Annotated in this window: 105 protein-coding genes, 5 pseudogenes and 1 riboswitch; of the genes and pseudogenes, 59 read left to right on the top strand and 51 right to left on the bottom strand. The window is 60.7% G+C overall.

Features of this window, described 5'->3' with window-relative positions:
• Positions 1 to 122: 122 nt before the first annotated feature.
• Positions 123 to 1949, bottom strand: a complete 1827-nt coding sequence (gene mutL / locus AB4Z52_RS16520; protein ID WP_442219033.1) for a DNA mismatch repair endonuclease MutL — start codon at positions 1947 to 1949, stop codon at positions 123 to 125.
• A 321-nt stretch (positions 1950 to 2270) separates the two neighbouring features.
• Here mutL and AB4Z52_RS16515 point away from each other — a divergent pair, with 321 nt between their 5' ends.
• From AB4Z52_RS16515 to AB4Z52_RS16505, 3 genes are all read left to right on the top strand, one after another.
• Entirely contained in the window at positions 2271 to 4022 is a 1752-nt protein-coding gene (locus AB4Z52_RS16515) for a response regulator (RefSeq protein WP_442219005.1), read from the top strand.
• Positions 4023 to 4125: 103 nt separating this feature from the next.
• Positions 4126 to 5496 (top strand): putative bifunctional diguanylate cyclase/phosphodiesterase, encoded by a 1371-nt coding sequence (locus AB4Z52_RS16510; RefSeq protein WP_442219004.1) that lies wholly within the window; start codon positions 4126 to 4128, stop codon positions 5494 to 5496.
• A gap of 54 nt (positions 5497 to 5550) precedes the next feature.
• Entirely contained in the window at positions 5551 to 5727 is a 177-nt protein-coding gene (locus tag AB4Z52_RS16505) for a hypothetical protein (RefSeq protein ID WP_442219003.1), read from the top strand.
• Between the two features lie 28 nt (positions 5728 to 5755).
• On the opposite strand, the gene AB4Z52_RS16500 is transcribed toward AB4Z52_RS16505, so the two are convergent.
• From AB4Z52_RS16500 to AB4Z52_RS16485, 4 genes are read right to left on the bottom strand one after another with little or no spacing between them, the layout of a single operon-like run.
• Complete coding sequence (locus AB4Z52_RS16500) at positions 5756 to 6643, bottom strand: SMP-30/gluconolactonase/LRE family protein (protein WP_442219002.1); 888 nt, start codon at positions 6641 to 6643, stop codon at positions 5756 to 5758.
• Complete coding sequence (locus AB4Z52_RS16495) at positions 6640 to 7281, bottom strand: 2-dehydro-3-deoxy-6-phosphogalactonate aldolase (RefSeq protein WP_442219001.1); 642 nt, start codon at positions 7279 to 7281, stop codon at positions 6640 to 6642. Before AB4Z52_RS16495 ends, AB4Z52_RS16500 begins: the two co-directional genes overlap by 4 nt.
• Entirely contained in the window at positions 7278 to 8213 is a 936-nt protein-coding gene (locus AB4Z52_RS16490; protein ID WP_442219000.1) for a 2-dehydro-3-deoxygalactonokinase, read from the bottom strand. The genes AB4Z52_RS16495 and AB4Z52_RS16490 overlap by 4 nt, the downstream gene beginning before the upstream one ends.
• On the bottom strand, positions 8213 to 8983 hold the full coding sequence (locus AB4Z52_RS16485; protein WP_442218999.1) for an SDR family NAD(P)-dependent oxidoreductase: 771 nt from the start codon (positions 8981 to 8983) through the stop codon (positions 8213 to 8215). Before AB4Z52_RS16485 ends, AB4Z52_RS16490 begins: the two co-directional genes overlap by 1 nt.
• 198 nt (positions 8984 to 9181) lie before the next feature.
• On the opposite strand from AB4Z52_RS16485, the gene AB4Z52_RS16480 reads away from it, so the two are divergent.
• The 11 genes from AB4Z52_RS16480 to AB4Z52_RS16430 all read left to right on the top strand — a co-directional run bounded on the left by AB4Z52_RS16480 (position 9182) and on the right by AB4Z52_RS16430 (position 20136).
• Positions 9182 to 9919 carry an IclR family transcriptional regulator gene (locus AB4Z52_RS16480; protein ID WP_442219032.1) on the top strand — a complete coding sequence of 246 codons (738 nt, stop codon included), beginning with the start codon at positions 9182 to 9184 and terminating at the stop codon, positions 9917 to 9919.
• Positions 9920 to 10139: 220 nt separating this feature from the next.
• On the top strand, positions 10140 to 10880 hold the full coding sequence (locus tag AB4Z52_RS16475) for a LuxR family transcriptional regulator (protein ID WP_442218998.1): 741 nt from the start codon (positions 10140 to 10142) through the stop codon (positions 10878 to 10880).
• A 454-nt stretch (positions 10881 to 11334) separates the two neighbouring features.
• Entirely contained in the window at positions 11335 to 12504 is a 1170-nt protein-coding gene (locus AB4Z52_RS16470; protein WP_442218997.1) for an Mrp/NBP35 family ATP-binding protein, read from the top strand.
• Positions 12505 to 12926: 422 nt separating this feature from the next.
• Positions 12927 to 13904, top strand: a complete 978-nt coding sequence (locus AB4Z52_RS16465; protein WP_442218996.1) for a magnesium transporter CorA family protein — start codon at positions 12927 to 12929, stop codon at positions 13902 to 13904.
• 53 nt (positions 13905 to 13957) lie between these two features.
• On the top strand, positions 13958 to 15823 hold the full coding sequence (locus tag AB4Z52_RS16460; RefSeq protein WP_442218995.1) for a potassium transporter Kup: 1866 nt from the start codon (positions 13958 to 13960) through the stop codon (positions 15821 to 15823).
• A gap of 151 nt (positions 15824 to 15974) precedes the next feature.
• Positions 15975 to 17174, top strand: coding sequence for a cell wall hydrolase (locus AB4Z52_RS16455; RefSeq protein ID WP_442218994.1), 1200 nt, complete (start codon positions 15975 to 15977; stop codon positions 17172 to 17174).
• A 301-nt stretch (positions 17175 to 17475) separates the two neighbouring features.
• Entirely contained in the window at positions 17476 to 17820 is a 345-nt protein-coding gene (locus AB4Z52_RS16450) for an AtpZ/AtpI family protein (protein WP_442218993.1), read from the top strand.
• Positions 17821 to 17901: 81 nt separating this feature from the next.
• Positions 17902 to 18654, top strand: coding sequence for a F0F1 ATP synthase subunit A (locus AB4Z52_RS16445; protein ID WP_442218992.1), 753 nt, complete (start codon positions 17902 to 17904; stop codon positions 18652 to 18654).
• A 66-nt stretch (positions 18655 to 18720) separates the two neighbouring features.
• Positions 18721 to 18948 carry a F0F1 ATP synthase subunit C gene (locus AB4Z52_RS16440; RefSeq protein ID WP_442218991.1) on the top strand — a complete coding sequence of 76 codons (228 nt, stop codon included), beginning with the start codon at positions 18721 to 18723 and terminating at the stop codon, positions 18946 to 18948.
• Positions 18949 to 19023: 75 nt separating this feature from the next.
• Positions 19024 to 19641, top strand: a complete 618-nt coding sequence (locus AB4Z52_RS16435) for a F0F1 ATP synthase subunit B (RefSeq protein ID WP_442218990.1) — start codon at positions 19024 to 19026, stop codon at positions 19639 to 19641.
• A 3-nt stretch (positions 19642 to 19644) separates the two neighbouring features.
• Positions 19645 to 20136 (top strand): F0F1 ATP synthase subunit B, encoded by a 492-nt coding sequence (locus tag AB4Z52_RS16430; RefSeq protein WP_442218989.1) that lies wholly within the window; start codon positions 19645 to 19647, stop codon positions 20134 to 20136.
• A 240-nt stretch (positions 20137 to 20376) separates the two neighbouring features.
• Here the strand turns inward: AB4Z52_RS16430 and AB4Z52_RS16425 are convergent, their stop codons facing one another.
• Both AB4Z52_RS16425 and AB4Z52_RS16420 read right to left on the bottom strand, forming a co-directional pair.
• Complete coding sequence (locus AB4Z52_RS16425) at positions 20377 to 21036, bottom strand: ribonuclease HII (protein ID WP_442218988.1); 660 nt, start codon at positions 21034 to 21036, stop codon at positions 20377 to 20379.
• Between the two features lie 121 nt (positions 21037 to 21157).
• The gene (locus tag AB4Z52_RS16420; RefSeq protein WP_442218987.1) at positions 21158 to 22315 is read right to left on the bottom strand and encodes a PA0069 family radical SAM protein; all 1158 of its coding nucleotides are present in this window, start codon (positions 22313 to 22315) and stop codon (positions 21158 to 21160) included.
• 140 nt (positions 22316 to 22455) lie between these two features.
• On the opposite strand from AB4Z52_RS16420, the gene AB4Z52_RS16415 reads away from it, so the two are divergent.
• Positions 22456 to 22974, top strand: coding sequence for a glycosyl transferase (locus AB4Z52_RS16415; protein WP_442218986.1), 519 nt, complete (start codon positions 22456 to 22458; stop codon positions 22972 to 22974).
• Between the two features lie 17 nt (positions 22975 to 22991).
• Here the strand turns inward: AB4Z52_RS16415 and moaB are convergent, their stop codons facing one another.
• From moaB to AB4Z52_RS16395, 4 genes are all read right to left on the bottom strand, one after another.
• Complete coding sequence (gene moaB, locus AB4Z52_RS16410; protein ID WP_442218985.1) at positions 22992 to 23534, bottom strand: molybdenum cofactor biosynthesis protein B; 543 nt, start codon at positions 23532 to 23534, stop codon at positions 22992 to 22994.
• Complete coding sequence (locus tag AB4Z52_RS16405) at positions 23534 to 24448, bottom strand: 4-(cytidine 5'-diphospho)-2-C-methyl-D-erythritol kinase (RefSeq protein WP_442218984.1); 915 nt, start codon at positions 24446 to 24448, stop codon at positions 23534 to 23536. The genes moaB and AB4Z52_RS16405 overlap by 1 nt, the downstream gene beginning before the upstream one ends.
• A 6-nt stretch (positions 24449 to 24454) precedes the next feature.
• The gene (locus tag AB4Z52_RS16400; RefSeq protein ID WP_442218983.1) at positions 24455 to 26296 is read right to left on the bottom strand and encodes a tetratricopeptide repeat protein; all 1842 of its coding nucleotides are present in this window, start codon (positions 26294 to 26296) and stop codon (positions 24455 to 24457) included.
• A gap of 122 nt (positions 26297 to 26418) precedes the next feature.
• Positions 26419 to 27435, bottom strand: coding sequence for a polyprenyl synthetase family protein (locus tag AB4Z52_RS16395; protein WP_442218982.1), 1017 nt, complete (start codon positions 27433 to 27435; stop codon positions 26419 to 26421).
• 108 nt (positions 27436 to 27543) lie between these two features.
• On the opposite strand from AB4Z52_RS16395, the gene AB4Z52_RS16390 reads away from it, so the two are divergent.
• Both AB4Z52_RS16390 and AB4Z52_RS16385 read left to right on the top strand, forming a co-directional pair.
• Positions 27544 to 27774 carry a putative signal transducing protein gene (locus AB4Z52_RS16390; protein ID WP_442218981.1) on the top strand — a complete coding sequence of 77 codons (231 nt, stop codon included), beginning with the start codon at positions 27544 to 27546 and terminating at the stop codon, positions 27772 to 27774.
• A gap of 9 nt (positions 27775 to 27783) precedes the next feature.
• A complete protein-coding gene (locus AB4Z52_RS16385) occupies positions 27784 to 28557 on the top strand; it encodes a tRNA1(Val) (adenine(37)-N6)-methyltransferase (protein WP_442218980.1) in 774 nt (257 codons plus the stop codon).
• Between the two features lie 17 nt (positions 28558 to 28574).
• Here AB4Z52_RS16385 and AB4Z52_RS16380 read toward each other — a convergent pair.
• Positions 28575 to 28860: pseudogene (locus tag AB4Z52_RS16380) on the bottom strand (divalent metal cation transporter); the annotation flags it as partial.
• Positions 28861 to 29033: 173 nt separating this feature from the next.
• Here AB4Z52_RS16380 and AB4Z52_RS16375 point away from each other — a divergent pair.
• The 11 genes and pseudogenes from AB4Z52_RS16375 to AB4Z52_RS16325 all read left to right on the top strand — a co-directional run bounded on the left by AB4Z52_RS16375 (position 29034) and on the right by AB4Z52_RS16325 (position 39758).
• Positions 29034 to 29894, top strand: a complete 861-nt coding sequence (locus AB4Z52_RS16375; RefSeq protein ID WP_442218979.1) for a S49 family peptidase — start codon at positions 29034 to 29036, stop codon at positions 29892 to 29894.
• 16 nt (positions 29895 to 29910) lie between these two features.
• Positions 29911 to 30102, top strand: coding sequence for a hypothetical protein (locus AB4Z52_RS16370; RefSeq protein WP_442218978.1), 192 nt, complete (start codon positions 29911 to 29913; stop codon positions 30100 to 30102).
• A gap of 440 nt (positions 30103 to 30542) precedes the next feature.
• On the top strand, positions 30543 to 31505 hold the full coding sequence (locus AB4Z52_RS16365; protein WP_442218977.1) for a glycine--tRNA ligase subunit alpha: 963 nt from the start codon (positions 30543 to 30545) through the stop codon (positions 31503 to 31505).
• 105 nt (positions 31506 to 31610) lie between these two features.
• Positions 31611 to 32162 (top strand): LemA family protein, encoded by a 552-nt coding sequence (locus AB4Z52_RS16360; RefSeq protein ID WP_442218976.1) that lies wholly within the window; start codon positions 31611 to 31613, stop codon positions 32160 to 32162.
• Between the two features lie 144 nt (positions 32163 to 32306).
• Entirely contained in the window at positions 32307 to 33569 is a 1263-nt protein-coding gene (locus AB4Z52_RS16355; protein WP_442218975.1) for a 3-phosphoshikimate 1-carboxyvinyltransferase, read from the top strand.
• A gap of 95 nt (positions 33570 to 33664) precedes the next feature.
• Complete coding sequence (locus tag AB4Z52_RS16350; protein WP_442219031.1) at positions 33665 to 35554, top strand: DUF2207 domain-containing protein; 1890 nt, start codon at positions 33665 to 33667, stop codon at positions 35552 to 35554.
• A gap of 67 nt (positions 35555 to 35621) precedes the next feature.
• Positions 35622 to 35906 carry a type II toxin-antitoxin system RelE/ParE family toxin gene (locus AB4Z52_RS16345; RefSeq protein ID WP_442218974.1) on the top strand — a complete coding sequence of 95 codons (285 nt, stop codon included), beginning with the start codon at positions 35622 to 35624 and terminating at the stop codon, positions 35904 to 35906.
• 12 nt (positions 35907 to 35918) lie between these two features.
• Positions 35919 to 36215: a HigA family addiction module antitoxin gene (locus tag AB4Z52_RS16340; RefSeq protein WP_442218973.1), complete on the top strand. Its 297-nt coding sequence runs from the start codon at positions 35919 to 35921 to the stop codon at positions 36213 to 36215.
• 106 nt (positions 36216 to 36321) lie between these two features.
• On the top strand, positions 36322 to 38565 hold the full coding sequence (gene glyS / locus AB4Z52_RS16335; protein WP_442218972.1) for a glycine--tRNA ligase subunit beta: 2244 nt from the start codon (positions 36322 to 36324) through the stop codon (positions 38563 to 38565).
• A 378-nt stretch (positions 38566 to 38943) separates the two neighbouring features.
• A complete protein-coding gene (locus AB4Z52_RS16330; protein ID WP_442218971.1) occupies positions 38944 to 39261 on the top strand; it encodes a helix-turn-helix domain-containing transcriptional regulator in 318 nt (105 codons plus the stop codon).
• Positions 39262 to 39263: 2 nt separating this feature from the next.
• A pseudogene (locus tag AB4Z52_RS16325) lies at positions 39264 to 39758 on the top strand (DUF523 domain-containing protein).
• An 81-nt stretch (positions 39759 to 39839) separates the two neighbouring features.
• Here AB4Z52_RS16325 and AB4Z52_RS16320 read toward each other — a convergent pair.
• Positions 39840 to 41672: a methyl-accepting chemotaxis protein gene (locus AB4Z52_RS16320; RefSeq protein WP_442218970.1), complete on the bottom strand. Its 1833-nt coding sequence runs from the start codon at positions 41670 to 41672 to the stop codon at positions 39840 to 39842.
• Positions 41673 to 42001: 329 nt separating this feature from the next.
• Here AB4Z52_RS16320 and AB4Z52_RS16315 point away from each other — a divergent pair, with 329 nt between their 5' ends.
• Complete coding sequence (locus AB4Z52_RS16315) at positions 42002 to 42904, top strand: adenylate/guanylate cyclase domain-containing protein (protein WP_442218969.1); 903 nt, start codon at positions 42002 to 42004, stop codon at positions 42902 to 42904.
• A gap of 57 nt (positions 42905 to 42961) precedes the next feature.
• On the opposite strand, the gene AB4Z52_RS16310 is transcribed toward AB4Z52_RS16315, so the two are convergent.
• From AB4Z52_RS16310 to purD, 4 genes are all read right to left on the bottom strand, one after another.
• Positions 42962 to 43321, bottom strand: a complete 360-nt coding sequence (locus AB4Z52_RS16310) for a hypothetical protein (RefSeq protein WP_442218968.1) — start codon at positions 43319 to 43321, stop codon at positions 42962 to 42964.
• A gap of 237 nt (positions 43322 to 43558) precedes the next feature.
• The gene (locus tag AB4Z52_RS16305) at positions 43559 to 43771 is read right to left on the bottom strand and encodes a hypothetical protein (RefSeq protein ID WP_442218967.1); all 213 of its coding nucleotides are present in this window, start codon (positions 43769 to 43771) and stop codon (positions 43559 to 43561) included.
• A 588-nt stretch (positions 43772 to 44359) separates the two neighbouring features.
• Positions 44360 to 44776 (bottom strand): plant virulence effector HPE1-like domain-containing protein, encoded by a 417-nt coding sequence (locus AB4Z52_RS16300; RefSeq protein WP_442218966.1) that lies wholly within the window; start codon positions 44774 to 44776, stop codon positions 44360 to 44362.
• Between the two features lie 120 nt (positions 44777 to 44896).
• Entirely contained in the window at positions 44897 to 46168 is a 1272-nt protein-coding gene (purD, locus tag AB4Z52_RS16295) for a phosphoribosylamine--glycine ligase (protein ID WP_442218965.1), read from the bottom strand.
• Positions 46169 to 46342: 174 nt separating this feature from the next.
• On the opposite strand from purD, the pseudogene AB4Z52_RS16290 reads away from it, so the two are divergent.
• From AB4Z52_RS16290 to ubiA, 4 genes and pseudogenes are all read left to right on the top strand, one after another.
• A pseudogene (locus AB4Z52_RS16290) lies at positions 46343 to 48506 on the top strand (Tex family protein); the annotation flags it as partial.
• Positions 48507 to 48795: 289 nt separating this feature from the next.
• A complete protein-coding gene (locus AB4Z52_RS16285) occupies positions 48796 to 50055 on the top strand; it encodes a class I SAM-dependent methyltransferase (RefSeq protein WP_442218964.1) in 1260 nt (419 codons plus the stop codon).
• A 351-nt stretch (positions 50056 to 50406) separates the two neighbouring features.
• On the top strand, positions 50407 to 51159 hold the full coding sequence (locus AB4Z52_RS16280) for a MipA/OmpV family protein (RefSeq protein ID WP_442218963.1): 753 nt from the start codon (positions 50407 to 50409) through the stop codon (positions 51157 to 51159).
• 87 nt (positions 51160 to 51246) lie between these two features.
• Entirely contained in the window at positions 51247 to 52209 is a 963-nt protein-coding gene (gene ubiA, locus AB4Z52_RS16275; protein WP_442218962.1) for a 4-hydroxybenzoate octaprenyltransferase, read from the top strand.
• 100 nt (positions 52210 to 52309) lie between these two features.
• Here ubiA and AB4Z52_RS16270 read toward each other — a convergent pair whose 3' ends face one another.
• Positions 52310 to 52876, bottom strand: coding sequence for a DUF6101 family protein (locus AB4Z52_RS16270; protein WP_442218961.1), 567 nt, complete (start codon positions 52874 to 52876; stop codon positions 52310 to 52312).
• Between the two features lie 319 nt (positions 52877 to 53195).
• Here AB4Z52_RS16270 and AB4Z52_RS16265 point away from each other — a divergent pair, with 319 nt between their 5' ends.
• Positions 53196 to 55685 carry a DUF1217 domain-containing protein gene (locus AB4Z52_RS16265; RefSeq protein ID WP_442218960.1) on the top strand — a complete coding sequence of 830 codons (2490 nt, stop codon included), beginning with the start codon at positions 53196 to 53198 and terminating at the stop codon, positions 55683 to 55685.
• A 261-nt stretch (positions 55686 to 55946) separates the two neighbouring features.
• On the opposite strand, the gene AB4Z52_RS16260 is transcribed toward AB4Z52_RS16265, so the two are convergent.
• Together AB4Z52_RS16260 and AB4Z52_RS16255 are read right to left on the bottom strand one after the other, a co-directional pair.
• The gene (locus tag AB4Z52_RS16260; protein ID WP_442218959.1) at positions 55947 to 56627 is read right to left on the bottom strand and encodes a GNAT family N-acetyltransferase; all 681 of its coding nucleotides are present in this window, start codon (positions 56625 to 56627) and stop codon (positions 55947 to 55949) included.
• Complete coding sequence (locus AB4Z52_RS16255) at positions 56624 to 57118, bottom strand: MarR family winged helix-turn-helix transcriptional regulator (protein ID WP_442218958.1); 495 nt, start codon at positions 57116 to 57118, stop codon at positions 56624 to 56626. The genes AB4Z52_RS16260 and AB4Z52_RS16255 overlap by 4 nt, the downstream gene beginning before the upstream one ends.
• 455 nt (positions 57119 to 57573) lie before the next feature.
• Between AB4Z52_RS16255 and AB4Z52_RS16250 the strand changes: the two genes are divergently transcribed.
• Entirely contained in the window at positions 57574 to 57828 is a 255-nt protein-coding gene (locus tag AB4Z52_RS16250; protein ID WP_442219030.1) for a GlsB/YeaQ/YmgE family stress response membrane protein, read from the top strand.
• 137 nt (positions 57829 to 57965) lie between these two features.
• On the opposite strand, the gene AB4Z52_RS16245 is transcribed toward AB4Z52_RS16250, so the two are convergent.
• Positions 57966 to 58646: a redoxin domain-containing protein gene (locus tag AB4Z52_RS16245; protein WP_442218957.1), complete on the bottom strand. Its 681-nt coding sequence runs from the start codon at positions 58644 to 58646 to the stop codon at positions 57966 to 57968.
• Between the two features lie 599 nt (positions 58647 to 59245).
• Between AB4Z52_RS16245 and AB4Z52_RS16240 the strand changes: the two genes are divergently transcribed.
• The gene (locus AB4Z52_RS16240; RefSeq protein ID WP_442218956.1) at positions 59246 to 62068 is read left to right on the top strand and encodes a DNA translocase FtsK; all 2823 of its coding nucleotides are present in this window, start codon (positions 59246 to 59248) and stop codon (positions 62066 to 62068) included.
• Positions 62069 to 62071: 3 nt separating this feature from the next.
• On the opposite strand, the gene AB4Z52_RS16235 is transcribed toward AB4Z52_RS16240, so the two are convergent.
• The gene (locus tag AB4Z52_RS16235; protein ID WP_442218955.1) at positions 62072 to 62884 is read right to left on the bottom strand and encodes a class I SAM-dependent methyltransferase; all 813 of its coding nucleotides are present in this window, start codon (positions 62882 to 62884) and stop codon (positions 62072 to 62074) included.
• A 131-nt stretch (positions 62885 to 63015) separates the two neighbouring features.
• Between AB4Z52_RS16235 and AB4Z52_RS16230 the strand changes: the two genes are divergently transcribed.
• Positions 63016 to 63393, top strand: a complete 378-nt coding sequence (locus tag AB4Z52_RS16230) for a VOC family protein (RefSeq protein ID WP_442218954.1) — start codon at positions 63016 to 63018, stop codon at positions 63391 to 63393.
• Positions 63394 to 63410: 17 nt separating this feature from the next.
• Here the strand turns inward: AB4Z52_RS16230 and AB4Z52_RS16225 are convergent, their stop codons facing one another.
• Both AB4Z52_RS16225 and AB4Z52_RS16220 read right to left on the bottom strand, forming a co-directional pair.
• Complete coding sequence (locus tag AB4Z52_RS16225; RefSeq protein WP_442218953.1) at positions 63411 to 64439, bottom strand: methyltransferase; 1029 nt, start codon at positions 64437 to 64439, stop codon at positions 63411 to 63413.
• A gap of 64 nt (positions 64440 to 64503) precedes the next feature.
• Positions 64504 to 64821, bottom strand: a complete 318-nt coding sequence (locus tag AB4Z52_RS16220; protein ID WP_442218952.1) for a hypothetical protein — start codon at positions 64819 to 64821, stop codon at positions 64504 to 64506.
• A 149-nt stretch (positions 64822 to 64970) separates the two neighbouring features.
• On the opposite strand from AB4Z52_RS16220, the gene AB4Z52_RS16215 reads away from it, so the two are divergent.
• Complete coding sequence (locus tag AB4Z52_RS16215; RefSeq protein WP_442218951.1) at positions 64971 to 66029, top strand: LacI family DNA-binding transcriptional regulator; 1059 nt, start codon at positions 64971 to 64973, stop codon at positions 66027 to 66029.
• Here the strand turns inward: AB4Z52_RS16215 and AB4Z52_RS16210 are convergent.
• The 6 genes from AB4Z52_RS16210 to AB4Z52_RS16185 form a co-directional block, all read right to left on the bottom strand.
• Positions 66026 to 66412, bottom strand: a complete 387-nt coding sequence (locus AB4Z52_RS16210) for an ester cyclase (protein WP_442218950.1) — start codon at positions 66410 to 66412, stop codon at positions 66026 to 66028. The two genes, AB4Z52_RS16215 and AB4Z52_RS16210, sit on opposite strands and share 4 nt — an antisense overlap.
• Before the next feature lie 24 nt (positions 66413 to 66436).
• Entirely contained in the window at positions 66437 to 66736 is a 300-nt protein-coding gene (locus AB4Z52_RS16205; protein WP_442218949.1) for a hypothetical protein, read from the bottom strand.
• Positions 66737 to 66832: 96 nt separating this feature from the next.
• On the bottom strand, positions 66833 to 68287 hold the full coding sequence (locus AB4Z52_RS16200) for an FAD-binding oxidoreductase (protein ID WP_442218948.1): 1455 nt from the start codon (positions 68285 to 68287) through the stop codon (positions 66833 to 66835).
• An 18-nt stretch (positions 68288 to 68305) separates the two neighbouring features.
• The gene (locus AB4Z52_RS16195) at positions 68306 to 69280 is read right to left on the bottom strand and encodes an L-threonylcarbamoyladenylate synthase (RefSeq protein ID WP_442218947.1); all 975 of its coding nucleotides are present in this window, start codon (positions 69278 to 69280) and stop codon (positions 68306 to 68308) included.
• A 137-nt stretch (positions 69281 to 69417) separates the two neighbouring features.
• Entirely contained in the window at positions 69418 to 70119 is a 702-nt protein-coding gene (locus AB4Z52_RS16190; RefSeq protein ID WP_442218946.1) for an alpha/beta fold hydrolase, read from the bottom strand.
• Between the two features lie 90 nt (positions 70120 to 70209).
• Positions 70210 to 70824, bottom strand: coding sequence for a DUF6656 family protein (locus AB4Z52_RS16185; protein WP_442218945.1), 615 nt, complete (start codon positions 70822 to 70824; stop codon positions 70210 to 70212).
• A gap of 322 nt (positions 70825 to 71146) precedes the next feature.
• A riboswitch (cobalamin riboswitch) is annotated at positions 71147 to 71345 on the top strand.
• Between the two features lie 111 nt (positions 71346 to 71456).
• Here AB4Z52_RS16185 and AB4Z52_RS16180 point away from each other — a divergent pair.
• Together AB4Z52_RS16180 and AB4Z52_RS16175 are read left to right on the top strand one after the other, a co-directional pair.
• Positions 71457 to 72701, top strand: coding sequence for an aromatic ring-hydroxylating oxygenase subunit alpha (locus AB4Z52_RS16180; protein WP_442218944.1), 1245 nt, complete (start codon positions 71457 to 71459; stop codon positions 72699 to 72701).
• Positions 72702 to 72703: 2 nt separating this feature from the next.
• On the top strand, positions 72704 to 73789 hold the full coding sequence (locus tag AB4Z52_RS16175; RefSeq protein WP_442219029.1) for a 2Fe-2S iron-sulfur cluster-binding protein: 1086 nt from the start codon (positions 72704 to 72706) through the stop codon (positions 73787 to 73789).
• 29 nt (positions 73790 to 73818) lie between these two features.
• Here the strand turns inward: AB4Z52_RS16175 and AB4Z52_RS16170 are convergent, their stop codons facing one another.
• Complete coding sequence (locus tag AB4Z52_RS16170; protein ID WP_442219028.1) at positions 73819 to 74763, bottom strand: glycoside hydrolase family 25 protein; 945 nt, start codon at positions 74761 to 74763, stop codon at positions 73819 to 73821.
• 154 nt (positions 74764 to 74917) lie between these two features.
• On the opposite strand from AB4Z52_RS16170, the gene AB4Z52_RS16165 reads away from it, so the two are divergent.
• Positions 74918 to 75400, top strand: a complete 483-nt coding sequence (locus AB4Z52_RS16165) for a BA14K family protein (RefSeq protein WP_442218943.1) — start codon at positions 74918 to 74920, stop codon at positions 75398 to 75400.
• A 60-nt stretch (positions 75401 to 75460) separates the two neighbouring features.
• On the opposite strand, the gene AB4Z52_RS16160 is transcribed toward AB4Z52_RS16165, so the two are convergent.
• Positions 75461 to 76459 (bottom strand): transporter, encoded by a 999-nt coding sequence (locus AB4Z52_RS16160; protein ID WP_442218942.1) that lies wholly within the window; start codon positions 76457 to 76459, stop codon positions 75461 to 75463.
• 228 nt (positions 76460 to 76687) lie between these two features.
• Between AB4Z52_RS16160 and AB4Z52_RS16155 the strand changes: the two genes are divergently transcribed.
• From AB4Z52_RS16155 to AB4Z52_RS16145, 3 genes and pseudogenes are all read left to right on the top strand, one after another.
• Positions 76688 to 78469, top strand: coding sequence for an acyl-CoA dehydrogenase (locus tag AB4Z52_RS16155; protein ID WP_442218941.1), 1782 nt, complete (start codon positions 76688 to 76690; stop codon positions 78467 to 78469).
• Between the two features lie 20 nt (positions 78470 to 78489).
• Positions 78490 to 79245, top strand: coding sequence for a crotonase/enoyl-CoA hydratase family protein (locus AB4Z52_RS16150; protein WP_442218940.1), 756 nt, complete (start codon positions 78490 to 78492; stop codon positions 79243 to 79245).
• A gap of 38 nt (positions 79246 to 79283) precedes the next feature.
• Positions 79284 to 79688, top strand: a pseudogene (locus AB4Z52_RS16145) (methyl-accepting chemotaxis protein); the annotation flags it as partial.
• A gap of 63 nt (positions 79689 to 79751) precedes the next feature.
• Here the strand turns inward: AB4Z52_RS16145 and AB4Z52_RS16140 are convergent.
• The 3 genes from AB4Z52_RS16140 to dxs all read right to left on the bottom strand — a co-directional run bounded on the left by AB4Z52_RS16140 (position 79752) and on the right by dxs (position 83919).
• Complete coding sequence (locus AB4Z52_RS16140; RefSeq protein WP_442218939.1) at positions 79752 to 81002, bottom strand: class I SAM-dependent RNA methyltransferase; 1251 nt, start codon at positions 81000 to 81002, stop codon at positions 79752 to 79754.
• Positions 80999 to 81751, bottom strand: coding sequence for a TlyA family RNA methyltransferase (locus AB4Z52_RS16135; protein WP_442218938.1), 753 nt, complete (start codon positions 81749 to 81751; stop codon positions 80999 to 81001). Before AB4Z52_RS16135 ends, AB4Z52_RS16140 begins: the two co-directional genes overlap by 4 nt.
• A 251-nt stretch (positions 81752 to 82002) precedes the next feature.
• Complete coding sequence (dxs, locus tag AB4Z52_RS16130; protein WP_442218937.1) at positions 82003 to 83919, bottom strand: 1-deoxy-D-xylulose-5-phosphate synthase; 1917 nt, start codon at positions 83917 to 83919, stop codon at positions 82003 to 82005.
• A gap of 155 nt (positions 83920 to 84074) precedes the next feature.
• Here dxs and AB4Z52_RS16125 point away from each other — a divergent pair, with 155 nt between their 5' ends.
• Positions 84075 to 84458: a hypothetical protein gene (locus tag AB4Z52_RS16125; RefSeq protein ID WP_442218936.1), complete on the top strand. Its 384-nt coding sequence runs from the start codon at positions 84075 to 84077 to the stop codon at positions 84456 to 84458.
• Positions 84459 to 84780: 322 nt separating this feature from the next.
• On the opposite strand, the gene AB4Z52_RS16120 is transcribed toward AB4Z52_RS16125, so the two are convergent.
• Positions 84781 to 85704 carry a pirin family protein gene (locus AB4Z52_RS16120; protein ID WP_442218935.1) on the bottom strand — a complete coding sequence of 308 codons (924 nt, stop codon included), beginning with the start codon at positions 85702 to 85704 and terminating at the stop codon, positions 84781 to 84783.
• Between the two features lie 237 nt (positions 85705 to 85941).
• Here AB4Z52_RS16120 and AB4Z52_RS16115 point away from each other — a divergent pair, with 237 nt between their 5' ends.
• A complete protein-coding gene (locus tag AB4Z52_RS16115) occupies positions 85942 to 86316 on the top strand; it encodes a hypothetical protein (RefSeq protein ID WP_442218934.1) in 375 nt (124 codons plus the stop codon).
• A gap of 18 nt (positions 86317 to 86334) precedes the next feature.
• Here the strand turns inward: AB4Z52_RS16115 and AB4Z52_RS16110 are convergent, their stop codons facing one another.
• Together AB4Z52_RS16110 and AB4Z52_RS16105 are read right to left on the bottom strand one after the other, a co-directional pair.
• The gene (locus AB4Z52_RS16110) at positions 86335 to 86586 is read right to left on the bottom strand and encodes an exodeoxyribonuclease VII small subunit (RefSeq protein WP_442218933.1); all 252 of its coding nucleotides are present in this window, start codon (positions 86584 to 86586) and stop codon (positions 86335 to 86337) included.
• A gap of 2 nt (positions 86587 to 86588) precedes the next feature.
• Positions 86589 to 87533 (bottom strand): histone deacetylase family protein, encoded by a 945-nt coding sequence (locus AB4Z52_RS16105; RefSeq protein WP_442218932.1) that lies wholly within the window; start codon positions 87531 to 87533, stop codon positions 86589 to 86591.
• A gap of 164 nt (positions 87534 to 87697) precedes the next feature.
• On the opposite strand from AB4Z52_RS16105, the gene AB4Z52_RS16100 reads away from it, so the two are divergent.
• Positions 87698 to 88099, top strand: a complete 402-nt coding sequence (locus AB4Z52_RS16100; protein WP_442218931.1) for an acyl-CoA thioesterase — start codon at positions 87698 to 87700, stop codon at positions 88097 to 88099.
• Between the two features lie 7 nt (positions 88100 to 88106).
• On the opposite strand, the gene AB4Z52_RS16095 is transcribed toward AB4Z52_RS16100, so the two are convergent.
• The 3 genes from AB4Z52_RS16095 to AB4Z52_RS16085 form a co-directional block, all read right to left on the bottom strand.
• Positions 88107 to 88670: a biotin transporter BioY gene (locus AB4Z52_RS16095; protein ID WP_442218930.1), complete on the bottom strand. Its 564-nt coding sequence runs from the start codon at positions 88668 to 88670 to the stop codon at positions 88107 to 88109.
• Between the two features lie 74 nt (positions 88671 to 88744).
• Positions 88745 to 89347: an energy-coupling factor transporter transmembrane component T family protein gene (locus AB4Z52_RS16090; protein ID WP_442218929.1), complete on the bottom strand. Its 603-nt coding sequence runs from the start codon at positions 89345 to 89347 to the stop codon at positions 88745 to 88747.
• Positions 89347 to 90024, bottom strand: coding sequence for an energy-coupling factor ABC transporter ATP-binding protein (locus tag AB4Z52_RS16085; protein WP_442218928.1), 678 nt, complete (start codon positions 90022 to 90024; stop codon positions 89347 to 89349). The genes AB4Z52_RS16090 and AB4Z52_RS16085 overlap by 1 nt, the downstream gene beginning before the upstream one ends.
• A gap of 130 nt (positions 90025 to 90154) precedes the next feature.
• Between AB4Z52_RS16085 and AB4Z52_RS16080 the strand changes: the two genes are divergently transcribed.
• Entirely contained in the window at positions 90155 to 91345 is a 1191-nt protein-coding gene (locus tag AB4Z52_RS16080; protein ID WP_442218927.1) for a winged helix-turn-helix domain-containing protein, read from the top strand.
• Positions 91346 to 91363: 18 nt separating this feature from the next.
• On the opposite strand, the gene ribB is transcribed toward AB4Z52_RS16080, so the two are convergent.
• Together ribB and aroC are read right to left on the bottom strand one after the other, a co-directional pair.
• Positions 91364 to 92464: a 3,4-dihydroxy-2-butanone-4-phosphate synthase gene (ribB, locus tag AB4Z52_RS16075; protein WP_442218926.1), complete on the bottom strand. Its 1101-nt coding sequence runs from the start codon at positions 92462 to 92464 to the stop codon at positions 91364 to 91366.
• 18 nt (positions 92465 to 92482) lie between these two features.
• On the bottom strand, positions 92483 to 93580 hold the full coding sequence (aroC, locus tag AB4Z52_RS16070; RefSeq protein WP_442218925.1) for a chorismate synthase: 1098 nt from the start codon (positions 93578 to 93580) through the stop codon (positions 92483 to 92485).
• A 419-nt stretch (positions 93581 to 93999) separates the two neighbouring features.
• Between aroC and AB4Z52_RS16065 the strand changes: the two genes are divergently transcribed.
• Positions 94000 to 94260, top strand: a complete 261-nt coding sequence (locus AB4Z52_RS16065; RefSeq protein WP_442218924.1) for a DUF1344 domain-containing protein — start codon at positions 94000 to 94002, stop codon at positions 94258 to 94260.
• 12 nt (positions 94261 to 94272) lie between these two features.
• On the opposite strand, the gene AB4Z52_RS16060 is transcribed toward AB4Z52_RS16065, so the two are convergent.
• From AB4Z52_RS16060 to AB4Z52_RS16050, 3 genes are all read right to left on the bottom strand, one after another.
• Positions 94273 to 94866, bottom strand: a complete 594-nt coding sequence (locus AB4Z52_RS16060) for a histidine phosphatase family protein (RefSeq protein WP_442219027.1) — start codon at positions 94864 to 94866, stop codon at positions 94273 to 94275.
• Between the two features lie 113 nt (positions 94867 to 94979).
• Positions 94980 to 95798 (bottom strand): enoyl-ACP reductase FabI, encoded by an 819-nt coding sequence (gene fabI, locus AB4Z52_RS16055; protein WP_442218923.1) that lies wholly within the window; start codon positions 95796 to 95798, stop codon positions 94980 to 94982.
• 122 nt (positions 95799 to 95920) lie between these two features.
• Positions 95921 to 97180, bottom strand: a complete 1260-nt coding sequence (locus tag AB4Z52_RS16050) for a DnaJ C-terminal domain-containing protein (RefSeq protein ID WP_442218922.1) — start codon at positions 97178 to 97180, stop codon at positions 95921 to 95923.
• A gap of 379 nt (positions 97181 to 97559) precedes the next feature.
• On the opposite strand from AB4Z52_RS16050, the pseudogene AB4Z52_RS16045 reads away from it, so the two are divergent.
• Together AB4Z52_RS16045 and AB4Z52_RS16040 are read left to right on the top strand one after the other, a co-directional pair.
• Positions 97560 to 98562 (top strand): annotated as a pseudogene (locus tag AB4Z52_RS16045) (ornithine cyclodeaminase family protein).
• Between the two features lie 10 nt (positions 98563 to 98572).
• Positions 98573 to 100102, top strand: a complete 1530-nt coding sequence (locus AB4Z52_RS16040; RefSeq protein ID WP_442218921.1) for an HAL/PAL/TAL family ammonia-lyase — start codon at positions 98573 to 98575, stop codon at positions 100100 to 100102.
• A 16-nt stretch (positions 100103 to 100118) separates the two neighbouring features.
• Here the strand turns inward: AB4Z52_RS16040 and AB4Z52_RS16035 are convergent, their stop codons facing one another.
• Positions 100119 to 100577 carry an RT0821/Lpp0805 family surface protein gene (locus AB4Z52_RS16035; RefSeq protein ID WP_442218920.1) on the bottom strand — a complete coding sequence of 153 codons (459 nt, stop codon included), beginning with the start codon at positions 100575 to 100577 and terminating at the stop codon, positions 100119 to 100121.
• Between the two features lie 67 nt (positions 100578 to 100644).
• Here AB4Z52_RS16035 and pdxH point away from each other — a divergent pair, with 67 nt between their 5' ends.
• On the top strand, positions 100645 to 101265 hold the full coding sequence (gene pdxH, locus AB4Z52_RS16030; protein ID WP_442218919.1) for a pyridoxamine 5'-phosphate oxidase: 621 nt from the start codon (positions 100645 to 100647) through the stop codon (positions 101263 to 101265).
• Between the two features lie 278 nt (positions 101266 to 101543).
• On the opposite strand, the gene AB4Z52_RS16025 is transcribed toward pdxH, so the two are convergent.
• Positions 101544 to 102614 (bottom strand): polysaccharide deacetylase family protein, encoded by a 1071-nt coding sequence (locus AB4Z52_RS16025; protein WP_442219026.1) that lies wholly within the window; start codon positions 102612 to 102614, stop codon positions 101544 to 101546.
• A gap of 244 nt (positions 102615 to 102858) precedes the next feature.
• Between AB4Z52_RS16025 and AB4Z52_RS16020 the strand changes: the two genes are divergently transcribed.
• Positions 102859 to 104202: a serine hydrolase gene (locus AB4Z52_RS16020; RefSeq protein WP_442218918.1), complete on the top strand. Its 1344-nt coding sequence runs from the start codon at positions 102859 to 102861 to the stop codon at positions 104200 to 104202.
• Positions 104203 to 104452: 250 nt separating this feature from the next.
• On the opposite strand, the gene tldD is transcribed toward AB4Z52_RS16020, so the two are convergent.
• The 3 genes from tldD to AB4Z52_RS16005 form a co-directional block, all read right to left on the bottom strand.
• Positions 104453 to 105868, bottom strand: a complete 1416-nt coding sequence (tldD, locus tag AB4Z52_RS16015) for a metalloprotease TldD (protein ID WP_442218917.1) — start codon at positions 105866 to 105868, stop codon at positions 104453 to 104455.
• 62 nt (positions 105869 to 105930) lie between these two features.
• Positions 105931 to 106623, bottom strand: coding sequence for an invasion associated locus B family protein (locus tag AB4Z52_RS16010; RefSeq protein WP_442218916.1), 693 nt, complete (start codon positions 106621 to 106623; stop codon positions 105931 to 105933).
• 134 nt (positions 106624 to 106757) lie between these two features.
• Positions 106758 to 107369 (bottom strand): invasion associated locus B family protein, encoded by a 612-nt coding sequence (locus AB4Z52_RS16005; protein ID WP_442218915.1) that lies wholly within the window; start codon positions 107367 to 107369, stop codon positions 106758 to 106760.
• Between the two features lie 342 nt (positions 107370 to 107711).
• Between AB4Z52_RS16005 and coxB the strand changes: the two genes are divergently transcribed.
• The 6 genes from coxB (at position 107712) to AB4Z52_RS15975 (ending at position 113026) form a co-directional block, all read left to right on the top strand.
• Entirely contained in the window at positions 107712 to 108602 is an 891-nt protein-coding gene (gene coxB, locus AB4Z52_RS16000) for a cytochrome c oxidase subunit II (RefSeq protein WP_442218914.1), read from the top strand.
• A gap of 17 nt (positions 108603 to 108619) precedes the next feature.
• The gene (ctaD, locus tag AB4Z52_RS15995) at positions 108620 to 110317 is read left to right on the top strand and encodes a cytochrome c oxidase subunit I (RefSeq protein ID WP_442218913.1); all 1698 of its coding nucleotides are present in this window, start codon (positions 108620 to 108622) and stop codon (positions 110315 to 110317) included.
• 63 nt (positions 110318 to 110380) lie between these two features.
• The gene (locus tag AB4Z52_RS15990; protein WP_442218912.1) at positions 110381 to 111331 is read left to right on the top strand and encodes a heme o synthase; all 951 of its coding nucleotides are present in this window, start codon (positions 110381 to 110383) and stop codon (positions 111329 to 111331) included.
• Entirely contained in the window at positions 111331 to 111465 is a 135-nt protein-coding gene (locus tag AB4Z52_RS15985) for a hypothetical protein (protein ID WP_442218911.1), read from the top strand. The genes AB4Z52_RS15990 and AB4Z52_RS15985 overlap by 1 nt, the downstream gene beginning before the upstream one ends.
• 12 nt (positions 111466 to 111477) lie before the next feature.
• Positions 111478 to 112089, top strand: a complete 612-nt coding sequence (locus AB4Z52_RS15980) for a cytochrome c oxidase assembly protein (RefSeq protein WP_442218910.1) — start codon at positions 111478 to 111480, stop codon at positions 112087 to 112089.
• Positions 112090 to 112147: 58 nt separating this feature from the next.
• Positions 112148 to 113026, top strand: coding sequence for a cytochrome c oxidase subunit 3 (locus AB4Z52_RS15975; protein WP_442218909.1), 879 nt, complete (start codon positions 112148 to 112150; stop codon positions 113024 to 113026).
• Positions 113027 to 113289 lie beyond the last annotated feature (263 nt).

Below are 113289 nucleotides of genomic sequence, written 5' to 3'. Positions count from 1 at the left end.
CGCAGTCGCTCTCCTGACGCCAATCGCTTGGGTACTGCCGCTTAGCCGCCACGCTTGAAAAGCGAGGGGCGCTGCAGTCACCCGCCTGCCATACTCCGGCGGGCGGTATATTTCCAGTTTTTTCAGCTCCGCCCGAACAGCCGTTCGATATCGGACAGCTTCAACTCTATATAGGTCGGCCGCCCGTGATTGCACTGTCCCGAACCGGGTGTCGCCTCCATTTGTCTCAGCAGCGCGTTCATCTCCTCCGGCCTCATCCGCCGGCCGGAGCGCACCGACCCGTGGCAAGCCATCGTGGCTGCGACATGTTCGAGCTTGGCGCCAAGCCCGGACGCCGTATCCCATTCGGCGATTTCGTCAGCAAGCTGGCGGATCAGCCCCTGCGCATCGACCTCGCCGAGCATTGCCGGCGTCTCGCGTACCGCGATGGCGCCTGGACCAAAACGTTCGATCGCCAGGCCCAGATCGGAGAGCCCCTCCGCATGCATCATCAGCCGGTCGCAATCTTCCTCAGGAAGATCGATGATCTCGGGAATAAGCAGCACCTGCGACGGCATTCGCTTCGAATGCAGTGCCTTGCGCATCTCCTCGAACACCAGCCGCTCGTGCGCCGCATGCTGATCAACGATGACAAGCCCGTTTTCGGTCTGGGAGATGATGTAGTTCTCGTGGATCTGGGCGCGGGCAGCACCCAGTGGAAATTGCGCGGGCTCGGCCAGTGAGCGATGCGGCTGCTCCAGCACGGTCTCCGCCCGCGCCGTCGGCATTGCCAGGCCGTCGAATGAAGCCTGCGGCTGTTCTGCAAATCCCGCGGAGGGGGTGTTCGCCGCCTCATACCGATAGGGCCGCGACGGCGACGTTTCAGCCGTCCAGATGCCGCTTGCCGATGAAGCGCGGTAGCCTGGATGAAACCCGGCCTGGAAAGCGCGGATCATGCCATCGGCGCCGGTGGTTGCCGACCTGTCGCCCTCGCGGGCAAGCGCCTCGCGGATTGCACCGACGATCAACCCGCGGACGAGACCCGGATCGCGGAAGCGCACGTCGGATTTTGCCGGGTGGACATTGACGTCGACCAGCGCTGGATCGAGCGTGATCGAGAGGACCGCGACGGGGAAACGCCCCGAGGGTATGGTTTCGGCGTAGGCGCCGCGAATTGCCGAGAGAACCTGCTTGTCCTGCACCGGCCGGCCGTTGACGAAAGCGTATTGATGGGCCGAATTGCCCCGGTTGAAGGTCGGAACGCCGACAAAGCCGGTCAGGCGCACATCCTCGCGGACAGCGTCCAGCGCGATTGCATTGTCCTTGAAATCCTTGCCGAGCACCTGCGCCATGCGGGAAAGGTGGTCGTCGCCGGTCGAGGCGAATTCCAGCGTCGAACGATCGCTGCCCGACAGGACGAAGCGGACATGCGGAAAGGCGATCGCCATCCGTTTGACGACTTCGGTGATGGCCGCCGCCTCGGCCTTCTCGGTCTTCAGGAACTTCAGCCGCGCTGGTGTCGCGAAGAACAGGTCGCGCACTTCGACGATCGTCCCGGCATTGGCAGCAGCCGGGCGAAAATGCAGCACCTTGCCGCCGGCAACCGCGATCTCCGCGCCGCCGTCGCCATCCGCGCGCCTGCTCGCGATCGACAGCCGCGCGACAGAGCCGATCGACGGCAGCGCCTCGCCGCGAAAGCCGAGTGTGCGGATGTCGTCGAGATTATCGGATATCTTCGAGGTGCAGTGGCGCCGGACGGCAAGTTCCAGATCGGCATGGTTCATGCCGGCGCCGTTGTCGCTGACGCGCAACAACGCCTTGCCGCCGCCGGCCGTCGCGATCTCGATCCGGGTCGCACCCGCGTCGATCGCGTTTTCGATCAGTTCCTTGGCAGCGCTTGCCGGCCGCTCGATGACTTCGCCGGCAGCGATCTGGTTGATGAGTGTCTCGGAGAGCTGTCTGATGGCCATCATGCCATTTTCGAGGATTCGTGGCGGAGATGGAAGAGCAAACCGTGACGCTCCGCCGGATACCACCCGGTTATTGCAGCTTCCTCCGATTAATCTCGCCTTAAGACAAAACTGGCACCTTGCGTTGATATCTACTTGGAATGATCGCAGGCAGTGCACCCGCACGCTTACGGCCCGTGGCGGAAAGCTGGATGCCGCCATATCCACGGCCGGCATATGCCTGTTTCAAGTCTCCGTCCCAGCATGCGTCACTTGGTTCCATCCCGGGCCCATCAGCCCAGGACTTTGCGCATATACCGGATAGATGTGGTAATCCAACCTATGACCGCCGGTATTGAGGAGGCAACTCTGTCATTGGTGAATGGAGATTTGTCTCCCGACGATAATTTGCAAGCCGCTCTGTTCGATGCGGTCTGCGAAGGTCTTTCGACCGCCGTCGTCGTCTATGACAAGAACGACATCGTGCTTTTTGCCAGCCGTCAGGTTCTGAATTTCTTTCCCATTCCGCCGCAATTCCTGCGCCCTTCCACGCGCCTGCGGGACTTTCTCGGCGCCGTCTTCGACACCGGTATTCGCCATATCGACGCCCAGGCGAACGGCGGATCGGTCTCGCGCGACGATTGGGTTTCGCAGAAAATCGCCTCACACTGGCGCGAACGCTTCGATAGCAGTGAGCGATACGGAGTCGATCGCTGGGTCCGCTTCGTCAAGCGCCGGCTGCCGAGCGGCTTCGGCATCTGCATCATCTCCGATATCTCGGAGGAAAAGAAGCGCGAGGAGCAGTGGCGCATCGACCTCGAACGGGTGCAGTTGACCGAGGATATCCTCGACAACCTGCCGTTCCCGCTTTTCGTCAAGGATCGCAACATGACCTATGTCGCGGTCAACAAGGCCTTTTGCGACAAGTACCAGAAGGCGCCCGACGAAATCCTAGGGCGCAAGGGGACCGACCTCTTTTCGAGGGATGTCGCCAGCCGTTATGAGGAGAGCGATCGACACGTGATCGAGACGGGCGAAATGTCGATCTCTCGCCAACGCCAGATCGCCCGCAACGGCATCGAGCGCGACGTCGTTACACGCAAGCTTCGCATCGGCAAACCGGGCCGCTATTATCTGGTCGCCAGCATGCAGGATCTGCCGAAGGACGGCATGGATAGCGACGAATTTGCCTTGGCCTCCGAGATCAAGACATCCGGCGACCAATCCTATAAGCGCGCCTATGTTCCTGTCTCCGCCTTGCAGGCCGCGGCTCGCAAGCCGTTGCCAATGGAGACTTTCGTTCCCGAGAATTTTACCGGTCGCAAGATTTTGCTCGTGACGGCCGATCTGGCCGCTGAGTCTTCCGCCATGAAGATGCTTGCCAGATACGGCTTCGAGGCCTGTTCCGTCCGCGACGAGAACGAGGAGGCTGCCTTTCTCGATATCGCCCGTGCCAATGGCATCCACATCGACCTTGTTGTCGCCGATAACCAAATGGGCGCGCTCTGCATCGAACTCGCCGAGCGTCAGAACGTCCCCGCCTTGCTGGTCGACGGCTTCCAACTGGCCAACGAACTCGCATTCCTGATCGCCCGCCATTTCAATCGCAGCCGGCGTGGCGGCGGGGACGGGCCGGGTACAGGCCCCGGCGGCGATGCGATCGACCGACCGATCGCTGCCGAAACTGCTGCAGGCAATATCCAGGTTCTCGTCGCCGAGGACAACGACGTCAACCAGATCGTGTTTTCGCAGATACTTGAGAGTTTGGGGTATAGCTACAGGATTGCCGCTACGGGTGACGAGGCGGTGCATCTATGGACGGAATACCGCCCCGAGATCGTGCTGATGGACATCTCACTGCCAGGCATCGACGGTTTCGAGGCTGCACGGATGATCCGGCTGATAGAAGAAGATGGTCCGAGAACCCCGATCATCGGGGTTCTGAGCCACGCCTTCGAGAGCGACAGGAGCGCATGCATGGCCGCCGGGATGGACGGCGTTATCTTGAAACCGGTCAGCCCCGATATGTTGGAAACGGTCTTTCAAAAACACATGCGCGACAGCGACAACAGGCTGCGGCAACGCGCCGTTTAGCGCGTCAACCCCCTAATATTGGGGCAATATTTGAGCATTCTAACGCTCTCTCCGCTATCCCTTTTTTAAGACTTGACCGCCATTCTTTCCGCAAGGTGGGAAAATGTCGGAACTGATAATGAAATCGCCGGAAGTACCGTTTACGCCAGTCAGTCAGAACGAACTGCAGGCGATGGCTTATACCGATCCGCTGACTGGACTGGGCAACCGCTATAGGATGCGCGACAAGGTGCGGCTCCTATCTGCGGAGCGCGCCAGCGATCCGGCGCCGTTCACCATCGGTATTGCCAATCTTGACGCCTTCAAGCCGATCAACGATCTGTTTGGCGCCGATGCCGGCGACGAAATCCTCTGCCAAGTCGCCCATCGCCTCAAAGCCTGCATTCCCGACGGCGCCGTCGTCACACGTCACGAGGGCGACGAATTCGCCTTCGTGCTGCCGCTGGTTTTTGAGCGCGTCGGTGCCGAAAAATTCGGGCAGATGATCCGCGAAGTCCTGTCGGCGCCCTACGATCTCGGCGACCGGAACGTCCGGCTCTCGGCCTCCTTCGGCTTTTCGATCTATCCTTTTGCCGGCGGCGAGTTCGAGGATCTACTGAAAAACGCCGAAACCGCTCTCTATCGCTCAAAGCGCCGCGGCCGCGGCCAGATCACCGTCTATTCGAAGGAGATCGCCCAGGAAATGAAGCGCGCGACGCAGCTCGAGCAGGCGCTGCGCAACGCCATCATATCAGACGCGATCGACGTTCATTTCCAGCCGATCGTCTCGCTGGCCACCAGCATGACCCTCGGCTTCGAGGCATTGGCTCGCTGGAACGATCCCGATCTGGGCTTCGTGTCGCCGGCCGTCTTCGTCCCGCTGGCCGAGGAGCGCGGCTTCATCGACGCGCTTTCCGAAACGCTTCTGCGCAAGGCCGCCGAGGCGGCCCTGTCCTGGCCGCGCGAGCTGTTTCTCTCCTTCAACCTCTCATCGGCACAACTGATGGATCCGGGCACCAGCAGCAGCATTCTTGCCATCCTCGGTCGCGTCGGCCTTGATCCGCGTCGGCTTGATCTGGAGATCACCGAGACTGCTGTCATGAGCTCGGACGATACCGCCCATCGCATTATCGGCGACCTGCGCGCCGCCGGCGTGCGCATTTCGCTCGACGACTTCGGCACTGGTCAGTCCAGCCTTGGGCGCCTGCGCGAATTCATCTTCGACAAGGTGAAGATCGACCAGGCCTTCGTGTCGAGGATCAATTCCGACCGCACCTCGGAACATATCATCAAGGCGATCCTTGCCATGTGCGAGGGCTTGGACCTGCAGGTCGTCGCCGAAGGCATCGAGGACAGCACGCAGGCTGCCAAGCTTCGCGCGCTCGGCTGCGGCATGGGCCAGGGCTATTATTTCGGCAGGCCGGTGGACGGCTTGGCAACGCTGCGTTTTCTCCAGGAAAACTATTACGAGCACGGGGGACGCATCACCGCCTGACACAAAAAAACGGCGGCCTGGGGGCGGTCGAGTTTGCCTTCATCAAGCGTTCCGGTGCGTTATTTCGTCGTGGAGCCGGTTGACGTGGTATCGGTTGCCGGCGCCATGCCCGGGGCTCCGAAAAAAATGACGCAAAATGAAAGCGGGATTTCCGCCATTGCAATGATTCGTAAGGGGAAAATCAGGGGGTGGGCGGCGGTAGGCAAGCACCGCTCGACGGTGGCGGAATGATCATTCCCGCCACCGTCGGTGGTTGATTTCACATCGCAAAGGCAGGGTCGAACAGGCCCTTCACGGTGATCCCGAGTTCGAGCAGCGCACCGGCCTGCGGTTGCATCGAGCGGGCGCTTTCGTCAAGTCCTTCCCAGGCGGTGGTGACCACCAGGCGGTCGGCATTCCTGCCGATGAAGGCCGGGCAGGAGGGCTGCATTGCGGGCACGCGGTAGCGCTCGATGCGCAAGCCGTCGGGGCTGTAGCGATCGACGAAGCCGGAGCCCCATCGCGCGTTCCAGATATAGCCGTCGGCATCGCAGACCGACCCGTCGATGCCGCCTGCATCTTCCATGCTGTCGACCAATACGGTCGGTTCTCCGGCCGGGAGCCCCGTCGATGGGTCGACAAGCACCCGCATCAGGCGGCTGATCCTGGTATCGGTGAAATAGCCGAAAGAACCATCGGGCGAAAAGCAGATCGAGTTCGGGATACTGATCCCGTCGAAGATCTTGGTCACGCGGCCGTTGGCGACATGGTAGATGGCGCCGGCCTGCATTTCGGCACGCTTGCCCATCGTGCTGATCCAAAGCGCGCCCGATATATGGGTGCGTCCGTCGTTAGAGCGGTTCTCCGGCTTGTCGGCCTCGAGCGCCGCATAGAAGGTGAGGGCGCCTGTCGCGACATCGCGGATGAAAAGCCCTTGCTCCGTCGCCAGAAGTTGCCGTTCGGCGTCGACCCGGGCAAGCACACTTGCCATCATCGGCAGGTTGTGAACCGCCTTCTTGCCGGTTTCGAGGTTCAGCTCGTGCATTTCCTTTCCAAGGATATTGAACCACCAGACCGTGTCCGTGTCGGGATCATAGGTCGGTCCTTCACCCAGCACGGATGATGTGTTGCAAAGGATCTCCCCCTTGAAGTCATGGATATCGGTCATCTGCTTGAGGCTCCTATTGCAGCGTCATAGGCGTAAATGGTTACCTTGGCGCGCTCGGCAACCTCCAAAGCAGTCATTCCCGGCTTATAAAGGCTGGTCCCGAGACCGAAGGCGAGAATGCCGGCCTTGGTGTAGTCGGCGAAATTCTTGTCCGAAACGCCCCCGACGGCGGCAATCACCAGTTCGGGTGGCAGGACGGCGCGGATCGCGTTGATGCCGGACGCGCCGAGCGCGCTTGCGGGGAAAAACTTCAGCCCGGTGGCACCTGCGCGGGCGGCCGACAAGGCCTCGGTCGCCGTGAAAACACCCGGCATCGTCACCATGCCGAGATCACGACCACGGCTGATGACGGCAGGCTCGACGTTCGGCGTCACCAGCAGTTTTCCACCGGCCGCGTCGAGCCGATCGACGTCCTCGACGGTCAGCACCGTGCCCGCGCCGATCAGGCAATCCGCCGGCGCCATTTTGGCTGCCATCGCAATCGAGCGGAATGCTTCGGGCGAATTCAGCGGAATTTCGATCGCGGTCATGCCGCTTTCGATCAAGGCGCCGACCACGCCTTCGGTTTCCTCCGGCTTGATGCCGCGAAGGATGGCAATCAGCGGACGTTTCATCGGCGGGAAGGGAATGCGGGTCATGCGCTTCTTCTTTCGTCATTCAGCCAGATCGCCTTGGCAGCGGCGGAGAGCCCGCGGCGGACGGCGGCGTCGGCATCGATGGTCTGGTAGGGGAGGGACAATATATGGAAGGCACTTTCATAAAGCGCCTGCAGGCGGCCGGATGCGACGAGCGTGATGGCGGTACCCTTGCCAACATTCAAAATCGCGCCGGCAATCTCGGCGCCGATCAATGTTCCCGAGATGCGAGCCTGCGCGCCAACTGCAGTCAGGCCGTGCAGTAGTTGGCCGGCGCGGGCGCCGAAGATCAGGCTGGTGGCAAGCGCAGGCTGATCGAAGGCGGCCTTGACCGCGGCCTCGAGCGCATCGGCGTCCGCCGGCATTGCCTCCGCGCCGGTGACGGCATGCGAAAGAATGCTGTGCCTGGTGATGACGTCGAACAATTCGCCGGTCATGAAGGTCGAAAACCCGGTAACCACCCCGTCGACGACGCGAACCCATTTGGAATGCGTGCCGGGCATGCAGACGATCTGCTCACCATGGGCATCAGCGGCGATCGCCCCGAGGAGCTGGGTCTCCTCTCCGCGCATAACGTCGGGGGCTTGCTTCGACCGTTGCGCCAGGCCGGGAAGGATCCGAACGTCGCGCTTCTGTCCCGGCACTGAAACGGCTCCAGTCAAGATCGCTGACAATAAGGTCGGCGTGTCGAGATAGCCGGCCTCGACCCAGCCCTGCCGGGCGCCAGCCATGCCGCAGACGATAACAGGGATGCCGTCGGGAGCGAAGAGGGCGGAAAGATGCGATTCCAGCACCTCGGCAAAGCCGGTGCTCGCTGCCGTGGTCATTCCTTCGCTGCTTCTGCGTTCGCTAAGGACCGTGCCATCCTCGTCAATCAACCACAGCCGAAAACTGCTGGTGCCCCAATCCACCGCTGCATATGCGGGTCTTCCCATCAGAAAATGCCTCCATCTACGATAATCGATTGTGCCGTGATGCTGGCCGAGCAGTCGGAGGCGAGAAACAAGGCCGGGCCGACAAGGTCGTGGGCGTTCAAGACGCGCTTCAGGCATTGCCGGTCGACCGTCCTTGCGATGCTCTCGACCGTCAGCCAGAGTTCCCTTTGCCGATCGGTGACGATCATGCCGGGAAGGATGGCGTTGACGCGGATGTTCTCCGGCCCTAGCCGCCCGGCCATGCTCTTGGTCAGTCCGACAAGGCCGGCCTTGGCTGTTGCGTAGACCGAAAGGTCCGGCTTGTTCATCTTGAAGACGATCGACGACAGGTTGATGATCGAACCGCCGCCCGCCGCCCGCATCAGCGGCGCCACCGCCTGCGATACGAAGAACACCTGCTTGAGGTTGATTGCCTGGCTTTCGTCCCAATAGCTCTCCGTGACCGTGTCGAAATCGTGCCGGTCGTCCCATCCGGCATTGTTGACGAGCACGCGTACTGTGTCGAAATCGGATTCTATCGCGGCAACCGTGCTGCGAACCGAGCCGACGTCGCGCAGGTCCGTATGATAGAAAGAGACGGGATGCGCCGAGGTTTCCGACAGCCGCTTGGCAAGGGCTCGGCCTTCGAGCTCGGCGATATCGATGAAGGCAACCTTCGCGCCCTGTTGCGCGAACCCTTTGACCAGCGCCGCGCCGATGCCCGACGCGCCGCCTGTTATGAGGACGGCACGATCTTTCAAATCGGAAAACTGTGCTGAAAGCTGGGCCACGTTGATCTCCCTCTTTCGCGATCGACGATTCGATCTCGCTGTTCCATTATTTGGAACTGAATTTGACTATATGGAATTATCGGGTTAGGCTGATAGTCTGTCAAGCGCAGGGCTGGAGCATTTGAGTTGAACCCGAGGCAAGGCAAGACGGTGGCAGGCATCGCGCGAGCGCGTGAAACCGGGACGCTTGGAAAGCTGATGGCGCTGCTCGATGTTGTAGCATTGTCGGATAGTCCGATGCGATTTACCGATATATTGGCACGCTCGAACCAGCCGCGGGGGACCCTGCATCGGCAATTGACGCATCTGGCGGAGGAAGGCCTGCTCGAGATTGACCGCGATGGCCGATATCTCCCGGGCATGCGCCTTTTGCATCTTGCGTCGCACAGCTGGTCGCGCAATCAGTTTCGCACGCTCGCCGAGCCGCATTTGCGCAAATTGCAGGAGCAGACCGGCGAGACCGTACATCTCGGCGTGCTGCGAGGCGCGGAGGTGATCTACCTCGACAAGGTCGAGGGTCGTCAATCGGTGCGCATGTATTCGCAGATAGGCAACGCGTCTCCGGCCTATTGCACCGGCGTCGGCAAGGCGGCGCTATCGACCATGGACGATCTGAGCCTGCACCGCCTTGTCGATACGCTTGTTTTCCACCCCTTCACCGAACACACGCACCTGTCGGCCGCCTCGCTCCTTGCCGACATCCATGCGGCAAGGCAGTTGGGTCATACCTTCGATCGCGAAGAGCATGAGCAGGGAATATGCTGTGTCGCCGCGCCCATCCGCTCGGACGCCCATGATGTCCTTGCCGGAGTGTCCGTGACGGGGCCGGCCTATAGGTTGACGGTGGAAAAGCTCTCGGAATATGCGCCGCTCGTGCGCGCTGCGGCAGCCACCATCACTGCGGATTTACATGCGCGTCTGGGACCGCGAGGCTAGCACCTCCCGGAATTCCCCTCTGCGACAATTGAAGCCTTGCACTCGTATTTAAAGCGCTTTTGTGGATATTGCCGGTTGAGATTCTTGGACAGATAGCCATTTACGTCTAACGCTTGTCGCGAGGTTAGGCTACACCCGCTTGTATCAGGCAACGTGCAACGCGGCTTCCAATAGTCGATTGGCAAGACGAATTGAGACGGCCCGAGAGTGAAGAAAGCGGATGGCTTTATTGGATCAGGCTGCAAAGGCGTTCCCGATTGAAGATTTCATCGCGGAAATCGCCACTTTAAAAACGCAGTTCGACATCTTTCGCGTCATGAAGCGGTTGACGAAGGCCTATGGCTGCCGCGCATTCATGGTGATGAAACTGCCCCCCCGAACCTCGCTCGACTTGCAGAGCAATTCGATAATAAACAATTGGCCGACGGAACTCCTCTCGACTTACGACCAGGAAGGCCTGTTGCCGAACGATGCGGTCGTGCGGCGTATTCGCAGCTCGACGCTGCCGTTTTTTAGGGACGAAATACAAGTGGAAGTGCGTCGCGACGACGGTAAAAGCAAGTTGCTTACCGATCTGTTCCAGCGCTTTCACATGACACGCTCGGCATTCTTTCCGACACATGATGCCTCGGGTGCCCGCGGCATTGTCCTGTTTTCCGGAGATCGCGAGCCGTTTACACCACAGGAAATGAAGGATCTTTCCTATCTGGCGATCCATGTATTCGACCGGTTGGCTGAAATCCGGAACTTGGACGCCCGGGTTACCGAGACGCTCAACGATCGCGAGATCGATTGCTTGACCTGGACGGCCGCCGGCAAGACCAGCGCTGAAATCGCCGAAATTCTCGGATTGTCGGAGCACACGGTCAATCACTACCTGAACAAGGCAACGAAGAAGCTCGATACGGTCAACCGGACCCAAGCAGTCGCAAAAGCTCTGCGTGTCGGCTTGATCAAGTAGACCGCTCCGCTCAAAATATTGCCAGTTATGTGCCTTTAATTTGCGCTCTGATGAGAAATCGCGCATTGCCTTCCCGTCTGCAAACTACGGAACATCATAGCCGCAAATCAAGCGATTGAAAATGCTTGGTATTTTCGGCCTGCAGCTCAACTGGCACGCTTTCTGCATTTCTATGTCCAGAGGTCCAGAGGGAACTTAAAACAGCGCCAACTTAAATGGCGCGAAAACGCAACGCCGTCGCCGATACCGGTCGCTGTCTTCTCCCGACAAGACCATCGGCGGCGGCGATTGCGTCTTTAGCCCCCGATTTCAAAAACCTATTCAAAAAATCGCCTGGCGGGCCTTGGCAGGCGCCAACGAAGGACTATGACTGCATCGAGACAAACAGCTGGAGCCCTGAGGCGTTTGCGCGAAACGAACAGGGGTCCTTGCCGAGTAAGGGAGATTTGGCGCGATGACCGACGTCACCAAGGAACAGGTTCTGGACACATTGAAGACCGTTCGCGGGCCGGACCTGGAGCATAATATCGTCGAGCTCGGCATGGTCTCGGATGTCTTCATTTCGGATGCCAAGGTCTATTTTTCGATCACGGTCCCTGCCGAACGCGCCAAGCAGCTCGAGCCGTTGCGCCAGGCGGCCGAACGTGTGGTCAGGGAAATGCCCGGTGTCAAAGGCGCCTTAGTGACGCTGACGGCGGACAAGAAGGCCTCCGCCGGTCAGCCTGTGCCCAGTCCTGCTGCACCACGTCCCGCCGCGCAACAACCGCACTCCCATGCCCACCCGCATCCAAATGCGCCGGCGCAGCCCGCCCGTGCGGGAAAGATCGGCGTCCCCGGCATCGGTGCCATCATCGCCGTCGCTTCCGGCAAGGGCGGGGTTGGAAAGTCGACGACTGCAGTCAACCTGGCGCTCGGTATGCTTGCCAATGGTCTGAAGGTCGGCATTCTCGACGCCGATATCTATGGCCCGTCCATGCCGCGGCTGCTGAAGATCTCCGGCCGGCCGCAGCAGATCGAAGGCAAGATCATCGTACCGATGGAAAATTATGGTCTGAAGGTCATGTCGATGGGCTTCCTCGTCGATGAGGAAACCGCGATGATCTGGCGCGGTCCCATGGTTCAGTCCGCCTTGTTGCAGATGCTGCGCGAAGTCGCCTGGGGCGAGCTTGACGTGCTCGTCGTCGACATGCCTCCAGGCACCGGCGATGCGCAGTTGACCATGGCGCAGCAAGTGCCGCTTGCTGGCGCCGTCATCGTTTCGACCCCCCAGGATCTTGCGCTGATCGACGCCCGAAAGGGGTTGAACATGTTCCGCAAGGTCGAAGTGCCCGTGCTCGGCATCGTTGAGAACATGAGCTATTTCATCGCCCCGGATACGGGCGCGCGCTACGATATCTTCGGCCACGGCGGCGCCCGCGCCGAGGCGGAGCGCATTGGGGTGCCGTTTCTCGGCGAAGTGCCGCTGACGATCAACATCCGCGAGACCTCGGACGCCGGCACGCCGGTCGTGGTCTCCGATCCCGATGGCGAAGTCGCTGCGATCTATCGAGACATCGCCAGGAGGGTCTGGGACCAGATGACCGGCACACCGCAACGCGCCGCGCCGGCGATTGTCTTCGAGTAGAATAAGACTGCCGCCATCGACCAGATTGCCTTGCAGGCGCTGTGTGCTATGACTTTGCTGCATTGCAGAGCTGCGATCAAAGCGCGCATGGGAAGGCTATGGCTTGATTCTTTGCGGGCTTTGCTGCATATGCCCCGCCGGCGTTGTTTTTGGTCGGACATGCTTGATGACGGCCGTCGCTTGATGATGACTTCAGGGTGCTCTAGCACATGAGGTTGTTTTATCGGCTGGCGGATTGATATTGCAGCACAGCACAGCATGGACACGCAAGCCCGGCAAGAATAGCGGGAAGCGCCCCGGAGATTTATGAGCTTTTCTCAGTCGCTGAAATCGGGATCGCAGGCAATGGGCAGGATGCGCCATAGCTATCACCATGCATCATGCAATCTTCCGGGCACGATGGAACCGACGCGGGTGGTAAAGTGATCACCGCCTACCGTTCCAACTGCACGTCGCTCGAATTGCAGAGCATCGCGACTGCCAACGACTTGCCCTCGGATGTGGTCTGGATCGACCTGGTCGAGCCGACGCGCGAGGAGGAGGGCCACATCGAGATGCTGCTCGGCATCGACGTTCCGACCCGCGACGACCTGAAGGATATCGAGCCTTCCAGCCGCTTCTACATCGAAAAGGACGCCGTATACATGACGGCTTCACTGGTCTGGAAGGTAGCATCCGATGCGCCGTCGCTCACGGATGTCGGCCTCATCCTGGTCGGAAACCGCCTCGTCACCATCCGCTACGCCCAGCCGACATCCTTTGCGTTGTTCGTGGCAGCCTTGCACCGGATCCCGGCCGACATGCGAAGCGGCTCGGCCCTGCTGGCCAAATTGCTTGAAACGATTATCGACCGTACCGCCGAAGTCCTCGAACAGGCCGTTGCGCGTATTGATATTCTGTCGACGCACGTCTTCGGAGAGCGGGCAAAGAGGGTGCGGCGTCCGTCGAACTTTCTCGAGGAAAAGCTTCGCGACGTTGCCGGTTATCATCGTCTGATCAGCAAGGTGCGCGACAGCCTGATGTCGCTTTCGCGCCTTCTGACCTTCCTGCATGCCGTTCCGACCGTGCAGCAGGATCATGAGGCGAGGGACCTTTGCCGCAATGTCTCGCGCGATATCCAGTCGCTGTCGGAACATGCGTCCTTTATCTCCGGCAACATCACTTTCCTGCTCGACGCGTCGCTCGGCCTGATCAATATCGAGCAGAACTCGATCATCAAGATTTTCTCGATCGCATCGGTGGTCTTCCTGCCGCCGACGCTGGTCGCCTCCATCTACGGCATGAACTTCCAGTTTATGCCCGAGCTGCATGCTCCCTTTGGCTATCCCCTGTCGCTGGGCTTCATGGTGATATCGGCCGTTGTCCCCTTTTTCTTTTTTCGTTGGAAAGGCTGGCTCTGAGAGCCTAGTGATCCTGAATGTCAAATGAAACCCATCATTCTCCCCATGGGAAAATGAGCACGCGCAAGCTCTTCTACCTGGCCATCGGCTCTGTCGGCGTCGTCTATGGCGACATCGGGACGAGCCCGCTCTACGCCTTTCGCGAAGCATTGAAGCCGGTTGCCGCCGACGGGTTGACCCGCGGCGAGGTCATCAGTCTTGTTTCGCTGATGCTCTGGGCGCTGACCATCATCGTCACGCTGAAATACGTCCTCTTCCTGCTGCGCGCCGACAATGACGGCGAAGGCGGCACGCTGTCGCTGCTGGCGCTGTTGATGAAGACCGCAAACGGCCACACTGCCATACTGATGGTGTTGGGTTTGACCGGCGCGGCGCTGTTTCTCGGCGACGCCATGATCACGCCGGCCTTGTCCGTCCTGTCAGCCGTCGAGGGCCTGAAGCTCGTCACGCCGACACTGTCCACCTACATCGTCCCGATTTCGGTGGCGATCCTGGCCTTTCTATTCGCTATCCAGTCGCGTGGAACGGGGGCGGTCGCTCAGTTCTTCGGGCCGATCACAGTGCTCTGGTTTCTCGTCATCGGCTTTGCCGGCCTGATGCATATTCCTGACGACTACGGTATTCTCGTTGCCTTTAATCCTTGGTACGCGATCAACTTCCTGCTGCATGAAGGCTTCTTGGGCATCGTCGTCCTTGGCGCCGTCTTCCTGACTGTGACCGGCGCCGAAGCGCTCTACGCTGATCTAGGCCATTTCGGGCGCCGCCCGATCCAGTGGGCGTGGTTCGTGATCGTCTTCCCGTCGCTGACGCTGAATTATCTCGGCCAGGGTGCGCTTGTCCTGCGCGAACCGCTGGCAATGTCGGATCCGTTCTTCTTGATGTATCCCCATTGGGCGCTGCTGCCGGTGGTTATCCTCGCTACTGCAGCGACGATCATCGCCAGCCAGGCGGTCATAACCGGCGCCTTCTCGCTGACCCGCCAGGCAATTCACCTTGGCTTCCTGCCGCGCATGGAAATCCTGTTCACGTCGGAGACCAACACCGGGCAGATCTTCCTGCCGTCGGTCAATACGCTGCTGTTTTTCGGCGTGATCTTCCTCGTTGTCAGCTTCCGCAGCTCGGATTCGCTGGCGATCGCCTACGGTATCTCGGTCACCGGCGCCATGGTCGTGACCTCAATCATGGCCTTCGAATTTGTCCGCGTCCGCTGGAACTGGTCGATAACGGTTGCAACCACGGTGCTTTTGCCGCTGGTCCTGCTCGAGCTGATCTTCCTCGGAGCCAACCTTCTGAAGATCCGCGACGGCGGCTATATTCCCGTCATGATCGCCTCGGCCTTCATGATCGTCATGTGGACCTGGCGACGAGGCACCGGCATCCTGATGGAAAAAACCCGTCATACGGATATTCCGCTGCCGTCCTTTGTAAGCTCGATCGAGCGCAAGAGCGAGCATTCGCCGGCCGCGGTACCAGGCACCGCGATCTTCCTCACCAGCGATCCGGAATCGGCACCGGCAGCGCTGTTGCACAATCTGAAGCACAATCACGTTCTGCACGACAAGAACGTCATCCTGACGATCCGCACGATCAACAAGCCCCGCGTCGCCCATGACGACCGCTACACGGTCGAAAAGATCTCCGAGCGCTTCTCGAAGGTCGAACTGCGTTTTGGCTTCATGGAATCGCAGAATGTTTCCCAGGCGCTCGCCGCATTGCGCAAGACCGGGCTGAAGTTCGACATCATGACGACCTCCTTCTATCTCGGACGCCGCAAGCTCGTTCCCGACGCGAAATCCGGCATGCCGCACTGGCAAGACCGGCTGTTCATTGCGCTCGCCAACGCAGCAACTGACCCGTCGGACTATTTCCGCCTGCCGGCCAACCGCGTCGTCGAACTGGGCTCCCACGTCATTATCTGATGCATATCGGCCAACGTGACTGACGGGTCTGGTCCTCGGGCAGGCCTTCATGCTCGGCTTCTTGTTAAGCTCATGCGGCGGGAATTAACCATCCATCAAGGTTAATGGGAGATTATCGGCCTCCATCTTCCAGTGCCAGTGGAGTCCGGTGTTGCGTCGCTTGAAACGTTTCCCCCGCAAGCTTTCTTTGCTGCCAGAAAACTGGCTTTCGCCCGCGGTGTTCGGGCTCTGCGCTTGGCTGGTCTTCCCCACGGTATCCGCCCACGCCGATCTTGCCGGCATGCTCGCGGGACTGGACGGGGGGAGTGGCAACTGGCGTATGGTGCTGACCAATTCTCCGGCGGGCTCGATCCATCAAGCGGAACTTGCCTTCGGCAATGCCGGAAACGAAAGTGCCATGGACGGCGGCATGGTCCTTCCCGATGGCCGGCGTGTGGCATTCCCATCGAAGGAAAAGGGCAGCGATCCGAAAACGGACGAGGAGCGGATCAACCGCCACGGCAAGAAGGGCAGGATTGTCAGCGTCGAGCGGATGCAGCCGCCGAAGGATTTCACCGCCGGCTCGATCCTGCAACGCACCACCCTCATATTTCGTCCCGAATTCGACATTCCGCAATCCGATCTGACGACCAAGACCGCCTTCGTCAAGGATAGCGACGCGGCGGGCGGCGACAATCCGGTGGAAATGGCCTCTGTGTTCTCCAAGGAAAAGCCGCGGGTACCGAACGAGGGCGTTCCGCCGATCCTTGCAAGCCTCGTGACCAATGACGGGGCCGACTCGCTCGCCGCCGCCTATGCGTCGCCGGCCCCGGACTACGCGACGACCTCGCCATTTGATTCCATCCTCACCAAGGACCCTAGCGCCGGTGGCCGCTTCGTGCCGAAGATCGGGCCGAAGGACCATGCCTGGGCAGCCAACGTGCTGCCGGCCGAGGTCTTCTCTCCGGACGAGCAGCAATGTCTGGCCACCGGCATCTACTTCGAGTCGCGCGGCGAATCGTTGAGGGGCCAGGCTGCCGTCGCCCAGGTCATTCTCAATCGCGTCCGAAACCCCGCTTACCCGAAGACGATCTGCGGCGTTGTCTATCAGAACGAGGACTGGACCAACGCCTGCCAGTTTTCCTTCGCCTGCGACAAGGTCAAGGACAAGGTGAACTCGCCGTATCACTGGCAGGTAGCCCGTCAGGTGGCGATGGCGGTGACGGCTGGCAAGATCTGGCTACCGGAGGTCGGCTCGGCAACGCACTATCATGCCGTCTACGTCCGCCCCCGCTGGGCGGCCGAAATGGTGAAGGTCGGCCGCATCGGCATGCACATCTTCTATCGAACCTATGGCGGCGGCTGGAGCTGACCGCCAGAGCGGGCTGCGAAGCGCAAATGCGCGTCATTTCGGTTACTACAGGGCGGGAATGCATCCGCCTGCGGGAGATTCTCGCCGCCCGTTTTTCCCGAACCACGAGTGTTTGCGATAAGTCCATGATTTATCTCGGATAATTAATGGCTGGACATCTGACTTCTACGCCTTGACTATGCTTTTCCCGAAAACTATGTTGCGCGCGACTTCAAAACGGGCCGAAAGGTGAAAACCTGCCCTTTGTTGCGCGTTTACCGGGGTACGGGATTGCGGGCAATGTAAAGGCGAGGAGACCACCATGACGGATGACCGGGACGAAGGTCTGGAAAAGCGCCGGACGCAGCTGGGGGCCGAATTGGAAACCCTGCGTAAGGAGGTGGGAGAGGACGGACCACGCGAGGTTCGCGCCGAGGCAAGCCGCAAGGGCTATGCCGAGGCGATGAAGCTTTCGAGCGAATTCATCGCTGCCATCATCGCCGGTGCAATTTTGGGCTATCTCCTCGACCGTTTTGTCGGTACAGCGCCGTGGGGCATGATCGTTTTGCTGCTTCTCGGATTCTGCGCCGGCGTGCTGAATGTCTTGCGTTCGGCAGGGATGGTTTCGACGCCGCCAACAGCCGGCCCCGGCAAAGGCAAAGACTGACACAGGAAGCACTGTCCTAGCGGGCGATGCGACCAGAAAAATGATCGCCGTCTCCGGACGGATAAAGAAGAGAGACAAGCGGTGGCTAACGATCCGACCCATCAGTTCCTGATCCAGAAGATTGTGCCGATCGAGATTGGTGGAATTGATTTCTCGTTCACCAACGTATCGCTTTTCATGGTCGCGACCGTCGCCATTGCTTCCGCGTTCCTGTTCTTCTCGACGACCAATCGCAGCCTGATCCCTTCGCGTTCGCAGTCGATGGCCGAGATGTCCTATGAGTTCATCGCCAACATGCTGAAGGAAGGGGCGGGCAGCCAGGGAATGAAGTTCTTCCCGATGGTATTCTCGCTGTTTCTTTTCGTTCTGACGGCGAACCTGCTCGGCATGGTTCCCTATTTTTATACCGTCACCAGCCAGATCATCGTTACCTTCGCCTTGGCGCTTTTCGTCATCCTGACTGTCATTCTCTATGGTTTCGTCAGGCACGGCCTCGGCTTCCTGAAGCTGTTCGTGCCGCATGGCATTCCGATGGCACTGTTGCCGCTGGTTGTGGTCATCGAAATCATCTCCTTCCTCTCCCGGCCGATTTCGCTCTCCGTTCGTCTCTTCGCCAACATGCTGGCAGGCCATATCGCGCTCAAGGTGTTCGCAGGCTTCGTTGCCTCGCTCGGAGCCCTCGGCGCGCTTGGTATCGGTGGAGCCGTTCTTCCCCTCATCATGACCGTCGCCCTGACTGGTCTTGAGTTCCTAGTTGCCTTCCTCCAGGCTTACGTCTTTGCGGTGCTGACTTGTATGTACCTCAACGACGCAATCCATCCGGGCGGTCACTAAGGATACAGCCATTGGCGTCTCAGGGCGTCAGTCATTTGCCGCAACAACCATTCAAAGGAGTTCAACATGGACGCGGAAGCAGCAAAGTACATCGGTGCAGGCCTCGCTTGCTTTGGCATGGCCGGCACGGCTCTCGGCCTCGGCAACATCTTCGGCAGCTACCTCTCCGGCGCTCTGCGCAATCCGTCTGCCGCTGACAGCCAGTTCGGCCGTCTGATTTTCGGCTTCGCGGTTACGGAAGCCTTGGGCATCTTCTCGCTGCTCGTCGCTCTCCTTCTGCTCTTCGTTAAGTAACGACGACTTGATGGATCACGGTTTGCTTTATGCGGACCGTGATCCTTCGTATTTGCAGGACACCTGGAGGTGAGCATGTTTGTGACCCCGGCTTATGCGGAAGACGCTGCGGCGACGACCGAGACAGCTCAGGCGGCCGCGCCCGCGACAGGCGGAACGCATACGGAAACCGGTACGCACGAAGGCGCCGGCCACGTATTTCCGCCATTCGACCAGACGACCTACGCATCATCGCTGCTTTGGCTGGTGGTCACGTTTGGCCTATTTTATGTGCTCATGCAGAAGGTCCTTGCACCGCGCATCGCCGACATTCTGGGAACCCGGCATGCCCGCCTGGCACAGGATATCGACGAGGCTGCGCGGTTGAAGGCCGAGGCAGACGCTGCGGTCGAGACATATGAAGGCGAGCTAGCTGCCGCCCGCGCCAAGGCAAACGCCATCGGTGCTACTGCCCGCGACGCCGCCAAGACCAAGGCGGAAGCAGACCGCCGCGCCATAGAGGCAAGCCTTGCCGCAACGCTGAAGTCTGCCGAGGCGCGCATTGCCGAAGTCAAGACCAAGGCCTTCGCAGACGTCGGCGCCATCGCCGAGGAAACGGCGTCAGCAGTCGTCGAACAGCTCATCGGCGGAACGGTCGCCAAGGCCGACATCTCTTCGGCCGTTGCTTCTGCCAACGTAAAGCGGGAGGGTTGATCCATGGAATTCGGTTTGGACCAGACATTCTTCGCCTTCGTCGGCCTGCTGATTTTTCTCGGCATTGTCGTCTATCTGAAGGTTCCGGGCATGATGGCAAAGTCGCTCGACGACCGCGCCGATCAGATCCGCAACGAGCTTGCCGAAGCCAAGCGCCTGCGCGAGGAAGCTCAGCACCTGCTGGCTGAATATCAGCGCAAGCGTAAGGAAGCTGAAGCGGAAGCAGCGCAGATCGTTGCCACCGCCGGTCGCGAGGCCGAGATGCTGACCGCGGAAGCCAAGGCGAAGACCGACGAATTCGTCGCCAACCGCACGGCTCTCTCCGAGCAGAAGATCAAGCAGGCGGAAGCCGACGCGATCAAGGCTGTTCGTTCTGCCGCAGTCGACCTTGCAATTGCTGCCGCGGAAACAGTGCTTGCCAAGAAGGCGGACGCCAAGGTGCAATCTGACCTCTTCAAGACCGCAGTCAGCGACGTCAAGGCCCGCCTCAACTAGGCGATACCAGCGATATCGAAATACGAGGGCCGGGCATTGTCCCGGCCTTTCTTTTACACCCTCCCTTTGATGGGGAGGGTCGGCACAGAGTGCCAGGGCGGGGTGATCCTTTTGTTACATCAGATGGTCAGCCCCACCCGCGCGTTCGCGCGACCTCCCCCATCAAGGGGGAGGTAGAGAGCAGCCTCGAACCAAGTGGTTGGAACTCCCCTTCTCCCCGATGGGGAAAGGGGAGGTGCCTCACACGTCGTCCTTGCGCAGCGGCCGGAAGCTCATGCGGTGGAGGCGGCAGGGGCCGACCCGTTCGATGTTGTTGCGGTGGATTGCGGTGCCGTAGCCCGCATGCATGGCAAAACCATAGTCCGGAAACACCAGATGCGCCCGCGTCATCATCCGGTCGCGCGTCACCTTGGCGACGATCGAGGCTGCGGCGATAGAAAAAGAGCGTGCATCGCCCTTAACCACTGCCTTGCCCGGGCAGGCAAGCCCCGGGGGGACGTCGAGCCCGTCCGTCAACACGTAGCTTGCGGGGATGGCAAGCCCCAGCACCGCGCGGCGCATGGCATCGAGGCTGGCCTTGCGAATATCGGTCTCGTCGATGCGCGTGGCGCTGGACGAGGCGATGGCGACGGTCGCGGTAGCGAGGATGATCTCAAACAATGCTTCCCGTCTTGCAGCGGAGAGAAGCTTGGAATCGTTCAATCCATCCGGAATGCGATCGGGATCGAGGATGACGGCGGCGGCAACGACAGGCCCGGCCAAAGGTCCGCGCCCGGCCTCGTCGGCACCGGCCACGGGCCAATGCCCGGCCCTACGCGCCGAAAGCTCCAGCGCGAAATCGGGAACGAGCGGAGCTTCGTCGAAAAGCAGAGGAGAATCGGGTGACGTGCTACGGGCCATGCGGCTGACCCTTGCACGCCACACCGATTTCCTGCAAGCCCCCGGGAACAGGGCGGCGGTCCGGGGGCAGTCCTGCGGATGGCCGGGGCGGAGCCATCCACGGGAACCTGATCAAAAAACTCTAGAGCAGAGACAGCTGCACGCCGCTGCCATCAGGCGGCACGAACAGGTCACCGCGAAGCTGGATGCTGCGGCGGGTAAGGCCGAGCCGCTTGGTCGCAAGCTCGAAGCGGCGGCTGATCTGCCAGGCATAGGGACCCGCACCCTTCATCCGCTTGCCGAACTCCGCGTCATAGTCCTTGCCGCCGCGCATCTCGCGCACCAGCGACATCACATGACGATAGCGATCGGGATAGTTCTGCAGCAGCCAGTCGCGAAAAAGCGGGCTCACTTCCAGCGGCAAACGCAACATCACATAGCCGGCCTCGAGCGCACCCGCCGCCTTTGCCGAGTCGAGAATGCGCTCCATCTCATGGTCGTTGAGCGCCGGAATGATCGGCGCGACCAGGACGGATGCCGGTATCCCGGCCTCTGACAGCGCGCGGATCGCTTCCAGCCGCCGTGTCGGCGTAGAGGCGCGGGGTTCCATCGTGCGGGCAAGCTTGCGGTCGAGCGTAGTGACGGAAAGCGACACGCGCACGAGGTTCTTGAGCGCCAATTCGGTCAGGATGTCGATATCCCGCATCACCATCGCCGATTTCGTCACGATCGAGACCGGATGATTGGCCTGGTTCAGCACTTCGAGGATCTGGCGCATGATCCGCCACTCCTTTTCGATCGGCTGATATGGGTCGGTATTAGTGCCGATGGCGATCACCCTCGGCGTATAGCCTGGCTTTGCCAGCTCCCGCTGCAGAAGCTTGGCCGCATCTGGCTTGGCAAAGAGCTTCGTCTCGAAATCAAGCCCCGCCGACAGGCCCATATAGGCATGAGTCGGACGCGCAAAGCAGTAGATGCAGCCATGTTCGCAGCCGCGATAGGGATTGATCGACCGGTCGAAGGGAATATCCGGCGATGTGTTGCGGGTAATCGCGGTGCGTGGCTTCTCGATCTGCACCTCGGTCTTGAACGGCGGCAGGTCTTCGAGTGATTGCCAGCCGTCATCGAAGCTCTCGTGCCGCGAGGGCTCGAAACGCCCACCGGGATTGAGACCCGCACCACGTCCGCGCCTGCGATCGACCTCGATCCTGAGACCGGAGGCCGTGACCAGCGCATCGGCAATATCTGCCGTGTTGGCAGGCGCAAATGCGGCCTGCCCTGCGAGCGATTGCTGTCTCATCGATAACTCCAGCGGCAGAAACGCCGTTGCGTGCTGCATCATCAGTGATTAAATTCCTATCGCACCGATGAGAACAATGCAAGAACAAAATGCGGAAACTGTCTCTGGCATTCATATGTGCGGCGCTCTATAGATAGGCAATGTTGACAGTGATCATCGAATGCAAGGATCAGGAGCCGGAGCTGGCGCAGACGTTGGCCGCGCTGGTTTCCGGCGCCGTCGAAGGCCTAGTCTGCGACGTCGTCGTGCTTGATCACGGCTCGCGCGACGGCACGTCGCGCGTGGCGGATGCCGCGGGCTGCCGTTTCTATTCGCAATGGGATATCAAGGATATATTGCGTTCTGCGCGCGGCGAATGGCTGTTGCTGGTCGAGCCGGGGGCAAGGCCACAGTCGGGCTGGATAGACGAGATTGCCGAATATATGGCGCTGAACAAGGTGCCGGCGCGCTTCACGGAGTCCAGGGGCTATCGCCGACCATTCCTGAAGCGTATCGGCAGGGCTCTGCCGCCGCTGGAGCTTGGGTTTCTGATGTCGAAGGGCCAGGCGATTGCTGCTGCGAGGACCGGCATGCAGCTGTCCGAATTCGCCAAGGGCCAGAAGATCCGCAAGCTGTCGAGCGAGCTTATTCCCTCATGGGTCGCCCGCGCTGCGCGCTGACGGCTCGCTGTTGAGTGTCAGCCGCGCTTGAGATGCTCGCCGAGCCGGGGCATGATCTCCACGAAATTGCACGGCAAATGGCGGTAGTCGAGCTGCGCTTTCAAGATGCCGTCCCACGCGTCCTTGCAGGCGCCAGGAGAGCCGGGAAGTACGAATATGAAGGTGGAATTGGCAATGCCGCCGGTCGCGCGCGACTGGATCGTCGCGGTGCCGATCTTGTCGTAGGAAATACGGTGGAACACCGCCGAAAAGCCATCCATCCGCTTCTCGAACAGCGGTTCCAATGCCTCCGGCGTGACGTCGCGGCCAGTAAAGCCGGTGCCGCCGGTGGTGATGACGACGTCGATGTCGTCATCGCGCGTCCACGCGACCACCTCGGCGCGAATGCGCTCCTTGTCGTCGGGGGCAATGGCGCGGGCAATCAACCGGTGTCCGGCCTCAGTTATCCGAGCCGCAAGCGTGTCGCCGGATTTGTCGTCGGCAAAGGTGCGCGTATCGGAGACGGTGAGCACGGCGATCCCGAGCGGAATAAAGGGCCGTGGTTCGCCGGTATTTGCCATTATTCGTCTCCCGCGATCGTTTCCGTCGCTTGAAAATACCAGTCGGGCTTGGCGCTGTGAAGGCAAGTCGCCGCCGCCTCGGCTTGATCCAACGTCTCGAACAGGCCAAAGCAGGTGGCCCCCGAGCCGGACATGCGCACAAGCAGCGTGCGCTGCATCACCATCAGCGCGGAAAGCTGTTTGATCTCGCCGCAGAGGCCACGCGCCGACGGTTCCAGATCGTTGCGCAATCCTGCGATTAGCGAAATCCAGTCGGCCCGGTCGCGCGGCTCGTGGCCGGAAAATGCAAAGGGTGGGTTATCCCGGCTTTGAAGCTGGCGAAAGACATCGGGCGTGGATACCCCGACCAGCGGATTGCCGAGCACCATTGCGAAGGATGGAAAGTGGGCAAGAGGCATGAGTTGCTCGCCAATCCCTCGGGCAATCAGCGGGCGGCGTTCAAGGCACATGGGCACATCCGCCCCGAGCCGCAGCGCCAGTGAGGCGAGGGTGTTGGCAGGCAGGGTGAAGTTCCACAGGCGCAAAAGGCCACGCAGCGCGGCAGCGGCATCCGCCGATCCACCGCCGATGCCCGAGGCGATGGGCAGGTTCTTTTCGAGATGAATGTGAACCGGGGGCGTTTCGAGACCGAGACCGGCGGCGCATTCCCGCAACAGGTCGCGGGCCTTCAGGACGAGATTGCCATGGTCGTCTGCGCTGGTTGCCAGCTGCGGTGAGAAGCGGCCAGAAAGCGTAAACGCGTCACGATCGGCCGTGCGGAAACCGAGGATGTCTCCATGCCTTGTAAAGGTTACCAGCATGTCGAGCAGATGATAGCCATCGGCTCGACGCCCGGTCACATGCAGGGCCAGATTGATTTTCGCGGGCGCGTCTTCGGTAAGGTCGAACGAGCCCGCGTCAAATGTCGGCAGCATGGCGCCTTAGGACTTCTTATCCGCAGGCGGTGCAGGCGGTTCCACCGGCGCGGTTTCCGGCAGCTTGGCCTTTTCGGCAGCCTTCGGTTCCTCGGCGGCGGGCAAGCCGTTGGCGATCTTGTCCTTGATCCGCGGGATATCGGCATCCTCGGGCTTGTAGACGAGAGCGCGGTTCCACTGGTAGACGGCTTCGAGCTTACGCCCGACGCGCCAGTAGGCGTCGCCCAGGTGGTCGTTGACCGTTGCGTCGCCGGCCTCGAGCTGAACGGCGCGCTCAAGCTCGTTGACCGCGTCGGTGAAGCGGTTGAGGCGGAAATAGGCCCAGCCGAGCGAATCGACGATGTAGCCGTCATCGGGCTTCAGATCGACCGCCTTCTTGATCATCGCCAGCCCGTCGTCGAGGTTGCGGTTCATGTCGACCCAGGAATAGCCGAGATAGTTCAGCACCTGCGGCTGGTCGGGGTTGAGTTCGAGCGCCTTCTTGAAATTTGGCTCGGCCAGGTCCCACTTCTTCAGCCGCTCATAGGCAATCGCCCTCTGGAAATAAACGACCCAGTCGCCGCGGTTCGGCACTGTGCCGAGAATCTGTACGGCCTTGTCGTAGTTGTCGGCCATCGCCTGGTAGTCCTTGGCCTGCGATAGCACGCCGCCATAGGCGATATAGTTATGGACATCCTTGGGATCGGCGTCGATCAGGCCCTTCAGGTGCTTCTTGGCATCGTCGGTCTTGCCGCCCTGGGCAAGCGCCAGGCCAAGCTGCAACTCGGAAATCCGCGACATCGGCGACGAATTCGGCACTTGCTTGTAGAAGGCGATAGCACGATCGGTCTGGCTCTGTTTCTCGGCGATGCCGCCGAGCATGACCAGCGTATCGGCGCTCTTTGGATCAAGCGCATTGGCGATCTCTAGATAGAGCGACACGACATCTTCGGCCCCATCGCGGTTCAGCGCCGCGCCGACTGAAAACAGCACGGAGGCCACGCCCTGCGAGGCATTGGTCACCGCTTGTTCGGGCACTCCGCCACTCTTGATGGTTTCGCGAAGCGCGTTCAGCGGTGCATAATTGTTGATCAGGTTTTCGCCGACGGCAACGGCGTCCAGCGCCTTCTGCTGGTTGCCGTCCTTGGCCTCGAGCTCAGCCAGCGCCATCACGGCGCGCATATAGGTGTCGGGCGCGGTGGCGCCGCCTTCCTTGTCGAGCACGGCATCGTTGAGATGCGACCGCGCCGCCTTGCCGTCGCCGATGACGATGGCGATAGCGCCAGCCTGGTAGTTCTTGAAGATGTTGAACCAGTCCGGCCCGTGCATCTTGTCGACCATGGCAAGGGCTTCCTTGCCGTGCCCGGCGCCGACCTGTGCCCAGGCGAGAAGGAGATTGTTCATCATCCGGTCGAGATCGTTCGGGCCGTCATATTTCAAGACCGCCTGCGCCGCCTTGTAGTCGTGGCGGCGGATGGCATCCATGCCGCGCACGATCGTGGTGACGCGCTCGACGGTCGGGTCGCCCTTGAGGTCGTTGGCGTATTTGACGCCCTCCTCGATATTGCCGTTAAGGAGCAGCGAGATCATCAGCCGCTGGCGGATTTCTGGATTGCCCGGCTCGATCAGCAACGATTTCTTGTAGAGCGCAATCGCCGTGTCGTAATCGTGATCGACATCGGCCGTGCGGGCCGCAAGAAAGGCGCCGGCAAAGGTATCTACACTATCGGCATCGAAGGTCACGGTATCGTTTGCCGCAGTCGCCGGCTTTGCTGCATCCTCAGCCCGTGCGGCATTTATGGCGGACAGGGAAAGGACCGCTGCCAACGCTGCGCCCGAGAGAAAACGGATGGCAAGTCTTTGCCGCATGGGAAACCTTTCTTCAAGGACTGCCACTGAGCAGTCCGGATGCACAATGCAATTGTGACCACTGATTCATAACAGGATGGCTTTTTTGAAGCGCTCCCGCAAGAAAATCAGCCCGCCTTGTATCAGTTAACGCGTTCGATGCAGAAATCGATCACTTCCAGAAGAGCCGATTTCCACGGCGTGTCAGGCAGCGGGGCGAGCGCGTCGCGGGCGATGGTGCCGTAGTGAACGGCGCGGCCGATGGTGTCGCTGAGCGCGCCATATTTGGTGATCAGGCCAAGCGCCTTTTCGAGATTGGCGTCGCTGCTGTTGCCGCCCTCGATGGCGTTGCGCCAGAAGGCGCGCTCGTCCTCGGTGCCGCGGCGATAGGACAGAATGACCGGAAGCGTGATCTTGCCCTCGCGGAAGTCGTCGCCGACATTCTTGCCGAGATCGGCGGCCTTGCCGCCGTAGTCCAGCGCGTCATCGACCAGCTGGAAGGCAAGCCCGAGATTGGTGCCGTAGGACTTCAGTGCGTTGCGATCCGCCTTGCTCGCATTGGCGACGATCGGCCCGACTTCGGCGGCGGCGGCAAACAGAGCTGCCGTCTTGGCGCGGATGACGGAGAGATAGTCGTCTTCCGTCGTCTCCATGTTCTTCGAGACCGAGAGCTGCAGCACTTCGCCTTCGGCGATGACACAGGCAGCCGACGACAGCACATCGAGCGCTTCCAACGAGCCGACCTCGACCATCATGCGGAAGGCCTGGCCAAGCAGGAAATCGCCGACCAGCACGCTTGCCTGGTTGCCCCAGATCATCCGCGCCGTTGAGCGCCCGCGGCGCAGGTCGCTTTCGTCGACCACATCGTCATGCAGGAGCGTGGCCGTGTGGAGGAATTCGACGCTGGTGGCGAGCCGGATGTGATTGTCGCCCTTGTAGCCGAACAGCAGCGAGGATGCGATCGTCAACATCGGCCGCAGACGCTTGCCGCCGGAAGAGATAAGATGCTCCGCCACTTCTGGAATCATCTGCACGTCGGAGCCGGCCTTCGAAAGGATCAACTGGTTGGCGCGTTCCATGTCCGCCTTGGTCAGATCCACCAACGGCTTGATGGATGCCAGTTTATTTTTGCTTTCTTCAAGCGGTATCACGACGCCCAACGATCCGGACTCCTGTTCATTTGCTGCAAACGACCATAAGAAGGGGCAGGTTGCCCGGCAAGGGGCGAATTGTCTCGTCGCGCAAAATTGACAGGAAACACAACGCTCATGCAAGAATTGATCCGCACAAACGATCCCGTAACACTCTCCTTTGCCGAAAGTCTGATGAAGGACGCCGGGATCCGCTGCATGATCGCCGACGAAGCGATGAGCATCCTCGAAGGCTCCCTCGGCATGCTGCCACGCCGCTTCATGGTCGAGGAAGACCGCGCAATTCAGGCGCGCCGTATTCTCATCGACGCCGGGCTCGGCGACGAGCTGCGTGCCACAAGGAGCTGAGCCTTAGTCATGAACGCCCCTGCTGAAACCGTCGATGCTTTCCACCGCGGCGCGTTTCACATTGTCCAGCCGAAGGGCAGGGGACATCGATCCGGCATGGACGCGATGCTGCTTGCCTCGCTCGTTGACGACCAACGCCCGGTCCGCGTCGCCGATCTTGGCGCCGGCGCCGGCGCTGCCGGGTTTGCCGTGGCGTCAAGGCTTAAGCGGGCGGAGGTCGTGTTGTTCGAGCGCTCGGTCGAAATGGCCAGCTTTGCGGCCAAGAGCCTTGCATTGCCTGAGAATGCTCGGCTTGCCGCCCGCGTCTCGGTGGCCGCGGCGGACGTGACACTCACCGGCAAGGCGCGCAACGATGCAGGGCTTGCGGACGACAGTTTTCACCATGTCATCATGAACCCTCCCTTCAACGACGGCAGCGACCGCCTGACGCCGGATGCGTTGAAGGCGGAAGCGCATGCAATGACGGAGGGCCTATTTGAAAGCTGGGTCAGGACAGCGGGCGCCATAATGATACCGGGCGGCCAGCTGTCGTTGATTGCCCGGCCACAGTCGATCGTCGAGATTGTCTCGGCCTGCGGCAGGCGTTTCGGCGGCATCGAGATCACCCCGATCCACCCGCGCCAGGGCGAAAATGCCGTGCGTATCCTTGTCACGGCGATAAAGGGCTCGCGAGCCCGATTGACGCTTCGGGCTCCGCTTGTCATGCACGAGGAGGGGACGCACAGGTTCGCAGCCTTCATCGACGACCTCAACAACGGTCGCGCTGCCTACGCCCGCAATTGAGCCGGGATCAGAAGAAATCCATGCCGGGCGCACAGTGCCTGCAGCACGATCGCCATCAGGTTCGACAGCAGGACGACGCTGAGCAGCGCGTAGCCGAACTTGGAACCGTCGGCGAGCGACGTCGCCCAGTTTCCGGGGTCCATGTAGCCGACCGCGACAAGATTGCTGGGTCCGAGGAAGGCGACCATGCGCTTCCACTTTGAACCACCCTTTGCGATATCGACTGAGCGATAGACGTTAGAGCGTGGCGTCTTCCCGCCCGCTCAGCCAGCCATCTATGGATTTGGGTCTTATAATGTCCATTAAAAATCTCCACGTTTCAATTGCAATCAAACTAGCAATTTAGAATGATAATGAAAGTTATTTGCAATAAGAAAAATCGATGCCGTCGCTTTTCGCCGTTCGGCCATTGCGTTTGCCGTTCCAAGGCATACATGCTCAGCTGAAACGAATTGAACGAGAACAAGGGTTTGACGATGACCGGACTGCTGAAGCGACTGATCCCGAAGCGATTTCGCAGGCAGGAAACGGTTATTCCCGTCGTCAGGTTGCATGGTGCCATCATGGCGGGTGGCAGCCAGTTCCGGCCGGCACTGAACCTTTCGGGCGTTGCCCAGGCGCTGGACAGGGCTTTTGCGATAAAGGACGCGCCGGCGGTGGCTATCTCGATCAATTCACCCGGCGGTTCCCCGGTGCAATCGAGGATGATCTATAATCGCATCCGCGATCTTGCCCGCGAAAAAGAGAAGAAGGTGCTGGTCTTCGTCGAGGACGTGGCGGCCTCGGGCGGCTACATGATTGCCCTTGCCGGCGACGAGATCATCGCCGACCCGACCTCCATCGTCGGCTCGATCGGCGTCGTTTCGGGCGGCTTCGGTTTTCCGGAGCTGCTGAAAAAGATCGGCATCGAACGCCGCGTCTATACCGCTGGCGAGAATAAGATGATCCTCGATCCCTTTCAGCCGGAAAGGGAAAAGGACATCGACTATCTAAAGAGTCTGCAGCTGGAGATCCACAAGATATTCATCGACATGGTGCTCGAGCGCCGTTCCGGACGCCTGAAAGCCGAGGACACGGTGTTCTCGGGCTTGTTCTGGACGGGCACGCGCGGGTTGGAACTCGGATTGATCGATGGCCTCGGGGATATGCGCCAGGAATTGAAGGCGCGCTATGGCGAAAAGACGAAGCTTGAGCTCGTCTCCACGCCGCGCAGCCTGTTCGGCAGGCGCGCCCCGGGCGTCACTCTTCCGGGCCTTGAGGGGATAGGCGCGAGCCTTGCATCCGGGCTTGCGGAAGTGGCCGAAGAAAAGGCATTATGGGGCCGTTACGGATTGTAGTTGGAACAGCCTTAGAATGCCGCAACTTATCTTCATCATCGTCATCGGCAGCGTTTGCTGGCTGATCTACAAGCGCTTCATCCAGGCGGCCCAGCGCCTCCAGCAAAAATCGCGCCGCCAGGAAAGCGAACGCCGCACCGGCGCGATCGGCACGCTCGTCAAGGACCCGGTGACGGGGGAATACCGCGTCAAGCGGGATGATGAGTGATGGGGTTGGACGAAGAGAAACGCCGACAGGCGCTGGAGAAAATTCGGCAATTCAAGCTGAAATTGCCGGAAGGCTTCATCGCGCCGCACTGCGAGCTCTGACCCGATCGAAGAGATTTTCATCCTTGGTTGAAATCCACGGATCCCGCGGCATTCCATCCGGCGTCTTATTTCATCGGCCATTCCGGCAAGAGGGCCTGCGAGAATGTCGCCATGCATTATCCTCGCGAGCCCGGCCTCGACGACGCTCGATACGGATGGAAATACACCTTCCTTGACCGTTTTTCCGCATAGCGGAGATAGTCTTCCTGAAGCGTGATCGTGGTCTTGACGTTCATCGCCATTCTCAATGGCGGTGGTGTTTCTACATACGTCACGTCTTGACCCTTGTCCCCTCCCATGGCACCTGTCGCGCTAATTTCGCGAATTCGGACCGAGCTCATGACTGCAGCAACTGTTTTCGACCACATGAACCCGAAGCGTTCCTTCCAGGCGCTGATCCTGACGCTGCATAACTATTGGGCGGACAAGGGCTGCGCGGTTCTCCAGCCCTACGACATGGAAGTCGGCGCCGGTACGTTCCATCCGGCGACGACCTTGCGTGCGCTTGGCCCCAAGCCTTGGAAAGCTGCCTATGTGCAGCCGTCGCGGCGTCCCTCAGACGGGCGCTACGGTGAAAACCCGAACCGTCTTCAGCACTATTATCAGTATCAGGTGATCCTGAAGCCCAACCCACCGAACCTGCAGGAGCTTTACCTCGGCTCGCTGGCCGCCATTGGCCTCGATCCGCTATTGCACGATATCCGCTTCGTCGAGGACGATTGGGAAAGCCCGACGCTCGGCGCCTGGGGTCTCGGCTGGGAATGCTGGTGCGACGGCATGGAAGTGTCGCAATTCACCTATTTCCAGCAGATCTGCGGCATCGAATGCGCACCCGTCGCCGGCGAATTGACCTATGGCCTGGAACGCCTCGCAATGTACGTGCAGGGTGTCGACAGCGTCTACGACCTCAATTTCAACGGCCGCGAGGGCGACGAGAAGATTTCCTACGGCGAGGTCTTCCTGCAGGCCGAACAGGAATATTCGCGGCACAATTTCGAATATGCCAACACGGAGATGCTGCACCGCCACTTCATCGACGCCGAGAAGGAATGCCAGGCGCTGCTTGCGGCCGGCGCCCCCGGCGATGGCGACAACCAGTTGTTGCACAAGTGCGTCTTCCCGGCTTATGACCAGTGCATTAAGGCCAGCCACGTCTTCAATCTGCTCGATGCCCGCGGCGTGATCTCTGTCACCGAGCGCCAGAGCTACATTCTGCGCGTCCGTACCCTTGCCAAGGCCTGCGGCGAGGCCTTCCTGCTGACCGATGCCGGCGGTTTGAACTGGAACAAGCACGCAGCCTGAGGCCATCGGCCCTCAACACCTCTTCACGGTTGAAATTGCGGGTGACAAATTCCTGCCGGCGACATAGTCTCCGGCGGAATTCATCGTCGTTGCGGGGGCTTAGCGATGTACATCATTCTCGCCATTGTTGTTCTGGCCGTTCTCTACGCCGTATTCGTCTATAACGGCCTGGTTCGCGCCCGGCAGATGGCGGAGGAAGCCTGGTCCGGCATCGACGTGCAGTTGAAGCGCCGCGCTGATGTCATCCCCAACCTGGTCGAGACCGTGAAGGGCTACGCCACCCACGAGAAGTCGACGCTCGAAGAGGTGATTGCCCTTCGCAACAAGGCCCAGTCAGTGCCGGCCGGCGACGTTGTTGCACGTGGCGCAGCCGAAGGCCTGCTCGGCCAGGCGCTCGGAAGAGTGCTGGCGCTGGCCGAAGCCTATCCCGACCTCAAGGCCAACCAGAATTTCGGCGAGCTGCAGTCTTCGATCGAGACCATGGAGAGCGAAATCCAGATGGCCAGGCGCTATTATAACGGCGCTGCCCGCGATCTGAACGTCAAGGTCGAAAGCTTCCCCTCCAATCTCGTCGCCGGGCAGTTCGGCTTTTCCAAGCGCGAATATTTCGAGATCACCAACGAGGCCGACCGCGCGGTTCCGACCGTCAAGTTCTGACGCCTAGCATGATCGTGGCCGACGCCTGCGTCGCACTTTTCGCGGGTCATGCTCTATCGCTGTAGTTTGGCACGCGATAAAGGAGGCGATCGCAGGCTGCTGGGCTGCGCCTGCTGTTCCTTTTGCTGATTGAAGAGATTGATCATGGGCAGAGCCAAACTGACGATTATCCCGCCCGGCAAGCCGCTGACCGGCCGTGCCATGCCGCCGGGATCGAAGTCGATCACCAACCGCGCGCTGTTGCTGGCCGGCCTTGCCAAAGGCGCCAGCCGCTTGACCGGCGCGCTGAAGAGCGACGACACCCGCTACATGGCCGAGGCCCTGCTCGCCATGGGTGTGACCATCGACGAGCCCGACGATACCACCTTCAACGTCAAGGGAACCGGCAAGTTGTTGGCCCCCAAGGCGCCGCTGTTTCTCGGCAATGCCGGAACCGCGACCCGCTTCCTGACTGCCGCTGCCGCTCTTGTCGACGGCAAGGTCGTGGTCGATGGCGATGCGCATATGCGCAAGCGCCCCATCGCGCCGCTGGTCGATGCGCTGCGCTCTCTCGGCATCGACGCCTCGACCGAGACCGGCTGCCCGCCGGTGACCATCAGGGGAACCGGCCGCTTCGAGGCAAGCCGTATCCAGATCGACGGCGGCCTTTCCAGCCAGTATGTTTCGGCGCTCCTGATGATGGCGGCCGGCAATGACAGGCCGATCGACGTGGAACTGCTCGGCGAGGACATCGGCGCGCTCGGCTATATTGATCTCACCACAGCCGCCATGCGGGCATTCGGTGCCAAGGTCGAGCGCACGAGCCCCGTCACCTGGCGGGTCGAACCAACAGGCTATAGCGCCACGGATTTCCTTATCGAGCCGGACGCGTCGGCGGCGACCTATCTCTGGGCGGCGGAAGTGTTGACCGGCGGCAAGATCGATCTCGGCACCCCGGCCACGGATTTCTCGCAGCCCGACGCCCGGGCCTATGAGATGATCGCGAAATTCCCGCATCTGCCCGCCATCATCGACGGGTCGCAGATGCAGGACGCGGTGCCGACGCTTGCCGTGCTTGCAGCCTTTAACGAGACACCAGTGCGGTTCGTCGGCATCGCCAACCTGCGTGTCAAGGAATGCGACCGGGTGAGGGCGCTATCGACGGGCCTCTCCCAGATTGCGCCGGGCCTTGCGACCGAAGAGGGCGACGACCTGATCGTCGCCTCCGATCCCACCCTTGCAGGCACCGGGGTCAGCGCCAATATCGATACCTTCGCAGACCATCGCATCGCCATGAGCTTTGCGCTGGCAGGCTTGAAGATCGCGGGCATTACAATTCTCGACCCCGACTGCGTCGCAAAGACCTTTCCGGCCTATTGGCAGGTGCTGGCCTCGCTCGGCGTCAAATATCAGGACGATGTGGGGTAGCCGCCGGAGGCTTTCGGGTAGGTTTGGCGGCGGATACGGTTTGGGGGAACGGTAGCGTGAAACGCATTGTCGCGAGATTTTGTCTTGCTCTGCTCATGGCCGCCTTTGCCCGTGGAGCCTTGGCCGAGGAGGTCATAACCTCCTTTCATCAGGCGATCGTGCTCGACCGCGACGGCTCGATGTCGGTCATCGAAACGATCAAGGCGAATTCCGAGGGCCGGGACATTCGCCATGGGATTTTTCGCGATTTCCCGCTGACGTTCCAGGACGCCGCCGGCCGCACTGCCACTGTCGATTTCAAGCTGCAGTCGGTCGAGCGGGACGGAGCAGTGGACCAATGGCGCACCGAACGCATTTCTGGCGGGACCCGCATCTATATTGGTTCAGCCGACTCCGTCCTGAGGCCCGGCCCGCATGTATTTCAACTGACCTACCGGACGGACCGGCAGATCCGCTATTTCCACGACTATGACGAGCTCCCCTGGAACGTCACCGGCAACGGCTGGCTGTTTCGCATCCTCGATGCGTCCGCCACCGTGACTTTGCCTGACGGCGTCAAGCAAGAAGGACTTGCCTATTCCACCGGCCGGCTCGGCGCCAGAGGAAAGGACGCCCGCGCGACGCAAACGGGAAGCGGGATCACGTTCGAAACGACGCTACCGCTCGGTCAGGGCGAGAACCTGACGATCAACATCAAGCTGCCCAAAGGCGCGATTGCCCCGCCAAGCGCGACGCAGGAAAAGCTGTGGTTTTTCAGGGACAATCTCGATCTGATCATCGCTTTCGGCGGCCTTCTTCTGGTGCTTGCCTACTATGTCCGCGCCTGGATCGGGGTTGGCCGCGATCCTGCTCGAGGCGTCATCGTTCCCCGCTGGGATGCGCCTGATGGCATCTCGCCGGCACTGGTCAACTATATCGACAACAGGGGTTTTTCCGGGCAGGGCTGGACGGCGCTCTCGGCAACGGCGCTCGATCTGGCGGTGAAGGGCTATGTCGTCCTCAAGGATCTTGACAAGAAGATTGTCATCAGCCCGGTCGAAAAGGCCCCGGCCACCAAATTTCAGGGCGGCGAGAAGGTGTTGATGGGTGAGCTCAGCACCTATGCACCCCTTGTTATCGACGCGGCAAATGGCGAGAAGGTGCAAAAGGTCGGCCAGAAGTTTCGCAATGCCATCGAGAGCGAGCATCGAGGCGAATATTACAACGCCAATACGATGTATGTCATCATCGGACTGCTGATCTCAGTCGCGTGCCTTGCCGCCATCGTTCTCTTCGGCGGCATGCACCAGGATGCCCTGCCGTTGATCATCGTGCCGGCCTTTCTGTCGATTTTCGGCACCGTGATTGCGGTATCGCTCGGCAGGGCCTTCCGCCGCCATGCGAACATCGCCTCGCGAATTCTATCGGTCCTCGTCTTTGGCTTCATGGGTTTCGTCGCAGTTTCCATTTTCGCCGGCGTCATCGCGGAGATGGCCTCGTCGGCCGAGACCAGCGCGCAATTGCCGCTAATGGTGGCGATCATCGGCATCTTCGCGGTCAATGTCGTGTTCTTCTTCCTCATGGGCGCGCCGACGGCGCTTGGCACCAGGATGATGGACGGGATAGACGGGCTTCGGCAATATCTGACGCTCGCCGAAAAAGACCGGATGAACATGCAAGGGGTGCCCAGCATGTCGCCGCAGCACTTCGAAACGCTGCTGCCATATGCCGTCGCGCTCGGAGTGGAAAAGCCCTGGTCGCGCGCCTTTGAGATGTGGCTTGCAGCGGCGGCTGCCGGTACTGCCGCCGGGGCATATGCGCCCGCTTGGTATATCGGCTCCTACAACAGCAATTTCTCCGACCGGATCGGCGGATTCTCATCCTCAATGGCCTCGACCATCGCCTCGACGATCCCCGCCCCCGTCTCCAGCTCCTCCTCCGGCTTCTCCGGCAGCGGCAGCTCATCCGGCAGCGGTGGAGGCGGCGGCGGCGGCGGGGGCTGGTAAGGACAGCGCAATCCGATACTTGACTGTGGTACGTATCACGATATGATACATTTCAGGAAAGCAAAGAATGGCAATCCGCTCCTTTAGGGATGCTTTGACATCCGCAGTGGCCAGCGGCGCAACACCGAAAGGCTTTCCTACAGACCTCGCCCGTGGGGCAATCCGCAAATTAACGATGATCGAATACGCCAAAGAGTTGGCCGACCTTCGCTCTCCGCCCAGAAATCATCTGGACGCTTTGAAGGGAAATCGTTCCGGCCGACACACGATCCGCATAAACGATCAGTGGCGCATAGGTTTCGTTTGGACGGACGCTTGCGCCGAAGAAGTTGAAATTGTTGACTATCACTGATGAGACAATGCTATGAACAGCATTCTGCTGCCGGTTCATCCCGGTGAAATTCTACGCGAGGAATACCTGGCTCCTCTTGGCCTCAGCGCCGGAGCCTTGGCCCGCAAGCTGAACGTTCCACGCACACGCATAGAACGGCTGGTTGCCGAGGATACTCCCGTCACCATCGACACCGCGTTGCGGCTCGCACGTTTCTTCGAAACGACACCGGAGTTCTGGATGAACATGCAGACTGGATATGATCTGAAGAGACAGGCAGTGGAGAAAAGGGCGGAGATCGAGGCGATACCGGTGCTTTATGTCGCCTAAACCCTCGCCTTCTCGAGCATAATTTAACCGATTGTGTTGATGACATTTACCGTTTGGCTTGCTAAGCCCGCGCAATCCCTTTGCCTCAACATGAATACGGTTTCATATGCCCGATCTCCTGCTTGAACTTCGCTCCGAGGAAATTCCAGCTCGTATGCAGCGCAAGGCTGCCGGCGATCTGAAGAAGCTGGTCACTGACGCGCTGGTAGAGGCAGGCCTGTCCTATGAAGGTGCGAGGGAATACTGGACGCCGCGGCGCCTGACGCTCGACATACGCGGATTGACGGCGCGCTCCGCCGATATCCGCGAGGAGCGCAAGGGGCCGCGCACCGACGCAAACGAAAAGGCGATCGAGGGCTTTTTGCGCGGCGCGGGCCTTGCCTCCGTTGCAGAGGCTGAGATCCAGAGCGATCCGAAGAAAGGTGAGTTCTACGTCGCGATCATCTCGCGTACCGGCCGTGCTGCCGAGGAGATCGTCGCGGACATCATGCCCGGCATCATTCGCGACTTCCCCTGGCCGAAGTCCATGCGCTGGGGGAGAGCCTCGGCCAGGCCTGGCTCGCTTCGCTGGGTGCGGCCGCTGCAGTCTATCGTTTGCCTGTTCGGCACCGAGCACGAGGAAACCTCGGTCATCCCGTTCGAGATCGACGGCATCGTCGCCGGCAATGTGACGTATGGCCACCGTTTCCACGCGCCGCAGGCCATCACCGTCAAGCGCTTCGACGACTATATCGCAAGCCTCGAAAGGGCCAAGGTCATCCTCGACGCCGAGCGCCGCAAGGAGATCATCGCCTCGGACGCAGCCAATCTGGCCTTCGCGAGCGGCCTGGAACTCGTCGAAGACCAAGCCCTGCTCGAGGAGGTCTCCGGCCTCGTCGAATGGCCACAGGTGCTGATGGGCTCCTTCGAGGAGGACTACCTGACGATCCCCGCGGAGATCATCCGGTTGACCATCAAGACCAACCAGAAATGTTTCGTCACGCGGCCGCAGACCGGCGAGACGCTCTCCAACAAGTTCGTCCTCGTCGCCAATATCGAGGCGAGCGATGGCGGCAAGGAAATCATCCACGGCAACGGCAAGGTCGTTCGTGCGCGCCTTTCGGATGCGCTGCATTTCTGGAAACGCGACCAGGGCAACCTGCCAGATCTTGAAACGCTCGAGGCCTCCGCCGCTAACTTCGATCTCGATCTGGGCAAGCCGCTGGACCAGCGGATGGCCAAGCTCGACGCGCTGAACGTCACCTTCCATGCCAAACTGGGAACGCAGGGCGAGCGGGTCTCCCGCATCCGTGCTTTGGCCGGCGAGCTTGCCAAGGTGACCGGTTCCGATCCGAAGCTCGTCGATCGCGCGGCCGTGCTGATCAAGGCCGACCTGCGCACCGAGGCCGTCGGCGAATTTCCGGAACTGCAGGGCCTGATGGGCCGCAAATATGCGGCACTTCAGGGCGAGCACGCATCGGTCGCCGCCGCCATCGAGGACCATTATAAACCCCAGGGCCCCTCCGACCGCGTCCCCGACGACAAGGTTGCCATCACAGTGGCGCTCGCCGACAAGCTCGACACATTGACCGGCTTCTGGGCAATCGACGAAAAGCCGACAGGCTCGAAAGATCCTTACGCGCTCAGGCGCGCGGCACTTGGCGTGGTCCGGATTTTGCTGGAGCGGAAGATCCGACTACCGCTTCTGGCGGTGATGAAAGATGCCGACCTCCTCGCATTCTTCCACGATCGCCTGAAAGTCTATCTCCGCGATCAGGGCGCCCGTTACGACCTGATCGATGCCGTGCTGGCGGCCCCCTCATCCGGCCCTTCGGGCCACCTTCTCCCCCGGGGAGAGAAGAGGGAGCAAGCCGCGCCCGCATCGTCCCCTTCTCCCCTTGGGGAGAAGGTGCCCAGCAGGGCGGATGAGGGGGGTCCTGGTCTGGCCAACGACGACCTGCTCATGGTCGCCCGCCGTGTCGAGGCCTTGACGGCGTTCATCACCTCCGAGGACGGCAAGAACCTGGCTGCCGGGACCAAGCGCGCCACCCAACTTCTGGCCGCCGAGGAGAAGAAGGGCACCGCCGTTGCCGACCAGGTCACGGAAAGCCTGCTCACCCTCGAAGCCGAAAAGCAGCTCTTCGCCGCCATCGTCAAGGCCTCGAAGGAAGCCGTCGATGCAAATGCAAGGGAAGACTTCCGTTTGGCCATGTCCGCCCTCTCGACACTGCGCGCGCCGGTTGACCGCTTCTTCACCGATGTCCTGGTCAACGACGAAAACCCCGAAATCCGCGCCAATCGCCTGGCGCTGCTGAAGCTCATCCGAGAAGCGACGGCCACCGTCGCCGATTTCTCGAAGATCGCCGGCTGACATTTCGATTGAGTGATCCGATCGCTTGCCAATGGTGACGTATATGTTTCTATCGGCGAGTGATAAGGGTTGTCGAATATCGGCACGGCGGCAGCCCATTTGCAACGTGGTTTTCCGCGTTTGAGGCGCGTGCGGCTTCCAGGGCGCGGGTTGCGCTGAACCGTATCGCCCAAGGCAACCTTTCAAATGTCAAAGGCGTCGCTGGCGGATAGCTCAAATATCGCATCGACTACGGTCCGGGCTACCGCATCTACTTAGGACGCGACGGCGACCAACTTGTAATCCTCTTGGTCGGCGGAACGAAAAAGCGACAACAGGCAGATATCGACGCGGCGCAAGAACGCTGGCGTGACTACAAGCTGAGAAAAGGAAGCTGATATGGCTCTGACCCGCGATTTTAGGAAAACGGTCAAAGCTCGTATCGCCGTTGACGCAACCTTTCGAGCCGCCTTGCTTTCAGAGGCCGTCGAGTTGCTGTTGTCGGGGGACGTTGAAACAGGAAAAAGCATTCTTGGTGATTTCATCAATGCGACCATCGGCTTCGAGGCTCTTGCTGAAAAAGTGCGAACTCCGCCGAAGAGTTTGATGCGGATGTTCAGCGTCAAAGGCAATCGGCGTGCCGACAATCTATTCAATGTCATCAGCCAGTTGCAGCAGTCGACCGGCGTGCACCTGGCTGTCGCCACTGCCGCCTAAGCATGGCTGAGAAAATCCTCGTCAGCGCCTGCCTCATGGGCCACGCCGTTCGCTAAGATGGCTGGGCGACGCTGCTGGTCCATCCGGTATTGGACCGTTGGCGCGAGGAGGGGCGGCTCGTGACAATCTGTCCAGAGATTTCGGCCGGAATGCCGGTTCCGCGTTTGCCGGCCGAAATCGAGCGCGGCAATGCGGGTGAGGACGTGCTCGCCGGCCGGGCGCGGGTGTTTGAAGTGTCGGGCGGCGATGTGACGCGAGCTTTCCTGGATGCTGCCGAAAATGCCTTGGCGCTGGCGCGGGCGACGGGCTGCGACTATGCGCTGTTGATCGACGGCAGCCCGTCCTGCGGCTCGGGCTTCATCTATGACGGCTCGTTCTCTGGTGCGCGCCAAATGGGCAACGGTGTGACAGCCGCGCGGCTGAAACAGGCTGGCATCGAGGTCTTTTCCGACAGAGATATCGACCGACTGGCCGAGCGACTGGCAGCCTCGGCCTGATTGCTTCTCGTTCTCTCGAAACGAAAAGCCGCCGGATTTCTCCGGCGGCCTCTGAGATCTTCGCTTGATCCGGTGTATGGATCACGCTGCGCGGCGGTTGTTGTTGCGCTGCTGCTGCTGTGGTGCCTGACGGCCGTCGCTGACGCGGAAGCCGCGGATGAGGTCCAAAAGGTCCTCGGTGTCGTTGGCGAGCGTCTCGGCCGATGCCGTGGTTTCCTCGGCCATGGCGGCGTTCTGCTGTGTCGCGGCGTCGAGCTGGTTCATCGAGGAGGAGATCGAGCGCAGTGTAGTGTCCTGTTCGGAAGCGCTGTGGGCGATCTTCGAAACGATCTCGTTGGCAGCCTTGATCTGGTCAGAGATGCGCTTCAGCGCCTCGCCCGTTTCGCCGACAAGGCGGACACCCTGGTTGACCTGGCCAGAAGAGCGGGCGATCTGGTCCTTGATCTCCTTGGCAGCCGCGGCTGAGCGCTGGGCCAGCTCGCGGACTTCCTGTGCGACGACTGCAAAGCCCTTGCCGCTTTCGCCGGCACGCGCCGCCTCGACGCCTGCATTCAGCGCCAAGAGGTTGGTCTGGAAGGCGATCTCATCGATGACGCCGATGATCTTGCCGATCTCATCGGACGATTTTTCGATGCCGCTCATGGCCTCGATTGCCTGGGCGACGACGGCATCGCTGCGTGAAGCCTCGGTGCTGACGGTGTGGACACGCTTGCTGGCTTCATGGGCGCCTTCCGCCGTCTGGCGAACCGCGACTGTCAGCTGGTCGAGAGCTGCCGAGGTTTCTTCGAGGCTGGCTGCTTGGCGCTCGGTGCGCTGCGATAATTCGCTGGAAGCGCGGCGGATTTCTTCCTTGGAAACGCCGATGTCGTTGCCCTTAGAATTGACGCGGCCCATCGCGGCTTCGAGATGGGAGAGCGCTTCGTTGAAATTGTTGCGCAGGCCCGCATAGCCGTTGCCGATATCGGCGCAGCGCACCGTCAGGTCGCCGTTGGCAAGCTGTTCCAGCGCATTGCCGATGGTGGCGACGACGCGGGCCTGAACCTTTGCCTCTTCCTGTTGCTGGTGCAGGTTCTGCTGGCGTTCGTTGCTGAGTTCCAGCTCCTGGGCAGCCTGGCGGTCGGAAAGGGCGTGGCGTTCGCGGATTTTTTCCTGCAGCGACTGGGTGGCCTTGGCCATCATGCCGATTTCATTGCGCATGCCGGTGTGGGGGATGGCAATCTTGACGTCCTCGTCGGCAACGGCCTTCAGCGCGCCATGCACCTCGGCAAGCGGCTTGGAGATGTTGCGGATGAAATAGATCGCGGCGGCAATACTGACGAGGAAGACCAGGCCGCAGATTATCAGCGCATTCCAGATCGTCTGGTTGATCTGGACCTGCAGGTCGTCCATGTAGACGCCGCAGCCGACGACGATCTGCCATGGCTGGAAGGCGGCCGAGTAGCTGCCCTTCAGGAAGAACTGGTCATTGGGCTGGCCTGGCTTATTCCAGTAATAGACCGTGCGGCCACCACCCTTGATTGCCTTTTCGACCATTTCCTTGCTGAAATAGGTGCCCGCCTTGTCTACCTGGGACGACATGTCCTTGCCGATGTTCACGGGGCTTGGATGAATACGCTGGATGACGTTGAAGTCGAAGCCGAATAGGTAGCCCGACGGCGCGAAGCTGACATGGGAAAGAACCTTGAAGGCTTCGGCCTGGGCCGCCTCATGGGTCATCTCACCAGCCTTTTCGCGCTGGTAGTAGCCATTGAGGACGGAAATCCCCGACTCCACCTGCGTGCGCAGCATTTCGAAGCGCTCATCATAGACAGAGTCGGCCTGGGATCGAATCTCGAAAAAGGTGGCGACGGCAAAGGCCGCCATGAGCACGCCGACAAGGGCGAACAGCTGATGGGCTATCTTCAAATTCTTCATAATGCCTCGCAACAGGAAACGGGTGGCCGATACCGAGGCGGTTTCCTACCGCCTGTGCGAGGGCCCGAACATTGATCGGACTCTTCTACCGCCGCTTAGATTTCATGCTGCTCTCGGTGTGCCAAATCTCGCTCTTTTCATATAATAAATATTTAATAAAAGCCGCGATATCGGCGATTTTCAGGGAAAGATTGAGGCGAAGTTCTTGAGTTGATTTCCCCTTCGCGCCGCCGACGGACTACCTTATAGATGGTGCCATTGCTTTTCACATTCCTCACAATCAGGCTGACCGCCTTCGCTGGCTGAACTTGAGGTAGGGTCGAGATATCATGAGCGAAACGCAGCGCAAACTGACGACGATTTTCTCTGCTGATGTCCAGGATTATACGCGCCTGATGGGGGCGGACGAGGAAGGCACGCTCGCAACGCTGAAGCGATATCGCGATGCCATGTCGCGCCTGATCGAGGCGCATGGCGGACGGGTGATCAATACCTGGGGCGACGGGGTGATCGCCGAGTTTCCAAGCGTGGTCGAGGCGGTGCGCAGCGCGGTGGATGTTCAGAACGAGCTCGCCGGTTTGAACGCGGCACGGCCGAGAGATGGGCGCATGCTGTTTCGGATCGGCATCAATCTCGGCGACGTCATCGTCGACGGCGACGATATCTACGGCGACGGCGTCAACATTGCCGCGCGGCTCCAGGCAACGGCCGCTGCCGGGGGCATCGTCATTTCCAACACCGTCTATGATCAGGTTCGCAACAAGGTGGCAGTCGGCTTCGATTTCCTCGGTCCGCTGACGGTGAAGAATGTCGCCGAGGCCGTGCCGAGCTATGCCGTGCGGATCGGCGAAGGCCCCAGCGCCTCCCCACAGCCGCTGGCAAATGAGCCGCGGGCAACTGTTTCAGACAGGTCCGGCAAGCGATGGGAGGCCGTTCCGCGCAAAAGCCTTGGTCTGTTTGCCGCGGTCGTCGTCGCCTTGATCGCCATCAACATCCTGTCGTGGAAAGGCGACTTCTGGGCGGCCTGGCCGCTCCTTGCCCTGGCCGTCGCAAGAGCGATGGCATGGGCGCGGAGCCAGAACATGATCGACGCGCGCATCGCAGTATTGACGGTCGCGGGTCTCGCCATCGCCAGCGTCAACCTCCTGAGCTGGCACGGAACCTTCTGGGCGATCTGGCCGCTTCTCGCCTTGGCTATCGCCGCCGGCGTTCGCTGGGTGAGCCGCAGTTGAGTGGTGATGGTTGCGTTGTCGGGGCGGGGCCCTCGGTCCACGGCTCGGATGCGGCAACTAATGCCCCTGAATGGCCCTGGCGAGACTCTTCGATGCCACATGCGTGCTTCTGTAGGTCAGGTATTCGTCGTAAGTGACCGTTCCCGAGACGTACGCCTTGAGCGTCCGTCGGCAAAACTGTTCTTTCACGGCAGGTTTGGGCACATGCATGAAAACCGAAAGCTTTTGCAAAGCCTCTTCTGTGATGGGCTGGCTCTTACAATTCTCAACCGTGCGGTTGTAGACCTCTGGGTCACTTAATTGATTCTTGTAATAGCCCCACTGCGCCTTCGACCAGGTGTAGGTGTGGTCCGTTTCAGCAGCTAAGACGGGAGTGGCGACGACGACCAGAAGGACAAGAATCGCAGAAAGCCTCACGTATACCTCCGATTGAAGAATTTGTTAGATTCTTCACTATTGGTTACAACCATAACTGTCAATTGGTGCGGTCGGCCATCCATGTCGCTTTTTGCAGCAAGATATTTTTGCTGCGGAGCCAAGCCAGGCCACAAGGTGGGCGTTGGCGACGTCGACCGAGCATTCGCTGCCGACGGCGAAGTGGCTAATTCTCCGTCCTTCTGCAAATGATGGATAAAGTCCGGAGCAAATAACGGTTCAATTGCGAAACTCGATTGCTTCAAGCCACCTCAGGCCCTCGGTGTTGACCGCACAGCAAAGCACGCGGCCCGCATAGCGGCCCCTCTCGATGCCTTGGGCAATCCACCAATCGCTTTGCCAATTCTCGTAGCCAAACAGCATGCCTCCGAGCCGCTCGAAGTGCTCGTTCCGGCCACCGGCGGCATCGGCAGCACCTTCTAACAGCTTCATTGCGGGTATTCGCCATTCCTCGCCTTTAAGCGTGTAGTAGACTGTCTAGAGCCCCAAGTAGCGATGTTTGACCTGATCTCGGAGGGGCTCGATGACGACTTCCTTGTGGAATTTCCCACTCCGGGTGTAAAGCCAACAGCGAACCAGCTGTTGATGGCATCGACATCTTGCTGCTCCCGGAAGTATGTCCAGTCCAGTCCAGTTCAGGATCGGCAGACCCATCCGGTTCAAGAATGGCTCGCAGTTCGTTCAAATCTTCAACTCGGAATTTTGCCTGCAAAATCGGGCAATACCCGTTGAGATCGACGGCTTCCAAAACAAACCAGTAGTGATTGACAGAGCTATTCATCGACGGATCTTAACTGAGGCGAGCCAATGGAAGGTTACCAACAACGAGCGCGTGAATTTCTCAAAAAAAGCGACGATTGGGACCGGCTGGTGAAATCCCATAGCGGATTTGTGCCAACTCCGATCCCCCAAGACGCAAATGCGCCCCTGCTTCTCTTCAGGGGCGCATTGGTTCGTCTCATCGACGAACCCCCGTCGACCGAAACCTTGGTCGGGTGGGGCGGGGAACTTTGAGGGTCTTTACTGGCGCAGTTCGAAGCCGGAGACATCGAGCGGCTTCGGGGTTGGCGTCAGGGCGGCCGTCGCGGTTGCATCGATGCCGTCGCTCGGCATGTTGGCGGCGGCAAGTGCTTCGGGCGTTGCCTTTGTGACGAAGACGACTGGCGAACCGCCGAGCCATGCCTCGGTGCGAACCACCTTCTGCTCGCCGTTGATGGTGCGAACCACCATCGTCTGCGTGCCGATTTTCAGTTCTGGAACGATATACTGCTTCTTCACCAGCGCGACGCCTTGCGGGGCCGGGCAGTCCGTGCAGCTTTTGGACACAATACTGAGGCTGCTCTTGCCGGCTGGCTGGCTTTCCATCGGTTGAATGGAGGAAGCCATGGCGGACCCGCAAGTGAGTGCGAATGCTGCAGTCAGGATGATGTGGCGCATGAACTTTGCTCCGTCTCTCGATGTTGAGTTGACGATAGCGGTCCTTCGTTTCCATCCCGTCAGAGGAATAGGTAAGAATTTAGCGAAACCGGCGTTTTGAGACAGAAAACCGGCCGCTTTTTACGGTTTTTCGCGGGCAATCGCCTGCCATCCGATGTCCCGACGACAAAACCCGTTGTCCCAGCGCACCTGGTCCACAAGCTGATAGGCCCGTTTCTGCGCCTCGCCGACGTTTTTTCCGGTCGCGGTGACATTGAGAACGCGCCCGCCCGTCGCAACGAGTGCGCCATCCTTCAGCGCTGTGCCGGCATGAAACACCTTGGCGTCTTCGGTGTCTGCCGGCAGGAATACGATCGGCGTGGTTTTGGCATAGGTGCCGGGATAGCCTTTCGATGCCAGCACGACGGTCAGCGCGACGTCGTCGCTCCATTCGGCCTTTGCATTGTCGAGCCTACCTTTGGCGCAGGCGAGAAGCAGCGGCAGCAGGTCGCTCTTCAGCCGCATCATCATCACCTGGCATTCCGGATCACCAAAACGGACATTGTATTCGATCAGTTCCGGCCCCTTGGCGGTGATCATCAGCCCGGCGAAGAAAACGCCGGAGAAGGGGTGGCCGCTTTCCGCCATGCCGCGCATGGTCGGCTCGATGATCTCCTTCATCGTGCGCTCGACCATTTCAGCCGTCATGACCGGCGCTGGCGAATAGGCGCCCATGCCGCCGGTGTTTGGCCCGGTATCGCCGTCGCCGACGCGCTTATGGTCCTGGGCCGTTGCCAGCGCCAGTGCGTGGGTTCCGTCGCTGAGGCAGAAGAAGCTCGCCTCCTCGCCGTCGAGATAGGCCTCGATCACCACTTCGGCGCCGGCCTGCCCGAACGCGCCTTCGAAACAGTCATCGACGGCGGCGATCGCCTCTTCGACGGTCATCGCAACCGTGACACCCTTGCCGGCAGCAAGTCCGTCCGCCTTGACGACGATCGGCGCGCCTTGAGCGCGAATATAGGCCTTGGCCTTCGGCGCGTTGTTGAAGCGCTCGTAGGCGCCGGTCGGTATGCCATAGCGGGCGCAGATGTCCTTGGTAAAGCCCTTGGACCCCTCGAGCTGGGCAGCTGCTGCCGACGGCCCGAAGACGGCGATGCCATCGGCGCGCAGTCGGTCGGCAAGGCCGGCCACCAGCGGCGCCTCCGGTCCGACGACGACGAAGTCGATGGCCTTGTCGCGGCAGACGGCGGCAACGGCGTCCTGGTCTTCCGTATTCACGTCAATCAGCGTAGCGTGCTCGGCGATGCCGGGATTGCCGGGGGCCGCATAGAATTCGGACAGGAGCGGCGATTGCGACAGCTTCCAGGCCAGAGCATGTTCGCGTCCGCCGGATCCGATCAACAGGACTTTCATGGATTGACCCTTCTTCGCATCACTTATCGCGCCATGTCTGGCGGTTAAGCGGGGCGGTGGGAAAGGTCAAGGGCAAATCCTGTGGAGGCTTGCCGCTCATGCCACCTGCACTCATTGCCTTGCCTTTTTGTCCGGCTATGGTCCAGCCACATTGAATGAAATGAAGAGAATCCCATGGCCGCAGATATCCGCTCCCTCTCCACGATCATTTCCGCCGAGATCAATGCGCGGCCGAACCAGGTCGTCTCGGCGATCGAGCTTCTCGATGAAGGCTCCACGGTGCCCTTCATCGCGCGCTACCGCAAGGAGGTGACCGGGGGATTGGACGACACCCAGCTACGTACACTTGCTGAAAGGCTGGTCTACCTGCGCGAACTCGAAATCCGTCGCGCCTCGATCGTCGACAGCATTTCAGGCCAGGGCAAGATGACCGACGAACTGATGGCAAGGATTGCCGGTGTCGTCACCAAGGCCGAGCTCGAGGATCTCTATCTGCCCTTCAAGCAGAAGCGTCGCACCCGCGCTGAGATCGCCCGCGAACGAGGCCTTGGCCCGCTTGCCGAGGCTATTCTCACTGATCGCGCCAGGGAACCGGCAGCGCTTGCGGAAGCCTATATCACCGCCGATGTGCCTGACGTGAAGACGGCGCTCGAGGGGGCACGCGACATCATCGGCGAGGGGATCGCCGAAAATGCCGACCTCATCGGCAAGCTCAGGACCTACATGAAGCAGAACGCCGCCTTGCGTGCCAAGCTCGTGGACGGCAAGCAGGAGGCCGGCGCCAAGTTTTCCGACTATTTCGATCAGACCGAGCGCTGGGCAACCGTGCCCGGCCATCGCGCGCTTGCGATGTTGCGCGGCTGGAACGAGGAATTCCTGACGCTGGCGATCGAGGTGGACACCGATATCGCCTCGCCCATGAAGCCGGTCGAGCGGATGATCGCCACTGCCTATGAGATCGGCAGCCAGAAGCCGGGCGACCGCTGGCTGATGGATGTCGCCAGCTGGACCTGGCGCGTCAAGCTCTCGCTGTCCCTGTCGCTCGACCTGATGCGCGATCTGCGCGAGCGGGCGGAGGAGGAAGCGATTCGCGTTTTCGCGCGCAATCTGAAGGATCTGCTTTTGGCAGCACCCGCCGGCTCCCGCGCCACCATGGGCCTCGATCCCGGTATCCGCACGGGCGTCAAGGTGGCGATCGTCGATGCGACCGGCAAGCTGCTCGAGACGACGACGGTCTATCCGTTTCCGCCGAAGAACGACGTGCGCGGCGCGCAGGCAACGCTTGCCGCCCTCATCCGCAAGCACAAGGTCGAACTGATCTCGATCGGCAACGGCACTGGCAGCCGCGAGACGGAAAAGCTTGTCGCCGATATGCTGGCCGAGCTTCCCGCCCCGAAGCCGACCAAGGTCATCGTCTCGGAAGCCGGAGCCTCCATCTATTCGGCGTCGGAGACCGCAGCGGCGGAATTCCCCGGCCTTGACGTATCCCTGCGCGGTGCCGTTTCCATCGCCCGGCGCCTGCAGGACCCACTTGCCGAACTCGTGAAAATTGAGCCCAAATCGATCGGCGTCGGCCAATATCAGCACGACGTCGACCAGCAGAAGCTGTCGCGGTCGCTCGATGCCGTGGTTGAGGACGCCGTCAACGCCGTCGGTGTCGATCTCAATACCGCGTCGATCCCGCTGCTTGCCCGCGTCTCCGGCCTTGGTCCCTCGATCGCCGATGCCATTGTGCGTTACCGCGACGATGCCGGTCGTTTCGAGACCCGCCGCGATCTTTTGAAGGTCGCGCGGCTCGGCCAGCGCACATTCGAGCAATGCGCCGGCTTCTTGAGGATCACCGGGGGCAAGGAACCGCTCGATGCCTCGTCGGTGCATCCGGAAGCCTATGGCGTAGCCAAGAAGATCGTCGCCGCCTGCGGTCGCGACCTTCGCACCCTGATGGGCGACAGCGCCAGCCTGAAGGCGATCGATCCGCGCGCATTCGTCGACGAAAGGTTTGGGCTTCCGACCGTCCGCGACATCATTGCTGAGCTGGAAAAGCCCGGCCGCGACCCGCGCCCGAGCTTCAAGACGGCGGCCTTTGCCGACGGCATCAACGAGATCGTCGACCTCAAGCCCGGGATGATGCTGGAAGGAACGGTCACCAACGTCGCGGCTTTCGGCGCTTTCGTCGACATAGGCGTCCATCAGGACGGTTTGGTCCATGTGTCGCAATTGGCCGACCGCTTCGTCAAGGACCCGCATGAGGTGGTGAAAGCCGGCGATGTGGTGAAGGTCCGTGTCGTTGAGATCGATGCCAAGCGCAAACGAATAGCCTTGTCGATGCGCAAGGACGGCGGCGTCGAGGCTTTGCCTGCCTCCCTAGGAGAGCGAGCAGCAAGCCCCGCGGCCAATACGGCTCCCCGGCGCGAAAGCCAGCCGAAGGCCAGCTCCCAGGGAAGCTTCGGCGCGGCGCTGGCCGACGCCCTCAAGCGAAAATAAATACTTAGCATTGTGAGTGCAAGAATGTCACACTCTGGCAAACTTGTTGCCGGAGTGCCAATTGGTACCATTCCGTAAGCTTGCCAGCAGGCAAGGAGACGCTAAATTCATCTAACTGTCATGTCATAACATGCGAGGCGTCCATGGCGTCGTCACTCTTCTCGATCGTCAAGAAAATCATCCGAACCGGTACTCTGAAGCTCACTCTTGCGTCCGGCGAGACCTATATCCTCGGTGACGGCTCGGGGCCGATGGTAGCTGCAAGGTGTGCCGACAAGGAGGCGGAGGAGGCGATCGGCCGCGATCCGACCCTGAAGCTCGGCGAAATGTATATGGACGGACGGTTTATCCTCGAGGAAGGCGATATCTACGATTTCCTCTCTTTGGTGAAACGCAACACCACCAACGAAATCTTCGATGTCCGTATGGCCGCGCTACTGATGGGCCGCATCGCCATACAGCAGATCAAGAGCCGTCTTCCGATCAATCGCAACAAGCGCAATGTCGCGCATCACTACGACCTGTCCGCCAAGCTCTTCGACCTTTTCCTCGACGACGACTGGCAATATTCCTGCGCCTATTTCGTGCCGCCGGGCATCAGCCTCGACGAGGCGCAACTGGCCAAGAAGCGCCATATTGCCGCAAAGTTGCAGGTCGAGCCCGGGCATAGCGTGCTGGAGATCGGCTCCGGCTGGGGCGGCATGGGCCTGTATCTGGCCGAATCTGCGGAAGCGGTCGATTTCACCGGCATTACCCTTAGCGAAGAGCAGCTGAAGATCTCGCGCGAACGCGCTGCCAAGCGCGGCCTTTCCGACCGTGTCCGTTTCGAGCTACAGGATTACCGCTACATGACCGGCCGAAAGTTCGACCGCATCGTCTCGGTCGGCATGTTCGAGCATGTGGGCATCGGCAACTACGACAAGTTCTTCCGCAAGGTCGCCGAACTGCTGGATGACAACGGCGTCATGGTGCTGCATTCGATCGGCCGGCCAAAGCCGAGCTTTGCGACCAACGCCTTCATCGAGAAGTACATTTTTCCCGGCGGCTATATTCCCTCGGTTGGCGAAACGCTGCCGCCGCTCGAAAAGGCCGGCCTCCTCGTCAAGGACGTGGAGATCCTGCCGATGCATTATGCCCACACGCTACGCCACTGGCGGCAGCGTTTCGTCGCGCGCAAGGCGGAAGCGGTCGCGCTCTACGACGAACGCTTTTTCCGCATGTGGGAATTCTATTTGGCCGGCTCCGAAATGGGCTTCCGCTGGGATGAACTGTTCGTTTTCCAGATCCAGATCGCAAAGAACCAGTTCGCCGTTCCCGACAATCGAAACTACATCGAGGAGCGGGAAGCCAAGCTTAGGCAATTCGAAGCGACCAGGACGCCGCTTGAGAAGATACTTTTCTGACGGGGCAGCATTTGCCTTTCGCACGCAAACGCCGGCCTCAGGGACCGGCGTTTGCAATTGAGCGGGATTGAAGCTGTCCGTCTCTGCAACAAACCGCAATATTACGCCTAGGATTTGCAAAACATTGGCCGTATTCTTAATCGTTTATTGTTGATTTCCGAACATTTTGAGCCTCTGTCCAGATCGTCCGCCACAGGGTTAGCAAATCGCTTAAGCCTCTGGGCGGCCATCGGATTGCGGCAGGCGCCATTGTTCATGGTAGCTCCTTTGTATTGCGTTCGTGGGGTAATATCCGTGTTTTCGAAGTCTTCTTCATTCTTGTCCCTCGGTCTCCTCCTGGCGTCCGCGACGATGGTCAGCGCCCAGCAGGCCCATTCGTGGTGGTCGGGCGACTGGTACCTAAGCGTCGGAGCAGCCGGTTTTTCCGCGCCGAAATTCGAGGGCTCCAAGCATGACAAGCTGCAATTCGCCCCTCTGATCTCCTTCGGCAAGCAGGGCGCCGGCCCGCGCTTTACCTCGCGCAACGACAGTGCGTCCTTTTCGCTGCTCGACACCGGCGCCATCCGGGCCGGTATCGTCGGCAAATTTGTGCCGAGCCGGGATTCCGGTGACGGCAGCGAACTCAAGGGCCTGAAGGACGTCAAATGGGGCGCAGAAGTCGGCGGTTTCGTCGAGGTCTATCCGACCGACTGGCTGCGCGCCCGCGCGGAACTGCGCCAGGGTATCCGCGCCCATAACGGTCTGGTCGCCGATACTGCCATCGATGCGTTCACCGATGTCGCCCCGAACTTGCGTCTCTCAGGCGGCCCCCGCGCCAGCTGGGCGACAAGCGATTATTTCGATACCTATTATGGTGTCGACAGCGTTGAAGCGGCGGCAAGCGGGCTCAAGCGCTACAATCCCGGCGGCGGCTTCAAGTCCGTCGGCGTCGGCGGGGCGCTCACCTGGCAGGCGACGCAGAACTTCAGCACCAGTTCGTTCATCGAATATAGCCGCCTGCAGGGACCTGCTGCCGCCAGCAGCCTTGTCAAGCAGCGCGGTGATCGCAACCAGCTGGTGATCGGCGTCTCGGCCACATACAAGTTCGATTTCACGCTGAACTGACAGGTACGCGAACTTGGCGCGGCGCGGCGCGGCTGATCTCTTTGTCGCCGCTTGACCTTTGCCGGTTGCGCTCGCTACTACTTGGCAATGCAAAACACTGGCGATATCAATGGCCGCGTCGCCGACGCGCCTTCCGGCAACTGGGTCTACCGCGTCCTGCCGCCGGTTCTCTGGCCCTATGCGCAGCTTGCAAGGTGGGACCGGCCGATCGGCTGGCAATTGTTGATGTGGCCGTGCTTCTGGTCGGCAACGCTTGCCGCTGACGCCGCATCGCAGGCGGGCCGCTTCGTCGGCGAGCTGCTGGTCTATCATCTCCTGTTCTTTTTCATCGGCGCCGTCGGCATGCGCGGTGCGGGCTGCACCTATAACGACCTTGTCGATCACAGGATCGATATGGAAGTGGCGCGAACGCGCTCCCGCCCGCTGCCCTCCGGTCGCGTCAGCCGCCGGCAGGCCAAGATATTCATCGCTCTCCAGGCGCTCGTTGGCCTCTTCGTCCTTTTGCAGTTCAATTGGTTCACGGTCCTTCTCGGGGTGCTGTCGCTTGGCATAGTCGCGCTCTATCCCTTCGCCAAGCGCTTCACCGATTGGCCGCAGTTCTTTCTGGGCCTTGCCTTTTCCTGGGGCGCGCTGATGGGCTGGGCTGGCATCTTCGGGCGGCTTTCGTTTGCGGCGGTGGTGCTTTACGCGGCCGCGATCCTGTGGACGATCGGCTATGACACGATCTACGCCCATCAGGACAAGGAGGACGACGAGCTTATCGGCGTCCGCTCGACCGCCAGGCTTTTCGGCGACAAGACCCGCATATGGCTGATCGGCCTTTATGGCGCGTCGCTGCTTTTGATGCTTCTGGCCTTCGCGATGGCCGGGGCAGGGGTTCTTGCCTATTTCGGCCTTCTGATCGCCGGTGGCATGTTCGCCTATCAGATCCTGGTCTTGGACATTAACGACGGCGCGCAATGTTTGGCGCTCTTCAAATCGAACAATAGAGTCGGCGCCATCATCTTTGCTGGTCTCTTCCTGTCGCTACTGCTCGCCATTCCGGGATAGCTTTGGCTTTTCCTGGGATAGCTGGCTATCCCACATGAAGCGCAAAAACCCGGCGCTTTTGGCGCCGGGTTTCCAATCTAGGGTGTCTCATTTATGGCGTTCAGTTGCGCGCGATGATTTCGCGGCCCTGGATCTTCATCTTCACGCCGAGCTTGCCGGTCGTACGGCGCACCAGGAAGCGCGGTCGGCGATTGGCAAAGAAAGAATGACGGCGGCGCGGTTTTGCGTCGTTGGTGCGCATGCCGCCGAGATGTTCTTCGAGCGGACGGGCGACGCCATCGGCCTCCACCATCATCATCGGAATGTGGAAGGCTTCGGACCAGGACCGCCAGTCGGCAGCGATATCGCTGAGGTCATGGGCGACGAGAAGCGGGATGCAGAGATCCGGGTCGTCATGGTGTAGTTCGAGCGTCACGGTAACTTCGCCGTCGCCGTGGTCTATGGCGCGTGCCGCAACGCCCTTGAAAGCGCGCTTCGGCAGGGCGATGGAAAGCGGCAGGCCGCTTGATGGAAGGACTTTCCGCAGCACTGCGCCGCGGGCGTCGATTGTGATGGTGACATCACCGGTTGCGCCACGCATCGCGTAGCTGACCTGTTGCGGAAAACGCGTCGGATCGAGCCGCAGAGTGGTTCCAGCCCAATGGGGCTTGAGGACGGTATTTGTCATCTATTTTCAACCCTTGTCTTACCTGAGAGCCGGTTTTCCGGTCTTCTTACGGAGAACTTTTCGTCCTCTCGATGGGGCAAGATTAGGCGGCCGCCCTTCCAGACTGCTTAAAAATCGCGGTTAAGAAAAGTTTGCGTCGTCAGATGGTTAGCAAAAATGAACCCGGTACGGTTTCCATAAAGTGAATATATTCGGATCGAAACAGTACCGATACGGCACACGCAAGGCGCGAAGGATTGTAAGTCTCAGGTAAGGTTTAGCTGCGATGATATGGTACAGATTCGCGCGCGCACCTAAGGACTTGCTGAAGGGTCCCTCAATGATCTCCACTTATCTTGGCTATACGATCGCATCCAGGGACATGGTGACGACGCTTGGCAACATCGCGGCTCAATCCGACACGAAGCGGCAGGCCGACTATTACAATGCCAATATCGGCAAGGTGAAGACGGTCGACGATCTGCTCGGCAACTACCAGCTCTACAGCTATGCCATGAAGGCCTATGGCCTTGAGGACATGACCTATGCAAAGGGCATGATGAAGCAGGTGTTGACCAGCGACCTCAGCGATACCAGCAGCTTTGCCAACAAGCTGACCGATCCGCGCTACAAGGCTTTCGCTGCAGCCTTCAACTTCGGCGCCACGACGGAGGTCGCGCAGACGAGCGACCAGGAGACCACCATGCTCGGTCTCTACACCCAGTCCTTTACCGATGAGGAAACGGCCGCAAAGACGGCGAGCGACGCCTATGCTGCCGGCATGGACAAGATTGCCAACGTTGATCAGCTCATCAGCAATACCGCGCTGAAATCCTACGTGCTGAATGCCTATGGCCTCGACCCGACCGTTACATCTAACAGCTTCCTGAAGTCGATACTGACGAGCGACCTCAGCGATCCGAACAGCTTCGTCAATGTGAACGGTAGCGCCGTCGACAAGAAGATCGCGGCGCAGTTCAATTTCAACGCCGACGGCACCGTGAAGACATCCACTCCGGATGACGACATTGCCTATTATCAAAGCCAGATCAGCTCCATCACCGATGTGAAGGATCTGACGTCCAATACCCGGCTCTTCGACTACATCAAGACTGCCTACGGGATCTCAGTCTCCGCAGCCGCCTTCAATGCCTCGGCGCGGAGCCCTTCGCTGGCGGCAAGCAATGGCCTAACAGACGTCATGGCGCAGTTCAATTTCCAGGCGGATGGCACTGTCGCCACAGGTGGCGTCGCCCAGGACGCCACCCAGCTGGCGACGGGGGCAGCGGACTATACGACAAACTTCGTGTCGCATGCGCAGACCGAGGCGCAAAAGGCCGCGGTGATGGACGAGTATAATACTTCGGTTCCGTCCTTTATGACGGCCGTGGGTGCTGCCGACAGCGACGCCTACTACAAGGCGAACATCGGATCGATCACCTCGGTGGCTCAGATCACCTCCGATTCCCAACTCTTCAACTATGTGAAGACGGCATACGGCATGGATTCGACCATGTCGGCGACGGAATTCAGGCTTGTGATGACCAACCCGACCTTTGCGTCGCTTTCCGGCCTTACCAGCGCCGCCGCGCAGTTCAATTTCCAGTCGGACGGCACTGTCGCGTCGGGCCAGCAGGCCCAGACTGCAACCGAGATCGCCGACGCTTCCACTGCCTTCAAGGCCAACTACGCGAAGGCTCAGACTGCGCTGGTGACGAGCGCGCAGACGAATTACAAAACTAGGATTTCCAGCGTCACCGACATCAAATCCTTCTTTCTCAGCAACGCGTCGGATACGGACAAGACCAATGACAGCCTGCCGGAGCTATACCAGGTAGCACTGCGCGCCTACGGCATCAGCCCGGACGAGATGTCGACGACGCAAATGAAGAAGGTGCTCGAAAGCGACCCCTACGATCCGAAAAGCTATGTCAGCTCGCTCAAGGACACTCGCTTCACAAATCTTGCGAAGGCCTTCAACTTCGGCAGCGACGGCAAGCTCGATCCCTCGGTCCAGGCCCTGTCGCAGACGACGGTCAACAGCTATATCACCCAGTATTCCAGCCGCGTCAGCATAGGTTTGACGGGCGCTGCAGCGACCAAGGCAACTGCCGACGCCAAGACCGCCGCGACCTATTTCGCCACCAATATCACGGGCGTCCATAGCGTCACCGACCTGTTGGCTGACAGCAAGCTCACGAACTTCGTCTTAACGGCAAACGGCATCGACCCGAAGAAGGTAACAACCGACACGCTGAAAAAGGCATTCGGCGCCGATCCGAGCGATCCGAAGAGCTTCGTCAACACGGCGGTCGGCGCGCAATTCAAGGGTATCGTCGAGGCGTTCAATTTCGATGCCAAGGGCAATTTGACCAACACCAAGCTCGGTACCGCGCAGAACACGGGCGCCGTTGCCAATACCGATGACCTGTTTCTTCACCAGACCCTTGAGAGCCAGGAGGGGCAGACCAGCGATGGCGTTCGCCTGGCGCTGTATTTCCAGCGCAAGGCCCCGACCATCTCGTCCATTTACGACATCATGTCCGACAGTGCGCTCTACAACGTCATCACGACGACCTTCAACCTGCCAAGCTCGATTTCAAATATGGACGTCGCCCAACAGGCAAAGCTGCTCGGCAACCTCGTCAACGTCAGCGATCTGCAGGACCCGACCAAAGTGACCAAGCTGCTGCAGCGCTTTTCGGCCATGTACGACTTACAGAACACCTCGACCTCGTCACCCGCGCTCAGCATCCTCCAGGGCTCGTCCGGCACCGTCGGCATCAGCGCCGACATGCTGTTGTCGATCGCGACATTGAAGACGGGCTGATTGCCTCTCGACGGTCTAGTAGCCAGTGATTCCCGCCTGGTGCTGATCAAGCGGCAGCCGATTTCATTTTGGTCGCAAATATCTCCGCCAAATGTCAGGGACGGCCAGAATTCGCCGCCAATATCGGTCACGGCTCAGATACGTGACCGGCGTATTCTGGGATCGAACCTTTGCCGCGCCACGCCTCGTCTAACACCCATGGTGAACTGCCGCTCGTTTTGCGATGAACGATCACGCTACGACACCGAGGCACTGTCACCCTCAAGTGCCACGCTTGACAACGCGCAGGTTCAGTCGGGTGCGAAGCTGGAAGCCAAGTTCGTTGTAAAGCGAGATCGCCGGCGCGTTCGAGGCAAAGGCATGCAGGAACGCGATCTCGTCCCGCGCGGATATCTCGCCTGCAACGAAGCGGAAGAGCAGCGTGCCGAGGCCGCGCCGCTGGAAATCAGGATGGGTGCATAGACCGCTGAGTTCGGAAAAACCTGTCATGCGCATGCGCTGACCGGCCATCGCCACGAGGCGACCATCGATCTTCACCCCCCAGAAGGAGCCAAGGCTCTGGGCGCGCAGCGTGAAAGGGCCGGGTTTGGTTAGCGTCGCAAGCGACAGCATCTCTGTTGCATCGGCCTCAGTCAGCAGCTCGATCCGGCTATCGGGTAATTGCTCATAGCGCCGTTCAGCGACCATCTGCACAAGATCGCCTTCGGCGACGACGGTCAGTCCCGGCGGGATCGCGATCGGCCCGGCTTCGACAAGCGCCATGCCCTCGTCAGGACCCGCCAAGTTCCCAAGAGCCTCGAGGCTTTCTGCCGTATCGTCAGCCGCAGCCGCAAAGGGGACGATGGAAGGCGGATAGCGCCGGGCACTCTCACTGCCTTCGGCCAGGTTCGCATGCGCAGTTCGAAGGGCATTCCAGGCCGGGCGATCGAGAATATGGCTCATGGTTTCTGCTCCTTATTGGGATTGCTGCGACGGATAAGCGGCGCTTCGGCAAGCCCGACCTCGATCGAGCCAAGTTGTTCGAGAATTGATCCCGAAAGATCGCCGCAAAGCTCGATCACCGCCTCTTCGATGCGCGGCCAGACCACCTGCTTCGAATAATCTACCAGCCCTTGCCCCTTCGGCGTCAGTGAGATCATTCGGCGGCGCTGGTCCTCGGGTGCGGCCAGCATGTCGACATAGCCCAGTTCCAGAAGCTGTGAGACGGTGCGTGTGGCGCCCGGCTGGGTGATGCCGACTGCCTGGGCAAGCTCGCCGATGGTCAACGGTCCGGCGCGGTCAATTGCCGAAAGGAAGGGATATTGAGCGGCCTGAATAGAGACGCCGAGTTCCTCGATGATCTGCTGGGTATCCGCCTGAAGCCGTTCGCCGATCCGGCGGAAGCGGCTGCCGAGGCAGAGATAACCCAACGATTTAATGATATCTTCCACCAAGGTCTTTGAACCTCTATTTTACATAACCTGTTATATAAAGCGTTATGTGATCTCTGTCAATCGCTCGGCAGATTCCCGGTAGAGGCAAACGATCGCTTGGGACAATAGCCGGTGACCGGCTTCTCCTTTGCGCCGCCAACCGCGGTCATTTGCAGACCCCGGGAAATCGTTATAGTCGGCGTTCAATAGCGCGTGTGGGCCTACCAAGCGAACATGATCGTCCGATGGCTGGAAGATAATATGGATACCAAAACCCTCGGGAACGTTCCCGTGGCGGCTTGACCACAAATTTGGAACGTCCCCGACCCCATCTGTTCGCAGTTGGAAGCCGCGGCAGAAGAGGTCATCGCCCTTGCGAAATCGTGGATGATCTTCGATAAGAAGGCTTGATACCAATCGCCACGCTACCGAAGTGGAACATGGCGTAACCCAGCTACACAAGGAAATTTCGTATGATGTCGAATGAGAGCCTGCTTGTTTTTCTCATTGTTGGCGCCCTTGCCGGATGGCTTGCCGGCCAGGTGGTGCGCGGTGGCGGTTTTGGCCTGATCGGGGATATCGTCGTCGGCATCATCGGGGCGTTTATCGCGGGTTGGCTCTTCCCCCGCCTAGGCTTCAGCCTCGGTACGGGCATTGTCAGAGCGATCATCAACGCCACGATCGGCTCGATCCTTCTCCTACTGCTCCTCAGGCTAGTACGCCGGGTATAGGGTGATGGGCCTACTCTGGGCCAACATGCGACTTCGGTGTAGGTCTCGAATGCGCCATGACCGGCCTTCGCCCGATCCAATCCGTGTCGTCGCCCTTATTCGACATCGTGCAGAAACGCTGTCGGACGGTTCGCAGGTCAGCGTCCAAGGTCGCCAGCGGCGGCGATGATCTCCGCCGCGGTCGGGAAGATGGAGAGGCTGTTCGGTCCGTCGAGCGCCTCGATTTGTGCCCAGCCGATGGTGCCGTTCGCATTGACTAGGAAGTGCCCAACGAGCTGGGTAGCGTGGTTTGCGAAGATCGCACTATCGGCTTCGTCAAGCTCGAAACGGTCCTTGGCGTTGAGTATCGTGTTGGCTTCCATCGGGTGCATCGGTTCCGGCAGCTCGCCCGTGGGGTTGATGCGTGCCGCCTGGAACTGCGCCATCGTTGCGCCATAGGGCCATTCGGGCTGTTCGCAGCTCCCATCGGGCAGGAACTCGGCATGCGGCACACCGTAGGCCCGATGCGTGCGACAGTCCGGGTCACATAGAAGCGTTATTGGCGTCGGCCGGTGGCGGAAATAAAGGCGGGCACGTTCCACCGGCGTGTTGATAACGGCCACGGTCTCCACCCCGGCGGCGCGCAGGGTCGGCTGGACGCCGGCAAGCTGTTCTACCTGTCGCCGGCAGAACGGGCAGTGCAGCCCGCGAAAGAACCCGATCACGAACGGGCGACCGCTCAAGTCGGCGAAAGAGACCATTCCGTTGAAGTTGGCCGTCGCTAGTGCGAACGCGGGGGCGGTATCTCCGGCTTGCAGCGGGCGTTTCTGGTCTCCCATGGAATAATCCCTTTGTGGTATCGTCGACGCGGACGACCGAAATTCAACTATATCACCTGTCGCAAGAAGGCCCAGCGCTCGATGTTGAGATCGCAAAATGTGGTTCGGCATGGCATTTGCCGCTCCGACCGGCGTCGAAGCTGGCCCCGCTTCTTGCCTCTCCGGCCAGTAGACAGTCAAACAGTCCCAGGGGGCCAAATGCAGCCCCTGCTGGTGGCGTTTGCCACCTAACTGCGAAAACGTCTGTGGGCCAGTCGGCGAGCGCCAGGATGCGGCATAGCATGGCGAAGCTGCGCTGATCCTCGGTTGATTCGGCACCTTCTCCCACCCTAGGACCGCTCCTCCCTTTGGGAATGGAATTCTTATCCCCTCGATATATTTTTGGTGTCTACCGGTGCGAGCGGGATAAGCGATAATTTTTGTGCACTGTCGAAGGTACCGCGAAAGCCTTCGCGGCCACCGAAATGCAGGCCCCGCCATCAACAATTTACTGCCCGTCGCCCGTCGGTTAGCCCCCTGTCGGAAGGAACTTGTTAACCGTCCTTGCCCTATCGATTGGGGAAGCTATCGGCAATATCAATGAGTGGGTTGCAGGCCTTATGCGTTTTCCCAGAACAAACTTCTCCAACATGGCAATGGGCTTCCAACAGGAGGATCACGGGCAGAAGGAGCAGTCCGAGGCTGAGGCCCGCAGGGCCGAACAGATTGCCGAACGCAGGGCTTTTCTCGAGCAGAAACTGGCAGCGGCCCGAGAGGCCAAGCGCAAGGCGCAGCTTGCCGCAAATCCGCCCGTCGCGCCGCCACGCGCCACAGCACCACAGATAAAGCCGCCTCAGGCTGCCGTTGCCGCAAGTCCGCAAAAGCCGGAGGCAATGGCCATCTTCCCTGTTCCCGTCGACGCCAACGGATCGCCTATATGGCAGACGGCCTTTTCGCTGGCGCCGAACGTCCGCTTCACCCGCACGCCCGAGAGCACGCTGACCAAGCGCCGTCCTTCCGCACCCGATGAGGCGGAAGCCCAAGGGCCGCAACAGGCCGAACCCCAATTGGAACCACAGCCCGCGACCGCCGAACGTCCCGTCGAAGCGCTCCAGTCGATGGTGGAGACGGCGGTGAGATCCATGCAGGCAGCCGCCGAGGAGCGCCCCATTTCTACAAGACCACTGACCTTCAGCGAGCGCGCCGAACGCAACGCGGTCGCCGATGCCAATGCAATCAGTGCCGCCTGGATGCACGCCCAAACGATAACCGTCGGCAAGGACGCTTCAACCCCGCAGCCTTCGACGCTCCAGCAGCGTGCAACCGATGCTGTCGCCGCTGCGTCTGTCGATCCGCGTCTGGCGAACCTCTCCGACTTCGTCTTCTGGGATATCATGCCGTTCGATGGCGAACTTCCCGTGGCCGTCACTCCCGCCTTCACACCAGCGTTCAATGCCGCCGCCACCCGCCGGTGGATTGGTCCAGGTTCGGTCGCCGCTCATTTCCGTGTCGTCGAATGCCGCCGTGTCGGTGTTGCTGCAAGCCAGGAGATGGTTGCCGCTCCGCAGCCGACACAGCCTGCCTTTCTCCAGCCCCTCGCCGTCGTGAAGGCTGAGCAGAAGCAGCCGGCCACCAAGGCTGCCCCGGTTGTCGCCGCGCCGCCTGCGGCACCGCTTGCGCCACCCCCTGCGCCGGTCGCCGCCATCTCGGCTCCGTTGCCGGTCGTCGTCCCCGAGGCGCAGAAGGACGCGCCGTCTGCAAAGGCCGCTCGCCCGGCGGCCGAGGCTAGGCCTGCGCGGATGATCGATCTGAGGCCACAGGCTTCGCGCCTGCGCGACAATGCGGTGAGCCCCGCTCCGCTCGAATGGCGCCAGGCGATGAATGGCGAGGTGGAGTACGAGTTTCCCTCCCGCGATCTGCTGCAGGAGCCTGTCGAGCGCACCGGCGTGATCATGAGCCAGGAGACGCTGGAACAGAATGCCGGGCTGCTCGAAAGCGTGCTCGAGGATTTCGGCGTCAAGGGCGAGATCATCCATGTCCGGCCCGGCCCCGTGGTTACACTTTATGAGTTCGAGCCGGCTCCGGGCGTCAAGTCCTCGCGCGTCATCGGCCTTGCCGACGATATCGCCCGTTCGATGTCGGCCCTGTCGGCGCGCGTCGCCGTCGTACCCGGCCGCAACGTCATCGGCATCGAACTGCCGAATGTCGTGCGCGAAACCGTGTTCTTCCGCGAGCTGATCGAGGCGCAGAGCTTCGAGAATACTGACTTCAAGCTGGCGCTTTGCCTTGGCAAGAACATCGGCGGCGAACCCATCATCGCCGAGCTTGCCAAGATGCCGCACCTGCTGGTGGCCGGCACGACCGGTTCGGGCAAGTCTGTCGCCATCAACACCATGATCCTGTCGCTGCTCTACCGGCTGACGCCGGAGCAGTGCCGCCTGATCATGGTCGATCCGAAGATGCTCGAACTCTCCGTCTATGACGGCATCCCGCACCTGTTGACCCCTGTTGTCACCGACCCGAAGAAGGCGGTGCTGGCGCTGAAATGGGCGGTGCGCGAGATGGAGGATCGCTACAGGAAGATGTCGCGGCTCGGTGTGCGCAATATCGACGGCTACAACGCCCGCACAGCACTTGCCCGCGAAAAGGGCGAAACGATCATGGCCGTCGTCCAGACCGGCTTCGACAAGGGCACGGGCGCGCCGATCGAGGAAAGCCAGGAGATGGACCTGACGCCGATGCCCTACATCGTCGTCATCGTCGACGAGATGGCCGACCTGATGATGGTGGCCGGCAAGGAGATCGAAGGTGCAATCCAGCGCCTCGCCCAGATGGCGCGTGCCGCCGGCATTCACCTCATCATGGCGACCCAGCGCCCATCGGTCGATGTCATCACCGGCACGATCAAGGCCAACTTCCCGACGCGCATATCTTTCCAGGTCACCTCGAAGATCGACAGCCGCACCATCCTTGGCGAACAGGGCGCCGAACAGCTTCTCGGCCAGGGCGACATGCTGCATATGGCCGGCGGCGGCCGCATCTCCCGCGTCCACGGTCCTTTCGTCTCGGATGAGGAGGTCGAGAAGGTCGTTGCCCACCTGAAGACGCAAGGCCGCCCTGAGTATCTCGACACGGTCACGGCGGGCGAAGACGACGAGGAAGAGGATGAAGACGGCGGCGCGGTGTTCGACAAGGGCGCGCTTGCCGCAGAAGACGGCGACGATCACTACGAGCAGGCGATCAAGGTCGTCATGCGCGACAAGAAGTGCTCGACCTCCTACATCCAGCGCCGCCTCGGCATCGGCTATAACAGGGCCGCATCGCTCGTCGAGCGCATGGAGAAGGAGGGCCTGGTCGGCCCCGCCAACCATGTCGGAAAGCGCGAAATCATATCGGGAAATCGCGACGCATCGCAACAGGTCCGCCACGATGATATAGATTGAGGTTTAACGAACGGCGGTTATCACATGAGCGCAAATACCGCCTTCGATGGCCCCTGACCCGAACGTCTTTGCTAAGGCCTCTGCAACCGCGCGCGTTGCGGCGTCAAGGCCGTCGGGTTCGCGCGCCTCTATCTCGCTTCTGAGCGGCGTTCCCTGGCAATAGGTAAAGGCCGCCGCCTCTGCGGACGGCGCCCTGCTGCGGTGGTCCACGCTCTCGACTGCGACGGAACGAAAGCCCGCCGTCTCAAGCTGGGCGCGGATGACTTCCGTGTCCGAGTAGCCATGCGGCGTCCGGCTCATGAAGCGCGGCGGATCGGAGGGGAAAACTGTCGCCAATGCCTCTTCGACCGCCCGCGCAAAATCGTTCGCGGCAAGCTTGTCCCAGACATTGAAGAGGAAATGGCCGCCCGGCTTCAGCACCCGGCGAGCCTCGCGATATCCCTGCACCTTGTCGGGGAAGAACATCGCGCCGAACTGGCAGGTCACCGCATCGAACGTCTCGTCGTCGAAGGGCAGCGCCAACGCATCCGCTTGCCGCCAGACGATCCGGCTGTCCCCAGGTTGTTTCTGCATGGCGACGTCGAGCATCGGCTGGTTCAGGTCGGTGGCGACAATCCTTGCCTCTGGATTGAGAAGAGGCGCCGTCGCCCGCGTCAGAACGCCCGTACCGGCCGCGATTTCCAGCAGGGACGGGGGCTTGAGCCGGCCAACGCGTCCGGCAAGGTCGTTCGCATATTCCTGAAAGATGAGCGGCACGAGGAGCCGGTCGTAGAGAGCGGGAATTGCGCCTGCAAAATTCTTGTCGGCTGCCGTCATTGCTTATCCCCCGGATATTCGATCCTCCCGTTATATCCGTTCATGCCAATATACAGAAGCGCACTGGCTCTTGCACCTCGTTACGAGACCGATATGTTAACGGGCAGTTTGAATGAAGGAGCCTGCGTTTCATGTTCGATCACATGTCGATTGGCGTAAAGGAGTTGGCACGTTCAGGCCAGTTTTACGACGCAGCCTTAGGTGCGCTTGGCTATGAGCGGGCGACCAGCTTTGATAACATGCTGGGATATGGCGCCGAGAGAGCGCAGTTCTGGGTGGGCCAGGTGGCGCATCCAGTCCCCGCCGACCGCCAATCCGGCCTGCACTTCTGCTTCGTCGCGCCGACCCAGGCGGCGGTGGACCGATTTTACGCAGCGGGTCTGGCAAACGGCGGCGAGGACAACGGCCCCCCCGGCGTCCGCCCCGAATACGGCCAGTTCTATTACGCCGCCTTCCTCATCGACCCCGACGGCTACCGGCTTGAAGCGTTTTTCCACCGCGGTGAGTGAGGCGGAGCGTCCGTTCCTCAGCGTTTGAAGAAAATCAAGCTTGCCGGCGATGGCGGTAGAGCGCGGGTGGAAATCCCGCTGAAGCCGGCGCTTCTCGCCATCTCCATGAGATCTTTCTCCGTATAGGCGTCGCCCCTGGGCGTGGTTGCCAGCATCTCCCACGAAAAGCTCGCCGGAAATGGCGGCGAAACGCGATCGTCATTCGGTACGAATTCGACGGCGACGACATTGCCTTGTGCGCTCAGGCTGCCGCGCACTTTCTGCAACAGCACGACGCAGGTTTCGAGATCAAAATGATGGAGAAAGTTCGGAAGGAGGATCAGATCGTAGTCGGTTCCCCAGTCGACTTCAAAGGCATTGCCCGGCAGAATTCGAAATCTGTCCGCAATGCCGGCGTGTTTGGCATTCTCTTCTGCGAGCGCCAGCACGGACCGCCAGTCCACGGCAACGATTTCCGCTTTCGGCAGCACCTTGGCGACTTCTATGCCGAACAGGCCATGACCTGCGGCGATATCGAGAACGCGCCTCGGCGGCGTCGGCCATTGAGCGATCTCGGCTGCCAGGCTTTCGGCGCTGCTTGCAACAAACGAGCCCATGGCGCGGGCAAACCGGATCCACACGGGATTGTCCGGGGCCACATTCGCCAAGCCTACCGATCCGCCGTTACGCACGAAGGCGGAGGGATCGTCGAGGAACAATCGTGCGATCTCGGGTGCCGCGACAAATTCGATCGCCGACCCCATATAGGCCGGGCTTTGACGGTTGAGGAAGACCTGGCTGGACGGCGTTAATTCGTACAGATCGTCTGTCTTGGTCAGGAAGCCGCCGACCACCAGAAAATCGCAAAGGATGCGCATGCCGCGCTCCGAAGCCCCGGTCGCCGTGCCAAGGGAATGCGCCGTGGCGCCGTTGCCGCCAATCGCCGTGAAAACGTCAAGCTCGATCGCTGCCTTGATCGCGGCGGTTTTCCGGAAGCCGAACATGGCATCGACCAGCAATGCCGGCGAGACCTTGCCCATGGCCATTTCATCAGCAATCAAGGACATAGCAACCCCTCCCGGTCCATCCACGATCCGCCCGACTTATCCCCGAGCGCGGTGCGACAATACATCATAACCCTCGGCGCCGGTTGCAATCTTTTGGAGTATCGCGCTCGTTGGACATCAATGTTTTGCCGGTGTGGGTTTCAGAACGATCTTCGCGCAAGTCTCTGAGGCGGCGATCGATGGGGATGGTGAAGGACCAGGCATCGGAACGCTTTGGACGAGGCCGAAGCAAGAGCCGTACCACCAGGGCAAGGACGTCGAACAAGCTCGTCTGGCAGCGATCGTCGCGGCTCGGCGCGGGGGCGCCAACTGGGTCATGGGCGAGGGGGTCACCCCAACGCTCATTGTAAAGGTCCTTGAGCAGCCAATTGGTCTGCAACATGTCAGCCTCCATTGAATCGATTCAATTAGTGCATAGGATACGCTTGAACCGATTCAATCTTGACTCGCCTACCCGACTTCGTCAAGATATTTTGAATCGATACAAGAGCCTGCTAGTTTGTTCGTCGAAACCTATGCGGGGAAGTGAATTTGACGCCGGGACACGTAAAGCTAGCTGATGTCGCCAAGGCCGCGGGGGTCTCGCAAGGTACGGCGTCGAACGTGTTCAGCCGACCCGAGATCGTGCGGGACGAAGTGCGCGAACGCGTCCTCGGGGTAGCAAGGAGACTTGGCTACAACGGGCCCGATATCAAGGGACGTCTCTTAAGGGCAGGGCGCGTCAACGCGATCGGAGTGGCGGCGGTTGAGCCCCTGTCCTATTTCTTCGACGATCCATGGGCGCGATCGTTGATGACGGCGATCGGCGCGGTTTGTGATGCCTCGGGCACAGGTGTCGCCCTTGTGTCGGCCAACAACGAACAGAGGCTCGCCTGGAATATCAACAGCGCACTTGTCGACGGCTTCATTCTTTTATGTGTCGACGGCGGGGAAAAGCTGGTGGACCTCACGCGCCGGCGCCAGTTGCCCTTCGTTGCGTTGGCCTTGGGAGCACCTGAGATGTCCGTCCCGGTCATCGGCATCGATAACATCAACGGCGCCGCTGCTGCGGCACGCCACTTGGCGCAGATGGGACACCGTCGCTTCGCTGCGTTGACGACTGGCCATTCCAGTGGTCCAGTCCGAGCGATTGCGCCGGATGAAATTTACACCTTGTTGGGATCGACCCCGCGCGACCGGATGCTTGGATACTGGCAGGCGTTGACGGAGTTCGGCGTTGGACGTGACGACGTGCCGACACATACAACGCGCAACGACCAGCAGAGCGTCACTGCTGGTCTTGAAGAGATCTTCGCATCGCCCAGTCCGCCGACGGCAATTCTGGCGATGTCCGATCGCATCGCTCTCTTTACGATCCAATGGCTAACGGAGCGAGGGCTCACGGTGCCCGGACATGTGTCGGTCATCGGCTTCGATGGCATACCCGAGGCGGCGATGTTCCAGCCGGGATTGACGACGATGGCACAGCCGCTGAACGACATGGCCCGTCGCGCCGTCGGCGCAATTCTCGATGATAGTTTGCCGAAGGAGCGGGAGACGCTCGATGCCACGTTGATCGTCCGTGGGACCACGGCACCACCACGACCCTAAAGCTGGGCCTCGATCGCCGGCTTGTCTATGACCGACCACACCTTGGCGATCTTGTCCCGCCGAAATTCGTAAAATACGTTTTCGGTAAAGGAAACGCGCTTGCCGTTGACGTCGAGGTCGAGGAATTTCGCCCGAGGCGTACAGTCGAAGCCGAGGCGGCTCGCTATGTAGGGCGGATCGGAAATCAGCAGCTGTATATCGAAATAGAGGTCCGGGATTTCCAGAAAATCTTTCTCCAGCATCTGGCGATAGCCCGACAGCCCGAGCCGCCGGCCATTATGGGCGACCTCTGCATCGACGAACTGTCCGAGCTCCGGCCAATCCTGCTTGTTCAGGCAGGAGATATAGTCGCGGTAGAGGTCGGAAAGCTCAGTCTTGATCACGGCAACTGTCCCTTTCGAATTCGCTCAAATCGTCTCGAGGATCTCGTCGTGAGCCGAGCCTTCGATGAAGCAGTGGCTGGCCTGTCCCAGCATTTGTTGGAACTCCGTGTCGCCGTTGATCTTCTGGTGCTCGCGTTCATAGCTCTGCAGGTCGGCGTGCTGCGAATACCAGAATATTCTCGTCGGATTCCCGGCAAGCGGCCGGCTGATCGTGATCTTTATATCGTGCTTGTCCTCGATCAGCTTCGTTGCTTTTTTGACGAAAGCAAAGGCATCCGGGACTTTTCCGGACGCTATTGCCGCGCTGCGTAACCACGTGATCATCTTGGAGTTCCTTCCCTGTTGGCGAGTGCCGTCGGAACTACCCTAGGTGATCCTGCTGTCAGATTGTGTCAGTAGCGATAGACGCCGCCGGTCTAACTAAACCACCACGACCTTGCCCGGGTTCATGATGCCGGCCGGATCGAACGACCGCTTGATGCGACGCATCAGGTCGATCTCTATCCCGGGGCGGATCGCGGCAAGTTCGTCGCGCTTCAATTGGCCGATGCCATGTTCGGCGGAGATCGAGCCGTTGTGCTTCAACACCAGCCCGTGGACGATCTTGTTCATTTCTCGCCAGCGGCCGATGAAGGCGGCCTTGTCGGCGCCGAGCGGCTGGGAGATGTTGTAGTGGATGTTGCCGTCGCCCATGTGGCCGAAAGCGCAGATGCGGGCGCCAGGCATCGCTGCCATCACGGCCTCTTCCGCCTCATGCATGAACTCGGGGATTTGCGACACCGGTACCGAGACGTCGTGCTTGATCGACCCGCCCTCCGGCTTCTGTGCGTCCGACATGCTCTCGCGCATGTGCCAGAGCGCCTTCTGCTGAGCCTCGGAGCTGGCAATCGTCGCGTCCTGCACGAGCCCTTCCTCGAAAGCCTGCTCCATCAGCGTCGTCATCATCCGCTCGGCGGTCTCGGCCGAATCCGAGGTGGAAATGTCGATGAGGACATACCAGCGGTGCGCCGAGGCAAGCGGGTCGCGCACGCCGGGGATGTTGCGGGCCGTGAACTCGACGCCGATGCGCGGCATCAGCTCGAAGCCGGTCAGTGCGCCGCCGCAGAGGCCCGAGGCATGTTTGAACAGCGTCAGCGCATCCTCCACCGACGCGATCCCGGCAAACGCCACCTGGTGGCCGAGCGGCTGGGGGAAGAGCTTGAGGACGGCCCCGGTGATGACCCCGAGCGTCCCCTCGGCACCGATGAAGAGATCGCGCAGGTCGTAGCCGGTATTGTCCTTTTTCAGCCGCCGCAGCCCATTCCAGATCTCGCCGGTCGGCAATACGACTTCGAGACCGAGGCAGAGCTGGCGCATGTTGCCATAGGCAAGGACCGCGGTGCCGCCGGCATTGGTTGAAAGGTTGCCGCCGATCCGGCAGGAGCCCTCGGAGCCGAGCGACAGCGGAAACAGCCGCCCGTGATCCTCCGCGGCCTTCTGGACATCGGCAAGGATGCAGCCGCCATCGACGACAACGATATTGGCGACCGGATCGATGTCGCGGATGCGGTTCATCCGCTCCAGCGAGAGGATGATGTCGGAGCCGCCCTCGCGCGGCGTCTGGCCGCCGACAAGGCCGGTATTCCCCGTCTGCGGCACGATCGCCGTTCCGGTCTCGGTCGCAAGCTTCAGAATGGCCGAGACTTCCTCGACCGATCCCGGCTTCAGCACCATCGGCGACGCGCCATGATAAAGCCCGCGGTTCTCGACGAGACGCGGCGCGATGTCAGACGGGTCGCGCAGGACATGCGCCTCGCCGACGATGGAGGCGAAGCGGTCAAGGAGGGCGGGAGAAGCGGGGGCAGGGGTAACAGATGATGCTGCGGAATTGCTCATGGCCGGTCCTTGCTTTGTCTATTCGCGGGGGGCTGCGGCGCGGCGCAGTCGGTCGTTGATCGCCTCGCCAAGGCCCTCGTCGGGAATGGCGGAAAAGGCGATTGTCGAAGCGCCGCTCGCATCGGCGCGCTTCATGAAATCGAAGAGGTTGGCGGCGGCTTCGGAAAGATCGCCCGAAGCGCTGAGATCGAGCACGATGGTCGCATTCTTCTCGCCGACAATGTCAGCGGCACCGAAGCGAATGAGCGCCTCGCCAAAGGAGACGTCGCGCGCATCGAGGCGAACCGCAGCGCCAGGCGCATAGTGCGAGGCAAGCATGCCTGGTGCCTCGATCGCCGGCGTCGCCCCCTCCTTGCGCACGAGCGCCTGCCCGGCGACACGCTCGATATCCTCGGCCGCAAGCCCACCCGGCCGCAGCAGCCTGATCTCGCCGTCCTCGATCTTGACGATGGTCGATTCGACGCCGACGGCTGAGGAACCGGCCTCTAGGATCAGTTCGATCATGGTTCCGAGATCGGCCTCGACATGGTCGGCGCTGGTGGCGCTGATCTTGCCCGAGGTGTTGGCGCTGGGGGCGGCAAGCGGCCGTCCGAAGGCGCGGATCAGCTCTCCGGCAAAGCCCATGGGCACCCGGATCCCGACGCTGTTGAGCCCTGCGGTCGCCAGCGGATGGATGGTGCTTTCAGCCTTCAAGGGCAGCACCAAAGTCAGCGGCCCCGGCCAGAACGCTTCCGCCAGCCGGCGCGACACCGGATCGAAAACCGCGTGGCGCTCCGCCATGGCAAGATCGGACATGTGGCAGATGAGCGGATTGAATTGCGGCCGGCCCTTGGTCTCGTAGATGCGGGCGATGGCCTTGGGGTTGGTCGCATCCGCGGCCAGCCCATAGACTGTCTCCGTCGGCACCGCGACCGGCAACCCCCGCGCAAGAAGGATGGTCGCTTCGCGGATGCCGCGTTCGGGATCGCTCAAAATGTCGATATGTCGTGCCATGGCCTGACCGGTTTCAGTTCAGGCTGTCATTATGCCTTTCGGGCAGGCGGATCAATGCGGTTCTCTCTCGCGGGCTTATCGTCTGTTCAAACGAGAAACGGGATATTGAGTACACATGATGGCATCGGATTGTCTCGCTAGCCTCGAAGGAAATTGACGAGAGCTTGGGCAACGAGTTCCGGTTGTTCAAGCGGACTGAGATGACCGGACCCGGGCAGAATGAGCAGGCTGGACTTCTCGATGCTGTTCGAGATTTCCTCGGCGAGCGCTGCAGGTGTCACCTGGTCATCCTCACCGACGATCACCAAGGTTGGACATTTGATGCTTCCAAGAGTGGCGCGGGAGTCGGGGCGGTGTATCGATGCATTCAAATGGGCGACAAAGGCGTCGGCGCCGCATTCCGCTGCCATGTTGAGATAAGCTCTTCGGAGCGCCGCGTCCTCGCGCCTGGTCCGGTGCACGATCTGAGCGAATTGATCTTCCACACTCTGAAGAAATAGTCCGCGCTCTGCCATTGCCATACGCTTTCGGCGGCGCTCGATTTGTTCCTCGGTGTCAGCGCGGGCCGATGTGCCCAGGAGCGCAAGGCGTGCGACCCTATCCGGTGTTCTGCGCATGATCTCAAAGGCGATGTAGCCGCCAAGCGAAAAGCCAACTACGGCAAACTGCGTCGGTGCCACAGCCAGGATTTCGCTCGCAATTGTCTCGATGGAATCGCCGCGCCGATGGTCTGCGATGAGCACAGGCCCGAGGCTTGATAGCTGCGCCATCTGTCCGGCAAAGAGCCGCACTGTGCAATTCAATCCGGGGATCAACAGAATTGGCGCGCGATCACTCATTGGGTGCCCCTTGTGGATGCACGCAACGGTAGCTCGTCTTTCGGATGTTGTCTTGTCGGTCCGGAATAGAATTACGCACCATCGACGCCACTAAAGCTGGCGGATGATGTCGCGGAGTTGTTCGTTGCGGGCGCCGAGCAGGAGGACGTTGCGGATTGCCACCTGCGGGTCGTGGGTCTGGAACAACACGCCGTTGCCGCGAACGTTGCGGTTGATCGTCAGCTTCTTGTCCTTGGCCTCTGCATCTGCGGTGACGGCGACGGCGAAATACATCCGTGATGCCCTGCCGTCGATCTCCTCGAAGAAGCTGTCATTTTCGCCGATCTTCGCAAAGAAGTTGGCGATGTAGAATGCCCAGCTGACGGTTTCGTATTTGGCGAATTGCGTTCGCGCCGCGGTGACGTGGCAATAGCCGAGATGCGGGCTTTCGGCAAGCGTTCGGTGGAAGATCAGCTTTGGAAATTTGATCGAGCGGTGGAAGCTGCTCAGCCGGTCGTGGGTCTTCTCGCCGGCTGCCTGGAGCTTGCGCGCCGTCTTGTCGGCAACCTCGTCATAGGAGAGGTAGCGGCGCTCCTCGGCGAGCCAATTGGCGGTGCTGTTGCGGATGATCCGCCCGGTGCGCAGAAACTCGGTATGGACCGCCGTCGGCCGCGGCGACTCGACGACCTTGCCCGGCCTTGCGTCGTAATATCTAAGCTTTGCCATGCGTCGCGCCCTTGGGCTTGGTGATCGTTGGGGCAAGAATATGAGATCATGCTTAAGCCCCTCTTAAGGCGTCCGGTCAAACCGAGGGGACGCGAAACCACCAAGTTGGCTCGACTATGTCGCAAACGAGATTGGCGATGTGCCAGGTCGTGCTGCGGCACGGTAAAATGGCCACCTCACACGGCTTTATGTCTGCCTTAAATCACTGATGAATATTGACAATGAGCAACGCCCGCAGGTTTATTGCAGTTGCGAGATAGGCTGTCGTCAATTTCGAATTGGATGTCGCATTGTAGCCAAACAGCGATCATCTCAGGTGGTTATATGGGGGTGATCTCGAGGTGCCGCCTGCTAGGGGGTGGAGAATTGGGAAGCCGGTCGAATTCCGGCGCTGCCCCCGCAACGGTGGTGGAGTTGAAGCATGGCAATAAGACCACTGGGTCGCAAGCCTGGGAAGGTGCCGTGCGGTCCTTCGGGACGGCTCCAGAGCCCGGAAACCAGCCATTGGGAACGTGATTTGACCTGAACTGGTCGCGGCGGGCGACCGGAGGCAGCTGGCGATCGGCATTCGGCCGAGGCTCAGCCGTTTCCTCCGGCTCCCAGGACAAACGAATTCGCATGAGGATATGCAGATGGATATTCGCAACAACGTTCTCCGGCAGTTGAAGAACCGCCGCCAGGGTTTCAGCCTGGAACAACCATTTTATATCGATCAGGATTATTTCAAGCTCGATATGGAGATGATCTATTACCGTGATTGGCTGTTCATCGGCCATGATTGCGAAGTGCCGCGCGCCGGCAATTATTTCACCGTCCAGGTAGGCGACTACCCCGTCGTCATCGTCCGCGGCCGCGACAACGTCATCCGCGCCTTCCACAATAGCTGTCGCCATCGCGGCTCCCGCGTCTGCACCTCCGAGCGCGGCTCGTCGGCAAAGCTTGTCTGCCCCTATCACCAGTGGACCTACGAGCTCGACGGCTCGCTGCTCTTTGCCCGGCAGATGGCCGAGGATTTTGACAAGACGCAGTTCAATCTGAAGCCGGTCCATTGTGAAAGCGTCGGCGGCTACATCTTCATTTGCCTGGCCAAGACAGCTCCCGATTTTGCCCCCGTTCGCGACATGATCGCGCCCTATATGCTGCCGCACCGCATGAGCGAGGCGAAGGTCGCCTTCCAGAGCACGATCATCGAGAAGGGCAACTGGAAACTGGTCTGGGAAAACAACCGCGAATGTTACCATTGCGCGGCCAACCACCCCGAGCTTTGCCGGACCTTCTCGGAAGCCCCAACCGTCAGCGGCGTGCAGGGTGCCATGAGCGATCCCGTCATCCAGGAGCACTGGCAGCGTTGCGAGGCGGCCGGCCTGCCGAGCACGTTCCAGCTCTCGACCGATGGCCAGTATCGCGCCGCCCGCATGCCCTTGATCGAGGGCGCCGAAAGCTACACCATGTCGGGAAAGAATGCGGTGAAGCGGCCGCTGTCGGATGACGTGACCGTCAATGGAATCGGCACTATGCTGCTTTTCCACTACCCCACGACCTGGAACCATCTTCTCGGCGACCATGCGATCTCGTTTCGCGTGCTGCCGCTCAACGCGGAGGAAACCGCGGTCACGACCAAGTGGCTGGTCCACAAGGATGCGATCGAAGGCGTCGACTACAATCTCGAGGAACTGACCCACGTCTGGACCGAAACCAATGATCAAGACCGCCGCATCGTCGAGGAAAATGCCTTCGGCATTCATTCCCCAGCCTATGAGCCCGGCCCCTATTCGGAGCTCCACGAAGGCGGCGTCATGCAGTTCGTCGAATGGTACTCAAACTTCATGGTCAACCGGCTGCAGGGCGAGCAGTCCAAGCTCTCGGCGGTGGCATGAACATGAACATGACGGTCTCGCAGCGACACCAGCACCTCGATCAGATGCAGCCCTGGAGCGACAGGCAGCATCTGCTTGAATGCCTGTCGGTGACGCCGGAGTCGCCCGACGTGATGACCTTCACGTTCCGCTCCGATAGAGAGAACTGGTTCCGCTACCTGCCGGGCCAGTTCGTCACCCTGGAGCTTCCGGTCGACCCCGAGCCAGTCATGCGCACCTATACGCTGTCCTCGACGCCATCGCGGCCCTTCTCGGTCGCGGTGACGGTCAAGGCGCAGAAGGACAGCATCGGCACGCGCTGGATGTTTGAGAACCTCAAGCCCGGCATGCGGATCCGCGCCTTCGGCCCGCTTGGCGATTTCACCCACGTCCGTCATCCCGGAGAGAAGTACCTGTTCATCTCGGCAGGCTCCGGCATCACGCCGATGATGTCGATGACCCGTTATATGAGCGATATCGCGCCGCTTGCCGACATTACCTTCGTCAACTGTTCGCGTGGCCCTTCGGAGATCGTCTTCCGATCCGAGCTCGAATATCTCGCCCGCTTCATGCCCAATCTGAACCTCGGCTTCATCGTTGAGCAGTGCGGCCGCACGGAGCTGTGGTCAGGCCTCAAGGGGCGCATCGACAAGGCGAAGATCGCGCTGCTCGCCCCTGATTTCCTTGACCGCACAGTGTTTTGCTGCGGCCCTGACGTGTTCATGGATTTCGTTCGCTCGACGCTCGAGGCCAGCGGCTTCGACATGGCTCGATATCACCAGGAAAGCTTCCGGCCAGCCTCGGCCGAACTGGTCCCCGAGCCTTCGCCGAATGAGGATGGAGAGGTCGCAACCTCGATCCGGTTCACCATGGCCGGCAAGGACGTTGCCTGTTCGCCCGGACAGACGATCCTTCAGGCTGCCCGAGGCTCCGCCGTGCGGATCGGCGCCGCCTGCGAATCCGGCCTCTGCGGTACCTGCAAGGTCATGAAATTGTCGGGGGAGGTCGAGATGAACCACAATGGCGGCATCCTCGACGACGAGATCGACGAAGGTTACATCCTCGCCTGTTGCTCCCGCCCGAAGACGGACGTCGAGATCGAGGCTTGACGGCATAACCCGCAGCGGCCGCCCTCGGATTAGAAATCCTGGTAGTTCAACGCGGTAACCTCCGCCTTCGGCGGCGTCGGGGGGAGTGCCTGAGGTGCTGACGCGATCAACGACGGGGCTTCCAGGCGCGGCGGCAACAGGTCGCCCTGGGGCCAGATTTTCGCAAGTTGCGCCTTGGTCACGGGCGCGAGGTTCACGTCGATATCCGTCAGCGTCCCTTGGACGCGGTAAGGGCAGCGGCGGAGCGAACAGTTGTCGGCGGAGGAAAACTGCCACATCGCAAAGCTTGACCAGTTGCCCATCGGGAAGATGCCGTCGACGTCGGGTTTGTACCGCGCATACCAGAGCGGCAGCCGCGACAGCACGGGATAGGCACTGCTGTGATCGCCGATGAATTTAGCGACATTGTTGTTGGCGTAGAGGATCGGATAGCGCCCCGTCCTCTCCTTGATGTGGCCGACAAAGATCTGTGCGTCGTCGAGCGACATGAATTGCGTGGAATCCATGCCGTCGATGTCGAGGACCATTAGCTCGTCGGCTTGCGGGTCGGCATAGTCGAGGAAGTGGTTTGCCTGGTCGATCGGATTTCCTGGCCGGCCGAGATGATAGGCACCCCATAACAGGCCGTTTGCCTTGGCGACCATCCGACGGGTGCGGAAAAGCTCGCGGCTGACGGCATATTTGCGCCACATCGTCTTGCAGTGGGCGACACTGTCGCCGGCATGGTCGCCTGTGCAGGTGAAGCTCTCCGGAAGGCCGTCGGAGGCCTTGGAGATGAAGGCGGCAATACGCTTGTCCTTGACGAGCAGATCCCAGTCGATCGTGTTGAGCTCGTAGGCATCGACGATCAGGGCATATTCGGGATCGTTCCATGGTTCCCGTTCGCCGGCCGAAGCCTCGGAGGCCTGTCCGACGAAGGCCAGAACAGCCAGGAAAGTACAAATCAGCGTGAGAGCAAACCGATATCCCTTCATGGGACGATAGTAAGCATCTATGGTTAATCTCACGTTAAGCTTGCGCGTGCCGTGAATTGATGGTCAGTTTTGGGCGCCGGACCGTAACGGAACCTTTGTTGAACGCAGAGCGTTATTTCTGTGAAGAAAAATGCCCCAGTCTATGGAGACGGAAATGTTCAAGTTGAGTACCAGAGTTGCAACTCTCGCCATTTCAGCGGCAGTTGCCTTGACGAGTTTCAGCCCATCCTTTGCGATGCAGATGCCTGCTGTGCCGCTCGCAGCCCAGTCTCCAGCGGCTCCTGCCGATGTGCAGCAGGTTCAGTGGCGCCACGGATATTATGGCGGTGGCCCCTATTATCGGCGCGGCTATTACGGAGGAGGATACTACAACGGCTATCGAGGATATGGTGGCTATCGCTATGGCTACCGCCGCTACAATGACGGTTATTGGTATCCCTTGGCAGCCTTCGGTGCCGGCGCGCTCATCGGCGGCGCGATCGCCAGCCAGCCGCGCTATTATGCAGCGCCGTCCAATGGCATCAATCCGCAGCACTACGAGTGGTGTGCCAGCCGATATCGCTCCTATCGCGCCTTCGACAATAGTTTCCAGCCCAACCGCGGCCCGCGCCAGCAGTGCCTGTCGCCCTATTATTGAGGCTTGAACGAGTTGGAATGAGTCGCCGCCCGGTTACCTCCCGGGCGGTTTCATTTTTGACTAGACGATATCCGCACGCTTCAGCAGCCACCAGGCGACAAGGATCGATGCGACGATGATCGCGACTGCATAGCCTGTGCCGTTGGAACCTGCCGAAAAGGGCAGGCTCGAGGTGTTCATGCCGAAAAAGCCGGTGACCAAAGTTGGCGGCAGGACGAGCGCCGTCATGATCGACAGGATGTAGAGGTGGCGATTGATTTCGGAGGAGAGCTTGGAATCGATCTCTTCATGCAGCAGGCGCGCCCTGTCCTGCAGTTCATAGACATCGTGAGAAACCGTCTCCAGCCGGCCCATCAGTCTCCCTGCCATCTCATCGAAGCCGAGCGGCATCTCCTCGTCATCGGAGGCCGACGCCCGTCGCATCAGCGACAGCACGGTGCGAAGATGCCGGTGGACGCCAACGATGGTGCGGCGCACGGGCGCCAGCCGCCGCCGTTCGTCGCGTGGCGCATTGTCGTAGACATAGTCCTCGATAAGGTTGAGCTCCTCCGTCATCTCGATGACGAGTGAGATCAACGTCCGCTGGAACTCGATGACCAGCGCCTCGAAAACATCGAGCGGACGAAGCAGTTTCGCGGCATTCTTCTCCATCGCCATACGCGCACGCTCGACGCTTCGAAGCGGCTGCAGCCGGCTGGTGACGATGAAGCGGTCGGTGATCGCGAAATGCAGCCAGCCGAGATCGTGGGTGTCCTGATCGAATTCGCGTTGAAAATCGACCAGAGTGCCATAGACCATCTGCTCGTCGACGGTAACGGTTGCATGCGTGTCATGCGTGGTGAGCGCCGTACGTGCATCCTCGTTCAGGCCGTTGAGTTCCTCGAGAAACGTGCCGACGCGGGCATCCACCAGATTGAGGTGCAGCCAGAGGAAGCCATCCCCGGACAATAGCGCCGAGCGATCCGTATTCTCCGGCAGGCGCTGCGGCGTCGCTGACCCGGGACGGAAGCGATAGGCCCATACGAAGCCTGGGATGGTCGGGTTGGATATCTGGTGCATGATCCCATCGCGCATCGTAAAGGTCTTGCCTTAGTCATTGTTGATGACAGTTTTGTTGCATGGGCTTTCCAATCTTCACTGCAGCGTCGAAAGGTTGCATCATGCGGCAGTCCACCGTAGGCAAAGGCTCCCAGAATTGACGTTTACGTCAAAATCAATTAGCCACTACCGGATCGAGGAGGACGGTCCGGTGAGGCGGGCCGGACGAATGCTGCAGGAGGCGGAGGCATGTACAAGGCGCCGGTGGAAGAGATCCTGTTCACGCTGAGCCACATTGCCGGCATGAGCCGAGCGATTGCGGACGGGCTGATGGGTGACCTTGACGGGGATATGGTCGAGGCGATCCTCTCGGAAGCCGGCCGCTTTGCCGCCAACGAAGTCGCTCCACTCGCCGAGATCGGCGATCGTCAGGGCGCGCGCCTGGTCGATGGCGTGGTGCAACTGCCGGATGGCTGGCCCGGCCTGTATCGCGACTGGATCGCCGGTGGCTGGAATGGCTTGACTGCAAGCGAGGATTTCGGCGGCCAGGGCCTGCCGCACATGCTGAACGTCGCCGCGCTCGAAATGTGGAATTCCGGCTCGATGGCGTTCGCGCTTGCCCCGACGCTGACCATGGGTGCCGTCGAGGCGCTCTACGTGCACGGCAGCGACGATCTCAAGCGCCGATATCTCGCCCGGATGATATCAGGCGAATGGACCGGCACGATGAACCTGACGGAGCCGCATGCGGGCTCCGATGTCGGCGCCCTGAAATCACGCGCCGAGCGCCGCGACGACGGCAGCTACCGCATCTTCGGCCAGAAGATCTTCATCACCTGGGGGGAGCATAATGCCAGCGACAACATCATCCATCTCGTCCTCGCTCGCCTGCCGGATGCACCGGCCGGCACGCGCGGCATATCGCTGTTTCTTGTGCCGAAATTCCTCGTCGGCCCGGACGGCGCGCTCGGGGACCGCAACGACCTCTTCTGCCATTCGCTGGAGCACAAGCTCGGCATCCACGGCTCGCCCACCTGCACGATGATCTACGGCGACGGGCGGTTCGGCGCGGAGAAAGGGGCCGTTGGCTGGCTGGTCGGCGAGGAAAACAGGGGCCTCGCCTGCATGTTCACGATGATGAACAATGCGCGCCTGGCGGTCGGGATGCAGGGTGTTGCCATCTGTGAGGCCGCGACCCAGAAGGCTATCGAATATGCCTGGCAGCGCACGCAGGGCAGGGCGCCCGCGACGACCGCGTCGGGCATGAGCCCGATCATCGAGCATCCGGATGTTCTGCGCATGCTGTTGACCATGAAGGCGCTGACGCAAGGATCGCGGGCCATAGCCTATGCCTGTGCCCATGCGATCGACATGTCCAAACGTGCCGCCGCAGCCGATACCGAGCATTGGCGCAACCGCGCGGCGCTGTTGACGCCGATTGCAAAATCCTTCGCCACCGATTGCGGCGTCGACGTCGCCTCTCTGGGCGTCCAGGTCCATGGCGGCATGGGGTTCATCGAGGAGACTGGCGCCGCCCGCCTGCTGCGCGATGCCCGCATCGCCCCGATCTATGAGGGCACCAACGGCATCCAGGCGATTGATCTCGTCACTCGCAAACTGCCGCTTTTGTCAGGCGATCATGTCAGAAGCTTCCTCGGCGAACTCAACGGCCTTGCCGAGGACGTCGGCCGGTCCCCTGTCGCAGGCTTCGGCGAAACCGCAAAGCGGCTCAAAGCGTCCATCGCCGATCTGGAGGCGGCGTCGGAATGGCTGCTTTCCGAGCAGGCAGGCTCGAGGACGTCTAACGCGCTTGCCGGTGCAACACCGTATCAGCGGCTGTTCGGACTGGTCCTGACCGGTTATTATCTCGCAAAGGGCGGCCTTGTCGATGGCTCAGACGGAGGTCAAGGGAAGCGCATCGCTCTCTGCCGGTTTGCGGCGGAGAACCTGCTGGCCGAAACCGCGGCCCTGAAGGATTGCGTTATCAACGGTGCCACAAGCCTTGAGGCTGCCCGGATCGCATTGCCTTGAGCGGCTCAAACGAGGAAGAGATGACCGACCACATCCTGATCGAAAATCCCGAAGCAATGCCGCATGTACAGGTCATCCGCTTCAACAGGCCGGAAAAGAAGAACGCCATCACGCGCGCCATGTATGTGCGCATGACGGAGGCCTTGCAGGCGGCCGACCAGAACCCCCTAATCCACGTGACCGCCTTTCTCGGCACCGAAGGCTGCTTTTCTGCGGGCAACGATATGGCCGATTTCCTCGCCTTCGCAATGGGTGGCGCCATGGGGACCGAAGCGCTCGATTTCCTCAACGCTCTCGCCAGCGCCACCAAGCCGCTGGTATCGGGCGTCGATGGGCTGGCGATCGGCATCGGCACGACCATCCACATGCATTGCGACCTGACGATCGCTTCCGACAGATCCGTCTTCAAGACGCCGTTCGTCGATCTTGCACTTGTCCCAGAAGCAGCGTCCAGCCTGATTGCTCCGCGCGTGATGGGCCATCAGCGCGCCTTTGCGCTCTTGGCTGCAGGCGAAGCCTTTTCCGCCGCGGAGGCGAAGGAGAGCGGTTTGATATGGCGCGTGACGGCGCCGGAAGCCGTCAAAGCGGAAACCCTCCTGGCCGCTACCAAGCTCGCCGCAAAACCGCCCGAGGCCTTGAAGATCGCCCGCGACCTCATTCGCGGCTCAAGTCACGATATCCTCTCGCGCATCTATGAGGAAACCGGCCATTTCGAAGCGCAGCTACGCAGCGCCGAAGCCCGCGCCGCCTTCGATGCATTCGTGAAGCGGAAGTGAGATAAAAGTCATACTATTTTCGAAAGCCGTGCTTGAGGGCACGGCAAGTTCGCGAGCTTGCCCAGCGCTCCGCCAAGGCAGCCAAGGAAATCGAGGCCTTGATCTCGACCTCGAACAGCCAGGTTCGCAGCCGCGTAGCCCTCGCCGGCGACACCGGCAAGGCGCTGGAGGCAATCGTCACGCAGGTTCAGGAAATCAGCAGCCATGTCGGCGCCATCGTCACCGCCACGCGTGAACAATCGACCGGTCTCGACGAGATCAACAAGGCGGTCGACGCGATGGATCAGGGCACGCAGCAAAATGCTGCCATGGTCGAAGAACAGACGGCCGCCAGCCACGGTCTTGCCGGCGAAGCGGTAAAGCTGATGCAGTTGCTCGGACAGTTCAACATCGCCGCGAACCGCCAGCCAGCGTCGGTCTCCCGGCGCCGTCGCGCGGCATAAACGGATCAGTCGTTTCAATTCGCAAGATGCCCGCGCCAATCGCCGACATCTAGCGAGCGGGCGCTACTTCTCGAGCGCCACGACCACCTCGACATGCGACGTCCAGAGGAACTGGTCGATCGGCGTGACACGGGTGATGCGGTAGCCACCCTCGACGAGGATTGCGAGATCGCGTGCCAGCGTCAGCGGGTTGCACGAGACTGCGACGATCTTCTTGACTGCCGAGCGTGCCAGTTCCTTGCTCTGGAATTCGGCGCCGGCCCTTGGCGGGTCGAATACGACGGCGTCGAAGTACTTCAGCTCGGGCGTCATCAGTGGCCGGCGAAAGAGATCGCGCCTTTCGATAGTGACGGGCTTCAGGCCAAGTGCGTTGCGAGCGGCATGGTCGAGGGAAGCGAGCGCCTTCTCGTCGGCTTCGACCGCGGTGACGCGACCGAGGCGGGCAAGCCGCAGCGAGAAGGTGCCGGCGCCGGCAAAAAGATCGGCAATGCGCTTTGCCTTACCGACATGGGCAACCACCAGCTCCGCCATCGCATCCTCGGCCGGCTTGGACGCCTGGGTAAAGGCTCCGGGTGGCGGCGAAACCTGGATGCCGCCGAAATCGATCAGCGGTTTCTGCGTCTCAACGAGAACCTCGCCGTTGAACGACACGCGGGCGACGCTTCGAAGGCTGAGCACGGTTTCGATGACCGCACGCCGCTGCTTGTCGGAAATGGTCTTGATACCCTCGATCGCCAGATCGAGGCCGGCGGCCGTATCGAGCACGCTGACGCGGAAGCTCTCGGCGTTGATCGCGACCGCCTTGGCAACGGCCCTGATCGCCGGCAGCCTGGCGACGATCGCTGCCGACGAGATGGGACATTCCTCGATGGCGACGATGTGATGGCTCTCGGCCTGGCTGAAGCCGATCAGCATGTCCTTCTCGGTGCGTCGCGCCGAAAAGACGACGCGGCGGCGTTCGCCGGGATGGGCCGCGACGATGTCGTCGACCTCGGGCGTCAGGCCCTTGGAACTCAGGGCATCGACCACCAGCTGCCGCTTGAAGGCGCGGTAGGGCAGGTCGGTGAAGTGCTGCAGCGTGCAGCCGCCGCAGGTGCCGTTGACGCCATCCGGTCCGAAATGCCGGCAGGCGGGCTCCTGGCGATCGGGCGAGGGGCTAGCGATCGACATGACCGTGCCCTCGCTCTTGACGCGCGCGATCGACACCGTCTCGCCGGGCAGCGCGAAGGGCACGTAGATCGGCCCGTCGCTGTCATAGGCGATACCGTCGCCCTGGGCGCCGAGCTTGCTGATCGTAACCGTCTGCGCGCTCATGGCTTGCGTCCCGCAAGGAGATATTCTTGGTTGCCGTCGCCGCCGGCGATCGGCGAGGGGATGAGCCCGAGGCTCGTCCACCCCATGTCCTCGGTGAGCCAGCGCTCCAGCTCGGCAGCGACCGCCGGTGCCGTCTCCGGTTCTTTCAGTAGTCCAGCCTTGCTGATCGCCTCGCGCCCGGCTTCGAACTGCGGCTTGACGAGAAGCACCGCGATGGCGCCGACCTCGGCAATCTCCAGCGCCGGCACGAGAGCCAGCTTCAGCGATATGAACGACACGTCGGAGACGATGAAGGTAATCTCGCGATTGTCGATATCATCCGACGTCATATAGCGGGCATTGAGCCCCTCGATATTGGTGACGCGAGCATCGCCCGAGACGCGCGGATGGATCTGGCCGTGGCCGACGTCGACGGCGGTGACATGCGCTGCGCCCCTGAGCAACAGCACCTCGGTAAAGCCGCCCGCCGATGCGCCGACGTCGAGACAGTCGTGGCCGGTCGGATCGAGCTTGAAATGATCGAGTGCCGCGACCAGCTTCAGCGCCGCGCGCGAGACATAGTCCTGCGCGGGGTCGTCGATCGTGACCTCTACGTTGTCCCAGAAAACGAGGCTCGGCTTGATGACGACCTTGCCGTCGACCTTGACGGTACCGCGCTGGATGGCATCGCGCGCCCTCGATCGGCTGGCGACGAGGCCAAGCGAGAGGACGAGCTGATCGAGACGTTGTTGTGTTGGCTGTTCGGACATGGCCTGTCCATGACCGCCAATGCAGGGAGTTGCAAGCTTTTTATGGCGTGGAGCGGGATGAAAGGGGTTTCGAGCGGGAAAGGGATGAGGAGGATGAGATTTGGAAGATGAAGAACCCCCCTCTGGCCTGTCGGCCATTTCCCCCACAAGGGGGGAGAGCACCAGCCACGAGCCTTGCTTCGAGCCGACAGCAGTGCGGCGGACTAAACCCCTCCCGTTGTCGGGAGGGGTTTTCTTTGTTGAAGTCTACCCTATCCCGCAGCCCCAACGATCCGGCTGCGGCCCAGCGCCTTGAAGACGGTTGAGACGATGCCGGCGCGATCGAGGCCGGCGCGGGCGTTCATCGCTTCCGGCTTTGCCTGTTCCATCCAAACGTCGGGCATGACCAGCGTGCGGATCTTCAATCCGCTGTCGAGCAGCCCTTCGGTGGCAAGGAACTGCATGACGTGGCTGCCGAAGCCGCCGATGGAGCCCTCTTCGATAGTGATCAGTATCTCGTGGTGGCTCGCCAGCTGGCGAATGAGCTCATGGTCGAGCGGCTTTGCAAAGCGGGCGTCGGCAACCGTCGTCGAAAGACCGGCCGCATCCAGATCCTCGGCGGCAAGAAGGCTGTCGGCAAGCCGGGTGCCGAAGGAAAGGAGCGCCACCTTGGAGCCCTGCTTGACGACCCGTCCCTTGCCGATCTGCAGGATCTGGCCGCGCTCGGGCATTTCGACACCGACGCCTTCCCCGCGGGGATAGCGGAACGAGATCGGACCTTCGTCATAGGCCGCTGCCGTGCGCACCATATGTTTGAGTTCAGCCTCGTCGGCTGCAGCCATCACCACGAATCCGGGCAGGGTGGCAAGGAAGGTCGTGTCGAACGAGCCCGCATGCGTCGGCCCGTCGGCGCCGACGAACCCGGCGCGGTCGATCGGGAAACGCACGGGCAGCCCCTGGATCGCCACGTCATGCACGACTTGATCGTAGGCCCGCTGCAGGAAGGTCGAGTAGAGCGCTGCAAATGGCTTGAAGCCTTCGGAGGCAAGGCCCGCGGCAAAGGTCACCGCATGCTGCTCGGCAATGCCGACGTCGAAGCAGCGTGTCGGAAACAGTTCGGCGAGCTTGTCGAGCCCGGTGCCGTTCGGCATGGCAGCGGTGATGCCGACGATCTTTTCGTCGAACGCCGCTTCCTGCACCAGGCTTTCCGCAAAGACGCTGGTATAGCTCGGCGCATTCGGCTTCACCTTGGCCTGGGCGCCGGTGATGACGTCGAATTTGTTGACGCCGTGATATTTATCCGCTGCGGCCTCGGCCGGGGCATATCCCTTGCCCTTTTGCGTCACGACGTGGATCAGGACCGGCCCCTGCTGATTGTCCCGAACGTTGCGCAGCACCGGCAGCAGGTGGTCGAACGAGTGCCCGTCGATGGGGCCGATATGATAGAAGCCCAATTCCTCGAACATGGTGCCGCCGGTCACGTAGCCGCGCGCGTGTTCGACTGCGCGCGTGATGGCGCGGTCGACGCGCTTGCCGAGATAGGCTGTCAGCTTCTTGCCGAATTCGCGAAAGCCCATATAGCTGCGCCCGGAGGCCAGACGCGCCAGATAGGCGCTCATGGCGCCGGTCGGCGGCGCGATCGACATGTCGTTGTCGTTGAGAATGACGATCAGCCGGGCATCCAGCGAGCCGGCATTGTTGAGCGCCTCATAAGCCATGCCCGCAGACATCGCGCCATCGCCGATGACGGCAACCACCTTGCGGTTGCTCTTGTCGAGATCGGTGGCGACCGCCATGCCAAGGCCGGCCGAGATCGAGGTCGAGGAATGGGCAGCGCCAAAGGGGTCGTACTCGCTCTCGGCGCGGCGGGTAAAGCCGGAAAGCCCGCCTTCCTGGCGCAAGGTGCGGATGCGGTCGCGACGCCCGGTCAGGATCTTGTGCGGATAACACTGGTGGCCGACATCGAAGATCAGCCGGTCTTCCGGCGTGTTGAATACCTTGTGGATGGCGATGGTCAATTCGACCACGCCGAGGCCGGCGCCGAGATGACCGCCGGTGCGCGACACGGCATCGATCATCTCGTCGCGCAGTTCGCGGGCGAGCTGCGGCATGTCGCGGTCATCGAGCTTCCTGAGGTCGGCGGGAAACTCGACCTGGTCCAGCAGGGGCGTCTCTGGCATTGATGTCACGGGCTGGAGCCTCTTTCTTGCTGTTCTTGGGCGGGCCGCCCGCCTTACTCCAAAATAGATCGCGGCGAAAGAAGACGAATTCAAGGATTGTGTAACTCTATCCTAAACAACTTCGATTTCGTAGCCATATCAAACTTTAGACACCCCAAAAAAGCATGACATTACAGCCCTTTCTCCCCCACCGGGAGCGCAATCGCGTCGCCGGGCCGAAATGCGACCGGTTGATCCGCTTCGAAACGATCGCCGTCGACGCGGTTTGCCAGGTGTTACGCGGCGCCGATCGCTGTTCGAGCAGCGAAAGTGGCATCTTACTGCTCCGCCCGTTCATCACTCCGCCGGCGCCAATTGCGCGCCGCAAAGGAGTGCGTCTCACGAAGGAAAATCGAGATACCGATTTCCTTGATGAAGGCAATGGGACCCGTGGCGGTAAAGCGCGCTCGACACGCGCCCTGCCGTCGCCAAGTGGCGTCAAGGTGAACATGTCCTCAAGGCTTGCGATCCAATGGCTGAGCGGCATGGAACTGTTGACCATCCGATAGTACAGGCGCTGGTTTTCGCTAAATTTCAGAACTCGCTGGTCGCTGGTGCCCCGTTCGGTCATGCACTGCCGCGTGCCCCCCTATCGCGATCTCATCTTCGAGAATGCGACAGCTCACGGGCTTGGGAATGCCGGTCCTGAACAATTGCGGCCTGTGATTGTCCACGGTCGCCCTGAGAAAATGCGGCCAGATATGCTCCGGTTCGCAAGCGAAAATCCATTCCGACTTGACTTGTGTCGTGTCGACACTGGCGCCAGCGTAAGATACGGGCATGACAGGCGAGTGTCAATCTAAAGTTGAAATCTGCGACTATCAGTCGCTATCAACCTTCCGGCAGCGGAATGAATTCTTCCTCATCGCCGGGCACGATGTCAAACCGGCCGCTGCGCCATTCTTCCTTCGCCTGTTCGATGCGCTCTTTGGAAGAGGATACGAAATTCCACCAGATATAGCGCTTCGAGTTCAGTGCAGCACCCCCGAATAGCATGAGATGACAGCCTTTTTCCCCCGCTGAAAGAGCAATTGCGTCTCCGGGCCGAAATACGAGCAACTGATCCGCCTCGAAGTGATCGCCCGCGACCATCAGCGAGCCGGAGAGGATATACACGGCGCGTTCTTCGTGGTCCGCTGCGAAGGGAAACGAGCGCCGCGGCTGGAGTTCGAGGTCGACATAAAGCGTGTCCGAAAACACTCTCACAGGCGACGCCAGCCCCTCGAAGCTGCCGATCACCACACGACCCTTCGCGCCGTCGCTATCAATCAGCGGCATGTCGTCCTTTTCCGTATGCGCAAAGGTCGGGTCGATCTCCTCCTTGTCGTCGGGAAGGGCAAGCCAGGTCTGCAGCCCCGAGATCGACGAGGGGTGGCCGCGCAGGTTAGCCGGTGTGCGTTCGGAATGCACGATGCCGCGCCCAGCGGTCATCAGATTGAGATCGCCGGGCCGAATGACCTTCTCGGTGCCAAGGCTGTCAAGATGCCTGATCTCGCCGTCGAAGAGATAGGTGACGGTGGAAAGCCCGATATGCGGATGCGGCCGCACATCCACCGCCTGATCCGCCCGAAGCACCGCCGGCCCCATGCGATCAAAGAAGATGAACGGCCCCACCAGCCGCCGTTTGGCGGTCGGCAAGGCCCGCCTCACCGAAAATCCACCAAGATCGGTTGTCCTGGGAATGATCAGGTTTTCGATGGCATCGCAGGCGAACGCATCGCCGGGGAGGGGGTCTTTTCCGGGGAAGAAGGACATGGAACGGGTCTCCGTGAGGATCGAAAGACACTATAGTCGCGATCGATCAGATCACAAAATTGGTCTCGACGAGTGCTAGCGGGCTAGTATATGTATGCAATTACGCAATCATAAGATGCATTAAATGAATTTTATATTTGTGGTAACGAATTGTTGAGGGGCATTTTGAGGAGAACCATTGGATTATTGCTAGTTGGCGTTCTGGCAGGTTGCACAACAGATCCGAACGCAACGAAAATGGACGAGAGCGTCAAATCGAAGGAGCCTGGTCGCTATGTCGCTACGACAGTTTTGTGCACGCAAGCCGGCAGAGAGATTTCAATCGTCACATCGGGCAAGACGATCTTGGGACTGCCAACGCCATCGGCAAAACGGCTTGTCGTAAAGGGGCCCAATGTCGTTGCAATCGGTAAGGGCCAGATCATAGACGCCGGTTCCCTCGATATAGTCCTTATCGACATATCTCTCCTCCAAGGAAGTGGAATAGAGTTCCTCACATCTTCTGAAGCTCCACCCGCTTTTAAAGAGGCTATCAAGCTCAACCTGCCCGATCTTTACCCCAAAATTTACTACACGACGTTTTCGCCCTACCCCAGAGTGCTCGCCCAATGAGCAGATGCCGATATACACTCAACCTCCGTCTAGTGGCTCCACGCCCTGCGGCTTGCCCGCCCGGTCGAGCCTGATCTTCTCGATGCGGTTTTCGGCGGCCGAAAGCAGCGCCTCGCAATGTTTCTTCAAGGCTTCGCCGCGTTCGTAGATCTCGATTGATTCGTCCAGCGCCACGTCGCCGCGCTCGAGCCTTGCGACGATGGTCTCCAGTTCGGCTACCGCCTTTTCGAAGGAGTAGCTCGATACTTCTGGCTTGGCGCTCTCACTCATCTTCAACCCTTCATCATGCGCAGAATGTGCAGGCCGGCCGACTCGGCAAGCCCCTCGAGATCATAGCCACCTTCGAGTAGGCTGACGACCCGGTTATTGGCGCTGCGGTCGGCCGCCTCGAGAACGCGGCCGGTCGCCCAGTCGAAGTCCTCGCCGGTCAGGTTGATCTGCGCTAAGGGGTCGCGGTGATGCGCATCGAAGCCGGCTGAGATGATGATGAGGTCGGGGCGGAATTCTTCGAGTGCAGGCAGGATGCGCGATTTGAACGCCTCGCGGAAGTGGTCGCTGCCGGTATTTGCCGATAGCGGCGCGTTGACGATGCTGCCATGGACGCCTTTTTCCGTCTTGGCGCCGCTGCCGGGATAAAGCGGCATCTGGTGCGTCGAGCAGAACAATACGGAGGGATCGTCCCAGAAGATGTCTTGCGTCCCGTTGCCGTGGTGTACGTCCCAGTCGACGATGGCGACGCGTTCGGCGCCGTGCTTCCTCTGCGCATGGCGCGCTGCGATCGCCGCATTGTTGAAGAAGCAGAAGCCCATGGCCTTGTTCTTCTCGGCGTGGTGCCCAGGTGGCCTGCCCGCCACGAAGACATTGTCCGCAGCGCCGGAGAACACGTCGTCGACCGCAGCCATCGCGCCGCCGACGCCGGTCAAGGCCGCCTGCAGGCTCTTCGCGCTCGCATAGGTGTCGGCCTCGATCTGGTTGATCTGGCCTTCGCCGTCATCCTCGTCGGGGATCGAGCGCATCACGAAGGTCAGGTGCTCCTCGGGATGAGCAAGCAATACGGCATCCTCGTTTGCCTGCGGCGCCTGCCGCCGGTCGAGCCGTGCGAAATTCGGATGCTCGAGGGCGATGTTGATCGACCGCAGCCTATCGGAACGCTCGGGGTGACCGGGCGGGGTGATGTGTTCAAGAAAGATCGGATGTTCGTAAAGACGTGTGCTCATGGGGATAACCTATAGATGAGACAGGTCAAGTTCCACTCCACATGGCGCGCATCACTACAATGTCAACAACTGCTCTTAACCAAGACAAAAGACCACCCGTTTACATCGGAGGGGCCAGTGCTTAAGCTTTTGTTAAGAGATGGCGCCCGGGCAGGGTATTGTAAATGAGTAGAGTACAGCGATCTGATGTAACCGAAGTACGCGTTCCGCCTCGCGATGTCGACAGGCATGGCCAGATGTTCATCGCCTCCTATATCTCGGAAGCCGAAACGGCGCTGTCGAATTTCTGGCGCGCCCGCCCGTCGGTCAGTGACGAGCCGGCCTACATAGCCACCCGCGCATCCTGTTCGCTGCATCGCGGATTGCACTATGACGATCTTGCCCGCTTTTCGGTGAGCGTCAACAAGATCGGCGGTAAATCGGTCGGCTTCATGGTCATGGTCGAGACAGGAAACGAACTTGCCGCCGAGGTGGAAATCCTCTGGCTTGCAGTTCGTGGCGAAGAGCACGATCCGGCCCCGCTTCCCGAAGACACCCGCGACTGGCTATACAAGTTCCTGGACTGACGAGCCGTCACGTCCGCTGCGGCAGCAACGGATATCCCGCCATGATCGCGCGGCCGACAAGAGCGGCGACGACTGCCTTCGATACATCGCCAGGGATGAAGGCAAGCGAGCCGAAGAAGGCCTTGGAAAGGCCGAACTGCGCGACAAACGCCAAATAGGCAATGCCGAAGGCGTAGAGGACGACCACACCGCCGATGAAGGAGGCAAGGAAGAAGCCGACGCCCTGCACGAGGCCCGATTGCTCCGGCCGCACCAGCATTTCCGAGAGGTAGCCGGTGACAAGGGCTGCAAATACCCAGCCGATGAGGAAGCCCGCCGTCGGTCCGGCAAAGACTGCAAGTCCGCCGCGCCCGCCTGCGAGAACCGGCAGGCCGATCGCCACCAGCACCAGGACGATCAGCACCGCAACAGTGCCGCGTCTGGCGCCTAGCACGACGCCGGCCATCATCACGCCGAGCGATTGCGCCGTGATCGGAACGGAAATGATCCCGAGCGGAATGGGCGGCAGCAGCCCAAGCGCCACGATGATTGCGGCAAAGAGCGAGGAGAGGACGAGGTCGCGGGTGCTCATGGCATGCTCCGAATGAGACGATCTCGGGCCTTAACGTCAGGCTCTCGAATCGCGGCGTGAAACAGCGTGTCTGTTCAATGCCGCCGAATGCCGCGCGCGTCAATCGCCGCCGCGATGCTGTCCGCATCCCGTAGCGTCAGGATGATGAGCGGCACCAAAATCGTGCTCAAACGGACCTTCAGTCCACGCGCTTCGTGCGCCTCACGGATTGCCTGATAGCGGTCGAATATCTCCGGCAAGAAGCGCACCACCAGGCCCACCGCAAGACCAATATCCGCCGCGCGCACGAGACCCATCTTCTCGAGCGGTCCGGTGAGAAACGTGATCTCGTCGATAAAGGCGGCAATCGCTGTCGTCGCCGTTACCGTTGCCGCGAAGAGCACGAGCGCCGTCAACCGTAACACGGTCACGATGGTGACGTGCAGCGGATTGAACAGGAGGCTGAACAGCGCGACAAAGGCGATCACGAGGAAGACCGGCCGCAGGCGCACCAGTGCCTCGCGAAGGGACAGGCCGGCCGAGAAATATAGGATCGCGCCGGCGATTGCGGCGGGCGTGAGAAGTGCTGAGCGGTCCGTTACGAACAGGACCACGCCGAGCAGCGCCAGCGCCGACAGCTTGATGCGCGGCGATAGCCTATGCATCCACGTATTGCCTTCGACATAGAGCGCTTGCATCAAAGTGCGATCTCCCTGTAGCGAGCGATAACCTCCGGCGCCGGGCCATCGGCAACGAGGCGACCCTGATCGAAAAGCAGCACTCGCTCGAAATCCTCGATCAGTGGCAGATCGTGGCTAATGACGATGACGTTTTCGCCAAGCCCGGCGATCGTTGCCTCTACGAGCGCGCGGTTCTTGAGGTCGAGCTGGTTGGTGGGCTCGTCGAGAATGAGAATGTCGGGTCCGGTGACGAGCACGGAGCAAAGGGCTGCCATCTGCAGTTCACCGCCTGAAAGCTCATGGGCCCGCCGGTCGCCGAGATGCCGGACGCCGAAGCGATCGAGTACTGCCTCAACGGCAGCCTCGATCTCCCTTTTTGCCAGCCCCCGGCTCTTCAGCCCGAAAGCGATATCGTCGCCCACGACCGGCAGGATGATCTGGTTCTGCGGCGACTGGAATATGAACCCTACCTTCCCGAGCACCGACCTGGCATCGGCAACAGTGTCCAGTCCTTCGACGATGACGCGGCCCATGGTCGGCTTTGCCAGGCCGTTGATCAGCCGCGCAAAGGTGGTCTTGCCGGACCCATTGAGCCCGATCACCCCAATCCGCTGTTCTGAAAGCGTGAGGCTCAAAGGGAAAAGCGCCACCCGCCCCCCGAAGCTTACGCTGGCTTCCTCGAAGCGGATATCCAAATCAGGCCCCTCTGCGGTCCAAGCACGGTGTTCCTATAACCCGGATTGTGGCGAAGGCAAATCTTGTCGGAATGGGAAATCTTCGCCGGATCGATTTGAAACTGTGGGAATAAAAGCCTACGTTCTGTCAATGACCAATTTGATCTCGAATCGCGACGCCCGCCGTGTGTTCCTCGCTAAGCAAGGGCTGTGCGCACCGCCGAACCGGGCCTTGACCAAGGCGGGGTTGCTGCAGCTGATCCAGGATATCGGCTTCGTCCAGGTCGATAGCATTGGCACGGTCGAGCGGGCGCATCATCAGATCCTGTTCTCGCGCAACCAGACCTATCGTCGCGAACACCTGACGGAACTGCTCGAAAAGGACGGCGCTCTCTTCGAGCACTGGACGCATGATGCGTCGATCCTGCCGAGCACCTTCTTCGTCTATTGGAAGCACAAGTTCCGTCGCGAGGAGCAGGCGCTCATCGAGCGCTGGCGTAAGTGGCGCGGGGAGGGCTTCGAGGCCGCCTTCGACGAGACCTACGAGCGCGTCCTCAACGGCGGCGCGATCATGGCGCGCGAGATCAAGGCCGATGGCCATGTCTCCGGCGGCTGGTGGAACTGGCATCCGAACAAGACGGCATTGGAATATCATTGGCGCACCGGCAAATTCGCCATCGCCGGGCGCACCAATTTCCAGAAAGTCTACGATCTGGTCGAGCGCGTCATTCCAGCCGCGTTCCATGCGCCCGAAGTCGATTACGACCAGTTCGTCGATTGGGCATGCCGCAGCGCCCTCGAACGGCTGGGATTTGCTACCTCGGGTGAGATCGCCGCCTTTTGGGATTTACTGACGCCCCAGGAAACCAAGGACTGGGTCGAGGCTCATCGCGACGAGCTTTGCGAGGTGCTGATCGAGCCGGCGCTCGGCGGCAAGCCGCGTCCGTCCTTTGCCTTTGCCGACTTGCCGGCATCGCTCGACGCCCATGCAGAGCCACCCGCCCGCCTGCGCGTCCTTAGCCCCTTCGACCCGACCTTGCGCGACCGCAACCGCACCGAACGCCTGTTCGGCTTCTTCTATCGCATCGAGATCTTCGTGCCGGAGCCGAAGCGGGAATACGGCTATTACGTCTTTCCGCTGCTCGAGGCAGACCGCCTCATCGGCCGCATCGACATGAAGGCCGACCGCAAGGCAGGAACGCTGGACGTCAAGCGCCTGTGGTTGGAGCCGGGCATCAAGCCCTCTACCGGCCGGCTCGAAAAACTGGAAGCCGAACTCGACCGTCTCGCGCGGTTTACCGGGGTTGAGAAGGTAGTGCTGCTGGATGGCTGGCGCGGGTGACGAGTGCTAAGCTGCCCCTCACCAGATCTCGGTCTTGGCGATCTTTATCCCGAAACCTTCCAGCCCGACATAGTGGCGGGCGCGGGTGGTGAGCAGCTTGATCGAGGTCACGCCCAGGTCTTTGAGGATCTGCGCGCCGAGGCCGATCTCGAGCCATTCGCTTTCGCGGCTTTGCGCTTCGGCATGGGCTTCGCGGTCCTGACGGGATTTGCGCCCGTTGTCGTGGTGGCCGACACCGACCGAGCCCTCGCGCAGATAGACGATGACCCCGCGGCCTTCCTCGGCGATCTTCTGCATATAATGGTCGACAGGACGCTGCTTTCCGAAGACATCGCCGGCGACATTTTCCGGATGAAGACGGACGGGAACGTCGACGCCGTCGCGGATATCGCCGAAGACGACGGCCAGATGCTGCATCGGATCCCAGGGAAGCGAATAGGTGTGGGCGCGGGCCTTGCCGAAGGCGGTCTCGATATCGAAACTCGAGCCGAGCTCGATCAGCGTCTCCTTGCGCTGGCGATAGGCGATGAGGTCGGCGACGGAAATGGCCTTTAGTCCATTGCTTTCAGCAAATGCAGACACCTGCGGGCCGCGCATGACTGTGCCGTCGTCGTTGACGAGCTCGCTGATGACGCCGATCGGCGGCAGGTTGGCAAGCCGGCAGAGATCGACTGCAGCTTCCGTATGGCCTGAGCGCATCAGCACGCCGCCTTCGCGGGAGACGAGCGGAAAGATATGGCCTGGCCGCACGAAATCGCTAGCGCCGACATTGGGGTTGGCAAGGTTCCTGACTGTCAGCGTCCGGTCGTCGGCGGAAATGCCCGTCGTTGTGCCGTGCTTGAAGTCGACGGAGACGGTAAAGGCGGTGGTATGGGCCGAATCGTTTTCGGCCACCATGGCATTGAGGTTCAGGCGCTTGGCCTCCTCGCGCGGCATCGGCGTGCAGACGATGCCCGAGGTGTGACGGACGATGAAGGCCATCTTTTCCGGCGTGCAGTGAACGGCGGCAACGATCAAGTCGCCTTCGTTCTCGCGGTCGTCGTCATCCATGACGACAATGATCTCGCCGGCCTCGAAAGCCCTGATAGCATCGACGACACGCTTTTGGTCATAGGGCATTGAGGAAGCTCCTTGTTCTTATTTCAGCCGGCCGGTCTGGCCCCGGTCCCTGAGGTAATGATCGGCAATCGCACAGGCAACCATGGCCTCGCCAATAGGCACGGCGCGAATACCGACGCAGGGGTCGTGGCGGCCCTTGGTGCGCAGATCGACATTGTGTCCGTCGGCATCGATGCTGCGTCGCTCGGTGAGGATCGATGAGGTCGGCTTGATGGCAAAGCGTGCAATCAGTGGCTGGCCGGTGGAAATGCCGCCAAGAATGCCGCCGGCATTGTTGGACAGGAAGATCGGGTGACCGTCATTGCCCATGCGCATCTCGTCGGCATTTTCCTCGCCGGTGATTTCAGCGGCGCCAAAGCCGTTGCCGATCTCGACGCCCTTGACCGCATTGATCGACATCAAAAGCGAGGCGATATCTTGGTCGAGCTTGCCGTAGATCGGCGCGCCGAGGCCCGCAGGCACGCCTTCTGCGACGACTTCCACCACGGCGCCGATCGAGGAGCCGGCCTTGCGGATGCCGTCGAGATAATTCTCCCAGACCGGCACGATTTCTGGGTCTGGCGCAAAGAACGGGTTCTGGTCCACCTGCGCCCAATCCCAGTTGGCGCGGTTGATCTTGTGCTTGCCGATCTGGACGAGGGCTGCCCGCACGGTGACGCCGGGCACGACGAGACGGGCGATGCCGCCGGCAGCTACACGTGCCGCGGTCTCGCGCGCCGAGGAACGACCGCCGCCGCGATAGTCGCGTATGCCGTATTTGACATCGTAAGTGTAGTCCGCATGCCCCGGCCGATACTGGCGCGCGATCTCGCCATAATCCTTGGAGCGCTGGTCGGTGTTCTCGATCATCATCGAGATCGGTGTGCCGGTCGTCGTCATCGTCACGCCGTCCTCATCCAGCATTACGCCCGACAATACCTTGACGAGGTCGTCCTCGCGTCGCTGGGTGACGAAACGCGATTGCCCCGGTTTGCGCTTGTTGAGCCACGCCTGGATTTCATCGAGGGTGAACCGCAGGCCCGCAGGGCAGCCATCAACGATGCAGCCAAGCGCCGGGCCGTGGCTTTCGCCCCAGGTGGTGACACGGAACAGATGACCGAATGTGTTATGCGACATGGGAAACGACCGGATTGCCTTCTTGGCCCGACCGGTCCCGCAGGCGGGCCGCGCCTTTATTTGAATTGCGGCACACTCATAGGCCAAAAACAGGCCAAGGCAAAAGCCTTTATTTTGCGCGATCGGCAGTCGCGCGAGAATGGAATTGCGGACGGCTGACAATTGACGCGCGGTCCGTCGCAGCCTGCGCCGCCACAATGCAAAACCGGCAACCGGCAGCTAACTCGGGATTGCGCCCCAGCAGGCCGTCCAACATTGGGAACCGACAAATTCGCCTTGCTACCGAGACTTGATCAACCGTAAAAATCTGTTCATTAATTGGGCGTTAAAAGCCATTGTTGCGGGCGATTTCCGCCATATTCCGGGAGCTATCTGTGCTTAACGACACGTTAGTCATGAAATTTGTGAGGTATCTCCGGATGCGATTCTTTGTTGCCACGCTGTTGGCCACTGCGTCTATTTTTGCGCCCGTTGTAGGTTTTGCCGAAAGCGCCGATGTCGAAGCGACCATCAAGAAGGTCGACACGAAGAACCTCAGCATTACGCTCGACGACGGCAAGACATATCAGACACCCGATGATTTCGACTTCAATGGGCTGGAGGCCGGCGTCAAGGTCATCGTGTTCTATACCGAAGTCGACGGCAAGCGCGTCATAAACGACCTCGATATCGTTCAATGAGGAGATAGCCGCTCAGTCGATCCAGCGGATGGATTTCAGCGAAAGGTCGATCTTTAGAATGCGGTCCTGGGGGATTTCGCCTTCGGCCGCTTCGTCCCTCGGAATATCGGCGATCAGCCGAAACAGCGCGCGAATGACGCCGCCATGGGTGACGCAGACCGTGGGCCGATCGACGGATTTGAGCCAGGAAGCGACCCGCCAGGACATGATCTCGTAGCTTTCTGCATCGTCGCCGGGCGGGATGAAATCCCACTTTGCGATGTTGCGCTCCTTCAAGCGCTCGGGTTCCGTCAGCCGCAGCTCCTTGAGCGTCGAGCCTTCCCACGCGCCGAATGAAACTTCGACGAGGCGTTCATCGGTGCGGTAGTCCGTGGGCGGCAGGCCCATCGCGGCGCGGGCGATTTCCATAGTTGCGCGGGTGCGGGCAAGGGGGCTCGCGACGAAATCGTAATCCATGACGCTATCGCCGAGGATATTTGCCAGCAATTCACCGTTCGCCCGCGCCTGTTCGCGGCCGATGATGTTGAGATCGATATCCTTCTGCCCCTGCAGCCGGCGCTCAGCATTCCAGTCCGTCTGTCCGTGGCGGATCACATAAAGCAGCACGGATTTTCGTATCCTGTAGAGGTCTCCGAACGTGATCCCTGATTGCACGAAGCGGCTATCGGAGGGAATCACCCAACCAAATAACCAGAGCAACGTGACGATAAGAAGATACGTCAGTCCTTGATGACGGAAATATCCGGCGCATCGACGGCCTTCATGCCGACCACATGATATCCGCTGTCGGCGTGATGGATTTCGCCGGTGACGGAGCGCGACAGGTCCGAGAGCAGATAGAGGCCAACGTCGCCCACTTCCTCGATGGTAACGGTGCGGCGCAACGGCGCATTGTACTCGTTCCACTTCAGGATGTAGCGGAAGTCACCGATCCCCGATGCCGCAAGCGTCTTGATCGGTCCGGCCGAAACAGCGTTGACGCGGATATTCTTCGGGCCGAGATCGACCGCCAGATACTTGACACTCGCTTCGAGCGCCGCCTTGGCGACACCCATGACGTTATAGTTCGGCATGACCTTTTCGGCGCCGTAATAGGTGAGCGTCAGCATTGCGCCGCCATCCGTCATCAGCTTTTCCGCGCGTCGCGCGACCGAGGTGAAGGAGTATACGGAAATCTGCATCGTCTTTGCGAAATTGTCCGGCGACGTATCGACATAACGTCCGGTCAGTTCGTCCTTGTCCGAAAAGCCGATTGCGTGGACGATAAAGTCGATCTTGCCCCACAGCTTTTCGACATTGTCGAACACCTCGTCAATGCTGGATTCGTCGCCAACATCGCAATGGCCGACAAGATGTCCGCCGATTTCGGCAGCCAGCGGTTCAACGCGCTTTTTCAGCGCGTCACCCTGGTAGGTGAATGCGACTTCGCCGCCCTGCGCATGAATGGCCTTGGCAATACCCCATGCGATGGAACGGTTGTTTGCGACGCCCATGATGACGCCGCGCTTGCCGGACATGAGGCCTGTTGCTTGAGCCATATTCTGCTCCCTTGAACTTGTCGTTGACCCTGCCTATGGCATAGGCCGTTGCGCCGTTCAAGCATGGGTTGGATCATCAACTGTAAGGGAGCGTAATAAAGGGTGCGCTTGTCACCGAAATTTCACAAAAACAGCCCGTCTTTCCTGATGCGCATCAGATCGGCGACGCGCTCATCGGGCTTTTCCCACAGCATAAGGCGCAATTCGACCACAAGATCGCCCTTTCCGCCCTCGCTGTTTGGCAATCCTTCGTTGGGGATACGGATGACGTGATCCGAGCCGGACCAGGCCGGAACTGTCACATTGACGCTGCCGTTCAGGCCTTCGACGTGAGTCTTGCAGCCAAGAACCGCGTTCTCGATGGTCACCGGCAGGGCGGTGTGAAGATCAAGACCCTTGATGATGAAGCGTGGGTCAGGAGCAATATGGACGGTGATCGCCAGGTCGCCGCGCAACATGCCTTGCAACTTCAGCCCCTGACCCTTGAGGTGAACCACATGGCCGTCGCTCATGCCGGGTGCGGCCTGGAAGCGCTGCTCGCGCCCGTCGGACAGCGTTACCGATATCCAGTTTCCCTTGAGGATATCCTCGAGCGTGATGCTTGCTTCGGCCGCGATATCGGGCGCCCTTTCGAGCGCCGGTGCCGTGCCGGTGATGCGGCGGACGAGCGAGCCGAGGATGGCAAATGGGGGTAGGGAGATGATCGAGCCGATGCCGGAGACCGCAACGGGTTCGGCCTCCTCGGGCTCGAAGCGATCCGCCGCTTCCTGCTGCCCGTTGCTCGGAGGCTTCTCGGCTCCTCCTCCTTGCTCCATGCCCGGAACGGTTGCACGGGCCTGCGCTCCGAAAATACGTTCGATCATGTCCTCGGGCGTTTCGCTGCCGGCGCTGCCCTGCATCGCCGATGCCTGCGATCCGCTGGTCGATGCGTTACTGGCCTGCGCGTTCGGCTGCTGGCTGGTTCCGGCCGCGGTATTTGTCTGGGCCTGCGCTTGGGCCTGGCCGCCGGCCGCCGTGGCGTTCGTGGCCTTTTGTGCCTTCTGGGCGTTGGCGCGGGCAAGCTCCTCCAGCACCTTTTCGGCGTTGGCGCGCGCTGCCTTGGCGCGGGCCTCGGCTTCGTGGGCGGCCTGCCTCTGCTGCATGATGGTCTGCTCGCGGCTCTTGGCCGCTGCCATGCCGAGAACCTGGTCGTAGCGGCTCCGCTTCTTCGGATCCTTCAACGTGTCGTATGCACGGCCGACTTCGGCGAAGCGCTCGGTTGCCGTCGGGTCGTCGCGATTGTGGTCGGGATGAACGGCCTTGGCCATGTTGCGCCAGGCAGCCTTGATCTCATCCACGCCGGCATCTCGCCGCACACCCAGTGTCTTATAAGGATCGCGCATATCTTTGACCGCCGCTTTTCGGACCGGGCGCCCGTCCTGTCCGGCACGCCCCGACTCGAAGAATGAACCCGTTGCACGCATCCCGTTTCGCTTGCCGAAGGAAACTAATTTAGCGCACATATAAGGTGATCTTGCGGGACAGTTGCTAATCAGTCCTTACGCCGATGAACGATACGCCTAGTGATCGCTGGCAATGGTTAGTCATTCGCTAAACATTGGTGCATCGGTGATGGATAATATTAAGGATGTGGCCCGTGCCGTCCGGCCATGGGATAGGTCGCATGACCGGCGTTTTCGCCTTGACAATAAGTATAGACAAATCTTTCATGGTGGGGCCCGGGTGCCCAATATCAAGCGACCGGGAAGACCGAGGTACTTCATGCAGGAAATCTGGATCGACTATCTGAATGCCATTGACGCCAGGGCATTGGCCCTCAGCAACGATGAAATTCTTGACGCGGTGACGAAGGCGCTGGATGCGCAGGGACGAGGCGAAACGGTCATCGAGCCGCGTGTTCACCTGGTGCCCGAAAGTTCCGACAAGGGCCATTTCAATGTGCTGCGCGGCTACGTCAAAGCGCTCGACTACGCCGGCGTCAAGGTGGTTGGCGATTTCGTCGACAACTACAAGCAGGGCCTGCCGTCGGAGCTGGCGGTGTTGAACCTGTTCGATCCGCATACCGGCGTGCCAAAGGCGATCATCGATGCAACGGCGATTACCGACATGCGCACCGGCGCGGTCACGGCAATCGGCGCGCCATCTTGCCCGCAGGGACAGCAAGATCCTCGGTCACGTCGGTGCTCGCGGCACCTCTTATTGGAATGTCCGCCTGCTCGATCACATCTTCGATTTCGACGAGATCCGTGTCCATTCCCGCCGCCCCGAGAGCCGCAATGCCTTTGCCGCCCGGCTGGAGCAGGATCTCGGCAAGAAAATCATTGTCACCGACAATTGGGAAGATTGTCTCAAGGGCGCCGACATCATGATAGAGGCGAGCCGGCTGCCCGAGCCGACGCCGCTGTTCAAGACCGAATGGGTCAAGAAGGGTGCCTTCGTCGTGCCCTATGGCACGATGAGCGCGCTGGAGTTCGACCTGACCGACATCATGGACAAGGTCGTGGTCGACGATTGGGGGCAGTGCGGCCCCGGCCGGCCTTACGGTGCCCTGCGCCGTCACGTCGACGAGGGTAAGGTGACCGCGGAGAACCTTTACGCCGAAATCGGCCAGATCGTCTGCGGCGCAAGGCCTGGTCGTCAGAGCGATGCAGAGACCATCCTCTTCTGGCATCGCGGCCTCAGCACCACAGACGTGGCTCTCGGCGCTGCCATGGTCGACAAGGCGCGCCGGCTGAACATCGGCCAACGCCTCCGTTTTGCCTGAGGGGCCGGCTATGCCATCGAAGGACGCTGCCAGGACACTGGTATTCGATAGTGCCGCAACAACCATCGATGCGATCTGCGCCATCGCCCGCGACGGCGCCAAGGTTGCCATCGGACAAGAGGCTGTCGCCTCCATCGATGCGGCCTATGCCTGTCTTGTCCGTCACGTCGAAGGCGGTGAGGCGATCTATGGCGTCAGCACCGGCCTTGGCGCTGCCGTCGACACCAGGATCGACCCCACCGATAGCGCTGGCCAATATCGCATACCGCGTCCCCGTGCCGTCGGCGTCGGCCGGCTGGCAGCAGCAGCTGAAGTCCGGGCCATGATCGCCGCGCGCATAGCTCGCTTTTGCCTTGGCTATTCCGGTGTTTCCAGCCCGGTTGTCCAGCGCCTTGCGGATATGCTGAACTGCGGCATCCACCCCGACGTGCCTATGACCGGCTCGATCGGCGAGGCGGATCTCGCGCCCCTTGCCCATATTGCGCTCGTGCTGACAGGTGAGGGAACCATTACCCTTCAGGACGGCCGCGTCGTGTCCGGCGCCCAGGCGTTTGACGCCGCCGGCCTGATATTACCGACATTCGGCATCAAGGACGGACTGTCGCTGATTTCCTCGAATGCCGCTTCGGTCGGCCTTGCCTGTCTGCTGCTGCAGAATATCAAGCATGTGCTCGACGCGCATGTCGGTGCCGTCGCGCTGTCGTTCGAAGGCTTCCGCGCCAACATGACCCCGCTTGATCCGCTGGCGACCCGCCTTCGCCCGGCGCCGGGACAGGCGGAGGCCGCCTTAGCGATCCGCTCCTTCCTTGAAGGTGGCGATCTCACCGGAGCCAATGCCGCCCGGCGCCTGCAGGATCCGCTTTCGCTCCGTTGCGCGCCCTCCGTCATCGGCGCCGCGTTCATGGCGCTGAAGACGGCATGGGCGGCAACCGAGCTCGAACTGCGCTCGAGCGACGATAACCCGGCTGTCCTTGCGTCGGAGGATCTGATCCTGCCGACGGGCAATTTCGACGCGACCCATATGGCGCTTGCCTTCGACACGCTCGGCCTGTCGCTCGCTCGCCTCGCGGCCATGGCTGCCGAGCGGATGATGAAGCTGCTGTCTCCGGCTCTTTCCGACCTGCCGAGGTTTCTCGCACCGCAAGCGCCGGGCGCCAATGGCTTCGGCGCCCTGCAGAAGACGATTGCGGCTTTGACCGCAGAGATCAGCCATCTCGCAATGCCGATGCCTTTCGTCGTGACGCCGGTTGCCGATCGCGTCGAGGATTACGCGTCGCTGGCAATGTCCGTCGTCGACAAGTCCGCACGTCTGATCGAGAAACTGCGCTATCTGACGGCGATCGAGATGATCGTTGCTGCCCGGGCGATAGACCTGCGGGGCGAGATCAAGCTCGGCGGCGAGGGGCAGGCTCTGTTCGATGCGGTGCGTTCAATCGTTCCGCCGCTCGACATGGATCGCTCGCCAAGCGCCGATATCTACGCGCTGGCGGAAAGGATCGAGGCGGGGACACTTCTGAGGCCGGTGCTGGAAATGGGTTGATGCGCTATACGAGTTCTCAGCCTGCCTGCTGGAAGCTCATCAGTTGCCAGTTGCCGCTGTCGATAAGGCAAGTTTTGCCATAGAAATTGGCGATGCCGTCATAGGCATGGCGGGTGGTCCGGAATTGACGGCAGATCTGTCCGGAGTTCGTGTTTTCGACGATGGTGTCGATGACGCCGGCGCTTCCGGTGGAGGCGTTGGCCCACGGCAGCGGCTGGCCGTTGGTCTTGCTGAGGTCCGCCGAGGTAACGGCATTGCGCACGGTCGTTTCGTCGGAGACGCTATCGGTGGTGATGGGGGCTTGCGGGATCGTCCCCGTCGTGACGGTCCGATCAACCTTGGCGGTGCTGAGGAAATCCATGCCGCCTGAAACGCAGCCGCTTAGCGAGAGGAGTGCGATGCCGATGGCCACCAATATACCGCTCTTTGCTCGCAAGCCCTTTGTCTCAACTGTCGACTTTGATATGACTTCCACCGTGTATTCCTGTCCAGCCGCCAAAACACCTGGGCATTCTGTTTAATATCGGGGCACTTGGACCAATATGTCGGAAAACGAGTTAACAAGCGGTGACTTCACCGAACAGAATGAGCCATTCGCGCTGTTTGCAGCCTGGCTGAAAGAGGCCGAGGCTTCGGAGGTGAATGATCCCAATGCGGTAGCGCTCGCAACGGTGGATGAGGATGGCTTGCCGAACGTCCGCATGGTCCTCCTGAAGGGTTTTGATCACGATGGATTCGTAATCTATACGAATTTTGAGAGTCAGAAAGGCCAAGAACTCCTTTCTCAGAAAAAAGCGGCCATGTGTTTTCATTGGAAGTCGCTCCGACGCCAGATCCGTCTGCGCGGCCTGGTTGAAGTCGTGACCGACCAGGAGGCGGACGAATATTTCCGCCAGCGGCCCCGGGGCAGCCGCATCGGCGCCTGGGCTTCCAAGCAATCGCGGCCTTTGGAAAGCCGTTTTGCTCTTGAGAAGGCCGTGGCGGAATACACGGCAAAGTATCCTCTCGGCGAAATCCCCCGTCCGGATTACTGGTCCGGTTTCCGCATCCGGCCGCTGTCGATCGAATTCTGGCACGACCGCAAATTCCGCCTCCACGACCGCGTCGAATTCCGCCGCAATGTCCCGGAAGGCGCGTGGGAAAAGGTGCGGATGTATCCGTGATTCGTGCGCGAGGCATTCGCTCAGCCCTCGTGGTTCGAGGCATGTCTCCCCTGCACTCCATCATGCGCCTCAGCATAAGGGGTCGGGCGAGCACTACGGCTTGCCGTCAAGTGGCGCAGTGAAAACTGCAGGGCGCGGGTGGAAGACCCTCCCCTTGGTTGGAGAGGGTCGGCACGGAGTGCCGGGTGGGTGATCCGTTGGGTGTCGCGAAGGCTGAGAGCATCACCCCACCCGCAGCTGCTCTGCCACCCACCAAGGGGCAGGTAGAGGCTCTCGTCCTAACCCCTCCCTATAAGGCCGCCCTCTAGCCGAACAGGAATGCCGGATGCCAGCGCCGAGGCGTAACGAGCTTTCTGATAAAAGCCGTTGAGCGACAACCTCGGCAGCATCGTCGTTGCCGACGACATGGCCGCAGTCACTACATCAGGCCGGGTGGTCACGCCGATCTCAAATCCGAGCGCGGAGGCAAGGCTTGCCTCGCGGGCACCGACCGCGCTGACTGTCCCATATGGATAGGCGATCGACAGCGGACGCAAACCGGTGATGGAAGCCACATAATCTGCCGAGATCGCCATTTCCGCCGTTGCGTCCGCCTCGCTGAGGCGCGCCAATGCGCGGTGGCCGACGGTGTGCGCTCCAAGCGAGGCCAGCGGATTGGCGGCGAGGGTCTTCAAATCCTCTCGATCCATGATCAATGCACGCACGATATCAAGCGGCTCCACGCTGTGGCTGCGGGCAAGTTTGTCGATCGCGTCGACGGCGCCTGCCTCGTCCGACCGGTTGATATAGGCGGCGAAACGGTCAAATGCCTGCTGCTTCTGCCCGACCCCCGTAAGATCCACGCGCTTGACACCCGCTCCGAAATCGAAGTTGACATGGTCGAGCCCGCTGAGCAGTTCGGCAAGCGTTTCCCACCACATGCCGTGCGTGCGCTCCGAGAGACCCTGCGAGACGAAGACCGTGAAGGGCACGCCGTGATACTGAAAGACGGGGAGAGCATGCTCCAGATTGTTGCGATTGCCGTCGTCGAGCGTGAAGGCGATGAACCGCGGCGCGCGCTTGGTCGCCAACAGGGCAGGCACTTCATCGAGGACTGCGAAGACATAACCTTCGCCGCGCAGCCTGCGAATGACGAGGTCAAGAAATTCCGGCGTGATCTCGAGATGGCGGTTGGGTTCGAGGACCCTGGCTGTGTGGGGGCGAACATGGTGCAGCGTGAAGATCGCGCCCGCGCCGCCGGCATCGCGCAGCAGGCCAAGCCTGTCGAGAACGAAGGACGTCTCGAGCCCGGCCGTGATCAGGGCATGCTTGAGGTGTCTGCGCAGCCCGCGGCTGATGCCTTGCTCCATGGGTGCCTTGTTGCCTTGTCTGGTTGGCTCAAGAGAAAATGACATCGAGATTTAGCCCCTGCGACGTTAAGTCTTGCTGAATCCCGTTAATATTTCAGATCCTTAACGCTTCATTTACCAGCACCGGCAAAATTAGGGCTTGATCGAGGCGTCTGCCTCAAGTTCGCATTAAACTTCCGCTTCTGTCGCAAAAACGCACATCTGGCGTTGCGACGCACTGCATTTGTTTCGGTTGGGGACAGAGATGAAGAAAATACTGGTGGCCTTTTCGGCGGCCCTTGTGCTGTTGAATTCGACCGTCGCCACATTCGCCGGCAGTGCCTATCTTGTCATGGATGGCAAGACAGGCAAGATCCTGACCTCCGATAGCGCCGATGAGCTCAACCATCCGGCGTCGCTGACCAAGATGATGACGCTCTATCTCGCCTTCGAGGCGCTTCACCGCGGCAAGCTCGGCTGGGACACCAAGATGAAGGTCTCCAGCAACGCCGCAAACAAACACCCGACCAAACTCGGCCTCAAGGCCGGCACGACGGTTACCGTTCGCGAAGCGGTCAATGGCATGATCATCAAGTCCGCCAACGACGCGGCAACGGTCATGGCCGAAACGCTCGGCGGCAGCGAAAGCGGCTTCGGGCGCATCATGACCCAGAAGGCCCGGGCGCTTGGAATGAGCCGCACCGTCTTCGTCAATCCGTCGGGGCTGCCCGACCCGCGCCAGATCACCACCGCGCGCGATATGTCGACGCTTGCCGTCGCGCTTATCAATGATTTCCCCGGCGAGTATCGGCTGTTTTCCCAGACGGGCTTCGTCTATCGCGGCCGCCCCATTCGCGGCCACAATAATCTGATGTACCGCTATCAGGGCATGGATGGCATCAAGACCGGCTATACCGACGCTTCCGGCTTCAACATCGTCAGCGCCGTGCGCGACGGCAATCGCCGCGTCATCGGCGTCGTCATGGGCGGTGCGACGGCGCGCAGCCGGGACGACAAGATGGCCGGCCTCTTGCACCGCTACGTCAAGGAAGCCTCGTCGACCGGCAATACCAGGCTCGTCGCCAGCATCGGCAGTCGCAACCGCAAGGCCGTTGAGGTGGCTTCTGTCGCGCCCGACGTCGACATTCCGAGCCAGCAGGCACCCCGCCATGTCGATGCAGTCATCACCCAAAGCATCGCCCAGGCCACGGCAAAGAGCGTCTCGCCGACGAAGCGCGGTCCCGCGCCGCTGGCTCCGCCAAGCAACATCGCGACCGAGACCGGTGTCGACATGGCCGTCCCTCTCGACCGCCCGCAGGTTCAGGACGAGATTATCAATGCCGGCAAGCCCGACGCCGGCCGCTGGCAGGTGCAGATCGCCGCAACGCCGAGCGCCAAGGCGGCAAAGGACATCCTCACCGACGCCCAGTCGAAGACCGGGAATGCACTACACAAGGCCTCGCCCTATACCGAAGCCTTCGGGGAGGGCGGATCAAAGGTCTATCGCGCCCGCTTCGTCGGCTTCGATAGCCGCGATGCGGCCGCCTCTGCCTGTAAGGCGCTGAAGAAGCACGCGTTCGATTGCCTGCTGCTTCCAAGCCAGGGCTGAGACGTTGCGCTGACAGCGAAAGACCCCCTTGCGGTCTCGACACCTCCAGGGGAATCGCGGCATAGCTCCATCAGAACGTATAGAGAACGTGACGCCGCAATCGCCAAAGATATGGACATGCGCCGGAGAGTGATGATCGACAAAGATCACGACGCGAAATCCGTCTGAGCGAGATATCATGACCATAGCGAAGAATAACCCATCATGATGGGTTATCGAACTGGGTGACTTCAGCTGAGGATTGATATTTCTAAGCCTTCGTCCCGCCCACCGTCACCTGGTCCATCCTGAGATGCGGCTGGCCGACGCCGACGGGGACCCATTGGCCGCCCTTGCCGCAATTGCCGATACCGGTGTCGAGCTTCATGTCGTTGCCAACCATCGAGACACGCTTCATGGCGTCAGGGCCGTTGCCGATCAGCATGGCGCCCTTGATCGGCACGCCGATCTTGCCGTTTTCGATCATGTAGGCCTCGGTGCAGCCGAAGACGAACTTGCCCGAGGTGATGTCGACCTGGCCGCCGCCGAAGGAGACGGCATAGACGCCCTTCTTGACCGAGGCGATGATTTCTTCCGGGCTCTTGTCGCCGCCAAGCATGTAGGTGTTGGTCATGCGCGGCATCGGGACATGGGCATAGCCCTGGCGGCGGCCGTTGCCGGTCGCCTTCATGCCCATCAGCCGGGCGTTCTGCCTGTCCTGCATGTAGCCGACGAGCTTGCCGTTATCGATCAGCACATTATAGGCCGAGGGTGTTCCCTCGTCGTCGACGGTGATGGAGCCGCGGCGATCCTCGATCGTGCCGTCGTCGACGACGGTGACGCCGGGGGCGGCAACCATCTGGCCCATGAGACCGGCAAAGGCGGAGGTCTTCTTGCGGTTGAAATCGCCTTCGAGGCCGTGGCCGACTGCCTCATGCAGCATGACCCCCGGCCAGCCGTTCCCGAGCACCACGTCCATCGTGCCGGCCGGCGCGTCCATCGCTTCAAGATTGACCAGCGCCTGGCGCAATGCCTCGTCGGCGCCGAAATGCCAATTCTCCTCGGTAATGAAATCGGCAAAGCCGACACGACCGCCCGTGCCGTAGGAGCCGCTCTCCTGCCGGTCGCCATCGCCGACCATGACGGAGATGTTGATGCGTGTCATCGGCCGGATATCGCGGACGCGGTGGCCGTCGGCGCGCAGGATGTCGACGACCTGCCAGCTTGCGGCGACCGAGGCGGTCACCTGGCGCACCTTGCCGTCCTTGTCGCGCAGATAGCTGTCGATCTGTTGCAAGAGCTTCGCCTTATCCTCGAAGCTCGGAGCGCCAATCGGGTTTTCGTCGCTGTAGAGTACCTTGTTGGTCCGCTGGGGCGCGGCGGCGTAGGAGCCGGCATAGCCTCGCGTTACAGCGCCAACGGCATCGGCGGCACGGCGCAGCGCTGCTTCCGAAAGATCTCCGGCATGGGCATAGCCAACCGCTTCGCCGGCCACGCTGCGAAGGCCGAAACCCTGCTCGGTGTTGAAGCTGCCGCCCTTCATTCGCCCATTGTCGAACGTCAGCGATTCCGCCTGGACATGTTCGACGAACAATTCGCCGTCGTCGGCGCCCGCCAGCGCGTCGGAGACGATGTCGCGCAGCTTTGTCTCATCGATATCGAACAGGGTGAGAAGATCGGTGTTCATGACATTGGTGCTCCGTTCAAAGCCGATGTAAGTCGCAGGGCGCGTCTGAGCAAGCCCTGGCCTTAGGGCAGGGCGTCATATCCCTGGGCAAATCCCTTGAGGTCGACGGGAATGCCTATGCCTTCTTCTTGGGTCTGGAAGACGGTGAAGGTCGCGCTCGAGCCCTTGCGCAAAGTGCCGAGAAGGGCGTCTTCCAGCACAACTTCCGCATAGCATCCATCGGAAAAGCAACGGGCGAAATAGGCATTGCCGATATCGGTGCCGTCAACATAAAGGCCGAGACCGTTCGGCAGGAGAACGCTCAGCGGCGCCTGCACGCGCAAAAGCCCCGTTTTGCCGCCCGGATTCTTCGATATGGCGACCGAAAGCTGCATCTCCGGACGCTCCTGCGAAATGACGCTTTGCATCAACACGCAGCGCTTTTCCGAGCTGCCATCCGGCGTGCCGCAGACGACGGTCCATGCGCCGAACGCGGTCTTGCTCGATTGGGCAGTTGTCGGCGCGGCGGGCGGCGTGGGTGGGGTCGGTGCCGGAGCCAGCGTTTCCGAGGGAGCGGCCGGTGCCGGCGACTGTTCTGCGGCCACGGGGGCCGCCGGTGCCGGAGCGTTCGCTGTCGCTGGCGCCTCCTGCTGGGTGGGCGCGGGCGTTGCCTGAGGAGCTGCCGGTTCTTCGGCGAGCGCCAGGCCGGGCAATATCAGCACCACCGCGGCAGCAGCGCGGCAAGCCCAAAATCCGTTAGAACGACGAAACCCCATTTATGCCTCTTAAAAAGAAACCCTCCTCCACAAAAGGCCGGGTGCCGTACTTCTCAATCTCGAACGCATCCTCCAACGCATCGAATTCCGCACGATCATGCCAGTGCGAACATTGTCGGCATGCCGCCGCTGCCTTACGGCAGTGCGTCGTAGCCTTCGCCGAAGCCCTTGAGATCGACGGGTATCCCGATCTTATCCTTATCCGCTGCCTCGCGCACCGAAAAGACCGCGGTTGTTCCGGCCCGCAGCATTTTCAGCAGATTGTCGTCCAATGCCACTTCGGCGTAGCATCCGTCGGCAAAGCAGCGGACGAACTGGGTCTTGCCGAGGTCCTTGCCGTCGACGATCAGCCCGAGGCCACCGTCCGTCGGCTGAAACGGGCTGAGCAGCACGCCGAGCGGGGCAAGGACGCGCAGTATCTTCGCCTTGCGGTCGGCAGTCTTCAACACCACGACCGAAAGGCCGACCTCGGGTCGATCCTCGGCGATGACGTTCTGCATCAACGCGCATTGATTGGTGGCAGCGCCCGCCGGCTTGTCGCAGACGACCGACCAGGCGCCGTGCATCGACTTGACGCTTCCAGGCGGCTGTTGAGCGGAGGGCAATTGTGCTGCGTCGGCAGGCGGCGTTTGCGCCGGCTGCTCGGCCGGGGCTGGCGCAGGCTGCTGTGCAAAGGCAGTTGATGAGGCCATGACGGCGATGCTGGCGCTCAGCAGCCAAAACCGCGCAAGGGAACGAAAACCCATAAAAACCTCTAGATTCGAATCAGTGGGCCATTGTTGAAGCCCAAGCCGGGAAATGAAAAGCCCCGCTAGCTGGATTCCAATTCGACTGCGGCGGAAATAGGACTTGACCGACATTTTGTCCCCCGTTCCGGTTGGACCTTGGCGATATTACCCGTATGGTGATGAAAAGCTTGTCTTGTTTGCGCAAACAGGCTGCCGTTTTCTTTTGCGCAAAAATGCCGCATAGACAAATGCGTTGAGTTGTTGCGGACCGCACTAAACTGTGGTTTGAAACGATGAGGATTGTAGGGATTCTGCGTTCGCGACTGATCCGGATCGAACGCCTGAGGGAGATAATTTGCAATGAAGAGGGCCAACGCAGTTTTGGCGTCGACCGCCTGTCTGCTTTTCGCGACGGGCTGTTTTGCCGATCAACCCGCGCCGTGGCAGATGGATTTCCAGCCGGCTGCGTCGCCGATCATGAGCCAGGTCCGCTGGTTCGAGCATTACACGCTCTGGTTCATCGTGCCGATCACGCTATTCGTACTCGCGCTTTTGATCACCGTCATGGTCAAGTTCCGCGCCAGCAAAAACCCCGTGCCGTCGCGCACGAGCCACAATACGCTGATCGAAGTCGCATGGACCATCGGCCCGGTTCTGGTGCTTCTCTTCCTCGCCGTTCCGTCCTTCGACCTTTTGACCGCGCAGCTGACTTTTCCGCAGAAGCCTGACGTGACGATCAAGGTGACCGGCACCCAGTGGCAGTGGAACTACGAATACGAGAACACCGGCGCTTCGCCGCTGGCCTTCGACAGCTACCTCTTAAAGGAGCAGGATCGCGCCGCCGCCGGCAAGTCCGACAAGGCAGTCTATCCACGGCTCCTGGCCGTCGACAACGAGCTGGTCCTTCCGGTCAACCAGACGGTGCGCGTCCTCGTGACCGCAGCGCCGACCGATGTCATTCATTCCTTCTCGATGCCATCCTTCGGCGTCAAGACCGATGCCGTCCCCGGACGGCTGAACGAGACCTGGTTCCGCGCCGAGCGCGAGGGTCTGTTCTATGGTCAGTGTTCCGAGCTCTGCGGCAAGGACCATGCGTTCATGCCGATCGCTATCCGTATCGTTTCCGAAGACAAGTACAAGCAGTGGCTGACGGTGGCCGCAAGCGACCTTGGCAAAGCGAACAAAGCCCTGATGGCTGAAGTCGACCGGCCGGCGCCGACCGTCGATGTCGCCGCCAATGTCGCACAGTAATTAGGGGAGAGGATACAATGGCTGGATCCACAGCTCACGGCGATCATACCCATGATCTTCACGATGCGTCGAATGCCCACGACGATCATCACGTCCACAAGCCGACTTTTGTCAACCGCTGGCTGTTCTCGACGAACCATAAGGACATCGGCACGCTCTACCTGATCTTCGCGATTTTCGCGGGTCTCGTGGGCGGCGCGCTTTCGGTTGCCATGCGCATGGAATTGCAGGAGCCGGGGATCCAGATCTTCAGCGGCCTCGCCTCCATGGTCTACGGCTATTCCGGCGATGCCGCGATCGACGGCGGCAAGCAGATGTACAATGTCTTTACGACCGCGCACGCGCTGATCATGATCTTCTTCATGGTCATGCCGGCGATGATCGGCGGCTTTGCCAACTGGATGGTGCCGATCATGATCGGCGCACCGGACATGGCCTTCCCGCGCCTCAACAACATCTCCTTCTGGCTGATTGTTCCGGCTTTCCTTCTGCTTCTGCTCTCGATGTTTGTCGAAGGCCCGGCGGGCGCCTATGGCGCCGGCGGCGGCTGGACGATGTATCCGCCGCTGTCATCCAGCGTCGGAAATCCCGGTCCCGCGATCGACCTGGTGATCTTTGCGCTCCACATCGCCGGTGCGTCATCGATCCTCGGTGCGATCAATTTCATCACCACGATCCTCAACATGCGCGCGCCGGGCATGACGCTGCACAAGATGCCGCTATTTGCCTGGTCGGTGCTGATCACAGCCTTCCTGCTGCTGCTCTCGCTGCCGGTGCTTGCCGGCGCGATCACCATGCTTCTGACCGACCGCAATTTCGGCACGACCTTCTTTGCGCCTGAAGGCGGCGGCGACCCGATCCTATTCCAGCATCTCTTCTGGTTCTTCGGTCATCCCGAGGTTTACATCCTGATCCTGCCCGGCTTCGGCATCATCAGCCATATTGTTTCGACCTTCTCCAAGAAGCCGATCTTCGGCTATCTCGGCATGGCCTATGCCATGGTGGCAATCGGTGCGGTCGGCTTCGTCGTCTGGGCGCACCACATGTACGCCGTCGGCCTGTCGCTCGACACGCAGCGCTACTTCGTGTTCGCCACGATGGTCATCGCGGTCCCGACTGGTGTGAAGATCTTCTCCTGGATCGCGACGATGTGGGGCGGCTCGATCTCGTTCCGCACGCCGATGATCTGGGCCATCGGCTTCATTTTCCTCTTCACCGTCGGTGGTGTTACCGGCGTGCAGCTCGCCAATGCTGGTCTCGATCGTCCGGTGCATGACACCTACTACGTCGTTGCCCACTTCCACTACGTCCTGTCGCTCGGCGCAGTCTTTGCCATCTTCGCTGCCTGGTACTATTGGTTCCCGAAGATGACCGGCTACATGTATAACGAGACGATCGGCAACCTGCATTTCTGGGTGATGTTCGTTGGCGTGAACATGGTGTTCTTCCCGCAACATTTCCTCGGGCTTGCCGGCATGCCGCGCCGCTACATCGATTATCCCGATGCTTTCGCGGGCTGGAATTTCGTCTCGTCGATCGGCTCCTACGTCTCGGCGGTCGGTGTCGTGATCTTCCTCGTCGGTGTGTACGAAGCTTTCGCCAAGAAGCGGGTGGCGGGCGACAATCCGTGGGGCGAAGGTGCGACGACGCTGGAATGGCAGCTTCCCTCGCCGCCGCCCTACCACCAGTGGGAACAGCTCCCGCGCATCAAGTAACTATCTCTTCCAGGCGCCGAGCAGTATTTCGGCGCCTGGCCTCACATCAGACTGGACGCAAGCATGACGGTTATCGAAAATCACGACGCGCACGGGGCTGAAGGCGATACCGGCCTTTCCAAAGCCAGCGCGCGCGATTTTTTCGAGCTGTTGAAGCCGCGCGTCATGTCGCTGGTCGTCTTCACGGCTTTTGCCGGCCTCGTGCTGGCCCCGGGCCACATCAATCCCTTCCTGGCCTTGATCTCGATCCTCTGCATCGCAGTCGGCGCCGGCGCTTCGGGCGCGCTGAACATGTGGTATGACGCCGATATCGACGCGATCATGACCCGCACTGCCAAGCGCCCGATCCCATCAGGCCGCGTCACGCCGCCGGAAGCGCTCGGCTTCGGCCTGGTGCTGTCCGGCTTCTCGGTCACTATCCTCGGGCTGGCGGTCAACTGGCTGTCGGCGGCGATCCTTGCCTTCACCATCTTCTTCTATGCCGTCGTCTACACGATGTGGCTGAAGCGCTCGACGCCGCAGAACATCGTCATCGGCGGTGCAGCCGGCGCATTCCCGCCGATCATCGGCTGGGCCTGCGTCACCGGTACTGTGTCGCTGGATAGCATCGTGCTGTTCCTGATCATCTTCCTTTGGACGCCGGCGCATTTTTGGGCCCTGGCGCTGTTCAAGATGAAAGACTACGAGGCCGTCGGCGTGCCGATGCTGCCGAATGTCTCGGGCATTCCGACAACCAAGAACCAGATCGTCGTCTATTCGGTGCTGACCGCGGCAATCGGCGTCGTTCCCGCGCTGATGGGTTTTGCCAGCCCGGGTTACGGCCTGGTTGCCGGTCTCCTCGGCGCTGTCTTCATCTACTGTTCCATCGCCGTCTGGCGGATGCCGGACGGCGATGTGAAGATGATCCCGGCCAAGAAGCTGTTCGCCTTCTCGATCTTCTATCTCTTCGCGATCTTCTCGGCCCTGATGCTCGATCGTCTGGCCTCCGTGCTCGTGTCAGGGGGATTGTTCTGATGGATCTGATCAAGCTCACCGACGCGCAGAAGAAAGCCCGCCGCGGCCGCAACATAGCGCTCGGCCTGGTGCTTGCAGGCCTGGTGATCATTTTCTATGCGATTACGATCATCAAAGTCGGAACCGGGCATTAGGGAGAAAGACTGATGGCCGAGATCTCAACGGATGGAACGCGCAGGGTCGGTCGCAACAACGGCCTGATCGTTATCATGTGCTTAAGCTTTGTCGTCGGAATGGGCGCCATGAGCTATGCGACGGTGCCGCTCTATCGGATGTTCTGCCAACTCACCGGCTTCAACGGCACCACCCAGCGTGTCGAACAAGCCTCGACCGTCATTCTCGACAGGCCGATCGCGGTGAGTTTCGATGCCAATGTCGCCCCGGGCCTGCCTTGGGATTTCAAGCCGATGCAGCGTGAGGTCAATCCGAAGATCGGCGAGACCATCGAGATAAAGTTCTACGCCGAGAACAAGTCCGACCAGCCGACGCGGGGCCAGGCCATCTTCAATGTGTCGCCGGTCGAAGCGGGCGTCTATTTCAACAAGGTGCAATGCTTCTGCTTCAACGAGACAGATCTGGCGCCGGGGGAAAGACGCGAGATGCCAGTTGTCTTCTACGTCGATCCCGATATCACCAAGGCGCCGGAGACCAAGGATATCACGGCTCTGACGCTGTCTTACACTTTCTACCCCAGGGACGGGGCAAAGCCGGTCGCCTTGACCGTTGATCCAACGCCTGTAAAGGCTAAAAAACTTTGATGGAGATGCTTTCGGCGTGGCCGGGGGCAATATGGGAAAGTAATTCGGGGATTGCTACATGGCCGAAGCGCATCAGAAACATCATGACTATCACATCATAGACCCGAGCCCCTGGCCGATCATCGCGGCGGTCGGTGCTTTCCTGATGACCTTCGGCGGGGTCGCCTTCATGCGCTACCTGAACGGCGGTTCGTTCAAGCTGTTCGGGCTCGAACTTGCCGGCCCCTGGGTGTTCTTCATCGGTCTCGCGCTGATACTCTACGTCATGTACGGCTGGTGGTCCGATACGATCAAGGAAGCGCATGAGGGTGCGCATACCCGCGTCGTCTCGCTGCACCTGCGCTACGGGATGATCATGTTCATCGCCTCGGAGGTGATGTTCTTCGTTGCCTGGTTCTGGGCCTATTTCGACGCCAGCCTGTTCTCTAATGAAGCGATCCAGGCCTCGCGCGTGCTGTTCACCGGCGGTCAGTGGCCGCCGAAGGGCGTGGAGGTGCTCGATCCCTGGCACCTGCCGATCTACAACACGGTCATCCTACTTTTGTCGGGCACGACCGTCACCTGGGCGCACCACGCGCTGCTGCACAACGACCGCAAGGGACTAATCCAGGGCCTGACGCTGACCGTTCTGCTCGGCATGCTGTTCTCCTCGGTTCAGGCTTACGAATACGCCCACGCACCCTTCGCGTTCAAGAGCTCGATCTATGGAGCGACCTTCTTCATGGCGACGGGCTTCCACGGCTTCCACGTGCTGATCGGGACGATCTTCCTGCTGGTGTGCCTCGTTCGTTCGATCCGCGGCGATTTCACCCCGAAGCAGCATTTCGGCTTCGAGGCCGCCGCCTGGTACTGGCACTTCGTTGACGTCGTCTGGCTTTTCCTCTTTTTCTCGATCTACGTCTGGGGCGGCTGGGGCGCGCCGCTCGCGGCAGGCTGAGCAACGCCAGCTCGATCGGAATTATTTAAAGGCGGGTGCCGAGGCGCCCGCCTTTTGCGTGTGCGCCCAGCATGGGCGCACTCTTGTGGGTGCAAGTCCCATCGTAAGCTGGTCACGGCGAACGAAGTGAAGCGCAACTGCGGAAGGGTGACCGACCGTGGGGAGGCAGCGTGGATCGAAACTGCGGGCTGATGAACAAGAACCGGATATAAGGCGGTGCCTTCCAGGGCGAGCGGGCATGCAACCGCGAAGCTCTTGTGATC

The organism is Rhizobium sp. 2YAF20 (genome assembly GCF_052114685.1).
Classification (GTDB): domain Bacteria; phylum Pseudomonadota; class Alphaproteobacteria; order Rhizobiales; family Rhizobiaceae; genus Rhizobium.
Note: the sequence above shows the minus strand (reverse complement) of the source record. Positions and strands in the feature narration are given on the sequence as shown.

Coding starts and splice junctions, on each gene's coding strand:
- mutL (WP_442219033.1), bottom strand. CDS start 1,949: ATGGCCATCAGACAGCTCTCCGAGACACTCATCAACCAGATCGCTGCC.
- AB4Z52_RS16515 (WP_442219005.1), top strand. CDS start 2,271: ATGACCGCCGGTATTGAGGAGGCAACTCTGTCATTGGTGAATGGAGAT.
- AB4Z52_RS16510 (WP_442219004.1), top strand. CDS start 4,126: ATGTCGGAACTGATAATGAAATCGCCGGAAGTACCGTTTACGCCAGTC.
- AB4Z52_RS16500 (WP_442219002.1), bottom strand. CDS start 6,643: ATGACCGATATCCATGACTTCAAGGGGGAGATCCTTTGCAACACATCA.
- AB4Z52_RS16495 (WP_442219001.1), bottom strand. CDS start 7,281: ATGACCCGCATTCCCTTCCCGCCGATGAAACGTCCGCTGATTGCCATC.
- AB4Z52_RS16490 (WP_442219000.1), bottom strand. CDS start 8,213: ATGGGAAGACCCGCATATGCAGCGGTGGATTGGGGCACCAGCAGTTTT.
- AB4Z52_RS16480 (WP_442219032.1), top strand. CDS start 9,182: ATGGCGCTGCTCGATGTTGTAGCATTGTCGGATAGTCCGATGCGATTT.
- AB4Z52_RS16475 (WP_442218998.1), top strand. CDS start 10,140: ATGGCTTTATTGGATCAGGCTGCAAAGGCGTTCCCGATTGAAGATTTC.
- AB4Z52_RS16470 (WP_442218997.1), top strand. CDS start 11,335: ATGACCGACGTCACCAAGGAACAGGTTCTGGACACATTGAAGACCGTT.
- AB4Z52_RS16460 (WP_442218995.1), top strand. CDS start 13,958: ATGAGCACGCGCAAGCTCTTCTACCTGGCCATCGGCTCTGTCGGCGTC.
- AB4Z52_RS16450 (WP_442218993.1), top strand. CDS start 17,476: ATGACGGATGACCGGGACGAAGGTCTGGAAAAGCGCCGGACGCAGCTG.
- AB4Z52_RS16440 (WP_442218991.1), top strand. CDS start 18,721: ATGGACGCGGAAGCAGCAAAGTACATCGGTGCAGGCCTCGCTTGCTTT.
- AB4Z52_RS16435 (WP_442218990.1), top strand. CDS start 19,024: ATGTTTGTGACCCCGGCTTATGCGGAAGACGCTGCGGCGACGACCGAG.
- AB4Z52_RS16430 (WP_442218989.1), top strand. CDS start 19,645: ATGGAATTCGGTTTGGACCAGACATTCTTCGCCTTCGTCGGCCTGCTG.
- AB4Z52_RS16425 (WP_442218988.1), bottom strand. CDS start 21,036: ATGGCCCGTAGCACGTCACCCGATTCTCCTCTGCTTTTCGACGAAGCT.
- AB4Z52_RS16420 (WP_442218987.1), bottom strand. CDS start 22,315: ATGAGACAGCAATCGCTCGCAGGGCAGGCCGCATTTGCGCCTGCCAAC.
- AB4Z52_RS16415 (WP_442218986.1), top strand. CDS start 22,456: ATGTTGACAGTGATCATCGAATGCAAGGATCAGGAGCCGGAGCTGGCG.
- moaB (WP_442218985.1), bottom strand. CDS start 23,534: ATGGCAAATACCGGCGAACCACGGCCCTTTATTCCGCTCGGGATCGCC.
- AB4Z52_RS16405 (WP_442218984.1), bottom strand. CDS start 24,448: ATGCTGCCGACATTTGACGCGGGCTCGTTCGACCTTACCGAAGACGCG.
- AB4Z52_RS16400 (WP_442218983.1), bottom strand. CDS start 26,296: ATGCGGCAAAGACTTGCCATCCGTTTTCTCTCGGGCGCAGCGTTGGCA.
- AB4Z52_RS16390 (WP_442218981.1), top strand. CDS start 27,544: ATGCAAGAATTGATCCGCACAAACGATCCCGTAACACTCTCCTTTGCC.
- AB4Z52_RS16385 (WP_442218980.1), top strand. CDS start 27,784: ATGAACGCCCCTGCTGAAACCGTCGATGCTTTCCACCGCGGCGCGTTT.
- AB4Z52_RS16375 (WP_442218979.1), top strand. CDS start 29,034: ATGACCGGACTGCTGAAGCGACTGATCCCGAAGCGATTTCGCAGGCAG.
- AB4Z52_RS16370 (WP_442218978.1), top strand. CDS start 29,911: ATGCCGCAACTTATCTTCATCATCGTCATCGGCAGCGTTTGCTGGCTG.
- AB4Z52_RS16365 (WP_442218977.1), top strand. CDS start 30,543: ATGACTGCAGCAACTGTTTTCGACCACATGAACCCGAAGCGTTCCTTC.
- AB4Z52_RS16360 (WP_442218976.1), top strand. CDS start 31,611: ATGTACATCATTCTCGCCATTGTTGTTCTGGCCGTTCTCTACGCCGTA.
- AB4Z52_RS16355 (WP_442218975.1), top strand. CDS start 32,307: ATGGGCAGAGCCAAACTGACGATTATCCCGCCCGGCAAGCCGCTGACC.
- AB4Z52_RS16350 (WP_442219031.1), top strand. CDS start 33,665: ATGGCCGCCTTTGCCCGTGGAGCCTTGGCCGAGGAGGTCATAACCTCC.
- AB4Z52_RS16345 (WP_442218974.1), top strand. CDS start 35,622: ATGGCAATCCGCTCCTTTAGGGATGCTTTGACATCCGCAGTGGCCAGC.
- AB4Z52_RS16340 (WP_442218973.1), top strand. CDS start 35,919: ATGAACAGCATTCTGCTGCCGGTTCATCCCGGTGAAATTCTACGCGAG.
- glyS (WP_442218972.1), top strand. CDS start 36,322: ATGCCCGATCTCCTGCTTGAACTTCGCTCCGAGGAAATTCCAGCTCGT.
- AB4Z52_RS16330 (WP_442218971.1), top strand. CDS start 38,944: ATGGCTCTGACCCGCGATTTTAGGAAAACGGTCAAAGCTCGTATCGCC.
- AB4Z52_RS16320 (WP_442218970.1), bottom strand. CDS start 41,672: ATGAAGAATTTGAAGATAGCCCATCAGCTGTTCGCCCTTGTCGGCGTG.
- AB4Z52_RS16315 (WP_442218969.1), top strand. CDS start 42,002: ATGAGCGAAACGCAGCGCAAACTGACGACGATTTTCTCTGCTGATGTC.
- AB4Z52_RS16305 (WP_442218967.1), bottom strand. CDS start 43,771: ATGAAGCTGTTAGAAGGTGCTGCCGATGCCGCCGGTGGCCGGAACGAG.
- AB4Z52_RS16300 (WP_442218966.1), bottom strand. CDS start 44,776: ATGCGCCACATCATCCTGACTGCAGCATTCGCACTCACTTGCGGGTCC.
- purD (WP_442218965.1), bottom strand. CDS start 46,168: ATGAAAGTCCTGTTGATCGGATCCGGCGGACGCGAACATGCTCTGGCC.
- AB4Z52_RS16285 (WP_442218964.1), top strand. CDS start 48,796: ATGGCGTCGTCACTCTTCTCGATCGTCAAGAAAATCATCCGAACCGGT.
- AB4Z52_RS16280 (WP_442218963.1), top strand. CDS start 50,407: ATGGTCAGCGCCCAGCAGGCCCATTCGTGGTGGTCGGGCGACTGGTAC.
- ubiA (WP_442218962.1), top strand. CDS start 51,247: ATGCAAAACACTGGCGATATCAATGGCCGCGTCGCCGACGCGCCTTCC.
- AB4Z52_RS16270 (WP_442218961.1), bottom strand. CDS start 52,876: ATGACAAATACCGTCCTCAAGCCCCATTGGGCTGGAACCACTCTGCGG.
- AB4Z52_RS16265 (WP_442218960.1), top strand. CDS start 53,196: ATGATCTCCACTTATCTTGGCTATACGATCGCATCCAGGGACATGGTG.
- AB4Z52_RS16260 (WP_442218959.1), bottom strand. CDS start 56,627: ATGAGCCATATTCTCGATCGCCCGGCCTGGAATGCCCTTCGAACTGCG.
- AB4Z52_RS16250 (WP_442219030.1), top strand. CDS start 57,574: ATGTCGAATGAGAGCCTGCTTGTTTTTCTCATTGTTGGCGCCCTTGCC.
- AB4Z52_RS16245 (WP_442218957.1), bottom strand. CDS start 58,646: ATGGGAGACCAGAAACGCCCGCTGCAAGCCGGAGATACCGCCCCCGCG.
- AB4Z52_RS16240 (WP_442218956.1), top strand. CDS start 59,246: ATGCGTTTTCCCAGAACAAACTTCTCCAACATGGCAATGGGCTTCCAA.
- AB4Z52_RS16235 (WP_442218955.1), bottom strand. CDS start 62,884: ATGACGGCAGCCGACAAGAATTTTGCAGGCGCAATTCCCGCTCTCTAC.
- AB4Z52_RS16230 (WP_442218954.1), top strand. CDS start 63,016: ATGTTCGATCACATGTCGATTGGCGTAAAGGAGTTGGCACGTTCAGGC.
- AB4Z52_RS16225 (WP_442218953.1), bottom strand. CDS start 64,439: ATGTCCTTGATTGCTGATGAAATGGCCATGGGCAAGGTCTCGCCGGCA.
- AB4Z52_RS16220 (WP_442218952.1), bottom strand. CDS start 64,821: ATGTTGCAGACCAATTGGCTGCTCAAGGACCTTTACAATGAGCGTTGG.
- AB4Z52_RS16205 (WP_442218949.1), bottom strand. CDS start 66,736: ATGATCACGTGGTTACGCAGCGCGGCAATAGCGTCCGGAAAAGTCCCG.
- AB4Z52_RS16200 (WP_442218948.1), bottom strand. CDS start 68,287: ATGAGCAATTCCGCAGCATCATCTGTTACCCCTGCCCCCGCTTCTCCC.
- AB4Z52_RS16195 (WP_442218947.1), bottom strand. CDS start 69,280: ATGGCACGACATATCGACATTTTGAGCGATCCCGAACGCGGCATCCGC.
- AB4Z52_RS16190 (WP_442218946.1), bottom strand. CDS start 70,119: ATGAGTGATCGCGCGCCAATTCTGTTGATCCCCGGATTGAATTGCACA.
- AB4Z52_RS16185 (WP_442218945.1), bottom strand. CDS start 70,824: ATGGCAAAGCTTAGATATTACGACGCAAGGCCGGGCAAGGTCGTCGAG.
- AB4Z52_RS16180 (WP_442218944.1), top strand. CDS start 71,457: ATGGATATTCGCAACAACGTTCTCCGGCAGTTGAAGAACCGCCGCCAG.
- AB4Z52_RS16175 (WP_442219029.1), top strand. CDS start 72,704: ATGAACATGACGGTCTCGCAGCGACACCAGCACCTCGATCAGATGCAG.
- AB4Z52_RS16170 (WP_442219028.1), bottom strand. CDS start 74,763: ATGAAGGGATATCGGTTTGCTCTCACGCTGATTTGTACTTTCCTGGCT.
- AB4Z52_RS16165 (WP_442218943.1), top strand. CDS start 74,918: ATGTTCAAGTTGAGTACCAGAGTTGCAACTCTCGCCATTTCAGCGGCA.
- AB4Z52_RS16160 (WP_442218942.1), bottom strand. CDS start 76,459: ATGCACCAGATATCCAACCCGACCATCCCAGGCTTCGTATGGGCCTAT.
- AB4Z52_RS16155 (WP_442218941.1), top strand. CDS start 76,688: ATGTACAAGGCGCCGGTGGAAGAGATCCTGTTCACGCTGAGCCACATT.
- AB4Z52_RS16150 (WP_442218940.1), top strand. CDS start 78,490: ATGACCGACCACATCCTGATCGAAAATCCCGAAGCAATGCCGCATGTA.
- AB4Z52_RS16140 (WP_442218939.1), bottom strand. CDS start 81,002: ATGAGCGCGCAGACGGTTACGATCAGCAAGCTCGGCGCCCAGGGCGAC.
- AB4Z52_RS16135 (WP_442218938.1), bottom strand. CDS start 81,751: ATGTCCGAACAGCCAACACAACAACGTCTCGATCAGCTCGTCCTCTCG.
- AB4Z52_RS16125 (WP_442218936.1), top strand. CDS start 84,075: ATGACATTACAGCCCTTTCTCCCCCACCGGGAGCGCAATCGCGTCGCC.
- AB4Z52_RS16120 (WP_442218935.1), bottom strand. CDS start 85,704: ATGTCCTTCTTCCCCGGAAAAGACCCCCTCCCCGGCGATGCGTTCGCC.
- AB4Z52_RS16115 (WP_442218934.1), top strand. CDS start 85,942: ATGGACGAGAGCGTCAAATCGAAGGAGCCTGGTCGCTATGTCGCTACG.
- AB4Z52_RS16110 (WP_442218933.1), bottom strand. CDS start 86,586: ATGAGTGAGAGCGCCAAGCCAGAAGTATCGAGCTACTCCTTCGAAAAG.
- AB4Z52_RS16105 (WP_442218932.1), bottom strand. CDS start 87,533: ATGAGCACACGTCTTTACGAACATCCGATCTTTCTTGAACACATCACC.
- AB4Z52_RS16100 (WP_442218931.1), top strand. CDS start 87,698: ATGAGTAGAGTACAGCGATCTGATGTAACCGAAGTACGCGTTCCGCCT.
- AB4Z52_RS16095 (WP_442218930.1), bottom strand. CDS start 88,670: ATGAGCACCCGCGACCTCGTCCTCTCCTCGCTCTTTGCCGCAATCATC.
- AB4Z52_RS16090 (WP_442218929.1), bottom strand. CDS start 89,347: ATGCAAGCGCTCTATGTCGAAGGCAATACGTGGATGCATAGGCTATCG.
- AB4Z52_RS16080 (WP_442218927.1), top strand. CDS start 90,155: ATGACCAATTTGATCTCGAATCGCGACGCCCGCCGTGTGTTCCTCGCT.
- ribB (WP_442218926.1), bottom strand. CDS start 92,464: ATGCCCTATGACCAAAAGCGTGTCGTCGATGCTATCAGGGCTTTCGAG.
- aroC (WP_442218925.1), bottom strand. CDS start 93,580: ATGTCGCATAACACATTCGGTCATCTGTTCCGTGTCACCACCTGGGGC.
- AB4Z52_RS16065 (WP_442218924.1), top strand. CDS start 94,000: ATGCGATTCTTTGTTGCCACGCTGTTGGCCACTGCGTCTATTTTTGCG.
- fabI (WP_442218923.1), bottom strand. CDS start 95,798: ATGGCTCAAGCAACAGGCCTCATGTCCGGCAAGCGCGGCGTCATCATG.
- AB4Z52_RS16050 (WP_442218922.1), bottom strand. CDS start 97,180: ATGCGCGATCCTTATAAGACACTGGGTGTGCGGCGAGATGCCGGCGTG.
- AB4Z52_RS16040 (WP_442218921.1), top strand. CDS start 98,573: ATGCCATCGAAGGACGCTGCCAGGACACTGGTATTCGATAGTGCCGCA.
- pdxH (WP_442218919.1), top strand. CDS start 100,645: ATGTCGGAAAACGAGTTAACAAGCGGTGACTTCACCGAACAGAATGAG.
- AB4Z52_RS16025 (WP_442219026.1), bottom strand. CDS start 102,614: ATGGAGCAAGGCATCAGCCGCGGGCTGCGCAGACACCTCAAGCATGCC.
- AB4Z52_RS16020 (WP_442218918.1), top strand. CDS start 102,859: ATGAAGAAAATACTGGTGGCCTTTTCGGCGGCCCTTGTGCTGTTGAAT.
- tldD (WP_442218917.1), bottom strand. CDS start 105,868: ATGAACACCGATCTTCTCACCCTGTTCGATATCGATGAGACAAAGCTG.
- AB4Z52_RS16010 (WP_442218916.1), bottom strand. CDS start 106,623: ATGGGGTTTCGTCGTTCTAACGGATTTTGGGCTTGCCGCGCTGCTGCC.
- AB4Z52_RS16005 (WP_442218915.1), bottom strand. CDS start 107,369: ATGGGTTTTCGTTCCCTTGCGCGGTTTTGGCTGCTGAGCGCCAGCATC.
- coxB (WP_442218914.1), top strand. CDS start 107,712: ATGAAGAGGGCCAACGCAGTTTTGGCGTCGACCGCCTGTCTGCTTTTC.
- ctaD (WP_442218913.1), top strand. CDS start 108,620: ATGGCTGGATCCACAGCTCACGGCGATCATACCCATGATCTTCACGAT.
- AB4Z52_RS15990 (WP_442218912.1), top strand. CDS start 110,381: ATGACGGTTATCGAAAATCACGACGCGCACGGGGCTGAAGGCGATACC.
- AB4Z52_RS15985 (WP_442218911.1), top strand. CDS start 111,331: ATGGATCTGATCAAGCTCACCGACGCGCAGAAGAAAGCCCGCCGCGGC.
- AB4Z52_RS15980 (WP_442218910.1), top strand. CDS start 111,478: ATGGCCGAGATCTCAACGGATGGAACGCGCAGGGTCGGTCGCAACAAC.
- AB4Z52_RS15975 (WP_442218909.1), top strand. CDS start 112,148: ATGGCCGAAGCGCATCAGAAACATCATGACTATCACATCATAGACCCG.